The organism is Paenarthrobacter sp. YIM B13468, assembly GCF_042788025.1.
Taxonomy (GTDB): domain Bacteria; phylum Actinomycetota; class Actinomycetes; order Actinomycetales; family Micrococcaceae; genus Arthrobacter; species Arthrobacter aromaticivorans.
Genome location: NZ_JBHZPI010000001.1, coordinates 228826 through 343705, shown reverse-complemented (window position 1 = coordinate 343705; position 114880 = coordinate 228826). Strand labels below are relative to the sequence as shown.

Genomic DNA, 114880 nt, shown 5'->3' with positions numbered 1-114880 from the left:
CGTCCTCGCACGTTCGGGTGCGCCCGCTACCGGCAAGGAAGTCCGGTTGAGTTCGGGCCTGGTGTCCTGCCTACCCAGGTTCAGCCTCCGCAGGGGATCAGGCCGGAATCGCAGCAACCAGCGCGTCACGGGCCATCCCGTCCGCCGCGCCGATTCCCTCTTGAAGGATCGCGCTACCGCGTCAACCACCACAGGTACGTTGGCCGCCGTCGACAATTCAGTGGCGAGTCTAGCCTTGGTGTTTGCTTTGATGCCGCGAGCCTCGCCTGCACCTGAAACCTGGAACAGTTCGGCAGCAGCCTTGGAGACATCGGCAGCCAAGCGTTTTGTGGCGGCCTCCCGTTGGATCACGACGTCCCGGATGGCACCACGGACGGCATCGATGCCTTCGCCAGTCAGTGCCGAGGCGCCCAGGATGCGAACGTCATCCAGGCCGTCGCGCTCAAGGATGCCTTTCAGGGAATGAAGCACATCAGCGGTGTCGGCGTCGTTGAGCTTGTCTATTTGGTTCAGGACAACAAGTGTGACGGCTCCATGGGAGGCCATCGGACGCAGGAAGTCGTTGTGCACGGCAGCATCTGCATACTTCTGCGGGTCCAGCACCCAGACCAGGACGTCCACCATCCCGACCATGCGCTGGACTACCTCCCGGTTCTCCACTTTCGTTGAATCAAAGTCGGGAAGGTCCAGCAGGATCAGGCCGCTCTCCGCAGAGGCCAGGCCTGGGAGCCCGGGCAGGCTGTGCCGCTCCTGCACTCCGAGCCAGTCCAGCAGCGGTCCACTTCCGTCCTCGCCCCAAATTCCTGCCAAAGGCGCGGATGTGGTGGGCCGACGGGCCGCCGCGGTTGCCAGATTGCTGCTGGAAACGGCATTGAACAAGGATGACTTGCCACTTCCTGTGGCCCCGAAAAAGCCCACCACCGTGTGTCCTGCCGACAACGAGCGTCTGGACGTGGCCCGTTCAAGTACCTCATAGACGGATTGCAGTTCCTCCTCGGGCAGCACTCCCTCGGCCAGCTCCCGTGCTGTGTTCAGCGCTTCGAGCCGCCGCTGGAGTTGGGACGATTCCCGGACTTGACTGTGCCGGCTCATGCCGCCCCTGCCAAGCGACGGAGTGCCTTGGCATGGCGGTCGAGGTGCATATCGCTATGGACGGTGCCACCGTCCAAGCCAGTGGCCTCCAGCCGACCGAGGAACCTGTCCCGTTCTTCCTCGAGAAGGCGCTGGCAGGACGTGTGAAGATCGGCCCTGGCCTGCTGGGCAAGCCGACGGACGGCATCCTCACCGAAGACAGCTTCAAGCAGCTTCTGCCCCACCACAGCCGTTCCACCCGCAATGCCTATCTCCAATCCGGTCAAACCGGCAGTCATGGAGAAAACCACCACCATCAGCGCTGCGCCCAGCCCGTTCACGCCGAAGGAGAGCCACCGGGCCTGCGTGCGCTTTTCCTGACCTTGGGTGCGGATCAGTTCCATGAGTCCTTCCTGCCAGGAGCGGATGGCGGCCGCGGCTTTCGCGTCAAAGCCAGGACTGGTCCCCGAAAGATCTGCGGCGCCCAACAGCTGGCGGCCTGCCGCATCCGAGCGCCAGCGCCTGTCAACGTTTTCTGCGGCATTGGCGGCCTCGTCAAGAATCACTGCTTGCAAACCCGTCTCGATCGCGGTCTCGACTTTCACAGCCGGGGCGGGTTCACCTCTGAAGAATGCCCCCATCCGGTCCCGCATACGCCCTATGTTCTGCTCAAGTGCACGGAAGAATTCACCCGTGCCCACAAAATCCTGCCATCGTGCCAGCACTTCCCCGCGCAGCAGCGCACCATCCTTGGTTGCTTCCAGAATGCGTAGCAGGGCGTCGTCGTATTCGTGAATGCAGACGGAGCGGAGCTCATGCGCCGCAGCATCCTGGGCTGCAGCCGCAGCTGCAATGGCTTCAAACCGGGCGCTCACTGCTTTGATGGCACCATTGAGCGTACGCCGCGCGACGTCCGCTCGTCCGGCAGCATCAGCGGCAAGACCGGCGAGCCAATGACGCAATCCGTCGACCGCTTCGGCAGGTAGCATGCCCAAATCGTCCAATGCACTTTCCTGAACCACGAAGAGTTCTGCAGCAGCCAGGCCCTGACGATCCAACATCGCCTTGAGGTCCGTCCTGACTTCTTCGTCCGCTGCCGGTGGCACGCGGTCCAGCACCACGGCCACCGTGATGTCCCGCGAAGCCGCATCCAGGAGCAGGCGCCACGGGACGGCGTCGGCGTATCTGTTTGCCGTGGTGACGAACACCCAAAGATCCGCTGCGGCGAGCAACTGACCCGCCAGCTTCCGATTGTTATCGGAAATAGAGTCGACGTCCGGCGCATCCAGAATCGCCACGCCCTGGGGCACATGGTCGTGACCCACGAGCACCAGGGACGTGATTGCCTGGGCATCCGGCGCCATCCCGGCTTGATTTGCAGGCAACGGTTCCGCAGAGACGCTGCCCCTGATCCGCTCCAGGTTGGGAAGAATGCGCTGGCCCTCAAACCATTCCCCATCCTGCGGATGGTGGAGGAGGATCGGCTGACGCGTTGTCGGTCTAATAGCTCCGGCACGTGTCACCGGGTAGCCTACCAACGCATTAACCAGCGTCGATTTACCGGCACCAGTGGAACCTCCGACGACGGCCAGCAGCGGCGCGTCCAGGCTGCGGTACCTGGGGATCACATAGTCGTCGAGCTGTGCGAGGGTCTCCCTGATCAAGCGGCGCCCGGCTTCGGCATCGGGCAAGGCGAGTGGCAAGGCTGCGCCCGCTAGTTCGCTCCGGGCCGCTTCAAGGGTGTTGACGGCATCAGCCTGGGCTTTATTCGTGACAGGACTGGTCCCTGCTCTTGGCGGCTCTTCATGTGCGGTCACAGCATCATCATGCCAGCCTAAGGACTGTCAGCGGGTCATCAGGAGCCCGGCTGGAGGGAATGTCGGGGGGAGGCTAACCCGGAATGTCGGCTCGCTAACGAAAATGCGCTTAAACCAAGAATTCCCCCGGAACCAAAGTTCCGGGGGAATTGTTTGTGACCCCAGCGGGATTCGAACCCGCGTTACCGCCGTGAGAGGGCGGCGTACTAGGCCGCTATACGATGGGGCCTTGCACTTTTTCTTCGCCGTTTCCGGCGAACAAGCTGAATGAGTATTTCACACTTTCAGCTCTCTTCCAAATCGGCTAAGCGATGTGGAATTCTGATTTTCCGCGGCAATAGAGCGGAATTTCAGAGCTGGGATACCAGGACTCGAACCTAGAATGACGGTACCAGAAACCGTAGTGTTGCCAATTACACCATATCCCAAAGTGACTTTTGGACCGGAGTTCTTCGCCGTGGTTTCCCTTGGCTTTTCCCTCCGTGCCCCTCAGCACGAGTAATGACTCTACCGGAGTCTTGCCACCTGCACAAATCGCGAGGCCGTTACCTGCATCACATGGATGTCAGGCTGAGGAAGGTGCCTTAATCAGCAGTCTCGACAACGAATCCACCTGACGCCCGACGAACTCTTCAACCTCTTCCCCGGTCCTGTTGAGCCACACGCCAATAAGGCCGGCGGCCGTTGCGCCGTCCGCGTCAAGAAGCCGGTTGTCCCCAACGTAGAGAGTCTCACCGGGTTCTGTCCCCAGCAGCCGCACGCCCTCAAGGTAGATTGCCGGATGCGGCTTCGCCACGCCGACCGTATCCGTTCCTACGAGGATCTTGATCCTGGACAGGCCCGCCCCATCCAACTTGGCCCGTTGGTAGTCATGAACGTTGTTGCTGACAGCACCGTAGGGAATGTCTGCAGCGTCGAGCGCATCCAGCACTCCTGCTACGTCGTCGAAAGCGCGCACGTAGGCCGTTTGCCGCTGATGGTACTCAGCAACCCACGACTGCGATTCCTCACCGTCTCCGAGCTCAACGCCAAAGTGGCCCAAGGCTGCCCGGCCCCTCAAAAGGCGCTGCTCATTGAAGGTCAATTCGCCAGCAAGGTAGCGGTCATAGAAATGCGTTGTCTCGTGGGTGAAGATACGGCCGAACTTCACCCACCCGGCCTGGTCAAGGCCGGGCAGGAGATGTTCGCTAACATCACGCAGCGCCGTTGTCATGGCGTACTCAAGGTCCACCAAGGTGTCGTCGATGTCGAACAGAACACCGCGGATAGTCCCGAAGGAGCTTGCAATAGCCATGACCGTTGCCGCCTAGCCCCGGAACGCGCGAACGCGGGCCAATGAGGAGTCCTTACCCAGGATCACCATTGACTCGAACAGCGGCGGAGAAATACGTCGGCCTGAAACAGCGGTGCGCACCGGCCCAAAGGCGGCACGGGGCTTGATGCCAAGGTCCTCGACCAATGCCTGCTTGAGTGCCGTCTGAATGTTCTCAGCGGTCCAATCCTCTATGGGCTCCAACGCAGCAAGTGCCGCGTCAAGCACTTCCTGCAGGTTCTCCGGGAGCCCCTTACGGGCGTCGTCAGCAACATCGATCGCGTCGTCGGCCTTGAAGAGGAAGGCCAACATCTCAGGAGCTTCGCCGAGAAGTGTGATGCGCTCTTGGACCAGAGGAGCCGCCTCCCTGAGGATCTCCTCCTGCCGGGCGGTAAGGATCTCCCCCACGAAACCTGCGGCCCGGAGGTACGGGACGAGCCGCTGCTTGAAATCCTCCGGCTCGAGCATACGTACGTGGGTCCCGTTGATGGCCTCCGCTTTCTTGAGGTCGAAGCGCGCAGGGTTACCCAGGACATCATGGATGTCGAAGTTGGCCACGAGCTGCTCCACGGTGAAAATGTCCTCGTCCGCGCTCAGTGACCAGCCCAGCAGGGACAGGTAGTTGAGCAGGCCTTCAGGGATGAAGCCACGCTCGCGGTGCAGGAACAGGCTGGATTCCGGATCGCGCTTGGAAAGCTTCTTGTTACCCTGGCCCATGACGTAGGGCAGGTGACCGAACTCCGGCATGTACTCCGCCACGCCGATCGCGTAGAGCGCCCGGTACAGCGCGATCTGCCGGGGCGTGGAACTCAGGAGGTCCTCCCCGCGAAGCACGTGCGTGATGCCCATGAGGGCATCGTCCACCGGGTTCACCAGCGTGTACAGCGGAGCACCATTGGCACGCACAACCGCGAAGTCGGGCACCGAACCGGCCTTGAACGTGATCTCGCCGCGGACGAGGTCCTTGAAGGTCAGGTCCTCATCCGGCATGCGGAGACGCAGCACGGCTTCCCGGCCTTCGGCCTTGAACTGGGCAAGCTGTTCCTCGGTCAGGTGGCGGTCGAAGCCGTCATACCCAAGTTTGGGATCGCGGCCAGCTGCCCGGTGGCGGGCTTCGATCTCGTCCGGCGTGGAGTAGGACTCGTAGACATGTCCCCCAGCCTTGAGCTTGGCGATGACGTCCTGGTAGATATCTCCACGTTGCGACTGGCGGTATGGCTCATGCGGTCCGCCTACTTCGACGCCCTCATCCCAGTCGATGCCCAGCCACTTAAGGGCATCCAGCAGCTGGTGGTAGCTCTCCTCGCTGTCGCGGGCAGAGTCAGTGTCCTCAATGCGGAATATCAGCTTGCCACCGGTATGGCGCGCATAGGCCCAGTTGAACAGGGCAGTGCGGATCAAGCCAACGTGCGGCGTTCCCGTAGGCGACGGGCAGAAGCGGACGCGGACTGGAGTCTCGGCGTTGACGGCAGGGATGGCGCTGGAGGCAGCGCTGGACGCAGAAGCAGTAGTCATAGTGCTTCAACTTTACCGCTTGATATCGGCCCGGTTCCCCGCAGGAATGGCCCGACGACGGCCCGCGCCTTTCGTACGAAAGTCGCGTGCCGTCGTCGGGCGCCAAGGTCTGGTCCGGCCGTTAGCGGCGAACCACCGGGTTGGACAAGCGGCCGATGCCTTCGATCTCCACTTCGAAGCGGTCGCCCTCGCTGACCAGACCGACGCCCGCCGGGGTTCCCGTCATGATGACGTCGCCCGGCAGCAGGGTGAACGCGTGTGAAACGATCGAGACGAGCTCGCGAACGCCGCGGATCATCTGGCTGGTGCTGCCGTCCTGACGGAGTTCGCCATTGAGCCGTCCCTGGATGGACAGGTCCTCGTGGTCCAGATCGGTTTCAATCCACGGGCCCAGCGGAGCGGAGGTGTCAAAGCCCTTGGCGCGGGCCCACTGAAGATCGGTTTTCTGGACGTCCCGGGCAGTGAGGTCGTTTCCACAGGTGTAACCAAAAATGACGTCGTCGGCACGTTCCTCGGGGACGTCTTTGCAGATGCGGCCGATGATGACGCACAGCTCCGCTTCGAAGGAGACTTCATCGGAGAACTCCGGGAGGACTATCGGATCGTTTGGACCGATGACGGAGGTGTTCGGCTTAAGGAAGAGCAATGGATGCTGCGGAACCTCGTTACCCAGCTCAGCTGCATGCTCGGCAAAGTTACGCCCAACGCCGATCACCTTACTGCGCGGAATGATCGGGGCAAGGAGCCGCACATCCTCAAGCCTGTGCTTCACGTGGGTACGTTCGACGCCATTGAAGAAGGGGTCGCCGTTGATGACAGTGATTTCCTCACTACCGGGCTCGCCTTCAACAACGCCATAAAGGGGATCAGAATCAACTACAAACCGGGCGATACGCATGGGCTCAAGCCTACCTTCCAGTGCTTGGGCGTTTGCGCGCTAGCTGCGAAGGTAATCCAACTGCGCGGCAACCGACGTCTCAGCTGCCCACCTGACCGAAGGATCGACGTCGGGATACACCGCATCAGTAACTGCGGCAATCGGCGCATCCTGGCCGAGCTGTGCCAACGCAGCCCTGATCTGGTCTAGCCGCTGCTGGCGGTGTTCGCGGTACTCACGGCATTTCCCGTCCAGGGCAGGAAGCACCGGGCCATGAGCGGGAAGGAGCGTAGCTGGGCCCAGGGATTCGAGTTTGTCCAGACTGGCGAGGTAATCGCCCAGGCGGCCATCGGGGTAGTCCAGCACCGTGGTGCCGCGTCCCAGGATGGTGTCACCCGTAAGAACGGAGCCTGTGGGTCCGTCTGCGGGGAGATGGAAGCACAAGGAATCCGACGTGTGGCCAGGAGTTGCCAGGACATGGATCTCCACGCCGCCAGCATGCAGGACTTCGCCGTCCACCAGAGACTCTCCGCCGTGGCAATACTCCGCGGCAGCAGCCCTGACGGGAGCGCCCGTCAGTTCATGGAACCTGGCGGACGCTGCCGTGTGATCAGCGTGCCGGTGCGTAATGAGCACGACGTCCACCACGCCTGCCGCCGCAAGCGCTGCCAGGTGCCCTTCGTCTTCCGGGCCAGGATCCACGATGGCGACGTGACCGGAATCCGGGGCGCTGATGACGTAGGAGTTGGTGCCATCCAGGCTCATCGGGCCCGGGTTGGGTGCCAGCCGGAAGCGGGTGAGGCTGCTGCTTCTCTGCAGTCCAGAGGTGTCGTCGCCGACGGGGTGGTTACCGGAAGTCGCCATTGATTCTGAAGTCACTGTCCCATCTTGGCACCACTTCGGATCCTCTCTCACATCCGGACCACTTTCCACCGATGCTCGCTCACCTCCGGGTCACTTTTCACCGATGCTCGCTCATTTTGAACGTCGACGGCGGACCGCACCGTTGACCTCAACCGACCACTCCGTATGTGAGAGAACATTCCCGCCAAACGGTCAGGATGTGATAAAGGAATCCAGAAAACCCGTTGGGAAGTGAGAGAAGGACCCTGAAAAACCGTTGGGATGTGAGAGAGGACCGGGGATGGCAACGGCGGCCCTGCCGCTTGGTAACCAAGGGCAGGACCGCCGTCGTGCGTTTCAGTTGTGTCAGGAAACCCGGGTACTAAACCAGGCGGGTCAGCCAGCCGTGGGTGTCTTCGACGGTACCGGTCTGGATTCCCAGGAGCTGCTGGCGGATGGCCATGGTGGTTTCGCCTGCCTTGGCGTCCTCGGATCCGATGAATTCCGTCGCGTCCTTGAGCACACCGATCGGGGTGATCACGGCCGCCGTACCGCAAGCGAAGACTTCAGCGATCTCGCCTGAAGCAACGCCGTCGCGCCATTCGTCCAGTGTGATCTTGCGCTCGGAAACTTCCCGGCCCATGTCCTTTGCCACCTGGATGACGGACATGCGGGTGACGCCCTCGAGGATGGTGCCACTGAGCGCGGGAGTAACCAGCGAGCCGTCCTTCATGACGAAGAAGACGTTCATGCCGCCGAGTTCTTCCACGGCGTCGTCGTTGAAGTGGTCCAGGAAGAGGACCTGCTTGCAACCGTTCGCTTCGGCTTCCTGCTGAGCGATCAATGAAGCTGCGTAGTTGCCACCGCACTTGGCCGCTCCGGTTCCGCCGCGGCCGGCGCGGGCGTACTCCCGGGAGATCCAGATGGAGACCGGCTTGAGCTCGCCACCGAAGTAGTTACCGGCCGGGGAAGCAATAACGCGGAAGGACACCTCGCGGGCAGCACGAACGCCAAGGAAAGCCTCGGTGGCGATCATGAACGGACGGAGGTAAAGGGCTTCGCCGTCGCCCGACGGAACCCATTCCTGGTCGGCCTGCACGAGTTCACGGATGGCACCGAGGAAGTATTCCTCCGGCAATTCCGGAAGGGCGAGCCGGCGGGCCGATTTGTTCAAGCGCGCGGCGTTCGCTTCGGGGCGGAAGGTCCACACCGAACCGTCAGCGTGGCGATACGCCTTAAGGCCCTCGAAGATCTCCTGGCCATAGTGCAGGACTGCGGCCGAGGGATCCAAGGAGATAGGTCCGTAGGGTTCGATCCGGGCGTTCTGCCAACCGCCATTGCCATCGGCGTCAACTTTGTAGTCGACGACGGCGGTGTGGTCGGTGAAGTAATCGCCAAAGCCTGGGTTCGCCAGGATGGCTGCACGCTCCTCAGCAGACTTCGGGGTTTCCGAAAGCTGCTGGCTGAATTCGACGCCATGGGCAGTCTGAGTCATGTTTCCTCCACAGTCAGCTACCTGGTAGCGCGAAACGGGTCCCGGAGGAAGCGGTTCAGCGGTGGACCAGGGAAGCAGGTAAATAATTCAAGACAAGCTTACGCCTGAGAAATGAGCCTAAAGTGCCGCCGCAATGGCATCGCCGATCGCCGCAGTAGTGCGCGGCTCGCCGGTGCGGCTTTCGACGTCGGCGACCACTGCCGCCTCGATCTTGCGGGCCGCCGTGGTGTAGCCAAGGTGGTCCAGGAGGAGCACTGCGGAGAGGATGGCCGCGGTGGGATCGGCTTTCTGCTGTCCGGCGATATCCGGTGCTGAGCCATGGACGGGTTCGAACATGGATGGTGCTGTGCGGTCCATGTTGATGTTGCCCGATGCCGCCAAGCCAATGCCACCCGTAACGGCAGCGGCGAGGTCGGTCAGGATGTCCCCGAAAAGGTTGTCGGTGACGATCACATCGAAGCGGGAGGGATCGGTAACCATGAAGATGGTTGCAGCATCGATGTGCAGGTAATCGTGGGTGACCTCGGGGAATTCGCTGGCCACTGCTTCAACGGTGCGCTTCCACAAGTGTCCGGCGAAGACCAGGACATTGTGCTTGTGGACGAGGGTGACGTGCTTGCGCGGACGTTCACTGGCGCGGCGGAATGCATCCCGCACCACGCGCTCCACGCCATGCGCAGTATTAAGGGAGACCTCGGTGGCAACCTCGTGCGGGGTTCCGCCGCGCAGGGTGCCGCCGTTGCCTACGTAGGGACCTTCGGTGCCTTCCCGGACAACGATGAAATCGATGACCCCGGGGTTTGCCAAGGGGCTCCCGACGGTTCCATACAACCGGGACGGCCGCAGGTTCACGTAGTGGTCCAGGCTGAAGCGAAGCTTGAGCAGCATCTCGCGTTCGATGATGCCGGAAGGAATCCTGGTATCGCCCGGGGCTGCTCCCACTGCACCAAAGAGAATGGCGTCACGCGTCCGGAGGTCTTCCAAAACCTCGTCCGGCAGGGTCTCGCCCGTTTCAAGCCAGTGCTGCGCACCGAGCTTGTAGTGGGTCTGCTCAAGGGCCACGCCTTCGGCGGCGACAGCCTTTTCGAGGACCTTGACAGCTTCGGCGATGACCTCGGGGCCAATGCCGTCGCCGGGGATGACAGCGAGGTTGATGGACGATGCACTCATACGTCTATCTAGCCAAGCAATCCACATGTTGGTCAAAATCGTCTCACTCTTCGAACAGGCGACAAGCGCGAAATCAGACCAGGGCATGATGCCTGCGACCAAACCGAACACATAGAGTCGTACCGTGGACAGAAGGCACGCTTTATACGAATGGTTCCGGATCAACCGCTTAAAGGTAGATCTGGCGGCAACGTGCCTGCTGGTCCTCTTGTTTGGACCTGTCTATCTCGTGGCCGACCGCCCTTTGCTCTTCCTCATCTCCTGCGGCCTCCTGTTGCCGCTGGCTTGGCGACGCACGCGCCCTGTGGTCGCGGCCGCCGTCGTGGTTTTGGTGTGCCTGATCCAGTGGGCGATCGGCGCCGAACCGGTGGCCGGCCAAATAGCCGTGCCCCTGGTCATCTATGCAACGGCCGCTTATGGACCGGCCTGGGCGAGCCGGACGGTCCTGCTCCTTGGTTTGCTGGGCGGTGTCATGCTCACCACGCGTGAATACTCAAGCTCCGCCGAGTCAGGCATCATGGGCCTCACCATCGGGGCCCTGTACACGGTCCTTATCTGGATGCTGGTGCTGGTCAGTTGGACACTCGGCGATCTCACCCGCGTGCGGCGGCTCCAGCTCCAGGCCCTTGAGGATCGGACCCGCCGCCTTGAAATCGAACAACTGCAGGAGCGCCAACTGGCCGCCGCTGATGAGCGCTCCCATATCGCGAGGGAAATGCACGACATCGTGGCGCACTCGCTCTCCGTGATCATTACCCAGGCCGACGGCGCCCGTTACGCCGCCACCGCTAAGCCGGAACTGGCCACCGAAGCGTTGGCCACCATCGCAGCCACAGGCCGGGATTCCCTCGGCGAAATGCGCAGGCTGCTAGGGGTCCTGCGTTCGGACGAGGACGCGCCGACAAGGCCGCAACCGAGGCTCTCCGATCTCGATGAGCTGCTGCTGGGATTCCGTGCTGCCAGGCTGAATGTCTCCTTCGAACAGCTTGGCATGCCTCGGCGGGCCCTTCCGACCGGGGCCGAACTCACTGCCTACCGGATCATCCAGGAAGCGCTCACCAACGTCATGAAGCACGCGGGACCCCACGCCCGAGCGAGTGTGACGCTCACTTGGCAGGGTCGCGGTTTAGAGCTGAACGTCGTCGACGACGGTCGGGGCGCCGCGGCTGATCCGCCCACAGGAGGAGGGGGAAACGGCCTCCGCGGCATGGCGGAGCGCATCTCGCTCTACGATGGTTCCCTGACCGCAGGCCCCTTACAGGGCGGCGGTTTCCGTGTGTCCGCTTTCATCCCTTATTCGGAGGCCTAAACCATGCCTGAACTCCCCTCACCCATCCGGGTGGCGCTCGTCGATGACCAGCAATTGGTTCGCTCGGGGTTCGGCATGCTGATCAATTCCCAACCTGATCTCCAGGTGGTGGCAGAGGCAGGCAACGGCATCGAGGCAGTGCAGGCACTTAGTGCCACCACGGCGGATGTGGTCCTGATGGATGTACGCATGCCGGGTATGGACGGCATCGAAGCCACGAGACGCATTTTGGAACAGGCAGCCACCCAGCCCTCGGGCTCCCAGCGGGCAGAGGTCAAAATCGTAGTCCTGACCACCTTCGACCTCGACGAATACGCTTTGGCTGCGATACAGGCCGGGGCCAGTGGGTTTCTCCTCAAGGACGCCCCGCCGGAGGAGCTGTTGGAGGCTGTCCGCACCGTCTACCGCGGTGACGCCGTCATCGCACCATCCACTACACGCAGGCTCCTGGATCACGTTGCTCCCCTGCTCAGGACACAAACGCCCGAGCAGAGCCGGCACGCTGCCGCCGTCGAACGCCTGACCGCCCGTGAACGCGAGGTTTTCCAGCTGATCGCCCAGGGCCAGTCGAACCCGGAAATAGCCGCCGGGCTGTTTCTGTCGGAGGCCACGGTGAAGACCCACGTGGGCCACATTCTGGCCAAGCTAGGAGCCCGGGACCGCGTGCAGGTGGTGGTCATCGCCTATGAGACCGGCGTGGTCGCGCCAGGAAGCTAGCTCCGCCCATCACGTGATCTCAGACCACGGTATGAGCTGGCCTTGCCAGGAATGGGTCCCTGGCCGGATCCAGCGGCGCATCCCCGGCACATAGCGTGAAACCATGACAACTTTCACGCCTCTCCCCCACCCAACAGGCAACGGCCTCCCCGCTAAAGCCGATGCATCCGGCCCACGCACAGCAGTTGAAGCTTTCGCGCTGACAAAGGGCTATGGACGCGGCGATACACGAGTCATGGCCCTGAACGAGGTATCGGTGGGCTTCGAGGCAGGCAAATTCACCGCAATCATGGGACCTTCCGGATCGGGCAAATCCACGCTCATGCACTGCCTCGCCGGTCTTGATACGGCGGACTCCGGACGGATCGTCCTGGGCGGCACAGAGCTCACCCGACTCAACGACCGCCAACTCACCGCCCTTCGACGCGAGCGCATTGGCTTCGTGTTCCAGGCCTTCAATCTTGTGCCCACCCTGACAGCGGAACAGAACATCACGCTGCCGCTCGCTTTGGCGGGAACAACCGCCGACGCCGGGTGGCTGGATACCGTAGTCAGCACCCTGGGGTTGAAAGACCGGTTGAAGCACCGACCACACGAGTTGTCCGGCGGACAGCAGCAGCGTGTCGCCGTAGCCCGGGCGCTACTGACGCGTCCCGACGTCGTGTTTGGCGACGAGCCGACCGGCAACCTGGACTCCAAAGCCGGCGGCGAAGTGCTTGCCCTCCTGCGTCGCAGCAGCCAGGAGATGGGCCAGACCATCATCATGGTGACCCATGACCCCGTCGCCGCAAGCTATGCCGACCGCGTGGTGCTGATGAGCGACGGCGGTCTGGTGGGCGAGATCCAGAAGCCCACAGCGGAATCTGTTTTGACGGCGCTCGGCAAGCTGGGGGCTTAAGGCATGCTGCGTGTAGCTCTCTCCCAATTGACGACTCACTTCCGACGATTCGTCGCAATCGGGCTCGCCGTGATGCTGTCCGTTATGTTCCTCTCAGCCACGCTTATGGTGGGCGCGAGCACCAATGCTTCACTTGGCGCCAGTATCGGCGAGGCCTACCGCAACGCGGACCTTATTGCTACATCCAAAAACGGTGAGGCCTTCAGCCAGGCAGCAGTGGATGCCGCGACGTCCGCGCCCGCCGTCAAGGACCATTACGCCGAACGCTCCACGTATGTGACGTTCGTGGCCGGTGGCGGTGAGCAGCAGGGCCGGCTGCGAAATACGGCACCATCACCCTTGGAGGGTGCGGTCTTGTCCTCCGGTTCCATGCCGTCGCAGCCCTTCGAAGCCGTGATCGACGTCAAGACAGCAGAGCATCTGGGACTCACCGTTGGAAGTACGCTCGAGCTGCACGGTGCCGGACCCGTCAAGAACGCCAAGGTAAAAGTTGCCGGCCTGATTCAGGCAACGAATGATCCTTTCTCATCCTCTGCGGCCCAGCTTGTCGCATCAGAGTCTGTCCTGAACGCGGTGCAGGACGCCGGAGCAGGATATTCGGGCCTGCAATTCATTCTCCAACCCGGCGAAGACGTCTCCGCAGCGAAGGAGTACATCGCGCACCGCATGGAAGCGGCAGGCGCCGAAGCTCCCACCCTGGAAACCGCGCAGGAGAAGGTCACATCTACGGTCGCCATGCTGAGCGCCGGTCAGGACCAACTCACAGTGGTACTGCTCGCCTTTGCCGGCGTCGCTATCCTCGTCTCCATTCTGGTGGTGGCCAATACGTTCTCCGTGCTGGTGGCCCAGCGAACAAGGGAACTGGCGCTTCTTCGGTGCCTCGGCGCAGGACGGTCCCAAATCCGCGGATCCGTCATGCTGGAGGCCCTGGTGGTCGGATTCATTTCCGCCGTGCTGGGCGTGATTGCCGCAACCGCCCTCATGTACGTACTCATCGCCTGGGCGAAGACACAGCCTGAGCAGGCTTTTGCCACCCTGGCCGTACCGCCGTCGGCAATCATCGCCGGCCTTGTGGCCGGAACGCTGCTGACAGTCATTGCAGCCCTCGTACCCGCCAAAGCCGCTACGGCGGTCGCTCCCCTGGCTGCCCTAAGGCCTGCCGATGACGCTGCCGTTGGCAACCGGCGCGGCAAGGTCCGCCTGGCTCTGGGCCTGGTGGCGCTCCTCGGAGGGGCATCATTGCTGATTTTCGGAAGCACTACCGTCTCGCTGCTGATTGCGTTGTTCGGCGGAGCCCTCTCCTTTGTGGGGATCCTGTTGTGCTCAACCCTGTTCATTCCGACGGTAGTGGCCCTGGCTGGACGCGTGGCTGCACCTGTGGGTGTTCCCGGAAAGCTGGCTGCGGTTAACGCCACGCGCAATCCTGCCCGTACGTCGGCTACTGCCGCTGCCTTGTTGATCGGCGTCACTCTGGTGTCGCTGATGATGACCGGCGCAGCCACGTCCCGGCAGGCCTTCAACGACACCCTTGCTGAGAATTATCCCGTGGACCTGGCAGCAATGACCGCGACTGGTGCCATCGGCTCCGGCGACGCCGCTGTTTCCCGTATCAAGGCAATCGACGGCGTCAGCACCGCAGTCCTGCTCCCGGCTGTCGGTACCCTTGCCGAGGCCACGCCTGATGGCGGGAATACCATCTATGGAATCTCCGCGGCCGATGCCTCGTCCGTGCTGAGGGATAGTGCTTTGCGGCCGAACCCCGGTACCGTCTACCTGCCCGAGGACTCCAAAGGCGGAGCCGCAACGATCTCGACGGCGGCCGGTCCCGTGTCGCTGGATGCCAAGGTCCTCCGCACCCGTCACATCCCACCTTTCGTTGAGATCTCCAGCCTCCCGTCCAGTGCGTTGCCGGAAACGCCCTCTATGGCGTGGGTGAAACTGGACGACTCCGTATCTGCTGACCGTGTCCAGGCCATTCAAAAGGAAGTGGCCGCGGCCTTGGGCGTGCAGGAACGCACTGTTAGCGGCGCTGCAATCGAGCGCGTGAACTTTAACAGCATCATTGACGTCCTATTGCTGGTGGTCACAGGATTGCTGGGGGTGGCAGTGGTGATTGCCCTGATCGGTGTGGCGAACACGTTGTCCCTCTCCGTCCTTGAACGAACCCGGGAGAACTCCTTGCTGAGGGCACTGGGCCTGACGAAGGGCCAACTCCGGGGAATGCTCGCGATCGAGGCCGTGCTCATAGCTGGTGTGGCCGCAGTCCTCGGTGCGGGCATGGGCATCGTCTACGGCTGGCTGGGCGCCCAGGCCGCTCTTGGCGGTGTGGCTGATGTTGTTCCGGCGGTTCCGTGGCTTCAGCTCGCAACGGTGTTCGGCGTCGCTGTGGTGGCCGGTTTGCTGGCCTCCGTGATACCTGCCCATCGTGCAGCGCGGCTGTCCCCTGTTGAGGGTCTGGCTACGGCCTAATCCTCTCCCACATCAAACGGGCCATATGAGAAATGCTCTCTCACTTCCTTCCCTTGAACGGGAGGATGTGAGAGAGCATTTCAGCTTTACGGCTGTTATGTGCGAGAGCGAGTACTTACGCTTCCACGGGTTCCTCGTAGCGCGGGAAGATCGGCGTCGGGGTCGGAAGTTCAATGCCCGGAACGATCGGCGTGGCGATGGCGGCGAACTGCCGGGCCTCTCCTTCGGGCTGTCCGAGCACTTCAAGGAGCTTGGCAGACGAGGAAGGCATGACCGGCTGGGCAAGGATCGCCACAATGCGGACAACTTCCAAGGTGACGTACAGCACCGTATTCATCCGCTCGACGTCGGTCTTCCGCAGCACCCACGGGGCCTGCTCGGCGAAGTAGGCGTTGGTGTCGCCCAGCACTGTCCAGATAGCCTCCAGGGCGCGGCTGAACTCCTGCTTGTCAAAGGCGCCTCGGGCGGTAGCCAGCAATTCTCCGGCCTTCGCGAGCAAAGCGTTGTCCTCAGCCGTGAACTCGCCGGGGACAGGAACCTTGCCTTCACAGTTCTTAGCGACCATGGACAACGAACGCTGGGCAAGGTTGCCGAAGTTGTTGGCCAGGTCCGAATTCATGCGGCCCACGATTGCCTCATGGTTGTAACTGCCATCGGCGCCAAACGGGACTTCCCGGAGGAAGAAGAAGCGGCACTGGTCCAGCCCGTACTGCGCCACGAAGTCCTGCGGGGCGACAACATTGCCCAGGGATTTGGACATCTTCACGCCGTTGTTGGTCAGGAACCCGTGGATCATGACGCGCTTGGGCAATTCCAGGCCTGCGCTCATGAGGAAGGCCGGCCAATAGATTGCGTGGAAGCGGGAAATGTCCTTGCCGATGACATGGACATCGGCCGGCCAGAACTTCTTGAAGGACTCGGACTCGACATCCGGGTACCCGGCACCGGTGAGGTAATTCGTCAAGGCATCCACCCACACGTACATGACGTGCTTCTCATCGCCCGGAACAGGGACACCCCAGTCAAAGGTGGTGCGGCTGATGGAGAGATCCTCAAGCCCACGCTTCACAAAGCTGATGACCTCGTTGAACCGGGACTGCGGCGCACCAAACTCAGGCTGGGCCTCGTAAAGGGCCTGGAGCTTCTCCTGGTAGGCGGACAAGCGGAAGAAGTAGCTTTCCTCGGCAGTCCATGTGACGAGCGTGTCCGTCTCCTTGGAATAACGGAGACCATCTTCCTTGACGATGGTGTCGTCTTCGACGTAATACGCTTCGTCGCGGACCGAGTACCAGCCCTCGTACTTTGACAAGTAGATGTCGCCGTTCGCTTCCATCTTCTTCCAGATAGCTTGCGACGCCGTGTAGTGGTCCGGGTCCGTGGTGCGGATGAAACGGTCATGGGAGATTCCCAGGTCCTGGCTCATCTGCTTGAACGCCGCAGAGTTGCGATCCGCGAGCTGCTTGGCCGTTATGCCTTCCTTCTCGGCCGACTGCTGCATCTTGAGCCCGTGCTCGTCCGTGCCGGTCATGAAGAACACTTCATGACCGTCCAAGCGCTTGAACCGCGCCATGGCATCAGTCGCGATGACCTCGTAGGCGTGTCCGATGTGCGGCACGCCGTTGGGGTAGCTGATAGCGGTGGTGATGTAGAACGGGGATTTCTCTGCAGACGTCACTCTAAGAAGTTACCTTTTTTTTCGAATGGAATGACTGGACCGGCCGCAAATGACGGCCGGTCCGGTCTGTGCCGGACATCCCGGCGAAGGAGCAGTCTTGCGGACTAGTTCAGTTCGGTCAGCGTATCGCTGAGGCGCACCAGTTCGTGGTCGTGCGAAGCGACGAGTACAGCAATGCCATCGCTGGTTGTGTCCTTCAAAATGCCGATGATGCGGTTGGCTGCAGCACGGTCCAGGCTGGCAGTGGGCTCATCCACCACCAGAACGCGGGTGCCCAGGATCAGGGCCCTGGCGATAGCCACACGCTGGCGCTCACCGCCGGAAAGCTGTGCGGGACGGTGCCGCATGCGGCGCCCGAGGCCCACCAGGTCCAGGAGGTCCTTGGCCATCTCCGTGCGCTGTTCCACTTCTCCATCCGGCACGGCGGGCAGCAGCACGTTCTCGAGGGCGCTCATGCCGTCGATCAAGGCGCCGCCCTGATCGACGTAGCCGATCAAGGCACGACGCCGGTCAGCGATCTCGTCGTCGCCCATAGAGGCCAGGGAGTGTCCCTCCCAGAACACAGTGCCCGACGTCGGCAGGGTCAGCCCGGCGCTGACAGTCAGGATACTGGTCTTGCCCGAGCCGCTTCGGCCGGCGATGCAGTGCATCTCGCCGGCGTGCAGGGTGAGGTTGAAGTCATCCACGACGTCGACTTCCTCGGCGCCGCCCTTGTCTCCGCCGTAGTGGATGGTGACGCGGCTGAGCTCCAAGGGTGTCGCGTGGTCCGAGGCCCGGACGATGGTGTTGGCACGTGTCTGCAGCGACTCGTCCGTGGATTCCGGGGTCGCCGCCAGCTCGGGGTTGAGGTTGTCAGTCATTTGACTACTTTCGTTGCAATCGGAATCCAGCAAATTACGGCCAGCAGCCCGGCCAGTCCGGCCCAGAGTGCTGCGTACGGAGCAAGGAGCAGCCCCAGTCCAAGGGCACCAAGGACGCCCAAGGGAAGCGCCACAGTGCCGACAAGTGCATTTTCAAAGAAGCGGACCTGGCCCAGCATGTCCGGGTTCCAGCCCATGGCACGCAAAGTGCCCAGATACTCGCGCTTGGCGTGGAGCTCGAACCGTCCGGTCACGAGTGTGAGCAGCAGACCCACAACCACGCCAAACACAGCGAGGATCACGCTTGGCAAAGCAATGCTCGCGGCGGCCAGCCCACTCAAGGCACTTGCTCCTGCTGCCCGGGGGATGTCGATCAACAATGCGATCAAGGCCCCCACTGCGGCACCGAAGACGCCTACGGCCACGGCCAGCGAGACAGAGTTGAACCGGTTGGTAGTGAGCTGCCTGTTGGCGAACGTCAAGGGCGAATCAACAGTGACGAGGCGCTCATCATGCTGGGGTTCCTGGTCTACGACCACGCGATGACGCAGCTGCTGGGCAGCCAGCAAGGCAGCGCCACTGTAGATGATGAGCATGGTCACAGAGACGATCACAGTGGCAAGGTTCCAACTGAGCAGGCTCAAAATGATCCCTGCAGCGGCCAAGGCAGCCGCGCCCACGGCGAACTCTTCGAGCACCCAGGATCTGACGCGCTTCTGAGTCCAACCCATTGCCCTCAGGATGCCTGCTTCGCTCCGGCGCTGCCGGATGTAACTGACGGTTGAGGCACCAGTCAGGAGCGTGGCGCCAAGGAGCGTCAGGAAGAGGAGGGTGATGTTTGTGCCTGTCAGCGAACCCGAAACGGCGTCAGCCGCGTCCTGCCGAACCCACGACTGCTGGACCGTGCCCAGCGGAGATTCCTTGCCGGCGTCGTCCTTGCTGTACCCGGGAACGAAGATATTGGCGTCTTCGCGGGCGGAACCGGCCACGACGGTCGCTTCCAGGCCCAGTTCACGGATCTGGGCGGCAAGCTTTTCGACGTCCGGTTGGGCCTGCTTCCACGTTCCAGTGGCGTTGGCGCGGACGCGGATGGCGTCGATGACGTTGGCGTTGGTGTCATAGCCACGGGCTGCGGCCAGGCCGTAATAGTCAGTGATGGCGCCGGCCGACTGGCTGACCAGACCTGTTGCGCTCAGTGATGGCTTCAGGACAGTACCATTGGCGTCCTTGCCCTCGGCATCCTTGCTCAGTGTCAAGGGAGCCGGGTCATAGCCGCCCAAGGGGAGCTTGTTGACGTCACCGGCTGCAGCCTGAACGTCTGCCGGGTTAAAGGTGCCGTACACCATCGGCATGGGAGTCGCGGGCTTTTTTCCGGTTTCAAGATCTTCCCGGTAGGAGCGCTCATCCACAGGCTTGCGCTGGGTCTGGTCCACGGCTGCGCCGAAGGACGACTTTTCCGGAAGGCGGTTGACTGTGACCCAGTCCCCCGGCGTCGCTGTCTTGTCCGAAGCACCGTTGGCGGCTTCGTCGCCCTCCTTGTACTTCGGGGCTGCAGCAAAAGCAGTACTCCAGGTTGCCGGGTTGTAAAGCCCCTGGCTGAAGGAGGCAGTACTGCCAAGGAGCTGGCTGTGGTCAGTTGAACCCGGCCATTCAAGGGCAAACGGTGCCTTGGAAACGAACGGCAGGTAGTCCTTGTCCAGGGAGCGCGTTACAGTTCCGACATCCTTGACTACTTTGCCGTTGTTGTCGATTTCCTCGATCTTGACCGAGTACTTCAGATCCAGGGACGTTCCCGAGCGAACAATCAGCGGAATCGCCTGGGAATCATCGGTCAGCAAGCCGTCGCGCTTTGCCTGCTGGTACTGCGTCATCAAGGGAGCCCAGTACTTCAGCTTCACACCGAGGAAGTCAGGACCTTCCTCAAGCTGGTCCATGCTGAGGCCGCTGGTGAAGAGACTTTCGAAATGCCGGCCAATGGCGCCTGCATTGCGGGCGTCCGCTGGCGGAGCCTTCTCCAAGGGCGCAAGGAAATCACCTGCGGAGCCCAACAGCGCCCTCTCGGAGGCAGGATCGACGGCGACGACGGACTCAGTCACCTCCGGCGCCAGTGGAAGCGCCACCGAAAGATTGAAGAGGTTGTGTTCGGAGCCGAGTGCTGGAGCGGGGAACTTAATCCCGGTCTCGCCGTCCGGCCCTGCAATCCGGACATTCGAACCACCGGCAGCCTGTTCCTGGATCAGACGGCCCTTGCCCAAGGTCCCTTCGGCGCTCGTCTTGAAAAGGGTTTGCTGGTTGACGCCATCGGAGCTTGTGGCGGAGGCCGTCAGCCGATACTTCTTGGGCGTGTCGGACAAAACGGATTCAGCTGCGGGCCACTTGCTGGCGTCCATGGCTGACGGGTCCCCTGCCGTTATGCCACCGGCAAGGCCTGAGTTGTACCCCAAGTAGTCCATGGCATTCAGGCGCGGAGCCTCGAGGTTCTGCGAAACCCGCGAAACGAGGCTGATGGGAGCAGCGACGGCCGTCTGGCCCATGGTGCGGATTTTATCCAACTGCTCAAAGCTGATGCCGCCCTGCCCATTGGCGATTTCCGGCTGGATCAGCGCACCGCCGTCCCCGTCCTGTGAGGGGTCCGGCTTTGCCTGGACCAGGATGTCGTAGAGTCCCCGCGAGTTCTCATCCACGGTCCTGTTCAGAGCGGCCTGTGACTGGCTCTGGACTAGGACGGACAAGCACATCGCGACGATCAAAATGGCCGCGGTCAGCAGCAGCACACGGCTTCTGATGAACCTTTGGACGGCGTTCATTGGGCTCCCTGAGACCTTGATTGCGGGCGCGCACACATGCTCCGTGAATCCTTGAAAAACACAAAGGAATCCCGGGCTCTATGTGCAAAAAGTAGTGGCCGGCCTGCTGCCGGGTCCGAATCCCGGACCAAGCCATTGTAAGCAGACCGACCACCGTTGCGTGTCAGTGGTGTGTCCCCGGCACGCGAACTTGGCTGATGAGGAGCAAGTCCTAGTCCTCCAGGTCCACCTCGCGGACCATGTCGGCGCCAATGCCCGCCTTGATGGCTTCCAGTACCTGCTGCGGAACAGAACTGTCAATGGTCAAGAGCGCAAGCACTTGACCACCCTCGGTCTGGCGTGCAACCTGCATGCCGCCGATATTGATGTTGTTCATGCCCAGGATGTGGCCGATGGTGCCAATGACACCGGGACGGTCAGCGTAGGCCACAACCACCAAGTGTTCACTGATGGGGATTTCCACGTCATAGCCGTTGACGCCAACGAGCTTCTCCACTTGCTTGGGTCCCGTCAGGGTACCGGCAACGGAGATCTGGGAACCGTCGCTGAGCGCACCACGGATCGTGAGGACGTTGCGGTAATCCTCGGCGTCCGGGGTGGTGATCAGGCGGGTATTAATTCCGCGCTGTTCTGCGATGACAGGCGCGTTGACGTAAGAGACCTGCTCCGTGACGACATCGGCGAAGACGCCCTTCAAGGCAGCGAGCTCGAGCACCTTGACGTCCAGTGCGGCAATTTCGCCGGCAACCTCGACGTCGATCTGGGTCAGCGAGGCGTGGGTCAGCGCCGTGAAGATCCGGCCGAGCTTTTCGATCAGCGGGATGCCGGGACGGATGTCCGGAGCGATTACACCGCCTGCGACGTTCACAGCATCCGGCACGAGCTCTCCGGCGAGGGCAAGGCGTACGGACTTGGCCACCGAGACACCGGCCTTTTCCTGGGCCTCGTCCGTGGATGCGCCGAGGTGCGGGGTGACCACCACGTTGTCCAGTTCGAAGAACGGCAGATCCGTGCTGGGTTCCTTGACGAAGACATCCACGCCTGCTCCGGCGATCTGGCCTTCCTTCAGGGCGATGTAGAGGGCTTCCTCATCTACCAGGCCGCCGCGGGCCACGTTGATGACGTAGGCCGTTTCCTTCATCTTGCGGAAGGCGTCGGCGCCAAGCATGCCCACGGTCTCCGGCGTCTTTGGCATGTGGATGGTGATGAAGTCGGAGTTTTCCAGGAGTTCATCCAGGGTGACCAGCTTGACCCCGAGCTGTGCGGCACGAGCGGCCGTGATGTAGGGGTCGTACGCCAGGATCTCGGTTTCGAACCCCTGAAGGCGGGCTGCGACAAGGGCGCCGATACGGCCCAGGCCGATGATGCCGATCTTCTTCTCGAAGAGTTCAATGCCGGTGTACTTGGAACGCTTCCACTCACCATTCTTCAGCGCGGAGCTCGCCTGGGGAATGTGGCGTGCAAGGCTCAGGATGTGGCCCACCGTCAACTCGGCTGCTGACACGATGTTGGACGTCGGTGCGTTGACGACCATGACACCGGCCTGCGTCGCGGACTTGATGTCCACGTTGTCCAGTCCCACGCCGGCCCGGGCGATGACCTTAAGGTTCTTCGCAGCGGCAATGGCTTCGGCATCAACCTGGGTAGCCGAACGAACCAGGATTGCGTCGACGTCGGCGATGGCGGACAGCAGCTGGGAACGGTCGGCGCCGTCGGTTTGGCGGATTTCAAAGTCCGGACCCAATGCCTCGACGGTGGCGGGTGAAAGTTCCTCAGCGAGGAGGACGACGGGTTTGGTGGCTGACACGGGGTGGCACCTTACTTTGGACAACTTTGGGACAGTACTGGACAAGGAGCGGATGCGGGGGCCCCGGACACGACGCCGGGACCAGCCCAGAATATCGAACCTGGACAAGGATTCCGGTGCCGGTGAACGATGTTACGGCCCGGTTGAGATTGTTGTGAAGAAATTCACAGGCCGCCGTGTTGGGAGGAACGGCTGCGGAACGGCGACGCCCGCCCGGCATTGTTTGCCGGACGGGCGTCGGTTTCAGGCTTTAGGCACTGGGAAAGATCAGCGGGCTGCCGAGCCTTCGACGTAGTCCTCGTCCTGCTGCTGCCAGGAGAACAGGGAGCGCAGCTCGCGGCCAACCTCTTCGATCGGGTGCTGCTCTGCCTTGGCACGCAGTTCCTTGAACTCGACGGCGCCGTTGTCCTGGTCGTCGATGAAGCGCTTGGCGAATGCCCCGCTCTGGATGTCCGCGAGGACAGCCTTCATGTTTTCCTTCACCTCGGGAGTGATGACGCGGGGACCGGAAACGTAGTCACCGTACTCCGCGGTGTCGGAGACGCTCCAGCGCTGCTTGGCGATGCCACCTTCCCACATGAGGTCAACGATGAGCTTGAGCTCGTGAAGGACCTCGAAGTAGGCGATCTGCGGTTGGTAGCCGGCTTCGGTGAGGGTTTCGAAGCCGTACTGGACCAGCTGGGAAACGCCACCGCAGAGGACGGACTGCTCGCCGAAGAGGTCCGTTTCGGTCTCTTCGGTGAAGGTGGTCTTGATGACACCGGCACGCGTGCCACCGATTGCCTTGGCGTAGGACTTGGCAAGGTCCCAAGCGGAACCGGAAGCGTCCTGCTCAACAGCGATGATGTCCGGGATGCCTCGGCCGGCTTCGAACTCGCGGCGCACGGTGTGACCCGGAGCCTTCGGAGCGATCAGGATGACGTCGACGCCGGCAGGGGCCTGGATGTAGCCGAAACGGATGTTGAAGCCGTGGGCGAAGGCCAGGGCCTTGCCTTCGGTCAGCTTGTCCTTGATGGAGTCGTTGAAGATCGCGCGCTGGTGCTGGTCCGGCGCAAGGATCATGATGACGTCAGCCCATTCGGCGGCGTCGGCAACGTTCTTGACCGTGAAGCCGGCGTCCTCGGCCTTGGCGGCGGACTTCGACCCTTCCTTAAGGGCGATGACAACCTCGACGCCGGAATCGCGCAGGTTCAGTGCGTGGGCGTGGCCCTGGGAACCGTAGCCGACAATGGCGACCTTGCGACCCTGGATGATCGACAGGTCTGCGTCGTCGTCGTAGAACATTTCAGTCACTTGCGTAACTCCTCTTGAGTGGTTTCTGGATATTGATGTGGTGCTGCGGTACTGGACGCAACGCTCGGCATGGCATGCTATCGCGGGCCTTTGCCTGTTTCTTACGCGGAGCGTAGCGCCCTGTCACTCATGGAGCGGGATCCCCGTCCAACGGCCAGGGTGCCGGACTGCACGATTTCACGGATGCCGAACGGCTCAAGCACTGAGAGCAGCGCTGCGAGCTTCTCGGGGGTACCGGTTGCCTCGATCACCAACGAGTCTGTAGACACGTCGACGACGGCGGCACGGAACAGGTCTGCAGCTTGGGTTACCTGCAGGCGTGTCGCGGCATCCGCACGTACCTTGACCAGGATGTGGTCTCGCTGTACGGAAGATTCGGAAGTCAGCTCAACGATCTTGATGACATTGATCAGTTTGTTGAGCTGCTTGGTGACCTGCTCGATGAGGTCGCCGTCGGCATCGACGACAACTGTCATGCGGGACATGCCGGGAACCTCGGTGGGTCCCACAGCCAGTGAATTGATGTTGAATGCGCGCCGGGCGAAGAGGCTGGCTACGCGGGTCAGCACGCCGGGCTTGTCTTCGACCAGAACGGACAGTGTGTGGCGGCTCATGCCTAGTCCTCCTCTTCCCATTCCGGGGTCATGTTGCGGGCAACCTGGATCTGGTCATTGCTGACGCCTGCGGGCACCATCGGCCACACCATCGAGTTGGGGCTGACAACGAAGTCGATCACAACAGGGCGATCGTTGATTTCGAGTGCCTTCTGGATGGTGGCATCGATGTCTTCGTCCCGCTCACAACGCAGTGCGGCACAACCGTAGGCATCCGCCAGCTTGACGAAGTCCGGAATGCGGACGGTGTCGTGGCCGGTGTTCAGATCCGTGTTCGAGTAACGGCCTTCGTAGAACAGTGTCTGCCATTGGCGGACCATGCCCAGCGAGGAGTTGTTGATGATGGCGACCTTGATCGGGATGTTGTTGATGGCGCAGGTGGCCAATTCCTGATTGGTCATCTGGAAGCAGCCGTCACCGTCAATGGCCCAGACCACGCGGTCCGGTTCGCCAACCTTGGCACCCATTGCTGCCGGAACCGAGTATCCCATGGTTCCAGCTCCACCGGAGTTCAGCCAGGCGTGGGGGCGCTCGTACTTGATGAACTGTGCAGCCCACATCTGGTGCTGGCCAACGCCGGCCACGTAGATACCTTCCGGACCTGTGAGCTCGCCGATGCGCTGGATCACGCGCTGCGGTGCCGTCAGTCCGTCCTCGGGCTCAGTCCAACCCAAGGGGTAGGTGTCGCGCAGGTTCCCCAGGAACGCCCACCATGCGTCCAGGTCCGGTGCACCGCTCTGCTCGAACTGCGTCTTCACGGCCTCGGTCAGTTCCGGAATGATCTCCTTCACCGAACCGACAATCGGGACATCGGCTGTCCGGTTCTTGGAAATTTCCGCGGGATCAATGTCTGCGTGGATGACCTTGGCGAAAGGAGCGAACGTCTTCAACACACCAGTGACTCGGTCATCGAACCGGGCACCGAGGGTGATGAGGAGGTCAGCCTGCTGGAGGGCCGTAACCGCAGATACGGAACCGTGCATGCCGGGCATTCCAACATGGAGGGGATGCGAGTCCGGGAAGGCGCCGCGGGCCATCAGCGTAGTAACTACCGGCGCTCCTGTTGCCAGTGCCAATTCCATGAGTTCGGCAGAGGCGTGGCCCTTGACCACACCACCGCCCACATAGAGAACTGGCTTGCTGGAAGCGGCGATCAACTTGGCAGCTTCACGCACCTGCTTGCTGTGGCCACGCACCACAGGCCGGTAACCCGGCAGGTCAACCTTCGGAGGCCAGGAGAAAGTCATCTGGCCAACCTGGGCGTCCTTGGCAATGTCCACCAGGACGGGGCCGGGACGGCCGGTGGAAGCAAGATGGAAGGCTTCGGCCATCACATGCGGGATGTCGTTGGGGTCGGTCACCAGGAAGGAATGCTTGGTGATGGGCATCGTGATACCCACGATGTCCGCTTCCTGGAAAGCGTCCGTACCAATGACACCGCTGGCGACCTGGCCGGTAATGGCCACCATCGGCACGGAGTCCATGTGGGCATCCATGATGGCGGTAACGAGGTTGGTGGCACCGGGTCCCGAGGTGGCGATGCAAACGCCAACCCGTCCGGTAACCATGGCGTAGCCTTGCGCGGCGTGGCCGGCTCCCTGTTCGTGACGGACCAGGATGTGATTCATGCTGGAGGCCATCAAGGGGTCGTAGGTGGGCAGGATCGCGCCACCGGGCAAACCGAAAATATCGTCCACGCCGAGTTCTTCGAGCGAACGGACAATTGCTTGCGAGCCGGTCATCACCGTTGGGGGTACAACGTTGTTCGGCCCAAGTAAAGGAGAGAGAGGTGCAGCAGTGTCGACGACGACGGCTTCAGCCGTTCGGTCGACCTTTTCCGGAGCCTTTGGGGCTCCAGCGGACTTTGCAGCCATCAGCGAGGGGCTGATCGGCGATCCTTTGCTCATCGGACTCTTCCTTTGTGGATCTTCAGTTGATGGGTCTTGCTTCGGGGAATAAAAAAACCCCTCAGCCTTTCGGCTTTTCGAGGGGTTGCGCGTGACAGTTCGTTACCAGTCGGGCTAAGCCACGCGCTTGGTAAGTACGACGACGCCGACGGTAACGAATGAGATCATGCGTTCAGTGTTCCCTCTAAGTGAGATACGTGTCAATTGACCACAAGCGTATCTCACCATATGGACAGCCGTGTCCGCCTGCCGGACTCCCCCGGCCCGAGGCAGGCGGAGTCCGGTCGAGGCATCAACCGCAGTAAGCGCCCGTCGAGGCGCTGTGGACCAACTTTGCGTACTTGGCCAGGACACCCTTCGTGAACTTCGCCGGCAGGGGCTCCCAGCCAACCTTGCGGGCTTCAAGCTCAGCTTCGTCCACCAGGAGATCGAATGAACGTGCCGCGATGTCCACACGAATGCGGTCGCCGTCCTGGACGAAGGCGATGGGTCCGCCGTCGACCGCTTCAGGCGCAACGTGGCCGATGCACAGACCGGTGGTACCGCCCGAGAAGCGGCCGTCGGTCAACAGCAGCACGTCCTTGCCCAGGCCAGCTCCCTTGATGGCGCCGGTGATGGCGAGCATTTCGCGCATACCAGGGCCACCCTTAGGTCCTTCATAGCGAATGACTACGACATCGCCCTTGTGGATCTCACCATTGTCCAGTGCGTTCAGGGCCCCTTGCTCGCGCTCGAAGACACGGGCTGTGCCCTCAAAGACGTCGGCGTCGAAGCCTGCGCTCTTTACCACAGCCCCTTCCGGAGCCATCGTGCCGTGGAGGATGGTGATTCCACCGGTCTTGTGGATGGGGTTGTCCAATGCCCGAAGGATCTTGCCGTCAAGGTCCGGCGGGTTGATGGAGGCGAGGTTCTCGGCAAGCGTCTTGCCTGTAACGGTGAGGCAGTCACCGTGCAGCAGCCCGGCGTCGAGAAGCGCTTTCATGATGACCGGCACGCCGCCGATCTTGTCCACATCAGTCATGACGTAGCGACCGAAGGGCTTCAGGTCGCCGAGGTGCGGGATTTTGTCGCCAATGCGGTTGAAGTCATCCAGTGTCAGTTCAACGTCGGCTTCGCGGGCAATGGCGAGCAAGTGCAGAACCGCGTTGGTGGATCCGCCGAACGCCATGGTGACCGCGATGGCATTTTCGAACGCCTTCTTGGTCATGATGTCGCGCGCAGTAATCCCTAGGCGAAGCAGGTTCACCACGGCTTCGCCGGACTTGCGTGCAAAGTCATCGCGACGACGGTCTGCCGAGGGCGGCGCAGCCGAACCCGGGAGTGACATGCCCAGGGCCTCGCCAATGCAGGCCATTGTGTTGGCCGTGTACATACCGCCGCAGGCGCCTTCGCCCGGGCAGATTGCCTTTTCGATACGGTCAAGGTCTTCGCGGCTCATCTTGCCGGCAGCGCAGGCGCCAACGGCCTCGAAGGCATCAATGAGCGTGACTTCCTTCTCCGAGCCGTCCTCGAGCTTGACCCACCCGGGCATGATTGACCCGGCATAGAGGAAGACGGAGGCGAGGTCCAGCCGGGCAGCAGCCATGAGCATGCCGGGAAGGGACTTGTCACAACCAGCCAGGAGAACCGAGCCATCGATGCGCTCGGCTTGCATTACGGTTTCGACGGAATCGGCGATGACCTCACGGGAAACGAGCGAGAAGTGCATGCCCTCGTGGCCCATGGAAATACCGTCCGAGACGGAGATGGTGCCGAACTGCATAGGGAATCCGCCACCGGCGTGGACGCCTTCCTTGGCGCCCTGCGCAAGACGGTTGAGGGAAAGGTTGCAGGGGGTAATTTCATTCCACGAACTGGCCACACCAATTTGCGGTTTGGCGAAGTCGTCATCCCCCATGCCCACTGCACGGAACATGCCACGCGCGGGAGCGGCGTGAATTCCGTCGGTTACGACCCTGCTGCGGGGCTTGATGTCCGGTTTGGTATCTGTCGCAATTTGGGTGGCATCGCTCATGGTCCAAAGTCTATGTGTCCAAGGAAGCGGCCCACGACGTAATCGACCCGGATTAAGCACCAAGAGAAGAATATTTCCTCGGCGCCGGCGGAAAACCCGCCATTTCCACGAAGTCGCCAACTGCATCACAACCAGGCTTGGAAGGCCCCTAAACGCTGGACACCCCATTTGCAGCCACGTAACGTCGGAAATACCACTAACTGCACCCTGTGAGCAGAAGGGCCTCACCATGGACTGGTTGATTTGGGTCATTGTTATTGTGCTGATCGTCGCGATTGTTTGGTGGCTCCTGAGCCGCAACAACGCCAGGAATTCCTCACCTGCATCATCGGGCGCTGCACCTGGCACCGGGGCTCCCGGACGGCCGGGCACTGCCGCGCCAGCTGCCATGGAACCCAGCGACACGATGTCGATGCCCGATACGGCCGCGGCAGTGGCTGGCGTAGCGGGCCTGGCTGGAGTCACGAATATGGGGAAGGCAGCGGCTGAGGGCAGCGGCCCCGTCGAATCAAGTATGGAATCGCGAGTCGAAACCGAAGCTGGACCGCCGGTGGACGAACCTGTCGTGGAAATGCCCGAGGTCGACGAACCAGTGGTCGATGAACCAGTGGTGGACACGGATGCGGTGGACACGGAGGCACAGGTCACTGCCGGGGATGTGGATGACTGGGAGGCTACCGGAACGACGGCATCTCCACCCAGGGCGGCCGAGCCAGCAGTAGCGGCGCCAGTGGTTTCCGAGGCCGCAGTGGCGGAGCCCGTAGTTTCCGAACCAGCGGTTTCCGAACCAGCGGTTTCCGAATCCACTGAGGGAGTGACCGCGGATGATGTAACGCGCGCCGATGACGCGCCCACGGCGGACGAGTCAGCGGCCAACGCCGCAGACGCCAACGCCGCAGATAAGGCTGAGTGGGAATCCTCGTGGACGGATGCAAGCGGCAGTGCGGTCCACCACCACGAATACACCGATCAACACTCGGCCACGCTGGCGGGAGCGGAAACCGCAGCTGCTGAAACGGAGGACGACGATTCAGCTGCACCAACGGGCCATCTCGCCGCCGAGCATCCTTATGGGGTTGGCTCAGCAGGAGCCGCAGCAGACGGCAGCAGCCCCGAGGGCTACCCAGTGAAGGCAGACGCTTCGACCATGACCTATCACGATGAAGATACCGCCGGCTACGCCGAAGCTACGGCGGATGTGTGGTTTGAGTCGGCCGCGCATGCGGAAGCGGCCGGGTTCCGCCCTCCTCCGCGGAACAGGCACTGACCGGCACAGGTAAATTACGGGACAGGTACGGAACCGAAGCCGCATTGACCGGAAGCATCATTGCTCCGCAGAAAAACTGACTCACTTCCGGGAATCGTTCGCAGGAGAGCGATATGGGCAGATATGCAGTAAAAGCTGGCGGCCCACCCGCCACAGGTTTCTGCCGGTTGGTGCCCTCCCAGGCTGCAGTCCTGTTTCTCGCGGCTTTTCTGCTGGCGTCTTGCACGGGTAGTCCGTCGTCGCCAGGTTCCGCGGCCACCCCTGGCGGCTCCATTAGCTCCAGCATCCCCGTGTCGCCAGGGACCGGCACCACCTCCGGGTCGGTACCGCCTGCCGTTCCACAAAAACTGGAGATACAGCAAAAGCTCGACGCCGGCTTGCAGCTTCCGTGGTCCGTCGTCTTCCTGGCGGACGGCACAGCCATCGTGTCAGAACGCGATTCGGCCCAGGTCAAAAGCATCCGTGACGGCCGGACAACCACCATCGGGGAGGTTACCGGCGTCGTGCCTGGTGGTGAAGGTGGGCTTCTGGGCCTTGCCCTGTCTCCTGGCTTCGCCAGTGACCACTGGCTTTACGCCTACTTCACCTCGGCCACCGACAACCGGATCGCCAGAATGCGCTTGTCGGAAGAGCCAAGAGGCACTTTGAGGCTTGGCAGCCCTGAAGTGGTCTTTTCCGGCATATCAAAAGCTTCGACCCATAACGGCGGCCGTATCCGCTTTGGCCCTGACGGATTCCTGTATGTGGGCACCGGCGATTCGCAGCGCCGGGAACAGCCGCAGGATACACACGCCTTGGGCGGAAAGATCCTGCGGCTGACTCCTGAGGGACGCGCCGCTCCGGGCAACCCGTTCGGTGATAACCCTGTCTATAGCTATGGACACCGGAATGTTCAGGGCTTGGCGTGGGACAGCGAAGGAAGGTTGTGGGCCAGCGAGTTTGGTCCGGACGTGGACGACGAACTGAACCTGATTACCCCTGGCGGGAACTATGGTTGGCCCACAGTGACGGGAGCCCCGGGCCGCAGCGGGTTCATTGATGCCAAAGTTGTTTGGCCTTCAACCTCTGACGCGTCGCCCAGCGGATTGGAAATTGTCGACGGCGTGGCCTACACGGGCGCCCTTCGCGGCGAACGGCTTTGGGCCATCCCACTCAACGGCGAGAATGCGGGTTCGCCTGTGGCTTACTTCACAGGTGAGTATGGTCGACTAAGGGACGTCGCCAAGGCTCCCGACGGGACGCTGTGGGTCCTCAGCAACAACAGAAACCCTGATTTTGCGCTGATTTTGAGACCCTCATCGTGAATCAAGATCCCTTGGTACCGCCGATTTCCCTCATCCGCCGAAGTCGTGTAGAGTTACATGTCGTTGCGGAGATCGCCGAGGGAACAAAACCCCCCGGGTTTGGTCGAATTCAACAGCTGCACCTCTAGCTCAACTGGCAGAGCAATTGACTCTTAATCAATGGGTTCCGGGTTCGAGTCCCGGGGGGTGCACCAAAGGAAGGCCTTGGAGTGATATTCACTCCAAGGCCTTTTTTCATTACTTCATTGCGCCCGGACACTACTCATCGTGGAATGCATCACGCCGGGATGATGCTGGTTAGCGGCGGGCAAAATGTGGTGTAGAGTTATCTGTCGTTGCGGACGTCAATGGAGAATATGACTCCTTCGTATTGACCGAAACAATAGCTGCACCTCTAGCTCAACTGGCAGAGCAATTGACTCTTAATCAATGGGTTCCGGGTTCGAGTCCCGGGGGGTGCACAGAATAGTAAAGGCTCCGGATCGTTGCTACGATCCGGAGCCTTTACTGCTTCCTGTGGTCTTTTCTGCTTTCCCATGCCCGGAAATTTCTTTACCGGCGTGGGTCAGCGGATAAGTCACGTTCAATTGGCCTCGTTCGGGCGGGTCGGCCTCAAAGCTGTGGGTTGGCATCCCCCGCCGAGCCGTCAAGCGCGGGTATTCCGGCAAGGCCCCGGACGACGATCTTGAGTTCGTCGCGCAGCCGGGCGGTATCGACCTCAACCAAGGCGAGCACGTCCTGCTCAAGCCGCACCGCTTCGGCCAAAGCTGCAGAGCCGGCGTCGGTGAGCGTCACAACGTGACTGCGGCGATCCGAGTCGCTGCGCTGACGACTGACATGCCCGTGCAGCTCAAGCCTTGCAAGAGTAGTGCCCATGGTCTGCGCTTTGACCCTGGCAACTTCAGCCAAAGCAGCCTGCGTAATGGGCCCTTTCGCAGCAAGGACTTCCATGGCGATCACGCCGGCATGCGTCAGTCCGATGTTCTTCAATTTTTCATTCCATGAGATTTCCACGAGCCGCGCAGCCGTTGAAAGCAATCGCGTGGTGGGCCATCTCTCCATATCTGGCATGCCGACAGTATATGCGCGCGGAAGCTGCTGCCGTTGCTTCTGGCCACTAAGCTGGGGAGTCGCGAACGTTAGCAAGGAGCAAATTATGGCGGAACGTCTTATTCCCGGCGATGTAGCCCCGGACTTCACACTTCAAGACCAAGATGGCAACGACGTCAGTCTTTCCGACTTCCGTGGACGGAAGGTCATTGTCTACTTTTATCCGGCAGCATCTACGCCCGGCTGCACCAAGGAGGCCTGTGATTTCAGGGACAACCTCGCATCCCTCCAGACTTCTGGTTATGAAGTTGTGGGAGTCTCTCCAGATTCCGTGAAAGCACTTGCCAGGTTCGCGGGGGAAGAACAGCTGACGTTCCGCATACTCTCGGACGCAGAGCATTCGGTGGCCGATGCCTATGGCGCCTGGGGCGAGAAAAAGAATTATGGCCGCACCTACATGGGCCTCATCCGTTCCACCATCGTGGTGGATCCGGACGGAAAGGTCGGCTTGGCCCAGTACAACGTCCGAGCCACGGGGCACGTCGCCAAGCTTCGTCGCGACCTCAAACTCGACAAGTAGCGGGTACACTGGAGGCCGGAAGAAGGCTCCGGTCAGCCCATTGGGCAGTCCAGTGGCCGGCCAGCGCGAGTGGTGAAATTGGCAGACACGCAGGATTTAGGTTCCTGTGCCTTCGGGCGTGGGGGTTCAAGTCCCCCCTTGCGCACACAGTTACCCCCGGTTCGATGAGCATTTCATTCGGACCGGGGGTGTTCTTTCCTCAAGCAGACGGGGACCATGCCCGCAACGCGCCTGAACCGGCACCGGGGGCGTTCAACTAGACTGGAATGCGGTCTGGCCGAAGCCGGCCACAGCACTTCCGACCGGCTTGAGGGGACAAGAGTGGCAAGCAGCATGATACGGCGGCTGGGAATACTGTTCACGGCAGTCTTCGTGATTTTGGGACTGGCATCATGTACCGGAACGCCGGGACCCGCGGCCTCATCGTCGGCAAGCAGCACGGCAGTCGCGGAGCCGACGGCTACCTTTAATTTCGGTACAGCATCCATGCCGTTGGGCCTCGACCCTGCAATGACAGCAGACTCGGAGTCATATCGCGTGACCCGCCAGGTCCTTGAGGGACTTGTAGGCGTCGACGGCACCACCGGGCAGACTACCCCCCTGCTCGCCACGGAATGGAAAGACAGCAACAACGGGCTGAGCTACGACTTCAAGCTCCGTGAAAAAGTAACCTTCCATGATGGAACGCCGTTCGATGCCGCTGCCGTTTGCGCCAACTTCAACCGCTGGTTCACGTTCCCCGCCGACCTGAGGAAACAAGCGCCAGGAATCTCGTTCCAAAGCGTCTTCAAGGCATATTCAGACGAGCCAGTGTTTTCGATCTTCAAGGACTGCAAGGTTGTTTCCGCCAGCAACGTACAGATCAACCTCACCCGGCCCTTCACAGGTTTCCTGCAGGCCCTGACGCTGCCGGCCTTTGCGATCTCCTCCCCCACCGCCTTGGAAAGGCAGAAGGCCAACGTCCTGGACAAGGTGCAAAATGGCCAGGCGGTGTCCGCCTACGCCGGCCATCCGGTGGGGACAGGTCCTTACGTATTCACTGCCTGGGACGAACACAAGATCACGCTGACCAGCTACAAGGGCTACTGGGGCAACAGGGGCCAAATCGGCGTTATCAACTTCATCCCTTATGACCACGCCGAAACGCGCCAGCAAGCGCTCCTGGACGGCAAGATCGACGCCTACGATCTAGTGACGTCCGGAACCTTTGATCAACTGGTAAAAAAGGGTGTCCAGATCATCCAGCGTGACCCGTTCTCGGTGATGTACCTCGGCATGAACCAAGCGGTTGCACCTTTGGACAAGCTGGAAGTCCGCCAGGCCATCGAGATGGCTATTGACAAAGAATCGCTTATCCGCAGGTTCTTCATAGACAACACGGCGCAAGCTTCACAATTTGTTCCCCCGAAGCTCAGTGGTTTCAACAACAATGCCCCATCTTTGGGATACAACCCGGAGAAGGCGAAGGAGCTTCTGGAGAAGGCCGGCTACAAAGGCGAGGAACTGAAGTTCTACTATCCGCTGAACGCCACGCGGGCCTACATGCCCACGCCAGAGAAGATCTATGCCGAGATCAGCCGGCAGCTGGTAGCCGTCGGCATCAATATCAAGCCGGTTCCCGTGGACTGGGAGGACGGCTATCTCCAAAAAGTGCAGTCCCCTGGCGATCACGCCCTGCACCTCCTGGGATGGAATGGCTCCTATGCGGATGCTGACAACTTCCTGGGCCCGCTTTTCGGCGAGGCCAGGGGTGAGTTCGGTTATACGGATTCGGAAGTTTTCCACAAGATCGAGCGGGCCCGCGCCCTGCCCGACGGCGATGACCGCAACACCCAGTACCAGGCCATCAATGCCGAGATAGCGGCGTCAGTACCGGCCGTGCCCATAGCCTTCCCTATCTCTGCGCTTGCCCTGTCCGACAAGGTGGAAAGCTATCCCGCTTCACCCGTCCTCAACGAAGTTTTCACAAACGTCCGCTTAAAGCCTTGACGATTCCCTGTAATTTCAGTATTGCGTCTGCCCGGGGATATTCTGTGACAGCCAGTGCCGCCGCTAACGGAGATTGATCGTGACCTTCATTTCCAAGACTCAACATGCCGACGTCGTCCTTATTGGCGGCGGAATCATGAGTGCCACCCTTGGTGCGTTCATCAAGCAACTCGAACCCACCTGGACCATCTCCCTCTTTGAACGACTCGATGAAGCGGGACTCGAAAGCTCCGGACCATGGAACAACGCCGGCACCGGACATGCTGCGCTGTGTGAGCTTAACTACTCCCCCGCGGCCAAGGACGGCTCCGTGGATCCTTCCAAGGCCATCCACATCAATGAGCAGTTCCAACTTTCGCGCCAGTTCTGGTCCCATCTAGTGGACAGCAATGTCATTGGCTCCCCCAAGGGCTTCATCAACACTGTTCCGCACATGAGCTTTGTCATCGGCGAGGACCACGCGAACTTCCTGAAGACCCGGTACGAGGCCCTCAAGCCCAACACGCTGTTCCGCAGCATGGAATACACCGAGGACCAGGACAAGATCGCCAAGTGGGCGCCCCTTATCGTCAAGGGCCGGGACCGCAAGCAGCGCGTTGCCGCTACCCGTGCGGCGGAAGGCACCGACGTCGATTTCGGCGCACTGACCCGTGAACTGACCGGCTACTTGCGGAACACCGGCGCCGAAGTCAACTTTGGTCACGACGTCACCAACATCCATCGTGCATCAGGTGGCGGTTGGGATCTTTCCCTCAAACACCCAAAATCAGGTGAACACGGCCGCATCCACGCCAAGTTCGTCTTCGTGGGCGCCGGTGGTGGCGCGCTCCACCTGCTTCAAGCCTCAGGCATCCCGGAAAGCAAGGGCTATGGCGGATTCCCCGTCTCCGGCCAGTTCTTCCGCTGCACAGACCAGTCCATCACCTCGCAGCACAGCGCCAAGGTCTATGGCCAGGCGTCCGTTGGCGCCCCACCCATGTCCGTCCCCCACTTGGATACCCGGTTCGTTGATGGCAAGCGTTCCCTCCTCTTTGGGCCGTACGCTGGTTTCTCCACGAACTTCCTGAAGACCTCCAGCTACCTGGACCTCCCGCTGTCCATCCGCCCGGGGAATATTATTCCGATGCTGGCAGTGGCCAAGGACAATATGGACCTCACTGCGTACCTCATTAAAGAGGTGGCCAAGCGCCACGAGGCCAAGGTGGAATCCCTGCGTGAGTACTATCCCGAGGCCGTCGGCGGTGATTGGGAGCTGATCACTGCAGGCCAACGCGTCCAGATCATCAAGAAGCACCCACAAAAGGGCGGCGTCCTGCAGTTCGGCACCGAAGTCATTGCCTCCCGCGATGGATCCATCGGTGCGCTGCTGGGCGCATCTCCGGGAGCCTCCACTGCTGTTCCGATCATGATTGAACTGCTGCAGAAGACGTTCCCCAAGAACTTCAAGGGTTGGCAGTCCAAGCTCAAAGACATGATGCCCGGCTACGGCGTGAAGCTTAACGAGAACCCTGAGCTTGCCGCCGAGCTTGAAGCGAGCACTGCACGGTCGCTGCAACTGGAAGTGGCCAACGCCCTCCAAAGCTAGGCCATCCGGAGCTGCGGCCGGTTACCGTCAGCCGAATTATTCCGTAGATCCCAGGAGACTATGCAATGTTCCGCCTGGCCACGCTGTCCCTGGGAAACCGGGCCCTGATCGCGCTGATCACCGTCTTTGCGGCGGTGTTCGGCGTGATCACCATGGGCTCGCTCAAGCAGGAACTCATTCCGTCCATCGAGTTCCCGCAGATCACCGTCATTACCTCGATGCCCGGCGCTTCTCCCGAAGTGGTCGACAAACAACTGAGCAGGCCCCTTGAGACGGCCCTGAACAGCGTCGAGGGACTTGAGTCCACCACCTCCACATCCCGCAATGGTGTTTCGCAGATCACCATGGTGTTCACGTACGGCTCGAACCTTGATCGTGCACGGAATCAGATCGACCGCGCGATTTCCAACGCCAAACGCGTTCTTCCGGCCGACGTCGAACCTCAATCCATTGCCGGCAACATCAGTGACTTCCCCATCGTGTTCCTGGCTGTCTCCTCGGACAAACCGCTCAGCGAACTCAATGCCGACCTCCAGCGCTTGAGCGTTCCCCGACTGCAAAAGATCGACGGCGTGCGTGGCGCCGATCTGACTGGCGGCTCCAAGCAGCACATCCTGATCCAGCCCCGCACTGCCGATCTGGTGGCGAAGGGTGCGTCCATCCAGTCGATCAGCAGCGCACTGAAGAACAACGGCACGCTGGTTCCTGTGGGAACCATAGAGGACCAGGGCAAAACCCTGTCCCTGCAACTCGGCAGCCCGGTTGATTCCCTCGACGTCATTAAGGGCTTGCCGATATCGGGTGCCAAGGATGCCGCCACCATCGGAACTGTGGCTGACGTCAGCATCGAGGACGACCCCGCCACGTCCATCACGCGCACAAATGGCAAGCCAACGCTGGCGCTGTCAGTCACCAAGAAGCCCGAAGGCGACACCGTGGCGATTTCGCACGCGGTGCGGGATGCACTTGCGCCGATGGAAGCAGAGTTGGGGAACAACGCTGCGTTCACGCCCGTCTTCGACCAAGCTCCCTTCATAGAGAAGTCCATCAAGGACCTCACTACCGAAGGGCTCCTTGGCCTGGGCTTTGCTGTCGCTGTCATCCTCGTCTTCCTTATGTCCGTTCGGTCCACGTTGGTTACCGCGGTATCGATCCCGCTTTCCCTCTTGATCACGTTCATTGGCATTTCCGCCACGGGCTACTCGCTGAACATCCTCACTCTCGGTGCGCTCACCATCGCCATCGGCCGCGTCGTTGATGATTCGATCGTGGTGATTGAGAACATCAAGCGGCACTTGAGTTATGGCGAGCACAAGCTGGCTGCCATCCTGACCTCCATCCGGGAAGTTGCCGGCGCTATCACTGCATCCACCCTGACCACAGTGGCTGTCTTCCTGCCCATCGCGTTTGTGGGTGACCTGGCAGGCGAGTTGTTCCGGCCCTTTGCCCTGACGGTAACCATCGCCCTGTTGTCATCGTTGCTGGTTTCCCTCACGATCGTTCCCGTCCTGGCTTACTGGTTCCTTCCCTCGCCGCGCAAAGATGCCGAAGCGTCAATGACGCGCAACGAGGCTGCGGCGAAGGCCCGGGAGGCCGAGCAGCGTAGCCGGCTCCAGCGAGGCTATTTGCCTATCCTCGCGAAGACGCAGAAGCACCCCGTCCTTACCCTGTCTGCGGCGGCCTTGGTGCTGGTGGCGACGGTCGCGGTATCGCCGCTACTTGCCACGGACCTGCTGGGGAGATCCGGCGAGAACAGCATGACAGTGCGCCAGGTTCTTCCGGCCGGAACGAGCCTGGAGGCCACCAGCGATGAAGCCACCAAGGTGGAGGACATGCTTCGTGGCATGGATGGCATCAAAGACGTCCAAGTGACGTCCGGTAACGCCCAGTCCGGTTTCGCCGCGCTAACGTCCACTGGCTCCTCCAACTCGACCTTCACAATCGTTACGGACGAGAAAGCGAACCAGAAGAAGCTTCAGGATGATGTCCGCTCCAAGCTCCAGGGTGCGGCGGGCAAGATCAGTGTGGGTTCCCAGCAGGGCGGATTTGGCACATCATCCACGGTGGACATCACCATCAAAGCCGCCAATGCCGCTGATCTCCAGTCTGCAAGTGACGCCATGGTCAAGGCGATGCAGGACGTACCCGGCAGCACCGAGGTGTCCACCAACCTTTCGGCGAACCAGTCCGTGGTCCAAGTGCGCGTGGATCGCGCGAAGGCAGTGGCCGCCGGACTTACGGAGGAGCAAGTGGGGGCTTTCCTGGCGTCGACCGTCAGCCCGGTCCCCGCAGGTACGGTACGCATCGAGACCAACGACTACCCCGTCCAGATTGGAAAGGGAACACGCTTCACCAGCATCACCGCGGTGCGTGCACTGCCACTCCCGACGGCGCGTGGTCCTGTGACGCTGGAGAGTATCGCCACCGTCGAACAAGTCGACACGCCTGTGTCCATCACGAGCAGCAACGGCCAGCGGACCGCGAAAGTAACAGTGACGCCGTCGGGGTCCAATTTGGGCAGCGTCAGCACCGAAGTGCAGAAGCGGTTGGCGTCCGTTGAGTTGCCTGCTGGCGTAACAGCTGCCATTGGTGGTGCCACGACGCAGCAAGCCGAATCCTTCCGTCAGCTTGGCTTGGCGCTTCTGGCCGCGATCGCGATCGTCTACGTGATTATGGTGGCTGCCTTCAAATCGTTGGTGCAGCCGTTGATCCTCCTGGTTTCTGTTCCCTTCGCCGCGACAGGCGCTGTGGGCTTGCTCTTGGCTACGGGCGTTCCTCTGGGGCTGCCATCGCTCATTGGCATGCTGATGCTGGTTGGCATCGTGGTCACTAACGCAATCGTGCTGATCGACCTCATCAACCAGTACCGCAAACCCCACAACGGCACGCCGGGCATGAGCGTGGCCGATGCCATTACCCACGGCGCCCGTCAGCGCCTGCGGCCCATCCTGATGACGGCATTGGCAACAGTGTTCGCGCTGACTCCCATGGCCCTGGGCCTCACTGGTGGCGGTGGTTTCATTTCGCAACCGCTGGCAATCGTCGTGATCGGCGGCCTGGTGTCCTCGACGGCGCTGACACTCATCCTGGTCCCCGTCCTATACAAGTTGGTAGAGGGACGCCGGGAGAAAAAGCAACTCCTGAAGGAATTGCAACACCGTCCCGAAGTCACACCCGGTATGGGAAATGGCGGGAACAGCAAGGACGACTTCGCCGATTGGACCACCGGCATGGTGCCCCGGATTACGGGACGCCGGGCGGCTAACAACCCCGCGGAGTAGAGCCGCATCAGCAGCCAACGGGGCCGGGAACAATTCGCGGCCCTGCCCTGTTACAGGCAGTGATACATGCAAATGCATCTAGTTTGAGATACACTGCTTACAGAGCCCGGGACCACGGGCAGGGAGAAAGGCACATCATGCAGATCGGCGTATTCAGCGTCAGTGACATCACCACTGACCCCACCACGGGCCGCACGCCCACGGAGAACGAACGCATCAAGGCTTCCGTTGCCATCGCCAAAAAGGTCGAAGAAATCGGCATGGATGTCTACGCCATTGGCGAGCACCACAACCGGCCCTTCTTCTCCTCCTCCCCCACCACTACCCTGGCCTACATCGCAGCCCAGACCGAGCGCATCACGTTGTCCACGGCCACAACCCTGATCACCACCAATGATCCGGTCAAGATCGCCGAGGACTTCGCGATGCTGCAGCATCTCTCCGATGGCAGGGTTGACTTGGTGCTTGGGCGCGGGAACACAGCGCCTGTGTACCCCTGGTTCGGAAAGAACATCCAGGACGGGATCGAGCTCGCGATCGAAAACTACAGCCTGCTCCGCAAGCTGTGGGACGAAGATACGGTCAATTGGTCGGGCAAGTTCCGCACACCCCTGCAGAACTTCACGTCTACACCGCGTCCCTTGGACGGCGTTGCCCCGTTCGTCTGGCACGGGTCCATCCGCACGCCGCAGATCGCCGAGGTAGCCGCCTACTACGGTGACGGTTTCTTCGCCAACAACATCTTCTGGCCCAAGGAGCACTACCAGCAGTTGATCGGCCTTTACCGCGAGCGCTACGAGCACTATGGGCACGGCACGGCCGATCAGGCAATCGTGGGCCTGGGTGGCCAGTTCTTCATGAGGAAGAACTCCCAGGACGCCGTCAAGGAGTTCCGCCCGTACTTCGACAACGCACCGGTGTACGGTCACGGTCCTTCCTTGGAGGACTTCACCTCCCAGACTCCCCTGACCGTGGGCAGTCCGCAGGAAGTCATCGAGAAGACGCTCACCTTCCGTGAGTTCTTTGGCGACTACCAGCGGCAGTTGTTCCTGATCGATCACGCAGGCTTGCCCCTGAAGACCGTACTGGAGCAGCTTGACCTCTTCGGCGAGGAAGTCCTTCCCGTGCTTCGCAAGGAATATGCTGCCTTGAAGCCGGCCAACGTTCCGGACGCGCCTACCCACGCTTCCCGCGTTGCTGCGGCCATGGAGGCAAGCGTCAACGAGTCCGCTCCAGCTGGAGCCCAGGGTCAGGAGGCCTGATGTCCAGCCCTTCGGCGTCCTCCGCCGTTCGCCTCGCCGCCGAGACCTGGGAGTCGCTCTTCCGCTCCCAGGTGGCGGTGATGCGGAAACTTCAATCAGGTCCGGCGTTCAAGTCCCTGCCCGTCAAGGAGTATGACGTCCTGTTCACGCTCTCGCGATGCCCTTCCGGACAGCTGCGGTTGAACGAGATCAATGACAAAGTGCTGTTGAGCCAGTCCAGCCTGAGCCGTTTGGTGGACCGTCTGGAGAAGCGCGGTTTGGTGGAACGGACAACAGCGCCCGACGACGGCCGTGGAGTGCTGCTGTCCCTGACCGAATCAGGCAGCGAGTTGCAGAAAACGATTGGTCGGGAACACGTGCGTGACATTGCCCAACTCGTCGGGCCTGCGCTTACTGTGGAGGAGCAGCGCGAGCTGTTGCGGCTTACGGAAAAGCTGCGGGCCTCGGTGGCAGGACACCAGTCAACGCACGGTTAGGCCTGCCGCTCTCCGCGATCTCAGCGCAGGCGTACGAGCTGCCGTGGATCCTCCATTGGGAGCTCACCGTTGACTGATGCGCTGACTTTGAGGGTCTTCAGCGACAGGCTGCCACCCACCGTGGACAAGAAGGCTGTATCTGAAGAATCCCTTCCTGCCGTGATGCGAAGCATGGACTCGCGGGGCGCCAGCCCAGTGGGATCGATGATGTGCCATTCACCTTCGATGTACGCCTCCGCCACAGCGTGGAAGTCCATGGGGCTCAGACCTGGTGCGTACACGGCCGCGAGGCGGGCGGGGACATCCTTGGACCTGAGCAGGGCAATGGCCAAATGGGCGAAGTCACGGCATACACCGCGGCGGTGGAGAAGCGTCTCCACCGCCCCGTCGGTTCCCCGCGAGGATCCACTGACGTAGCGCAGCTCTCCATTGACCCAATCGCGGACAGCGTGGAGCAGTTCGGCCCCGCCAAGGCTGCCGAACTCGGCGTAAGAGGTGGGCAGCAACCGATCAGATTCGGCGTAGCGGCTAGGCCGGACGTACCGGATGAGTTCCATTGGAGAGGGTGTGTCCCGGTCTGCGAAGCCATGGACACTTGCTTGGTAGTCAACCGTCACTTCGCTGGGCTCCGCGAATTCCATGTATTGGAAGCGGCCCCCGTGATTGTCGCTGAGTTCAGCAAAGGGAATCTCGTTCCCATCCACAGTGATGGAAAGTGTTTCCGTCACTGACTCGTACCCCGGATTGTTGGCCACGGCGATGGCCATGGCCACTTTCGTGTTGGCTACAGTCTTGAAAACGAGCTTGGCAGCAACGTTGCGTTCCATTGATCTCCGGGGTGGGTTGCGGCGGGACAGCCCCCGATGCCGCCGTTGTATGGATCAGCCAACCGCAGGACTACAGATTGACCTTCAGAGACAGTAGCATCCGTTGGACGTTGGCGAATTCAGAATCATGGGCGACGTACTTCGCGGCCAGGTCCAACGTGTCAAAAGTCTTTGCCGGGGCTACTTTTTCATCGGCGGCGAAGGCATGGACCGCTGCGACATCCCCGAAAGAGTAGTCGCCCTTGCCGGAAGGTCCCTGAACACGGTTCCTCAGTTCGCAGGCCTGGCCGTCGGCGCCAGCCACCATGTTGGTTATGCCATAGGATCCGAAGAATTTGTAGCCTTGGATCACGCGGAAAACGACGCGGGGATCGATGGTGTCCGGACCATCGGAGTGTGGAACATCCAGTGGCACGCTGCTGATAACAATGTACGGATGGCTTTGGCCAGTGGGGCAAGCGATTGGCCCTGCAGGTGGCAGGCCTGTCTGCAGGGTAGCGATGTATCGGCCCCCGCCATCTTTCACTTCGACCTTCAGGGCACCTGGCAGTGAACCAGCTTCAGCCGTGACCGACTGGGCAATCCAATCGCCAGGGAGTTCGAAACTGACCTTTTTGGCGGGGTCCGTGTAGGTCTTCCAGGTCAAGGCCGTGGCTGCCGGGCTCGGGTCAGAGCTGGATGCAGCACCTGAGCCGGGCGTCGAAGACGGCGAACTGGAGACGGCGTCTCCTGACGGCGTCGTACTCTTCGACCCGGCGTCCGGGGACGGGAGGCCCGACTCTGAACTGTTGGGATGGGAGTCGGAAGTCTGGGAAACCTGTGGCCCCTTGTTTTCAGTGGAACAGGCCGCGGTAGTCGCAAGCAGGACCGCACCCAGTACCAATGCGCCTAGCCGAAGCTTCGCCGTCATGCTGTTCGGGTGGACAGTGCCGTTCGGGTGGACAGTGCCGTTCATGCGCACAGCTTATCGGCGGGTAAGGTCCGACACGGGATTTGACGGCGTACTAGGCTGAAGACATGGCTCCCGATCAGCATGACGCATTCGAGGACAACATGCCCAACATGTCCGCCGTTGACGTTGCGGATTGGCGGCTTCGGACCTTCGCCCTCTATGACCAAGTACGGCAGCTGGCGGCCACGGATCCGTTCGATGCACACAACTATTGGCGCCAGGAGCGCGACCGGATGTTTGCTACCCATCCCGCGTCCGCCCTGACAGCAGAGATGAAAGCATCCTTCTCCGGGTTGCGCACGGCCGACTACGATCCCGCCTTCCGGATGTACGTTCCCTTGTCACCGGAGGGCACTGGACAGGAAATGAACGTTGAAACAGGGACCGACGGCGTAGTTCCGTTCGTGAGGATTGGAACCTTTGAGTTGCCGGGACTCGGATCCCTGGCCGTTTGGCGGCTGCGAAGCTACGGCGGCGGCATCTTTGTGCCTTTGCGCGACGCTACCGCCGGCAAAGAGGGCGGAAGCTACGGCGCCGGAAGATACCTTTTGGACACAGTGAAGGGCGCGTACCACGGTGTTCGCCGCATCGATGAACAGGAGGAGTTCATCGTGGACTTAAACTTCGCCTACAACCCCTCCTGCGCGTACAACGAAGCCTGGGCGTGCCCCCTTGCCGGACCGGCCAACCGGCTCGCAGCCGAGGTACCAGTGGGTGAGCTGTATTTGGGAGAAGGCTAACGCCACCTGAAGCCAGGCGCCCTGCCGTGTCCAACGGCGGCACAGCGTCACGGAACCGTAAGTTCCGGAACCCCCGCGACAGACCGTAAAAGCCTAGCCTTGGAGCATGAACAGAATCGGGCGGATGATCCGTGCCCACAAGATCCTTGCCACCACAGTGGGCGTGGCGGTCGTGGTCCTGGTCATCGCAGGGGCCGCGCTGTTCCAGCCCTGGCGGCTGTTCACGAGCAGTAGCGTGAACGAGGCCCTGCCGTTCGCTCCTCCCGCCTCAACATCGGCGTTCCCTTCCACTGCACCGACTTCCGATGCACAGACTTCTGATGCGCCAACTTCTGATGCACAGGCCAGCGGCTCGCCAGCCCCCACCACGTCTGCCTCAACCCCGGCAGCCAAAACCGATCCTGTGGTGCTGGGCTTCGGCAATTTCCAATCCCAGGAGCATCAGACTTCTGGTACTGCACAGCTCTTGAAACTGCCCGATGGCTCCCGTGTGCTGAGGTTGGAAAACCTGGCCAGCAGCGATGGCCCTGACGTCAAGGTCTGGCTCAGCAGCCTTGAAGCAGGTGGCGATTGGTACAAGTACCGCTCGGGTCGGTATGTGGACCTCGGCCCGATCAAGGCCACGCACGGCAACCAGAACTATGTCATCCCCTCTGGAGTGGACCTCTCCGGCCTGTCATCGGTAGTGCTCTGGTGTGACCGTTTCAGCGTCGCTTTCGGATCGGCGCAGCTTGCCTGACGCCATGCGGGGCCGCGTCTGCGCACTTACGTGGGGTCTTAGGGCGTAAAGCGAGCCCCACAACATGTTGCAGGACGTAGGATGTCATCATGACTTTTCCCCTTCCCCGTCGTATCGCCCGCGTCCGGCCCTTGGATACACAGGATCCCAACGAGCAATTCTTCGTTGCCAACGACGCCCTGGACTTCGACTCCGCGGCCGGGCAGCAGTGGATTGTTATCGATTCGCCCTTCGGGGCATCAAGGGCAAACGCGAGTAGCCCCTCGCGGCACGGCTGGGAAAAAGGGGCTGGGGTGAGCGAGGGTTCTTTCACTTTCCTCGCACCTTCAGTGCCGGCCAACGTCCTTGGTATGGCCCACAACACCGGGCAAGCTGGCAGGGACCTTCCACCACAGGCATTTCACAAGGCCGCATCCAGCGTGATCGGCTCCGGCGAAGCGATCCAGCTGAGTTCGAACGTTGGTCATGTTGACCCGGAAGCCGAACTGACGGTCGTCGTCGGAAGTACAGCGAGGGGCCTGACGCTGGAAACGGCGGGTTCGGCAATCCTCGGCTACACCATCGGGAACGATGTCTCTGCACGCGACCTCCAAAAGACCGATGAACTCTGGATCAGCGCGAAGAGCCAGGACACTTTCACACCTGCAGGTCCGTGGATCGTCACCGACCTGGACGCCGCAGATCTTTCCATCCGGATCGTCCACAACGGCACTGGCCTCACACCCGCCAGCACGGCGGACCTCGGCTGGAAAGTGGACGAGATCATGGTCTACCTGACCTCGTTCATGACCCTCCACCCCGGCGACCTGGTCCTGACTGGCTTCCCCGCCGAATGCGCGCGCATTCAGCCAGGTGACACCGTTGTGTGCCGCGTGGAAGGAATCGGGGAGCTCTCCAACCCCGTCACTACGGCTTCCTGGGAGGACGTGCCCGCATAGTGTGTCAGGCTTAACCTCATGGAGACAGCCGCAGACGCCGCCGAACTGCGGCCGCCTCCCTTACAGAAGCCTGCCAGGAAGAGGCATCGCGGCCTTCTCAAGTACCCTGTGGTGCGGCAACTGCTTCGCTTCACCGGCGTCGGAATTCTCTGCACAGCGAGTTCGCTTGCCCTCTATGCGCTGCTGCGTCCCTGGATTGACCCGCAGCCTGCCAATGCCGTGGCGTTGATCGTCACGTCCTTCATGAATACAGCGCTGAACCGCAGGTTGACCTTCAAGATCAGAGGTAGCAGGAAACGCGGCCAGGACCACATGCATGGGCTGATCGTCATAGGCATTGCCTTGGTCATCACTGGCGGGAGCCTGGGCATCCTGCATCTCATCCACCCCGAGGCTACTGTCAGTGAAGAACTCTGGACCACGACGCTCTCCGGCTTCGTCGCCACGGGCGTCCGGTTCACCCTCTTGAGGCACTGGATTTTCCGCCGCGCCCGCCACGTGTGACTAGTTGTGCTGGGGAGACGCCAGGTTCCGGACACGCCCGACGGCGGCTTCCACGGCTCCGGCAGCTTGCTCGAGTTCGGCTTCGGTAACAGTTGAGGCGAAGCTGAACCGCACGGCTGTTTGCGCTATCTCCGGGACAATGCCCAAAGCCAGCAGCACCGGTGACGGCGCGTCAGATCCGGCAGCACATGCCGAGCCGCTGGAGCAGACCACGCCCAGGCGTTCCAGCTCAAGCAGGACTGATTCGCCGCTGGTTCCAGGGAAGCAGAACGATGCGATCGATGGCAGCCTCTGGCTTCGATGCCCTGTCAGTATGGCACCGGGGACGGTTTGGAGGATGTGCGAGACGAACCGCTCCCGCAGGCCAGAAACCCGCGAGGCCAGCTCCGGCTGCTCGCCAAGGCTCAAAGTCAGGGCGGTGGACAACGCCACGGCCCCGGCCACGTTCTCTGTTCCGGACCTCTTTCCCCGTTCCTGGCCTCCACCATGAACCAACGGCTCCACGCGCGTCCGGCCCTTTGTGAACAGGACACCGGACCCCTTGGGCGCGCCCAGCTTGTGGCCGGAAATGCTCAGGGCATCTACGCCCAGGGCCTTGACGTCCAAGCTCAGCCAGCCAGCCGCCTGGACGGCGTCAGTGTGGAAGGGGATGCCAAACCCGTGGGCTACGGCAGCAAGGTCCGCGACGGGCTGGACCGTACCAATCTCGTTGTTTGCATACATGATGCTCACCATGGCCGTGTCCGGCCGAAGGACGGCGCGTAGCGCGTCCACCGTGACCAGCCCGTCGCGGTCCACCGGCACCACGTCCACCATGAAGCCATGCATGCGTTCGAGGTAGCGGGCGGATTCCTCCACCGCAGGATGCTCGATTGCGCTTATCACTACCCGATTCAGCGAGGGATCAGCCGCATGCCGGGCCAGTGCGATTCCCTTGACGGCCAGGTTGTCAGCCTCCGTGCCGCCCGAGGTAAAGGTCACCTCGCCAGCGCGGCAATTGAGCACATTCGCGACGGCGGATCTCGCCTCTGCGAGCGCCGTGGCCGCCGCTTCACCCAGGCTGTGGTGGCTGGACGGGTTGCCAAACTCGCCGCTGAGGTACGGCCACATGGCTTCGAGCACCTCGCGCCGGACAGGTGTGGTGGCTGCAGCGTCCAGGAAGATCATGGAAGTCAGACTGCTTCCAGCTCTGCTTCAGCTCGCAGTTCGATATCCAGCCCGAGGTCCAGTGCCGAGACGCTGTGCGTCAGCCCGCCGATGGAGATGACGTCTACGCCCGTTGCCGCGATCTCTGCCACTGTGTTGAGGTTGACGTTTCCGCTGGCCTCCACATTTGCCCGTCCATCTACCTGCTTGACGCCTGCCCTGAGTTCATCGATGGAAAAGTTGTCCAGCATGATGGTGTCCACTCCCGCGGCCAGAACGGGTTCAATCTGATCTGCCCGGTCAACCTCAACTTCAAAGTGGGTGGTGTGTCCCAGCTGGGCTTTGGCGGCCACGAGCAGTTCAGTCAATTTTGCGGGGTCGCCGCCGGTCATGACAGCCAAGTGGTTGTCCTTTGCCAGGACGGCATCCGAGAGGCTGTAGCGGTGGTTCGCTCCCCCACCGCAGCGCACGGCATAGCGTTCCAGAACACGCAAGCCAGGTGTCGTTTTGCGGGTGTCCGTGATCCGGGCACGCGTTCCTTCAACCAGCCTGACGAATTCTGCGGTCTTGGTGGCGATAGCGCTCATCCGCTGCACCAGGTTGAGTCCGACCCGTTCCGCCAACAGTACCGAGCGTGCACTGCCGGTGACGCGGGCGAGGTGTGTACCGGCGTCGAACGCTTCACCGTCGGCCAGCAGCAACTGGACGTCCGTATCCGGGTCGACGAGCTTCATGGCGTCGCGGAACACCGTTCCACCGCTGAACACGCCCGGGACTCGGGCGTTCAGTACCGCAGTGGCACGTGCCCCGGCGGGGATGAGCAGCTGTGAGGTGATGTCACCGCTGGGCGCGTCCTCCGCGAAGGCCCTTTCCAGGATGTCCCGGACGGGTGCCGTGGGAAGGGTCAGGTTGGTGGTGGAGGTCAGGTCAGTCATTGATGAGGCTCGCTTTCCGGCTCATGGTGTAACGCTTGTCAAAATCGTCGACGGCGGCTGGTTCCGCCACGCCATCGCTGCGGTAGTGGGCCCCAAGCGACTCCCGCCGCTCCCGCGCAGCGCGCACCAGCAACTGCGCCGCGAGCAACAAATTAGCGTCCTCATGCACCCTGGGGTCCAAGGAGACCGGCGCGCTCAGGGGCAGAACGGCCTCGGCCCAGGAATCCAGCCCGGCTTCGGCCTCCGCCAGCAGGACCCCGTTGCGGAGCACACCTGCCTTGGCAGTCATCAACCGGCGCAGCGCGTTCCGGGAGAACCCCGCCGACGGCACGAAATCGAAACCGGCGGAGGCGCCTTCCATTCTGAGCGGCGCCGGAGACCCCGACAGCGCCGTTGTCGCCTCAGCGGCTGGCGGGGTCCCGGCAGCGTGCGTAAAAGCGAGGCCGCCCGCGGCCGAGTTAGCACGCAGAGGGAGCGCGTCCGCCGACCCCAGGAACCCCTCCACAGCCCGCCGCCCGAACACGAGCCCTTCAAGCAGGGAATTGCTGGCCAGCCGATTGGCGCCTTGGACTCCGGTGCAGGCAACCTCACCAGCGGCCAACAGCCCAGGAACAGATGTGCGGCCGTAAAGGTCCGTCACCACCCCACCCATCCAGTAATGCGCCGCTGGAGCGACGGGGACGGGCTCACGGCTCCAGTCAAAGCCGGCTTGGCGTGTGCGTTCGCTGATGGTGGGGAAGCGCTTCTCGAGGAAGCCTTTCCCCCGCCGTTCCTCGATCACGGTTGCATCGAGGAACACGTGACCGTTGGGGTCACCGAGCGCCGCAAGGTGCAGGGCTATGCTCCGGGAGACGACGTCCCTTGGGGCAAGCTCGCCGTCCGCGTGGTAATCGGCCATGAACCGGCGTCCGGTGGCGTCCACGAGGATGGCACCCTCGCCGCGGACAGCTTCGGAGATGAGCAGAGGGTCAGTATTGCCCTCTGCCTCAAGGGCATCCCCAGCACGGACCATGCACGTGGGATGGAACTGGAAGAATTCGAGATCGGATACCTCGGCTCCGACCCTCCAGGCCAGGGCGAGCCCGTCTGCTGTGGCGACGGATGGGTTGGTTGTTTGTGCGAACAATTGACCGGCGCCCCCGGTGGCCAAAAGCACGGCATCGGAGTAGCGGGCCATTTCCCTGCCTTCATGGAGGAAGTTCACCCCCATCACGCGACCGCGTCCCGGCACGTTCTGGTACAGCTCGCCATCCTGGATCAGTGAGGTTACCTGCGCGTGCCCGATCACCTGGATTCTTCCAGCCGCCTGGAAGTCCAACACCGTCTTGATCAGGGCAGCTGCAACGCGGGCACCTGTGGCGTCACCCCCGGCGTGGAGGATACGCGGGGCAGAGTGGGCGGCTTCGAGTCCCAGGGAGGGATCGCCGTCGTCGTCGAGGTCGAAACGGACGCCGAAGCGTCCAAGCCCGGCAATGTCCATCCGGGCCTCGGTGCACAGCACCCGCACGGCTTCCTCGTCGCAGTGGCCCGCACCGGCATTGAGGGTATCGGCGATGTGGGCAGCAACGGTATCACCCGGAGCCGGCTCATCCAGGACAGCCGAGATGCCACCCTGGGCCAAGTACGTATTGCTGTCCGCGAGCGCGCCTTTAGTAAGCAGCACCACTTCGGCTCCGGCTTCGGCGGCAAGCAGGGCTGAGTAGAGCCCCGCAATGCCGCTTCCGACGACGATCAGCCGCTTGGGCTGGTGCCCTCCAGCGAGGCTTCCTGAGGTCATGTGAGGCTCGATTCGGATCGTCCGGAAGACCGGTGTTGGTAGCGGTTAGGCAGGCTTGGCCGCCAGCATGCGCTCCAGCGCAATTTTGGCGTTGTCCTGCACGGTGTCATCCACGGTGATGCGGTTGACGATGCGTCCTTCGACGAGTTCCTCAAGCACCCAGGCGAGGTAACCAGGGTGGATGCGGTACATGGTGGAGCAGGGGCAGATAACGGGATCCAGGCAGAAGATCGTGTGCTGTGGGTTTTCCGCGGCGAGCCGGTTCACCATGTTGATCTCTGTACCGATGGCGAAGGTGGTGGGCTCGGTAGCTGCAGCGATCGCCTTCTTGATGAAGTCGGTGGACCCTGCGGAATCGGCAGCATCCACAACTTCCATGGGGCATTCGGGGTGCACGATCACGTTGACGCCGGGGAAGTCGAGGCGGGCTTTTTCGATCTGGCCCACGTTGAAGCGCTTGTGCACCGAGCAGAAGCCGTGCCAGAGGATGACGCGGGAGTCCAACAATGTTTGTTCGTCATTGCCGCCCAGTTCCTTGCGGGGGTTCCACATCGGCATCTGCTCCAAGGGGACGCCCAGGGCCTTTGCGGTGTTGCGGCCCAGGTGCTGGTCGGGGAAGAACAGGACGCGCTGCCCACGCTCGAAGGCCCATTCCAGGACCACCTTCGCGTTGGAGGAAGTGCAAACAATTCCGCCGTTGCGGCCACAGAAGGCCTTCAGTGCAGCAGAGGAGTTCATGTAGGTGACGGGGATGACCGGAACGCGGCCCTGGGCGTCGGTGTCCGTGCCGAAGATTTCTTCGAGCTGTTCCCAGCATTCCTCTACGGAGTCCTCATCAGCCATGTCCGCCATGGAGCAGCCGGCCGCCAGGTTGGGCAGGATGACTGCCTGTTCGGGCGTGGAAAGGATATCCGCAGTCTCTGCCATGAAGTGGACGCCGCAGAAGATGATGGCTTCGGCGTCGGGCTTGGTCAGCGCAGCATTGGCGAGCTGGAAAGAGTCACCCACGAAGTCGGCATACTGGATGACTTCGTCACGCTGGTAGAAGTGGCCCAGGATCACGGCACGGTCCCCGAGCGTCTTTTTGGCAGCCCGGATACGGGCATCAAGTTCAGCGTCCGTCGCCCGCTTGTACTCCTCCGGGAGCTGTCCCTGCCGCGGCGTCTCCTTGGGAGCGACGTCGCTGCTGGAGGCTCCCGGTCCGTAAGCGGGGGCACCGGCAATTGCCTCGGCAAGGTCATACTCCCAGGGCCCTTTGGCCAGGGCCGGGCTGCAGGTGGATCCTGCGCGGGAAAGGCCCTTCTCGGCTTCCTCGCGCGTGATCAGCTGGACGGCAGTATTGACGCTGCTCATGGTGTACTCCTGTTATCTGGCCCGAGACCGGGCGTGCCGGTGAAGCGGTAGAGGCGTGGCGGACGGTGTTTTCCGCCCTGCAGGTATTCACCGGTCTCTTCAATGTCCGGTGTGGCTTTGATATGACGGCGGAAGTTTGCCGGATCCAGCTGGCGGTCCAGCACGGCTTCGTAGACTTCACGGACCTGCGCGAGAGTGAAGAACTCTCCCAGCAGGTGGTAGGCGATGGACCCGTAGGCCATCTTGTTGCGGAGGCGCCAGAGCGCGTAATCCACAATCGCGTTGTGGTCGAAGGCGAGTTCGCCGAGCCTGTCAGCCCGGAACCACCGCACATTTTCCGATTCGTCTGCGAGGGCCGCTTCGGTTGGCTGGACGAGTGCCCAGTAAACGATGGATACCACTCGCTGGCTGGGCGAGCGATGCAGGCCGCCGAAGGCGTAGAGCTGTTCAAGGTATTGCGGCACCAGGCCCGTGGTGTCGCGAAGGTTGCGCGATGCTGCATCCTGGAGAGATTCATCGTGCGCCAAGGGTCCGCCTGGCAGCGCCCACATGTCTTTATATGGTTCACGGATTCTGCGGACCAGTGGCAGCCATAGGGTGGGACGGCCGGATGTTTCGCTGGGGCGGAGGGCGAAAATCACCGTTGAGATTGCCAACGACGGCGGCGCCAGGCGGCGTTCAGCAACGTTCGCCGATATCGGATTCACGGCGTTCACCTCGCTTCATCGCCGTCTGGAGATCTTCTCTCCACCCTGGAATCTTAGTTAAAGTCATCTTGACTAGAACTAATGGTACGACTCTGCAGCCCCTTGGCAAAATGCCCTGCGTCACACTGACTTGGCGGCGGCTTCCATCAGTGGCAGGGTCCGGCCCTGGATGTGGCTGTTGAGCACTATGACGGACGAACAACGGACCACGGATTTGGTGGCGATCATCGCGTCCAGCACCCGCTGCATATCAGGATTTGAGCGTGCTGCAATGCGAACCATCAAATCGGAATTTCCCGTCACGGTGTGCACTTCAATGATCTCCGGGATGGCGCTAAGGCTCTGGATAATGGCGTCGTGACCGATCTCCTGGGTAATGGTGACCGAACAGAACGCCACCACGGGGAAGCCGAAGTTGGCCGGATCAGGCTGGGGAACCCAGGACCCGATCACTCCGTTCTCGATCATTCGGTCAATCCGGGACTGCACCGTAGCCCTGGCAACCCTCAGCACGCGGGATGCTTCCAACACAGAGGACCTCGGCGAATCCGTGAAGAAACGTACAATTTTTGCATCAAGTGCATCAACCAGCATCAAAGTTCCTGTCCCCGGGGATTCTTACCCATCACATCGCCACAGCAAAAAGTGATGTATCTTACAAACTGCGAGAATTATTCCACGGCTCTTGCTGCGTCGTCGACGCCCAGCTTGCTCAGCCCAAGAGGCCGGCTCGCTACACCGAGTATGAAATCCATAGAAGGTAGACACGTATGACAACGAAGTCCATCGCGGCTCCTGCGCCAACTTCCGGCCTTGGCCATTCACTTAAGCCACGCCAACTCACCATGATGGGGCTCGGAAGCGCCATCGGAGCAGGCCTCTTCCTCGGCTCCGGCGCAGGCATCCAGGCTGCCGGCCCGGCGGTCCTGATCTCCTACCTCGTGGCGGGAACCCTGATCATCCTGGTCATGTGGGCCCTCGGCGAAATGGCGGCCGCAAACCCCAACAGCGGAGCATTCTCCGTCTACGCCGAAAAAGCCATGGGCAAGACCGCTGGCGGCACCATTGGCTGGCTCTGGTGGCTGCAGCTGGTGGTGGTCATCGCGGCCGAAGCCCTTGGCGCGGCAGGCCTGCTCTTCACCGTGTGGCCGGTGGTTCCAGTGTGGGTGCTCGCCCTGGTGTTCATGGTGGCGTTCACCGGCATCAACCTCGTGGGCGTCCGGAATTTTGGCGAGTTCGAATTCTGGTTCGCCATCCTTAAGGTTGCGGCAATCGTCATCTTCCTCCTCATCGGCGCCGCTCTACTGTTCGGCTGGCTGCCCAACGTTGCCTCACCCGGCCTGTCCACCTTCGGGGACTTCGCCCCCAACGGAATCGGCGGCATCGCAGCTGCTCTGTTCGTGGTGATCTTCGCCTTCGGTGGAACGGAAATCGTCAGCGTCGCCGCCGCTGAAACCGAGAACCCCGCGCACAGCGTCGGCAAGGCCATCCGCACTGTTGTCTGGCGAATCCTGGTCTTCTACATCGGCTCGGTATTCGTCATTGCGGCGGCTCTTCCCGTTGGCTCCGAAGGACTGAAGTCCCCGTTCGCGGGCGTACTGGACCTCGCAGGAATTCCTGGGGCCGGTGCCGCCATTACGCTGGTGGCCGTCGTTGCCCTGCTTTCGGCCTTGAACGCCAACCTGTACGGCGCCTCAAGAATGATCTTCTCCCTGTCGGAGCGCGGCGAGGCCCCGGGCTTCCTGTCCAAGCTGAACGGCTCCAAGGTGCCTGTGGCCGCCGTCGGAATTTCGGTTGCGTTCGGCTTCATCGCAACCGTCCTGGAACTGCTCTTCCCCGAGCACGTACTGCCGGCGCTCCTGAACCTTGTGGGGTCCACCTGCCTGGTGGTGTGGGGCACTGCTTTGGTCTCGCAGTTCATCCTGCGCCGCAGGGCCGACCGCGAAGGCACCGAGCTGCCGCTGCGGATGAAGGGTTTCCCGGTCCTTACGGTCGTCGGGATCGTCCTGTTGGCCATCATCCTCTTGGTGGGCTTTGCCAACCCTGAGAGCGCCGGCCAGCTGATCGGTACGTTCATCCTGATCCTGGTTATCGCCGCTGGATGCTTCCTCAACGCCAAGGCGAAGGCCGGCAAGCAGCCACTGCGGAGCAAGTAGCCGCCTGCTCATTGAAATCAAGAGGTCCTGTGCATTTTGTTTTGCACAGGACCTCTTTGCGTATCCAAATTGTACAAAGTGTTTCGTTGAAGCTGAGCTGATTGCGCACCCCTATTGTTGGTGACTAGTGTCACAGCCATGACAACGAAACCCGTGCTCGCCGCCGTCGATGAGGATGCGGCGCCGCTTACGCACGAACAGCTGCGTGAGCTCTATTCCCTGATGGCTTCCGTCCGCCACCTGGACACCGCAGCCGTCGCCTGGCAACGCCAGGGCATCATTCCCGGCTACGCGCCCCAGCTGGGCCAGGAAGCCGCGCAGGTAGGCAGCGGATATGCCGTTGACCGGACCCGCGACTTCGTGTTCCCCACCTATCGCGAGATGGGCGTAGCCCGGGCAATGGGCCTGGACATGGTGGGCTACATGTCCACACACAAAGCCACGTGGCACGGCGGAATGTACAACCCGCTGGAATCCCGCTTCGCTCCTATCCAGGCCGTAGTGGCGGGATCGGTATTGCATGCTGTTGGCTGGGCCCACGGCCAGACCGTCTCCGGAAAGCCCGACGGCGAACGCGGCGTTGCCATGACGTACTTCGGTGACGGAGCATCCTCCCAGGGCGATGTCCACGAGGCCATGAACTTTGCTGCTGTGATGAAGGCGCCAGTGGTCTTCTTCATCCAGAACAACGGCTGGGCAATCTCCGTCCCTACGGAGCGCCAGGTTGCCGGCGGCTCAGTCGCTGCACGCGCCGCCGGATACGGAATTCCTTCCCTGCAGGTGGACGGGAACGACGTCGTCGCTGTCCATGAGGCAACGCGCTCGGCTTTCGCGCATTGCCGTGCCGGTAACGGGCCTGTGGTGATCGAAGCCATGACCTACCGCCGCGGACCCCACTCCACGGCGGACGACCCCGGACGATACCGCACCCTGGAAGAGGAACGCCTGAGCGCGGGTGAGGATCCCCTTGAACGATTCAAGCAGCGCCTGCTCTCCGAGGGCGTTGCGGATACCGCATTCTTCGCCCGCGCACAGCAGCAGGCCCAGGACGAAGAGGAAGCCGTTCGCACGGGTATCGAAGCACTTGGGCCCCGTCCCGGTGCCGAGATGTTCAGCCTCGTTTTCCAGGAACCAACGCCCACCCTTCAATCCCAGGCCACTGCGTGGCGCAAGGAGTCCGAACATGTCTGAGGCAGCCACAGCACTATCGTTCGCTCCCGGGCCGGTCACGATGGAGACTGAACCCGTCCTGCACCTTTCCATGCAGCAGGCACTGAACCGCGCGCTTGACGAGATCCTGGCCGACCATCCCAAAACGGTCATCTTTGGCGAGGACTGCGGCCGCTTGGGCGGCGTTTTCCGTATTACCGACGGCCTTCAGGCCAAGCATGGCGAAGAACGGGTCTTCGACACCCCACTAGCTGAGTCCGCCATCCTTGGCATGTCGGTAGGACTGGCAATGGCGGGCTTCCACCCCATTCCCGAAGTACAGTTCGACGGCTTCGCTTACCCGGCCATCAACCAGATCGTGTGCCAAATCGCCCGGATGAACTACCGCAGCCGCGGCACGCTCCCGATGCCCATCACACTCAGGGTTCCCAGCTTCGGAGGAATCCGCGCTCCGGAACACCACGGTGAAAGCCTTGAAGCTCTGTTTGCGCACGTTCCCGGCCTCAAAGTGGTTTCGCCCTCCACCCCACACGACGCATATCACCTCCTCAAGTACGCAGCCACGCGGCCGGATCCCGTCATCTTCATGGAGCCAAAGTCCCGCTACTGGCAGAAAGGTCCGGTGGACGTCAGCACTGCGACTCCCCACGGGGAAACGCGCGACGGCGGCATGGACGACGGCGGTAGCCTCACCGGCGCACGCGTTGCGCGGGAAGGCCGTCACCTGACACTCGTCGCTTGGGGCGCCATGGTGGCACGGTGCCTCCAGGTTGCCGAACTGGCAGCAGAAGACGGCATCGACGTCGAAGTCCTGGACCTGCGCTGGCTGAAACCAATCGACGCCGAAGCCCTGGCGAGGTCCGTCGGGAAGACGCGGCGCGCCGTCGTCGTCCACGAAGCCCCCTTGACCTCAGGCCTTGGCGCCGAAGTCGCCCAACTCATCACGCAGAGCTGTTTCTCAACGCTCAAGGCGCCGGTGGAACGGGTTACCGGATTCGACGTGCCTTATCCCTCCGGTGACCTGGAGGACGAATACATTCCCAACATCGACCGCATCCTCTTTGGGATCCAACGCGTACTGGAGTACCGCCGTGGCTGAACTTTCCTTCCCGCTCCCCGATCTGGGCGAAGGCCTCATCGAAGCGACCGTCCTGGATTGGCTCGTGTCCCCGGGCCAGCAGGTGGAACGCAACCAGCCCATTGTGGAGCTGGAAACCAGCAAGTCAGCGCTCGAATTGCCCAGCCCCCAGGCGGGTAAAGTGGTGCGTATTCACGGGGCGCCGGGCCAGACCATCAACGTCGGCGAACCGTTGATCGTGTTCGAGGTACCGGACGACACCGCCGGAATCGTGGGCACTGTTCCGAAAGACGAAGCACCCAAGCGCCGGGTCCGCCTGAGCGCCGTACTCGATGAGGACTGACATGATGACCGGCAGGCACACCGTGGAACAGCAAAGGCACACCGTGGAGGGAACAGACCCTGGTTTGTTCGTGGAAGTCCATGAGCCAGCCACCGACGCCGGCCTCCGCCCGGTCCTGCTGATCCACGGTTTTTCCTCATCCAGCAAACTAAATTGGGCGGACAGCGGCTGGATCACGGCCCTCCAGGACGCCGGACGCCGGGTCATTACCGTGGACCTGCCAGGCCACGGCAGGAGCCACTCCCCCGAGGACCTGGACTCGTACACGCCCAGCCGGATCCGTGCGGACCTCCTCCAGATCGCCACCGACGCCGGCGCGCGGCCATTGCGCGACGGCGATCCTTCCACGGGGCTGGACATCGTGGGCTACTCCTTGGGATCCCGACTGGCTTGGGAGTTCGCCGCAACCCAGCCGGACCTGGTTCACCGGATAGTCCTGGGCGGACCCAGCTCGGCAGATCCGTTGGCCGCTTTCGACCTCGTTGCCGCACAGCGGTACTTGGCTGATGGCACACCCATTGGGGACGAGTCCACCGCCGGGCTGCTGAAGATGGCACAACTATTGCCCAGCAATGACCTGTTCGCGTTGCTTTCGCTCATCGAGGCAATCAAGGGTGAGCCGTTCGACCCCGATGAAGCTGCACCGCACGTGCCCATCCTTTTGGTTGCCGGCGAAAAGGACGATCGGGCGGCCACCATGCCCGAACTCGCGCACCTCGCCGGCAAGCGGGGGGCCTTGGTGGAGACTCTTGTAGTCCCGGGACGCACCCACACGAACGTGATCACTAGCAGGGCTTTTAAGGAGGCTGCCATCGAATTCCTTGGCGTGTAGCGATGGCTCCGGCTGGCGCTAGCGGATCAACCGTTCCGCGTTAAGGCTCATTCGTTCCAGGACGCTCAACGCCATGGCATATTCATCGATCCCTATGCCCATGGATAGGTCCTGGCGGGCGGCTTCCACATAGCGGAGGGCCTCGTGGTATTTTTCCCGGCCGAGTTCGCTGAGTGCCAGGCGGTCATCAATCATGGTGATCATGCCCCTGCCCACCAACGAGGCAAGCTCCCGCTCCCGCAGACGCGTGTCATTGCCCCAGAATGGGCGCAGGATCTCATCCAGCTCATCCGGACGGACCGTTCCCTCTGCCAAAGTGGCCAGGGTCTGCCACTGCCGCCGGCTCAGCTTGACCCGGGCCAGGGTGGCATCGAGTTGGAGTTCCAGCGCGGCGTCGAGCCTCTTGATCCAATATCCAATGGGCTTGTTCACAAGCCCATGCTTCCAGCGGATGCCTCACCCGGCAAGCATTGAACGGTAGGCTGGAAGCAGCCAAATTACGTGGAAGTGGGGCAAATGGGCATACGTTTCAAGGACCGGGCGGAAGCCGGCCGGCGCCTGGCCGAAGGACTCCCCCAGTTCAGGGAACGGCCAGACACGATCGTCCTTGGCCTGGCCCGCGGAGGTGTCCCCCTGGCTGTTGCGGCCGCCTCCGCGTTGTACCTGCCCTTCGGTACCATTTTGGTCCGCAAACTGGGGATACCTGGCCGCGAGGAGACTGCCTACGGCGCACTTGCGTGGTGCCAGGGCGACGTCGTCCGCATCGTCAACAAGCCGCTCAAGGAACACGTCCTGGCCCATGGCATCAGCCAAGCTGCTTTGGATGCAGTAGAGGCACATGAACGCGCCGAACTACTTAGGCGCGCCAGGCAATACCCGGGAATCGAGAACGACCTTCGAGGTAGGACCGTCATTCTGGTGGACGATGGCCTGGCCACGGGCGCCACGATGCGTGCTGCCGTGGAGGCCGTGCGGGCATCAGGTGCTCGCACGGTGATCGCCGCCGTTCCCGTGGCTTCGCTGGAAGCTGCAACATCCTTGGCACGGGTCTGCGACTTCATGATGGCACTGCACACGCCAGGCAAATTCCATGCTGTTGGCGCGTTTTATGACCGTTTTGAACAGTTGACGGACGACGACGTCGTGGAGCAACTGGAAGGCGCAGGCGCCCCGAGGGCGAAATAGTTGCTTACGCTCCAGGTGGGCCCGGTTTCACAACCGCGCCCACCTGGAGACCTAATTCGTTGCTGACTGGATCTGTTGTTGGCCTAGTGATGAACGCTGAAGCCGAGGGGACGGCCCTTGGTTTCCTTTGCAAGAATCACGCCCACCGCTGAGATGATGCACAGGCCCATGATGTACAGGCCCACTGATCCGGACCACTTGGTGGCATCCAACAAAGCCTGGGCGATCAAAGGAGCGAAGGCACCGCCGAGAATGGCGCCCAGGGCGTAGCCGATGGAGATTCCCGAGTAGCGGACGTGTGCAGGGAACATCTCGGCATACATGGCTGACATGGGCCCATAGGACAAGCCAAGCCCAATGGTGAGGACGAACAAAGCTGTTCCGTACAGCAGGATGTCCTTGGAATCGATTAAGGCAAACATGGGGATCATCCACGCGAACACCAGCCCGTAACCGAGCAGGAACGTCTTTACGCGGCCAATCTTGTCCGAAAGCCAGCCTCCCACCATGGTGAAGATGAGCCACCCAAAGGAGGCAACCGTGGTGGCGAGAAGGACCTGCGGCGCTGGCATCTTAAGTGCCTTGGTGGCGTAGGAGATAAAGAAGGCGATCAACAGGTAGCCTGCGGCGTTGTTGGCGATGAAGATCAGTGCCGCGAGGATGACCTCCTTCTTGTTATTCCGGAACAGCTCGCTCAGAGGCGCCTTGCTTTCCGCCTTGCGCTGCGCGATTTCCTTAAAGACGGGGCTTTCCCCGACTGCGCGGCGAATGAGGTAGCCCACCACGATCAGAACCACGGAGAGCAGGAACGGTACGCGCCAACCCCAGGCGGCAAAGTCTTCCTTTGACATGCCCGACTGCAGGAAGAACAGGAGGCCGGTTGCCAGGATCATGCCAATGGGCACACCGATCTGCGGGTAAGCACCGAAGAGTCCGCGCTTGGTGATCGGAGCGTGCTCCACAGCCATCAGGGCGGCGCCGCCCCACTCGCCACCGGCAGAGAAGCCCTGGACCACCCGCAGGGTGATCAGCAGAATCGGGGCCCAAAGGCCGATTGTCCCGTAGGTAGGCAGCACGCCGATCAGGGCCGTCGCCGCCCCCATCATGACAAGCGTCATGACCAGGACTGCCTTGCGTCCCAGCCTGTCGCCGAGGTGTCCGGCAACGAAGGCCCCCAATGGCCGGAAGAGAAAGCTGATGCCGATGGTGGCGAAGGACAGAATTTGCGCCACGCCAGGGTTCGATTTTTCCAGCGGAGTCAGGAACAGCGGCGACAACAGCGTCGCCGTGAGCTGGGCAAAGATAAAGAAGTCGTACCACTCGATGGTGGTGCCGACCAAAGTCCCGGCCAGGACCCGGCGCTCTTCGCGCTTACTGCTTGGGCCCGACGCGGAGTCGACAGTGGAAGGTGCGGTCATTGGAACTCCAGGGGTGAGTGACTGGTCGGCGCGTGACTTGCATTAACCGACAGAACGGTCAGTTAGGAAAGACTACTACATACCGTGACCCAGCGCACAGCATTTATCTCGGCATGACGAGAAATGTGGGGCTCATGAGCAGCATTGTTCTATAGTTGAATAGTCTATTCGTATATGGAACGATGGCCTGATGTGGCGTGCAACACAAGAGTTGACCGCCGCATGCCGACACCCGCCAACATAGGATGGTTCGCATGAGTCCCCGCAGCGACGTCAAAAGTCCGCAGGAAGCAGCAACCCAAGCCCCGCCGTCGCAAACCCTCTCGCGGGGAATCCGCGCACTGGAAATCCTTGCCGAAGCCGAACGCCCGCTCAGCATCGCCGAACTCGCAGAAGCCCTCGGGGTGCACCGCTCTGTTGCCTACCGCATCCTCCGAACGTTGGAGGACCATTCGCTGTTGATCAGGGACGATTCAGGCCGCGTCCAGCCGGGCCCCGGACTGGCCGTGCTGGCACGTGGCGTCTCGCGCAACCTGCAAACAGCTGCCCTGCCAGAGCTCACCCAGCTGGCGAATACCCTGCACATGACCGCCTTCCTGACTGTTTGGGACCACCAGGAATGCGTCACCCTGGTCACCGTGGAACCCCGGCATTCAGGCGCCGCACTCGCCCAACATCCGGGAAGCCGCCACCCCATCGGTATTGGCGCACCCGGTATCGCCATCCAGTCGACCATGACCGAGGACCGTTGGCGCCAAGTAGGAGCAGGTATCCCCTACCGCCCCGAAGCGCACGAAGCCCGACGGATCGGCTACGCCACCAGCCACGACGAAGTGATCGCTGGGTTGTCATCAATCGCCGCTCCCATCCACGTCCCCGGCGGACGGCCGGCCGCAATCGCCGTCGTCTATATCCGCCTGGACCAGGACGCCGACGCCGTGGGTAAGGAGTTGGCTGCCAGCGCCATACGGATCGAGGGCCAGCTGGCCTGAACCCCTCCTCCACAGGGCAAGCATTCTTTCTGGGTCAATTGCCCTGCCTCACGGCACAAGACGCGCAGCCAAGGGAAGCCAATACTCGAAGAAGGACAGGAATCTCCTGTCCTTCTTGTTCTCGAGCACTGAGAAGGAACCCATGAGCCTGAATCTTCTTGATACCTCCAACTGGCTGCCCCTGGACGGTTTGGCGCCCGGCTTCGATGCCAACAAAGCCCCCACCGTCCAGGACCTTGCGGGACGGGAATTTACTGTCCGCAGCGATGGCGTGCCCATGAATTTCAGCTTCGATGACGAAGAAGTGCAGTGGGCTGCGGCGGGACGCAACGGGACGGCACCCTATGAGGCTTTCCTCGTAGCCGAGGAACTCTACTACGCCCAATGGCAGAGTCCGGTGGAGCAGGGCTTCGCCGTATCCCTGATCCTCGATCTCTCCAACGGCCGTGCACTCTACATCGGCGCTTTGCTGGGCGGCGGCTCCCAAGGATCAACCGCAGTCCACCACGATTTCCGCGCAGGGACCCTGGATGGCTTCACCGTCAAAGGAGCACCAATCGCCGAAAGCACGGCCCTGATCGGCCGGCGCGTCGAATGGGTGTACAGCGATGCCCACGCCTACGAACACATCTATCTCAGCCCTACCTGGTACACCTGGCAGTGCCTCGCCGGACCGGAGCGCGGCCTCGCAGACACCGATTCCAATACCGTCTTCGAAATCCGGCCCGGTATTTTCGTCTTTACCTGGCGCGAAAAGGTCATCCCGTGCGGCTCTGTGACCATAGCCGATCATCGGAGCCCCAAAGCAATCCGCTCACATGGCAGCCTTTTCGGTTGGGATGAGGCTGGCACCAAGCCCGTGCATTTCACGTTCGGCGCCCACGGCCGGTTGATCAGCATCACCCACCACACTCCGGAACTCGACCCCTCGCTCTAACTGGTCGGCTGGATATACAGCCGCAGCGGAAAGGAGAGGAAGCCCCCGGCAGTTGCCGGGGGCTTCCTCTCCTTTCCTGCGGTTTCGGTGTTCGAAGCAGTTTCAGTCTTCCGAGCCGTGGCCGATCCGGGCATAAAGCCCAGGCTGCGAGCGCCGCAGGCGCAGCCCCCACACGATCCCCAGCAGACCCGGCAGCAGCACCACCAGCGGTAGGACAAATGTTGCCGCCGTCGATTCCTTCTGACCGAGCAGGACGTTGAAGTTGGCAAGGATGAGGACAAACACTATCGCCAGGAGTACAAAGCCAAGGCCAGGCGCAACAACCCGTACCCACAGGCTGGCCCCGTGCGGCTTCCGGTGGAAGAAGCCGATCACGGCAACGGACACTACGGTCATGAGCAGGACCAGCCCCATGGCGCCGCTGTTGGTCAGCCAGGTAAACATGGTCAGTACTGGGTACAGTTCACCAAGTTCCGAACCCGATCCCGCGATTGCGAAGGCAACGGTCACGACGACGGCAATCGCCGATTGCGCCAGCGACCCCGCGAAAGGTGCTCCGCTCCCTGTGCGGACAGCTGCGAAGAACGGCGGGATGACGCGCTCCCGGCCGAGCGAAAAGAAGTATCGGGCCACAGCGTTGTGGAAGCTGACCAGTGCTGCGAAAAGGCTGGTCACGAAAAGGATCTGCGCTATATCGCTCAAGAGCACGCCCCCGTTGGTACCCAGGAAAGCGAAGATCATGTCCGGGCCACTGCTAGTGGCTGTTTCAATGACTGCGGATGGGCCCGCGCCCACGGTCATTGCCCAAGCCGAGGCAGCATAGAACAAGGCGATGATTGCGACAGCCGCGAAGGTGGCCCTGGCAACGGTCCGCTTGGGATCCTTGGACTCCTCGCCATAGATGGCGGCCGATTCGAAGCCCATGAAGGCAGCGATTCCAAAGGAAAGGACTGCGCCAATGCCGGGCACGAAGAGGCTCTCCGGGCTGAACGATGCTGCAGTGACTCCTTCAGGTGCCACGGCCAGGCTGATGACGTCGTAAACGATGACCACCAGGAACTCCAGAGCCACCAGGACGCCCAGCACCTTTGCCGAGAGGTCAACCCGGTTGACGCCCAACCAACCAACAATTGCGATGCACACCAGCACTGGGATCCACCACGGAACGCTGATGCCCAGCCTTGCCGAGAGCAGTGAGGAAACGGTGAAGCCGAAGAGCCCATAAATGCCCACCTGCATCAGGTTGTAGGCCATCAACGCGACCAGCGATGCTCCCACACCGGCCGGCCTGGAAATGCCTTGGGCAATGTAGGCGTAGAAGGCGCCCGCGTTGGTGACGTAACGGCTCATGGCCGCATAGCCGACCGCGAAGAGACCCAGGATGCCGCCGAGAATCAAGAACGAAAGCGGAACGCCTGTTACCCCGGTTACGGCGAAAGTGGTGGTTACTCCACCTGCAAGGACTGTCAGCGGCGCCGAGGCCGCAATAATCATGAAGGTCACGGCTGGTACCCCAAGACGCCTCTTGGTATCTGCGGCTCCAGCGATCATGCCCTTGACGGGGTTATCCACGCTCATAGTGTGCTCCTGCCTCGGTGCCGACGGAGATTTGCGCGGCACGGTGTCGGTCATTCCGCAATCTTCCTCCGCCAAGGCATTGCGTGACTTGTCTCACACGGCAAGGTGTTTGTCGGTGCACGCAAGCACAGCCCCGCAAAGTCCCCCGGTGTAGAATCGTGGGCAAGCTCACGTCCGCGCCGGTGGCATTCTGTACCGGCGCCATCAGGTACGGCGGGCATTGAAAGGGACCTTGATGACCGTCGCGGCTGATACCGGCCCCGCAACCGTGCACACAGTTGTGGCGGATTCGTTCCAGGAATGGAGCCGGGCCATCTCAGCATCCTTCGTGCCGTTGCTGGCCAAGGGCCCTAAAGAGCTCGCCTTCCACGGGACAATGCGAGCCCGTGTCCTGGGTCAAATTTCCGTGGTCGAAGTAACAGCTGGTCCCCATACGGTCCTGCGAACGCCTGAGTTGATCGCCAAGTCCACTGGACGCTTCTTCAAGCTCAGCATCCAGCTCTCCGGGACTGGCCGACTGGTTCAGGACGAACGCGAAGCGGTGCTCGGTCCCGGGGACCTCTCCATCTACGACACTTCCCGCCCTTACCAACTAACGTTCGACGACGACTTCCGCACTTTGGTGCTGATGTTCCCGCACGTCCTGCTCGACTTGCCGGCCGAAGCCATGGGCCACGTAACGGCCCTGCGGATTCCCGGGGACGAGGGCCTCGGCGAACTCATCAGCCCCTTCCTGGTAAGGCTGGCCGATAACCTCGAAGCCCTTTCAGGGGCAAATGGCCTGCGTCTGGTCCATAACGCACTGGACCTGGTCACTACCCTGTTCAACGGTGAACTCGACCAACTCATCGAGACAGGCCGCGACCCCCACCTTCTCTTGCTGGGCCGTATCCACGACTACATCGAGGCCAATCTGGGCGACCCCGAACTTTCCCCGGGAACCATAGCCGCCGCCCACTACATCTCCACCCGGCACTTGCACGATCTTTTCCAGGAGATCGGGACCACCGTGGCCGCATCCATCCGGCAGCGCAGGCTCGAACGCTGCAGGCGCGACCTCCTGGACCCGGTCCTGGCAGACCGGCCCGTCACGGCCATTGCGGCGCGGTGGGGATTCACTGACGCAGCCCACTTCAGCCGGATCTTCAGGGCCGCCTTCGGGAACTCCCCCACCGGCTATCGCAACAGCCACTGACCGTGGAATGCCGGGCAAATGACTAGGCTGCCGCCGTCGGAGCTGTGCCTTCATCTGCCACAGCAGCCATCTCGTTCAGCATTGCCCACAGCAGGCGCCCCTCCAACCCGGCGAAGGCAGGATCACCTGCCCGGTTGAGCAGTTCGCCGGGGTCTGTGCGGTGATCGTACAGTTCGGCGACGTCGGTACCGAAGTAAAGCGTCAGCCTGCCCTCTGCTGTAATGACGGTCCGCATCCTCACCGGCCCGGGGAGACCATCGAGTCCGAATGGCTGCTCTTCCTCCACCAGCAAAGCGTCCCGGTGCCTCTGCGCAGATCCTTGCAGCAGAGGAACCAGGGAGCGGCCCTGGATGCCCCGGTAGGACGTCGAACCAGTGAGCTCGAGCAAGGTTGGTGCCAGATCGGCACTGGAAACGAGGGCCTGGGTGCGGGCCGCCGGGGTGCCCGGAACGTGCACGATCAAGGGAACATTCGTCACCGCACGGTAGTGGACAAAGTGTTTGAGCATGAGGCCGTGGTCGCCAAACAAGTCTCCGTGGTCACTGGTGAAAACGATGATGGTGTCCTCGGCGAGGCCTTGGCGATCAAGCTCGTCCAGGATTCGGCCGATGTGCTCGTCCATCATAGTGATCAGGCCGTATTGTGCCGCCGCCGCGTGCCTGTATTGTTCCTCTGTTGCTGCCCAGGTCATGGTGGGGTCCGGGTTCGGATGGCCCCGGTGTTCCATCATTGCCTGGATATGCGCCGGAGACGCCGAGTGATCCTGGTCGAAACCCAGCGGCAGGGGCAACGCACCAGGATCGTAGAGGTCCGCGTAGCCTGCCGGGGGTGAAAAGGGGTGGTGGGGATCAGGGAATGAGACAAACATGAAGAAGGGCTGGTCCTGGCCCGCCGCGTCCTTCAGATGCTCAATTGCCTTCTCGCCCACATAGCTGGTGGGATGCATTTCAGGGGGAATGGCTGTCTGGTACACCTGGTCCCATCCGCCATACCGGCTGGCGGAGTTGCCTGCACCTCCCAGCGTTTCGGGGTCGACGCCACGTTCCCTGGCCCAATGCACATAGTGGCCTCCGGGCCGGTCCCCATGACCAATGACGAGGTCCACGTGTTGGTAGCCGTAATAGTCGGCAGGGAGCCCGATGAAGCGTTTATCGTGCGCCTCGCGGTTCTCCCACTGATCCCAACCGGGAGCGTAGCCTTGCCGGCGGGCGTCACCAACTGTTGGATCCAGGAGCATCGGATCGGTGCTCCGGATCTCCTTGGCCTGGTGCGGCTCAAACTCCCACCCCATGTTTTGGTGGTGCAGTTTTCCTACTCCCACAGTGCGGTAACCGCCCGCTGCCAAGGATCCGGGAACAGTCTGCGTCAACGGATCCAACGTAATTCCGTTGCAGCGCGTCCCGTGCGCCGAGGGCCACCGGCCAGTCATCAAGCTGGCCCTGTTGGGCATGCAGGTAGGGTTCGCCACCGTCGCATTCTCGAATACCACGCTTCGGGCTGCGAGCGCATCAAGGTTGGGCGTCCGGACGACCTGATTGCCACCGAAGCCCAAGTGGTCGGCCCGCAACTGGTCCGCGATGAAGAACAGGACGTTGGGCCTGCCCTTGGCGGCACTGCCGCGCTCCCGCGTCATACCGGCCTCTTGATGAGGGACAGCACTTCCGTGCGCTGGCGTGCGAACTCCGGAAGCGAGCGCGTGGTGATCTGGTCGCGCGGAGCCGGTAGGTCGACGCCGACGATATTCAGGACGCGGGCCGGCTTGGAGCCCAGGACCACAACGCGGTCTGCCAGATAGACGGCTTCGTCGATGTCATGAGTCACCACCAGAATGGTCATGTTGAAGTCCTTCCTGATCTTCAGGCACAGGTCTTCGAGGTCGAAGCGTGTCTGTGCGTCCACAGAAGCGAAGGGCTCGTCCATGATAAGGATCTCCGGCCGGTATGCGAGGGCACGGGCAATCGCCACACGCTGCTGCATGCCGCCGGACAACTGCCACGGGTATTGGTTGTCGGCGTGGGAAAGCCCGACGGCGGCCAGTGCGCTGTCGCAGCGTTCTTTCAGTTCCGCTGCGGGCAACTTGAGGTGCCGCAAAGGAAGAACGAGGTTCTTCCTGACCGTCAGCCACGGCATGAGCGAACGGTTGTAGTCCTGGAAAACCAGCGCCATTTCCGGCGGTGGGCCACTGATGGGGCGGCCATCGATGGCCGCCCGTCCGCTGCTGGCCGGATGAAGCCCGGCCAGGCATTTCAGGAGGGTCGTCTTTCCGACGCCGGAGGGACCGACGATGCAGACAACCTCGCCGGCATCCACGGTGAAAGTGAGGTCTTCGATGACTGCATGGGATTTTTCCCCACTCCCGTAGCTCTTGGCCAGGTGAGCCACGTCCAACCGTGGGGTGGTCGCGTTAATGCGGGTTTCTGGTTGCTGTGCCATGGCGGACTTTCTGTTTCGGGTGGAAAGGCTCGGGGCCTGTCGGATGCTCATGCTGCACGCGCCATGCGCCGGGAGCCGATGTACCAGGACAGGACCTTGCGTCTGAGCAGGCTGAAGAGGACATTGACAAGGAATCCGATGACGCCCAGGAGCAGGATCCCGGCCCACATGTCCGCTGTCATGAAGCTCTGCTGCGCGAGCAGCGTCATGGCTCCAATGCCTTGGGAACTGCCCAGCATCTCGCTGGCGATCATCACGATGAAGGCAACCTGCAGGCTGACCTGCAAGCCGGAGAAGATTTGCGGCGCGGCCGCGGGAAGCAGGATGTTCAGGACGCGCTCCCTCCGGGTCAGCCTATAGACCCTCGCCACGTCCATGAGGTCGTTGCCCACCCCACGGATACCGTCCACGGTGGCGATCATCGTTGGGAACAGCGCTGCCAGCGCTATGCTGGTCACGCGCATCTGGGTGCCGAATCCAATGAGGGAGATGAAGATCGGCACCAGGGCAACCGGAGGTATTCCCCGAAGGAAGTGGATCAACGGATCCACCATCCAGCGAACCGGGGGAACAAGAGCCGTCACGAACCCGATGGCAATCCCCGCAAAGGCTGCGATGGCAAATCCCAGGAACAGGTTTCCCAGGCTCAGCAGCACATCTGACTGGAAGTGCTCAAAGAGCCAGAGCTCCTGGAACCGGCCAACGATGGTGCGCAACGGCGGGAAGAAGGGGTCGAGTGAGCTCTCGGACAGGAACCACCAAGCCACCAACAACAGCACGGGCGCTCCGGCGCCGATCAACCAATTTCTCATTGTGGGGTTTCTCATCACGGCATCACTTCACGGTAGGACTCATGCCAGTGCAGGACACGGCGCTCGGCCAGCCGCGTGGCACCTTGGAACAGGAGGCCCAGAACGCCCAGGACGATCACCATGCCGTAGAGGCTGGCGTAATCACCGGCCGCCTGGGCTTGGTAAATGCTTTGGCCCAGGCCCGGGCCACCGCCGAGCAGACCCGCTACCACTGTGACCACCAAGGCGGCCGGGGCAGCAACCCGCATGGCGGTTCCGATGTAAGGCATGGCGCTGGGCAGGACCACGCGGGCCAGGATTTCGGGCTCGCGCATGCCGTAGGACCGGGCAGTGTCCCTGGCTACGGGATCAGTGCTCTGGACTCCGTCGACAGTCTGCATGACGATCGGGAGGAGGCAGCCGAACACCACCAGGAACAAGGACATCTCCCCGGTTGGGCCCAGTACCAGCACCGCCAAGGGAAGAATGACGATGGGCGGAACGGGCTTCAGGAATTCCAGCATCGCCAACGTAGCGAACCTGACGGTCTCAAAAGTCCCGACAAGCAGGCCCAGGATGACGCCTGCCACCGCAGACAAAGCCAGCGCCAGCAGGGCGATCCCGATCGTGGCTCCCAACGAGGACCAGAACGTAGCCGTCCCCAGGATGGTTGCCAGTGTGCTGAAAACAGTGGTGGCTGGCGGCAGGGCATTTCCTGCCACCTTTGCCTCGGCAAGGACCTGCCAGATGACCAGCACTGCCGCAATGCCCAGCGCACTGAAGGTCAATGGGCGGATGGACCCTTTCATGATGAGCCTCCCATGTTCGGTTCGCGCCTACTTTCCGAAGACAAGATCGCCCGGCAGCTTCACGGGTGCACTCAGGAAACCGAGGTCCGCAAGGTTCTCGTTGGCCCTTTCAATGTCCTCCGTGCGGACGTCCTCAGGCCAGTAGTTCACTGCTCCTGATTTGACGACGTCCAGCGGGGTCTTGGTGATCTCGGCGCTGAGTTGCTGTGCCTCTTCGATGTGGGCGTTGGCGTAGGCATTGGCCTTTTGGATGGCTGCCTTGAAACCCTGCAAGGCCTTCTCCTTGGATTTCACGGTGTTGGCACCCGAAACCCAGAGGCCGATTGCGCCCTGTTCAAAGAATTCGACGCCCGGCGATGCCAGCAGCCTGTTGCCCTCGGACATCGCCTTCGACGTGAAAGGTGCAACGAGCGACGCTGCATCGACGCGTCCCGAGTTCAGGGATTGAAGGGCCGATGAAGGATCCAGGACCATCCAGTTCACCTTCGCGGGATCGCCGCCGTCGTCCTTGACGAGCTTGCTGACGGTGACTTCCAGTTGTGCCTTGCGGGCAGGGACGCTGACGCTCTTGCCTTCAAGGTCTTTTGGCCGGGAGATCGACGATGCCTTCTGGACCAGGAGCCCCGTGTCATCGACCCTGTTGAGGTCGGTGGATTTCCCTGCGCCGTCTTTATAGCCATCAGCAGCAGCGATGATCTTCAGTGGCACGTTCTGGCTCAGCGCATTCAGCAGCGGGATGGAGGGTGTATAGGTGAGATCGATCTGGCCGCTTTGGGCAGCCGCAATGCCGGCGGGCGGGTTGGCAATAACGGAAGTCTCGACGTTGATGCCCTGTTCCTTGAAGTAGCCCTTGTTGATGGCGAGCTGGATCGCGGCATCGGAGCCGATACCGATGGTACCCACCTTCAGTGTGGTGGTGCCGTCAGCGGCCGGGGTGGAAGCCGGGCCTGACCCGCCGCCGCAGGCGGCAAGTGCCATGGACAGGACTGCGGCCAGTGCCAAAGGAAAACTGCGTCGCATGTGGTGCTCCTTGAATCGCGAAATGGTTGGAACGGAGGGGATTGTTCTAGCTGTTGGATTGGTGGACTATGCGGCCACCGCTCAGGGTGAGCCTGACCTCGGCGTCGAGGAGCTTCTCGATCTCCTCGTCATCCGGCCAGGGGTTTGACAGCAGGCAAAGATCTGCGGCCATTCCAGGTGACAGTGCTCCCTTGAAATGTTCTGCGTGGTCTTGCCAAGCTGCGCCTATGGTCATAGCGGCGAGCGCTTGGAGTCCGGTGATCCGTTCAGGATCGCCGGGGTTGCCTGGCGTGGAGCGGGTGGCACGACGAACAGCAGCCGCCACAGTCCGGCGCCAGTCGGGACTGGTCACGGGAGCGTCGGAGGCCAGGTTGAAGTGCACGCCGGCCTCCAGCGCAGAATTCAGTGGCTGGTGGCGGGAGAACCGTTCCTCGCCCAATACCTGGCGCATCATGTCCCCCGCCTCCTCGCGGATCAGCGGGTTGGTGCTGTAGCCGATGTGGTGGGAAGCCATGGTGGCCAGGGTTTCGATGTCAGTGAAGGCGCCATGGATGATGTAGTGGCGATTTCCGGCCACTTTGGAGCCAGCTTCAGCGGATCCATCGGCCGCCGCCACAATTGCTTCCACGGCCGCGGATGTGGCGGCGTCGCCCGTTGCATGGACTCCTGCCTGCAGTCCCGCGTCGTTGATAAGCCGAAGTATCCGGTGGAGTTCGGCGACCCTTTGGCCGTCATTGGCACCTTGGATCACCAGGTGGCCATGCGTGCAGGCGTTTCCATATGGTTCGCTCATCCACGCGGTACCGCTGCGCGGAATGCCGTCGGCGAATATCTTGACGCCGGCAATCCGCAGCTGCTCCGGATCGATGCCCCTGTTCACGTAGGTGTTGGCCAGTCCGCTTCGCAGGCCCTCGTCGATGGCCTTCGCATCGGCTCCCCCGGTCCCCGCGAACAGCATCAGGACATTGATCCTTAGTGTCAGTTCACCAGCTGCGGCGAGGTCGCCGAGCAACTCAACTGCCGCCGTCGAGCCCGCACCGTCCATCAGTCCGGCACTGGCAGGGCCCAGGCCCGGATCTGTCAGCGACGCGATGCCCAGCGAGTGCAGCTGTTCCTGCAATTGCAGCAGCGCAGGGCGAAGCGTCGCGTTCGGTACCGGTGGCATCATCTTTGAGACCAGTTGTATGGCGCCGTCCTGAAGAAGGCCTGTTGGGCTGCCATCGCCGGTCCGCATCACTGTGCCACCGTCGATGTCTGCCGTAGTAGCAGTGATGCCGGCCCGACGCAGCGCTTCACTATTGGCGAGAAGTTGATGGCCTGTACTGTCGAACGCAACCACCGGGGTACCGGGGCGGCAATCCAGCAAATATCCGCTCGCTGGCCCGAGCAGCGCCTCGTCCCAACCATGGGCACGAACCCAGCCGTCCTCCCCTGCTGGCGCACTGTTAATGATGTCCACCACGGCCGCCCAATCCGGTGCGATTGATGGATCCAGCCGCACATAACCAAATGCCGCCATTGCCGCCGAAACGAAATGCAGGTGGGCGTCATTGATTGCGGGAATGAGAGCACCTCCGGCGGCATCCACAACCACGGTGTTGGGCCCAATCGCCCTCGCAGTGTCTGTGCTTCCGAGTGCCAGAATGCGTCCATCCCTGATGGCCAAGGCGTCTGACATCCGGTCCGGTTTTGCCGGGTCCATCGTATGGACCGAGGCATTGACGATCACCAGATCGGCAAGTTCTTGCATCGGTTCTCCTCAGGTCACTGCATCCCATGTGATGCAGGCAACAACGTTCTAAAAAGAAGTATGTCGCCTGACTGGGTCACTTGACTAGGTTTTCCGGTAAAATTCTTTTCAAGGGTCTTTCCAAAGGCTCCACGGCATTGTCAGGAGCCAGCCCGGGCGCACAGCGCCTAGGATCGATGAGACCGATGATCGGCGTGCCTGATCACGGATATGACTGAGGACAGGAAGGGGCGCGGATGGCCAGGGTTCCCGCCGAAGCAAGGCGGCTGCAGTTTGTTGAGGCTGCGGCACGGGTCATTGCCCAGGATGGGCTCGCCTCGGCTACAACGCGCCGGATCGCCAGTGAAGCCGACGCGCCGCTTGCGGCACTCCACTACTGTTTCCGTAGCAAGGACGAGCTTCTGGAAGAGGTCTACAACTTCCTCAGCCGCGATTATGCGAAGGCATTGGAACCAGTCGCTGATCCCGGATTGGGCCTGCGCCATATGATCGGAGCCCACGCCCGGCGAATCTGGACGCGCATGCTGGAGAATCCGCATGAGCAGGTGACCACCTTCGAGCTTTTGCTCCGGCGATTCCGCGTCGAGGCCGATGACCAGCCCCAGGCCCTGCTGATGAACCGCTCCATGTACGACGGCTGGGTCAGTTCAACCCTGGAGCTGTTCCGTGGCGCGGCAGATGCCGCCAGCGAGACAGTCCCGCACAATCTTGAGGACGTCACCCGCCTCTTCATCTCCGGTATAGACGGCATCAGCATGCAGCATCTGGCCGACCCCGACGAAGAACGGTCAATGCGCCTGGTGGAGTTAATGGCCCGCTCCCTCGCCGGAGCACTGGACTACGACTGAGGCCGACGCTTCATGACCAGATAAGTCAGAACTCCCAGTACCAACAAGCCTGCTGCCGCAGCCATGGATACAACGAAGGCTGCACCGGGACCCTGGGTCTGCGCCAACTGCCCGGCAAGGTAGGAACCAAGCGCAGTACCGGCCACGATCCCGCTGGCCAGGGCCGTCATCACCGTAGCAATACGGCCGGTAGGGGCAACCACGCCACCGATGCTGAACACCGTGACCATGACTGGTCCCACGGGGATTCCCAGCAGCAGCAGAACCAACACCATGGGCCAGATTCCGGCGGGAACCAGTAACAGGAGCGCGAACAACGACATCGCCAGGGCAGCGGCAACCCACCTGGCCGCGAGGCTGAAGCGCTGCGGCCAGAAAGCAACGGACAACGCCGCCACGGCAGAGCTCAAACCCATCACGGAGTAAAGGAGCCCGGCGATTTCCGCGGTTGCGTACTGGGCAGAAAAGGCGCTCAGGGCATTCTGCGTCGCACCAAAAAAGGTGCCCATGCACACCATGGCCACCACCGGAACGGCCACTACGGCGCCCGCCCAGCGGTTCCGTCGTCGGGCTGTGTGTTCACCCGCGCTTCCCACGACGACGGCCGTGGCCTTCCGCAGTGCCGGCACCACGGATTGCTGGCTGGGGTGCACTGCGAAGGCCGGTACAAGCGTAATGGTCATGACCGCCGCCATGGCCAGAGGCAGCCACGGAGCAACCAGGCTGGCAAGAATACCCACAAGGGCCGGTCCTAACACGAAAGTGATCTCGTCAGCGGTGCTTTCATAGGACAGCGCGGTGTCCAGATCCGCGCGACTGGCAGCGACGCTCCGGCTACCGCTCGCGGGCGCACTGGCTGCGGCAGCGTCTCCGGCGGAACCACTGGCCTTGCGTGCTGTCGACAAATTCCGGGTGGTCAGCGCCATCCAGCGAACACGGGCCATTGGGCCAACCTGCGGGCAGCTCGCACCAGCCAGGAAACCTGCAACGAGCACCCCTGTCGCGTCCAGCGCAGAGGCATAGCTTGGGCTCAGGTAGGCGGTGGCAAGGAGGCCGGCAACGGCCAGGGTATTGACCACTGCCGCTACGAGCAACACGACACGTTGGCCGGCGCGATCGGCCAACGAGCCGAGGACAGGGGCTCCAGCGGCTGAACCGATACCTACTGCCCCGGCAGCCATGCCACCGATTGCGTAAGAATGACTCACTGCTGTAACCAAGGTCAGTGTTCCCACGGTGAGCATTGCCAAAGGGAGTCTTGCGAAGAGGCCGAGGGGCAGGAACCCCGCCCCGGCGAGCTCAGGCAGCCGTGCGAACCTCCCGGGCAGGCGGGATCGATGCGAGGACGAGGTTGTGGTCAGTTGCGAAGGCAGTGACCTTGAGGCCAGTGAAGATTTTTCCATGATTCCGGGTTCGCTAAAGTCTGCGCATCGTCCCTCCTCCCGATGCGCGCGACCCGGTGTAACGGATCAAGTCTATCGGATGCGGCTCAGGCAGGCATTGCTTCGGCAACAACCACTGTGGAACCATGGCGGCCCTTGACCACGTGCAACTGGCTGCTGATGCGTTGCTTCATTTCTGCCACGTGGCTCACCAGCCCCACGACCCGGCCGCCGTCGCGCAAACCCTCCAAGGCGTCCATAACCTGTTCCAAGGCTTGCTCGTCCAGGCTTCCGAAGCCTTCATCGACAAACAGCGTTTCAATGTCCACTACGCCGGCCTCCTGCTGTACAACATCCGCAAGGCCAAGGGCCAGCGACAAGGACGCCATGAAGGATTCTCCGCCGGAGAGCGTGGATGTGTCACGTCGCTGGCCCGTCCATTCATCCACCACTTCCAGTCCGAGACCGGATTTCTGGTTCCGTGCAGCCCGGGCGTCAGAGTGTTGCAAGGTGTAGCGTCCGTCGCTCATGGCAACGAGTCTCTCTGAGGCCGCGATCGCCACTTGCTCCAGCCTTGCAGCCAACACGTAGCTGTTAAGGCTCATTCGGTAGCTGTTGTCTCCTGCGCCGCGAAGGGTGTCCGCCAGACCACCCAACAGGTTGGCATGCTCGCGCGGTTCCCTTCCTGCCGCGGCAAGGTTTTGATACTCCGCGCGGATCCTCTGCACAGACCGCACAGCTTTGCTTGCGAGCCCCGCCGAAAGCGCCAGTGCCTTTGCAGCTTCCATGGCGTGGGCAGCCTCAGTCTTGGCGACCCTGAGTTCGTCCTCCGACAGAGGCAGTTCGCCTATGCTGACTTCCTTCGCTGCCATGACCAGTTCCTCGCCGGCAAACAGTTCATCCAGGCGGGCAGCTTCGGCCTCGAAATCTGCGAGTGCATTCTCCAATGCCACAACATCCGAGGGTGACATGAGCTCGCGACGCACATCCTCGACCGATGAAAATCCGGACCCGGGCAGTGCCCTTTCCAGGGCCGCGAGCGCCTCCAGGCGCGCAGCCCCGGCACGTTCGAGTTCGTTCGCGGCATCCACGGCAGCCTGAAGCAGCAAACGCTGGGAGGTGAGGTCTTCTGCCCGCGCATGAAGGCTGGCGAAGCCCTGCCTCAGGCCGGCTAGCTCCTGTTCAATCACAAGGTACTGTTCCTGAAGCAACTCGACAGCAGAGCTTGCTTGCGAGGCGGCATTCGTTGACCCGGCATGCTCCTCCTGCACGAGGGCAATGCGTTTAATGAGATCCTCATGCTTTTTGCGGAGCTTCTCCAACGCACCAGAAGCCTTTCGGGCTTCGATCGCCGCAGCTTCGGATGCGGCCAAACGGGCGGCCGATTCCTCTGCATCTGCGGAGCCGCCCTGGGCAGCAAGGCCCGCCAGCAACTGTGCGGCTGCTGATACCTCTTCCGCGCTGCGTCCCAGAGCCTTCTCGCTGGCTTCAAATAGTTTGCTGGCCTCTTCCTCTTCCTGGGCGATGGAAAGAGCAGAGCGGGCTGCGGCGGCGGGGTTCGGGTGCTCGTTGCTGCCACAAACGGCGCAAGGCTGCCCAGGCGCTAGGGCTGCCGCGAGCTCACCGGCGGCATTGGCCAAGCGTGCCTCCCTCACGTCAAGCCATGCTTGCCTGAGGTCCTGCGTTTTGTTGCGGGCGCGGGCGTGGCGCTCAGTGACGTCCTTCAACTTGGCGGCTGCAGCTTTATGACGGGACACAATCGACACTAGTTCGGCGGCGGCGGCTGCCTCGCGCTCCAGGTGTTCGACGCGGGCAGCCGAGGGTTCCAGTGCTTCCATCCCGGCCTCTACCGCTGATTCCTCGGCTCGAAGGTGGTGCAGGGACTCTTCTGCTGCTTGGGCGGCCGTCAGGTGGCTGGAGTGTTCTGTTCGTTTGGTTGAGAGTCGTGTGGCAACGTCCTCCATGCGCCGCTCATCTGGAAGCCGGGCTTCGAGGACGGCAAGGGTGGTCTTTACTGTCTCAAGCGCAACCACAGGATGTGCCGCATCCATGCCCTTGGATTCAAGCTGCTCCCGGGATCTGTCCCTCTCCACCAAGGCAGACCGGAACTTACGGTCCGCAGCGTCCAAGGCGTCCAGTTGTCCCCCAAGGACGGCGGCACGGCGATGTCCTCCCAGCTTTTCCTTATTTTCCAGTGCCCGCGCAGCAGCCAGTTCATGCAGAACCCGCCGCTGCATCCCCGCAGCGAGCCTGGCATGCCGCTGCGCCTTCTCCTGGTCCTCCTGAAGTTGTTCGGCAAGCCTTGTGGCCTGGGCATCAGCTGCGGTGGCCTCGTCTTTACGTCGCCCACCTTCTTCCAGCAGCTCCATCTCCAGGGCCGCGAGCCATGCCTCTGGCCCCTCGGCAGCTGTCTCTACATTTGCCAGCGCATCGGAAAGGCCAAGCTGCTCCCGTTCTGCGGCCGCCCTGCCAAGCAACATCTTCAGTTCAGCCGCATTGTCCTGGACGGCGCGCGCAGCTTCGGCTGCCTGCCGCGCAATTTGCTTCTCCACAGACTCGAATCGCTGCGTCCCAAAGAGTTTTTGGAGGAGCTCGAGCCGATCATTGGCTTTGGAGCGCAGGAACGCCGCAAAGTCACCTTGGGGAAGCATCACAACGCGCGTGAACTGGTCCCGGTCCATGCCCAAAAGCTCGGAGAGCTCGGCGCCGACTTCGTCATTCCGCGAAGATTTTTCCTCCCAGACTCCGGAAACCCACTCGCGGAGCAGCGTCTTGGCTTGTTGGGTGGTGAAACCGTTCCGGCCACGCGCGCTGGGGCGTTCCCAAGCCGGGGAACGCCTGACTTCGAAACGCCTGCCACGGGCCGAGAATTCACACACCACACGTGGTTCGGCACCCGGCGCTGCATGATCGCTGCGAAGGCGCTTACCTTCCTGGCGCGCACCCGGAACGGAGCCATAGAGGGCGAAACAGATGGCATCGAGGATGCTGGTCTTACCTGCCCCGGTGGCGCCATTAAGCAAAAACAAACCCTGCGCACTGAGTTGATCAAAATCAATGTGCTGCGCAGTGGCAAAAGGCCCGAAAGCCTCAATTTCCAGTCGATGAATTCTCATAGCTCAGCCTCCTCCAGGCGCACGGCCTCGAGGGCAGCACGAAGGGCAGCTTCTTCCGCAGACCCGGGACTGCGCTCACGAACGTGTTCCAGGAATCCACAGCAGACTTCGAGGTCGTCCTGGGCGGCTGCAAGCCTGCTGCTGTAACTGACCTTGTCTTTGGGCCCAGCACCCTCGGGGTCGAAGGACAGGACCAAGGTGTCAGGAAAGCGGGTTCGGAGGTGCTCCATAGCCTGGGCGGGCCGTTCGGCATCCGTGAGGGTGATTTGGCAATAGGCAGCTTCAGCCCAGGAGTGCTCGCCTGATTCAAGGAGATCGTTCAGCTTGCCTCGCAACACGGCCAGGCTCTTGGCAGCTTCCCAAAGAACTTCCTGGACACCTGCGCTTCCATCGGCATCGATGTCAATCAACCACGCGCCCTTGCAATGTTTGGCTTCGGAGAACGAATAAGCCAGCGGGGAGCCGGAGTAGCGGACATTCGGGGCCAGTTCCTGCCGGCCGTGCAAGTGACCGAGTGCCGTGTACGCAAAATCCTCGAAGAGATCCAAGGGCACCGCACCCAACCCTCCGATGCTCAAGTCCCGTTCACTGTCAGAAGTGATACCCCCACTGGCAAAAGTGTGTGCAAGGACCACTGGATGCACTGCGCCTGATTTGCGGCGGTCCTGGAGGTCGCGCCGAATCCGCTCGATTGCTTCACGGGTGACCTCGAAATGACTCGCGGTCTCCACTTCCAGCCGGTCCGCGACAAGCCGCGGTTCCAAATAGGGAATCCCATAGATCGCAAGTGTGGCGCTGCTCTCCCCATCTTTTCCGAAGGGAACAAGCACGGGAACGTCCAGGTCCTCCACCCTTGTCCTGAGGTGAACACCGCCGCGTTCGAGCAAGCGGGACGCGAATCCGAGCCGAATGGCCGAATCGTGGTTGCCGCTGGTGAGCACTACGGTGGCCCCGGCTTGGGTAATACGCACCAAGGCGTCGTCGAGAAGTTTGACGACGTCGAGTCCAGGCAGGGCGCGATCATAGACGTCACCCGCAATGAGGACGACGTCTACAGACTTCGCTTCCACGAAGGACACGAGCTGGTCCACGAAACCGCGCTGGGCTTCAAGCATGCCAACGCCGTGGAATGACCGGCCGAGATGCCAATCGGAGGTATGGAGTAACCGCATATTTTCAAGCTAACTGTGGGCACCGACAAAAAAGCGCAGACAGGCCGTCCGGCGTCGATCCTGTCCTGCTGCTAGCCCTTCTTTCCGTCAAAGAAGTTGCGCGCGTCATCTGCGGCAGCTTCTTTCCGAACAGTCCCGGTCTCCACAGCCACTGCCTCTGCCTCTGCCTCTGCCTGTGCCTGTGCCTGTGCCTGTGCCTGGAAATCGTCAGTGTCATCGGCATCCAGGTGCTCGCCTTCAATGGTTCCGGCCGTCGCTGACGCCGAGTCATCTCCAAGGCTGGTGGCCGCGGAGGCGTAGGCAAAGCCGCGGAAAGCCAGTCCGGCCAGTGCAGCCCCCATCAGCGGCGCCACCCAGAAGAGCCACAGTCCTTCCACCGCCCACGAGGGGCTGAAGAAAGCCAGGGCAGTTGCGCGTGCCGGATTGAAGGGAAGGTTGCCCAAAACCTGGCCAAACTGCAGCAACACGGCGACGCAAAGGCCTACAGCAAAGGGAGCCACGGCAGGAAAGGCGCGGCGTCCGGCAGTCGCTCCAAGGAACACTGCAACCAGCAAAGCGGAGCCAACAACTTCAACGATCAAGACCCCTGCCATCTGGGTTTGGGCTGCAGCATGCTCTCCATAACCGGCCGCCACAGAGCCAAAGGCCGCCCGCGCATCCGTCAGGACCGGAACTGTCAGAACCACAACGAAGGCGAGAGCTGCGCCGATGACGCTACCGATGATTTGGGCCGCAAGGTACGCCACGGCTGCCAGCGCACGGATACGGCCGGCAATCAGGTTGCCCAGAGTGATTATCGGGTTGAAGTGACCGCCGGAAACATGGCCGAAGGCCAGCATGGCCACTGTCACCGTCAGGCCGGTCGCAAGGGCGGCGGGTAGGGGCGCTGATGAAGGGTTCGAGAAGATCGACACACCCACGGCCACGAGGACAACAAACATCGAACCGACGGCTTCAGCTGACAGCCGCGCGAACAGCACCGGTTCGTGGTCGGTCGTGGCTTGCACAGGAGAGGTCATGTCGAATGATTCCTTACGATTGGTGGTGTTGGACCAGCTGACAGGCTTCGTTGCGCGCTGGGCGAGCGAAAGCCCTTGAGCATCCTGCCAGTTGAGTCTGAACAGTTGCTGAGTCCCTGCTGACTCCCGATCCGAGCTTAGCCGCCCAAGGCGATGGCCGCGATCGCGGTTCCGCCCAGCCCTATCACGGCAAGGGTGCTGACAAAGATGAGTCGTGCCGAAGCTGCTTCGTTTCCAGCATGAAGCTGCCGTGAGCGGACCCACACCACACAAGCCAGGACAATGGTGGCGGCAGCAGCCATGAGAGCGCAGATACCTTGGTAATCCAGCCCGGGAAGGCCCGGAATGAGACGGCCCGTCGAGGGCTCTGAGGTAAGCCAACTGCGCCAGATGAACAGATCCACCACCACAAGCGAAATGAGGGTGCGGCGCCAGGCCAGTGTGGTTCGTTCCGGCTGCAGACCGGGATCACGGAGGTCCATGCTCAACTCGCAAGCCTCGTCATCACGCAAACCGGGTCATCGCGCCACCAAAATCAGTACGGCGAAAGCGAATGCTGCCACTGCCACCACGATCGTCATGAGCAGCATGACCCAGGAGAACGGCAAGGCTTCATCGTTGCGCATGGCAGCTTCCATTTGCCCCCACCTGCGATATGACAGTGCGGCCAGGCCGGCGCCGATGAGGGACAGAAGCACACAGAGGACGATCCTGACTGGCTGGGGGGCAATGTTCGGAGCCAGCTGATCAATGGCAATCGACCCAGCCAGCAATGCCAGCGAGGTACGGATCCAGGCAAGGAAGGTGCGTTCGTTCGCCAGGGAGAACCTGTAGTCAGGTGTCTTGCCTGTACGTCGCCAAGCCGGTTCACGCACGTCGTCTCTCCAAATTTTCCTAGTGCTGGGCAGCCTCCCAACCATATCAGCGGTGTTCCGCGGCACGGTAAGTTGATGGCATGAGTCTTGAAGCGTCCTCCCTCGCCGTCCCGTCGTTTGAATCCCGCGTCCACGGGACACTCCTGGGAGGGGCATTGGGTGATGCCCTTGGCTACGCAGTGGAATTCGACCGCCTTGATGCCATTCGTGCCCGTTACGGTTCCGCCGGGCTCGCCTCCTTTGACCAGCTCGACGATGTCGGCCAGTTTTCGGACGACACGCAAATGACGCTGTACACAGTGGATGGCCTGGTGGACGCCCTCGAATGGGCCAATGATGGGGTGGCAGCAGATGAGATCGCCTGCCTTTGGCTGGCCTACCTTCGCTGGCTGGCAACCCAAGATGTTGCGGTTTCCCCTTCTGCCCCGGTTCCGCAACCGCGGTGGATAGACGGCCAGGAAGTACTCCGGCGTCGTCGGGCCCCGGGGAACACATGCCTCAGCGGATTGGCTTCAGGAGACATGGGCACTGTGGCCAGGCCAGTCAATCCAGATTCCAAGGGTTGCGGCACGGTCATGCGTTCAGCACCCTTTGGACTCGTGCCCCATATCTCGCGTGAAGCCGTGTACAAACTCAGTTCGGATGCCGCGTCCTTGACTCACGGACACCCGTCAGCGCGGCTGAGCGCTGCTGCCTTCAGCTTGATGATCCAGAATATTGTGGCCGGCAGTGACGTCCGCACCGCAGCTATTGATGCCCTGGATTACGTTAACGGCCTCCCGACCAAGGCTCCCGAATTAGGTGACCGTTTGGAAGCAGCGTTGAGGTTGTCGTCGGAGCCCGCTCCCCTCAGTCCTGAAACGCTGGTAACCGCACTGGGTGAGGGCTGGGTCGCTGAGGAAGCACTCGCCGTCGGGCTCTATGCCGTCCTGGCCACGCAATGCAGTGAGCCGACGGAACACTTCCGCAAAGCTATCGCGGTTGCCATCAACCACAGCGGCGACAGCGATTCCACCGGTTCCATCGCGGGAAACATCCTGGGCGCCTACTATGGCGAACCAGCACTTCCTGCCGAGTGGCTCGGGGCACTGGAAGGCACGGAGGTCATTCGTGGCATGGCGGACCGGTTGCTCGCTGTCACTACAGGGTGATCAGCTGCCCTCCGGACGCGCGTGTTAGTTTCCGCCCACCATTTGCAGGAATTCCCCTTCCGAGACAACCTCGATCTGCTGTCCTTTCGCATGGAGTTCCAAAACCCGCTTCGCCTTTCCTGTAAGCCGTCCAGCGCGCAGGTCTCCGGCCACGAACCCGTCGCCCACCACAAGGACGGTGGTGCGTGCGGTCACCCTGCTTTCTGGTCGTGCACCCATCTCTGCAGCACGGGACTTTGCCTCCGGACGCGTCATGATGAGATCGCCCGTGAAGACCACCGTCTGGCCGAACAGTGGGTGCCCCGGTTCGGCTGTGGGATTCGGCAACGGATTGGGGCCTTCCTCGGGCCACGCCGAGAATGGACGACCCGTACCGTTCAGGGCGCCTTCCAGGGTTTGCTCCGCAAGGCTTCCTGCCTTCTTACCTCTGGACCCCGCCCCTGCGAGAGCGGCAAGGGTGGGCTTGGAGAGGCCATTCATGGGATCGAAGGCAGGTTGCCTGGGCAAGGTGAGGCCCAGCGAAAGATAGAGTTCCGCGATGCTGTTGGCGTTGTTCCGACGGGCGATGTCCACCAGGATTCCTGCACAGGCGCGTGCGTCCTCGGCGGCATCGTGGTGGTTGACCAGGGGTACTCCCGCTTCCTCCGCTGCATACGGCAGGGAGTTGGACACCAATGAGTAGCAGCGGCGGGACAGCATCACCGTGCAAACGTACTCGTAGGCTGGGCCTGCAAGCCCGGAGACTTCCAAACCGGATCGGATAACGCCCAGATCAAAGGCTGCGTTGTGTGCTGCAAGTACGTCGTTGCCGATGAAGGCGCCAATTTCAGGGAAGAGGTCTCCGAATCTGGGACGGCCGGCAACGTCTTCGGCACGGATGCCGTGGATGCGGGTGTTGTGAAACTCGAAGTGGTCATGGTTCTCCGGCGGGCGCATGAGCCAGGAGGCTTCTTCCACCACCACACCGCCGCGGACTTTGCTAAGGCCGACCGAACACGGCGACCCCCTGAAGCCGTTGGCTGTTTCAAAGTCGATCGCCGTAAAGTCCAATGCCACTGGACAAGGTTACAGGCGGAAAGGGTGGGCTCTTGCCGATTTCCGCGGCGGGGCGGCGTTTCCGGGCAGCTTTGTGGCGAGGGTTGCGTCACCGCCCGACGACGGCGGTCCAGTAGGCTTGATAGGTGATCTTTACTGCGATGAGCGACTTAGCCGTATCCACTTTCGGGGGCGCGGGACCGGCGCGTCCACCCATGGCCTCGTTCCTGCCGGACTGGCTGAACCCCCAGGTCTTCCTGGCTGATCCAGCCTTGGCGCCGTGGGTCGTGCTGCTGGTTTGCGGCATTGTCTTTGCCGAAACCGGCCTGCTGGTGGGCTTCTTCCTGCCCGGTGATTCCATGCTGTTCACCGCTGGCCTTCTTGTGGCCACAGACACCATCAAGTTCAATGTCTGGGGCTTGGCCGCCCTCATCATCGTTTCTGCGATCATTGGCAACCAGACCGGCTACCTCATTGGTTCAAAGGCCGGTCCCGCAATCTTCAACCGCCCCGACTCCAGGCTGTTCAAGAAAGAAAACGTCGAAAGCGCCCACGCTTTCTTTGAGAAGCATGGTGGCAAGGCCCTGATTTTGGCCCGGTTTGTCCCCATTATCCGTACGTTCGTTCCGGTGATCGTCGGCGTGGCGCAGATGGACAAACGCAAGTTCTTCCTCTTCAACGTCATCGGCGCCACACTCTGGGGCGGCGGCGTCACCTTGCTGGGATACCTCTTGGGTGACCGCATTCCGTGGGTCAGCAGCAACCTGGACATCATCTTCATCGTCATTGTCCTGATCTCGGTCATCCCCATCATCATCGAGGTAACCCGCGGCGTCGTGGCCAAGCGTAAGGCTGCCGCGGAAGGCAGCAATCCCGTGGAGGAATTCATCGAGGAGCACGAAAGCGGAAAGCACCGCGAGAAGTAGGCCTCACCGCACTCAAATGCCATACAGGAGAAGGCACCCCGCAAAGGCGGGGTGCCTTCTCCTGTATGTCTCAAGCCGGGCTTCCAAAAGCCGGTTTCCAGTGTTGGTTGGAATTGTTAGCTGGAATGAACACCCGAGAGTGCAGCAACGATCGCCGGGAGCAAAGCCCGGAACGCCTGGCCGCGATGGCTGATGGCGTTCTTTTCCTCGGATGTCAGCTCCGCGCAACTCCGGTCCATACCCACGGGCTGGAGCACAGGGTCATACCCGAATCCACCCTCACCCCGCGGCTCGCGCAGCAGCGTACCTTCAAGCTGCCCGTACTCAACCGTTTCGTGCGTAATTCCATCTGCTCCGGGCACTGCCAAGGCGGCCGCGCAGACAAAAGCTGCCCCGCGGAAGGCGTCCGGCACATCGGAGAGTTGAGCGAGCAGCAACCGCAGGTTCGCTGCGTCGTCCCCGTGCTTTCCCGACCACCGGGCTGAGAAGATGCCCGGCGCACCGCCCAGGACATCAACGGAAAGTCCTGAGTCGTCGGCGATGGCCACCAAACCCGTTGCCTCAGCCACGGCACGCGCTTTCAGGAGTGAGTTCTCAGCAAAAGTGACCCCGGTTTCCGCAACGTCCGGTGCACCAACGGCAGCTGCATCCACCACTTGGGTATCGACGTCGAGCCCTGGAACCTGCCCACGAAGCAGCTCACGGAGTTCCTTCAACTTTCCCTGGTTGTGCGTTGCCAGGACGAGCCGCGGAGCACCGGAGGAACCGTCACCGCTCACGGAGCTTCCGCCAGCGTCTCGCGCTGGATAGCCGCAAGCTGGCCCGTGCCGATCAGGGCGAGGTCCAACAGGGCGTTGAGTTCATCGCGGTCGAACGGAGCGCCCTCAGCGGTGCCCTGGACCTCTACGAACTTGCCGGATCCAGTGACCACCACGTTCATGTCTGTTTCGGCCCGGACATCTTCGACGTACGGCAGGTCCAGCATCGGCACGCCATCGATGATGCCCACCGAAACGGCAGCAATCGTGTCCACCAGCGGCTCAGCATTACGGGCGATGAGCTTGTTTTCACGGGCAAACCGAATCGCTTCGGCAAGCGCCACATAGGCGCCGGTGATGGCCGCGGTGCGGGTACCGCCGTCGGCCTGCAGGACATCGCAGTCAAGGACGATCGTGTTCTCGCCCAGCGCTTTGGTATCGATGATGGAGCGCAGCGAACGGCCAATGAGTCGGGAGATCTCGTGCGTGCGTCCGCCGATCTTGCCCTTCACTGACTCACGATCGGATCGGGTGTTCGTTGCCCGGGGCAGCATGGCGTATTCGGCGGTAACCCAGCCACGGCCCTCGCCCTTGAGCCAGCGTGGAACGCCTTCGGTCAGGGAAGCCGTGCACAGTACCCGGGTGTTTCCGAACTCGATGAGCGCCGAGCCCTCGGCCTGCTTGGACCAGCCGCGGGTAATGCTGATGGGACGCAGTTGATCGGGGGTCCGGCCGTCGGCGCGGATAACGGGTGTGGCTGTAGCTTCAGAAGTCATGGTTCAAGCTTAGCGACGATGGGACAACGCCCGACGCCGTCCATTGGGTGAGGCGTACATGCCACCTCTGGAGGGGGCTAGATCGTGTAATGGACCCCGGCAACGGCAACAGCGACGTCCCCGGGAAACACCGGCTTGGCCTCGGACATGACCTTGGTCTGCGAAGTCCACACCGGAATGTGGGTCAGAAGCAGGCGCTTGGCTCCGGCGTTCATGGCGGCTTCCCCAGCGCGCTTACCCGTCAGGTGCACGTCCTTGATGCCGTCATCGCGGCCTTCCTCGAATGCAGCCTCGCAAAGGAACAAGTCAGCGCCACTGGCTGCATCCTCCAGCCCCTGGCACGAATCGGTGTCCCCCGAATACGTCAGTACCCGGGTTACGGTGGTTCCGTCTTTGCCTGGTTCCGTTGCGGTCACACGCAATGCATATGCCTCTTCCACGGGATGGTTGACGCCGTAGGGCGTCACCGTGAAGGGGCCGACTGTAACGGGCTTCTGTTCGGCCCAATGAGTGAAGTCGAACTCCTCATGCATGCCTGGATCCAGGTCCAGCCCGTAGGCTGTTGCCATCCTGTCCGCAGTTGCTGCCGGCCCCCACACGGGAATCCGGTCCCGCCCCCAACCGCCGGGCTTCCAGCGGACCGCTACGTGGAGGCCACACAAGTCCATGCAATGGTCCGGGTGCAGGTGCGTGAGAAATATGGCGTCGATGTCCTCAAGATCCGTGTAACGCTGGATGGCACCCAACGCTCCGCTCCCAAGGTCCATCACGATCTTCCATTCCCGCTCACCGTCATGCGCAGTCACCAGATAGCACGACGCCGGCGAGCCGGGACCCGGAAACGAACCAGTACAGCCCACGATGGTCAGTTTCACAGGCCACGTCCTGGGATCGCACTGGAATCAGGGGTGACTCCGTTGTCCGGCTGCACGAAGTAGGAGCGGCGCGACAGTCCGCCGCCGCTCCTGGCTGCTTCCAGCATTTCCGGGGTGATGCGCGCCAGGCTTCCGGTGGGGTATTGCGCAGCCACGTGATCAACGTGTTTGACGGACAAGACCTCGGGGCCCAGGAAACGGCGGGCCAACGCTTCAAATTGGACGGCATCGCCCGTCGCGATGAACTCATGGTTGGGGGCACTTGAATCGGTTCGCTGGATACCGTGGGTGGCCAAGGCACGGTAGACGTCCTTGGCAGTTTCCTCCGCACTGGACACCAGGGTCACGTCCTCGCCCATGACAAAAGAGATCACCCCCGTCAAGAGCGGGTAGTGCGTGCATCCGAGCACCACGGTGTCCACACCAGCGTGTCTCAGCGGCTCCAGATACTCATTCGCCGCTGCCAGGAGGTCCGGTCCGGTCGTGATGCCCGCTTCGACGAAGCTCACGAAGGCCGGACAAGCCACAGAGGTAATGGCAAGATCAGGGGCTGCCGCGAACGTGTCCTCATAGGCGCGCGAGCCAACCGTGGCGGAGGTCCCTATAACGCCGATCCTGCCGGAACGGGTGGCCGCCACCGCTCTACGCACAGCGGGTTGGATGACCTCAATAACGGGGATCCCATACCGCGCTGTATAGCGTTCACGCGCATCCCGGAGAACTGCAGCCGAAGCAGAGTTGCAGGCAATGGTCAGCAGCTTCACACCCGAATCCACGAGCTCGTCCATCACACCCAGGGCGTTGGCCCGGACTTCGGCGATGGGCAGCGGCCCATAGGGCCCATTGGCGGTATCCCCCACGTACAGGATGGATTCGTTGGGGAGCTGATCGATGATGGAGCGGGCTACCGTCAATCCACCCACGCCGGAATCAAAGACACCAATCGGGCGGGATCCCATGAGCTCATTGGGGACCCCCAGGTCACCGGGCGAGGCAACAACCGGGACCCCTGCGGCGCTTGGTGATCCGGCGCCTGTTGAACTGTCGCCCCTTGAACTGCCGCCCGTTGAACTGCCAGATGCTGAAGTCATGATTATTCGAGAATAAGGCTTCCCCTGTGTTGCGGCCATTACCTGTGGCCTCCGCCTCGTGTCTGATGTGTCACATAGGCGTGCCCGGCGGTGGCCCTCCTGATCAGGATTTTGCCTGCCTGGCCGCCATCATCGATTGCACCAGCGACTCCTGGAGCCAGGTGGTGAAGTTGTAGACCAATGCCAGGTAACTCTCCACGTCCTCCGCCTGGCTCCAGTCCTGCATGCTGTGGATGTGCTCGGCGTCCGCCTCGTCACGGATGTCCAGGCGTTCCGCCAAAACCAGGCGAACATCGTTCAAGGCCATGGACCAGCGGATTGCGTCCTCCGGGGTCAGTACAAGATCGTCCTTGTCCAGGCCCATCGCTGTGGCCTTCAACGCGCCAATCTTGTTTTCCCGCACCGAGCGTTCGGTCAATTGCCGGAACTCAAGTGAGCCGCCGTCGTCGTCCTTCATGACGTTGGGCAAGAGCCGCAGCAAGGCGCGATCGCTCGGTTGCTTCACGTCCATGTCCAAGCCGATCAAGGCGGCCAGCGGGTCCTCGTTCTCCCTGGCGTCGGACTCCAACATCGAGATGACGTCGTCCAGCAGCCCCCGTAAAAGATCCCGTTCGGCAGGCTCGAGGTAGCCGGTGATTCCCTTGAGTCCGTACTTGAATGCCTTAGCCACGCTGGCGGCCGCCCTTCCCGGGTGCTTCGTTTCCGCTTGCAGCTTTTTCGACGGTGGCCCATAGACCGAAGCCGTGCATGGCTACCGCGTGCTGCTCAACCTGCTCCTTGCTGCCGTGCGCAACGATGGAGCGGCCCTTCCTGTGGACCTCCATCATGAGCTTGTGCGCTTTGGACTCGGAGTAGCCGAAGTAACTCTGGAACACATAGCTGACGTAACTCATGAGGTTGACGGGATCATTCCAGATCACCAGGTTCCAGGGGATGTCCGGGGCTGTCAGGACATCGGTGGACGTCTGCTCTACAGCTTCCGTCCGCTCATCAATGTCCGTGCCAAATGCAACGCTAGGGGTCATCTGTCCATTCTATGGCGGCTCGCACTAGAGTGAATTCGTGAGTAGAGCCACGTCTTGGGACCATCCCGCCACTTCCTTGTACACCGACCACTACGAGTTGACGATGCTTCAGGCCGCCCTGCACTCCGGGGCTGCCCATCGCCGTTCAGTGTTTGAAGCGTTCGCCCGGCGCCTGCCTGATGGCCGCCGTTACGGCGTGGTAGGCGGAACCGGACGCCTCCTGGAAGGGATCGCAGACTTCAGCTTCGGCGAAGCCGAACTCGCATTCCTTGAGCAGAACAAGGTGGTCAACCAGGAGACCCTGGACTACCTCGCGAACTACAAATTCAACGGAGACATCTGGGGCTACGCGGAAGGCGATGCGTACTTCCCCAACTCCCCCATCCTCATCGTTGAATCCACTTTTGCCGAAGCCTGCATCCTGGAGACCTACATCCTCTCCGTCCTGAACCACGACAGCGCTATCGCCTCCGCTGCATCAAGGATGACGTCGGCGGCCGGTAGCCGGCCATGCATCGAAATGGGTTCCCGGCGCACCCAGGAAGAATCCGCGACGGCGGCTGCCCGCGCCGCAGTGATCGCCGGCTTCGCCAGCACCTCCAACCTTGAGGCCGGACGACGCTACGGCATCAAAACCGTTGGCACTGCGGCCCACTCCTTCACGCTCCTCCACGACACCGAACGCGAGGCCTTCGAAGCGCAAATCGCCGCATTCGGCCCGGGAACCTCCCTGCTCGTGGACACGTACGACGTCGAGACGGCCGTGCGCACCGCCGTCGAACTCGCAGGGGACAAACTGGGCGCCGTCCGCTTGGACTCGGGCGACCTGATTGCCCAGGCGCAGTGGGTCCGGCAACTCTTGGATGACCTTGGAAACGTGAACACCCGGATAGTAGTTACCTCGGACCTCGACGAATACGCCATAGCCGCCCTCCAGTCCGCCCCGGTGGACTCCTACGGGGTTGGTACGTCCTTGGTGACGGGCTCCGGCGCTCCCACCGCCAGCATGGTGTACAAGCTGGTGAGCAGGACAAACGACGCCGGCGAGTTCATCTCCGTTGCGAAAGCGGCAAAGAACAAGGCCAGCGTGGGTGGACGCAAGTACGCCCTGCGCAAGCTCAACGAACACGGAAGGGCCACCCAGGAGATCGTTGGAATAGGCCGCCGGCCGGAGGACGACGGAAACGACCGTTCGTTGTTGCACCAGTTCATCAAGAATGGTGAACTCCTGCCCGGCTGGACGGGCCCCGAAGGCGTGATCCGCGCCAAAGAACGGCACGCCGCCAGCATGGCCGAATTGCCTGCCGTAGTGAACCGCCTGCAGCGCGGCGAGGCCGCCATCCCCACCATCTACGAGGAGAACTGATGTCCAGGGCCCTGATCATCGTCGATGTCCAGAATGACTTCTGCGAAGGCGGTAGCCTCGCCGTCGAAGGAGGCGCTGCAGTTGCCGGCGCCATCACCGAGTACGTGGATGCAAACCAACAGCATTTCGACCACATCGTGGCCACCCAGGATTGGCACATCGAACCGGGAAGCCATTTCTCCGATGATCCGGACATGGTGGATTCCTGGCCGCCGCACTGCCGGGCCCGGACCAAAGGAGCTGAACTCCACGAAGACCTGGACCCGGAATACATCCAGGCCTACTTCCGTAAAGGACAGTACACGGCGGCCTACTCCGGCTTTGAGGGCGTCCTTGCCCCGGAAGACGACGTCCCTTCCGGGGATCTCAAGGCCGGTGCGGCCGTGTCCGAGGCCGTGGAAGAAGATGCCATCGGGCTCGATGACTGGCTGCAAAGCCACGACGTCGAAGAGGTTGTGGTCGTAGGCATCGCCACGGACTTCTGCGTCAAGGCAACGGCCCTTGACGCAGTGCAGGCCGGATACGCCACTACGGTCATCGCGGAACTCACGGCGGGAATCGCCGAGGACCTCACCGAAACCTTCGCCGAAATGGAAGACGCCGGCGTCGAGGTGGAACGCGCCTGACGCTGGCTACTTTCGGCCGATGAACCAATCCTGCAACTTACGCAACCGCGCCTGAAGTTGTTCCTCGTTCGCCTGGGCTACGGCAGGTCCACCGCATAGTTCACGCAGTTTGGTGTGGATCACTCCGTGCGGTGTACCTGTCCGGGCGGACCAGGCGGCTACGTTCTTGGCCAGTTCGTTGCGCAAGTCCATGAGCATGCGGTGATCGGGTACAGCCGGAGAAGCTGCGGCAGCCAAAGGCGACTGGCGCTTTTTGCGGGATTGCTGTTCGTGCTGCCGCTGACGCAGCAACGTCCCTACCTGCTCGGCGTCGAGAAGCCCGGGAATGCCGAGGAAGTCCAACTCCTCATCAGAGCCGATGTCCGCCCCTGTACCGAATTCACCGCCGTCGAAAAGGACGCGGTCAAAAGAAGCCTGCGAATCGAGAGCTTCGAACTTGCCCTTGGTGAGCTCGTCCGAAGCCTTGTCCTCGCGGTTGGCCTCGGCCATGAGGTTCTCTTCAGGGCTGAAAAGTCCGTCCTCATCCTTTTCCGGGCGGTCAAGGGCGTGGTCGCGTTCGGCTTCCATGGTGTTGGCCAGAACCATCAGGGGTGGCACTGACGGCAGGAAGACCGACGCCGTCTCGCCCCTTTTGCGGGCACGCACAAAACGTCCAACGGCCTGGGCAAAGAACAGCGGCGTAGAGGTGGACGTAGCGTAGACGCCCACCGAGAGGCGAGGAACGTCCACGCCTTCGGACACCATTCGGACGGCGACCATCCACCGCTTATCTCCCGCGGAGAATTCCTCGATCTTGCTGGAAGCCTTCGAGTCGTCAGAAAGAATTACCGTGGGCGATTGCCCGGTGATCTTCTTAAGCTGCCCTGCGTAGGCGCGGGCGTCGTCGTGGTCCGTGGCGATAACCAGTCCACCGGCGTCCGGGACCGTCCGGCGAACTTCGCTAAGGCGTTTATCCGCGGCGGCAAGGACAGCCGGGATCCATTCGCCGGTCGGGTTCAACGCCGTACGCCACGCCTGTGACGTGATGTCCTTGGTGACAGCCGCTTCCCCGAGGGAGGCCGCCATTTCGTCACCTGCACTGGTCCTCCAGCGCATCTGGCCCGAGTAGGCCATGAAAAGCACGGGACGCACCACGTGGTCCCGGAGGGCATTGCCGTAGCCATATGTGTAATCCGCCTTGGAGCGTCGGATACCGTCGCGGTCCTCGGCGTACTCCACGAACGGGATGGGGGAAGTATCGGAACGGAACGGCGTACCGGTGAGGGAAAGGCGCCTTGCCGCTGGATCAAAGGCCTCGCGCAAGCCATCTCCCCAAGACAGGGCCTCTCCACCGTGGTGGATTTCGTCCAGGATGACCAGCGTCCGGGCGGCTTCTGTTTTGGCTCGGTGCAGCATCGGCTTGCTCGCCACCTGGGCATATGTCACAGCGACACCAACGAATCCACGGCCATGCTGGCCATCGGAATTCTTGAAGTTGGGGTCAATGGCAACGCCCACCCGGGCAGCGGCGTCGGCCCACTGCCGCTTCAGGTGATCCGTGGGCGCCACGATAGTAATCCTGTTAACAACGCCGCTGTCCAGCAGCGTGGTGGCAATCCGCAAGGCAAAGGTAGTTTTACCGGCGCCAGGCGTAGCCACGGCCAGGAAATCCTTTGGATGCCTGGCCATGTAGAGATCCAGGGCTTCCTGCTGCCAGGCGCGCAGCTTCGGGGCTGTGCCCCATGCGGCGCGTTCAGGGTACGCGGGAGGCAGGGATGGACCACCAAATAGTGTTTCTGTCATGCGGACTCCCCCGGCCTGATGGCAGCGAAAATTAGCCCCGGTTCTCCGGGCACGCGGCAACGGACCGCATTGCGGTCACTACGGGAAGGGGCCTGTGTTCTTTCCCTACCCACTACTTGGAGTTGCCCGGGCCGCTGTCTCCACCGTCATTGCCGGGACGGAGGCCCTCATAGATCTCCTTGCACTCCGGGCAGACCGGGAACTTCTGGGGATCGCGCCCCGGCGTCCAGACTTTTCCGCAGAGGGCAATGACGGGCTCGCCGGTCATGGCCGACTCCATGATCTTTTCCTTGCGGACATAGTGGGCGAACCGCTCGCGGTCGCCGGGCTCCACTTCCTGGCGCGTTTCCTCGCGCTCAATGGTGGATGTGGACGTTCCGGCTCCGGAAAGCTCGCGCATGGGGTCGTTTTCGAATGGATCCGGAGGAAGCGTAGTCATGGCATCCATCCTACCGTCTACAGACCCTGCCACTCCGGCTTGTTGTCATAGGTGTGGCGATAGTAATCGGCCAATTTCAGCGACGACGCTGCGGCTTCGTCCACCAATATTGTGGCGTGAGGATGCATCTGGAGGACGGATGCAGCGCAAATCGCGGCTACCGGGCCCTCGACGAAATCACGCACTGCCTGGGCTTTTTGTGCACCTGTAGCCACCAGGATGACGTGGCGGGCATCCATGATGGTGCCCAACCCCTGGGTGACTACATGGTGCGGGACGTCGTCGATGCTGTTGAAAAAGCGGGCGTTGTCCTTGCGTGTCTGCTCGATCAGGGTTTTGATCCGGGTGCGGGACGCCAGCGATGAGCCGGGTTCATTGAATCCAATGTGGCCGTCCGTGCCCACGCCCAGAATCTGGAGGTCCACGCCGCCGGCATCCTTAATTGCATCCTCGTAGGCCTGGCAGGCTGCTTCCAGATCCTCGGCGGCACCGTCCGGGCCGTGCACGTTCTCAGGCTTGATATTCACCCGGTTGGTAAACTCGCGCCGGATCACCTCGCGGTAGGACTCCGGATGACCGGCCTCAAGACCGACATATTCATCCAAGGCAAATCCATGTGCCTCGCTGAAGTCCACGCTCCCGGCTTCGTAGCGCCGGGCCAATTCGTCGTAGATCGGCAGCGGAGACGAGCCCGTGGCCAAGCCCAGGACCGCGTTCGGCTTGCGGCGCACAAGGGCTTCGATGGCATCTGCCGCCAGTGCGCCAATCTGTTTGGTGCCAGGGAGAATGACAACTTCCATCGTCACTGCCTTTCTTGTGTAAAAACGCGCGGTATTGAGACGAGGTTATCCCATGTCCCATGAGCTTGCCATGGTTGTTACGGGGTTAGCGGTTCACACTGAGCTGGGCGAACATCTCCGGGCCCCGTGCATCCAGCCACTTACCGCCCAGGCGCACTCCGCCAATGAACAGAGCCAGGCCCACAAGTGGGCCCACCCCAAGGTTAATCCAGCCGGGCACGATGCTGCCGGTAAACAGCTGGGCTCCCATCAACGCAAGCTGCGGGAGGAGCAAAAGAACCAGGGCCCCCAGGCCTATCATCTGCACGGCCAGTGTCTGGGCAACATTCCCCGGCGGTTTCTTGAACGGGCTGTCACCGGGCAAAGGCACGGCGATGTTATACCGTGCGGAGATCACCGAGGACAACCCCAAGCCAGTGAACAACGTACCCAGCGACAGGCCGATCAGGTTCGGAGCCCACACCCAGGAACCAGTAAAGAAGAACGGACCTATGGAAAAGAGAAGCACAAGAGGCAGGGAAATGGTCAGGCAGGCGATGGCACGCCCCAAGCGGTCATCCACACCCCTGACACCAGATGCCAGGTGGAGGGCAAAAGCAGTGTTGTCATAGGAAACATCAGCGCAGATGGACCACGCCATGACAAACGCCGTCAGCGGTCCAAGAAGCATAAGCATGCCGTAATCGCCGCTCTGGCTCCCGCTGAAGAAGAAGATCACAGGGAACAGTGGAACCACCACCAACGAGCCCGCGTAACGAGGATCTTTCATCCAATAGATCAAGGCGCGGGCAGCAACCGCGCCAGCCGGGGTTCCGGGCAAGACATCGAACAGACCACGCTTACCGCCCTTCTTGGCCGAACCTCCGGCGTACGGCGGCGTCACCAAAGCATGTTGCAGCAATACGTGCCAGCAAAGCAGCAACCCGGAAACAGTTGCCACAGCAATGAGGAGTTTCAGTCCGGCAGAAACAACGTCTCCAGCCTCAAGGTCACCACCCAGGGACCAGGCCGCGCCAAGAGGGGTCCAAGAGACTGTACGCGCAAGCGCAGGGAGATAATCCGCCGTGCCTCGAACGCCGTCGACGATACCCACGACGATGGGACCCATCAGCATGAGCGGGATGAAAAAGACGAGACTGCTGACGTCCTTGAAACGGCGGGACGACGCCAGGCCGGCAGTCGCCGTCGTCACTACTTTGGACAACACGATGCAGGTCAGGGCCCCCAAAATCGCGCCCAGCAACGCACCCGCCACCGCTGGAAAACTGCGCCACCAGGTGCCCACTGTGGCAAGCGCGGTAAGTCCTGTGGCGAGGCCCGGGATCCCGATGAAACCCGCCAAGGCAAGGCCGGTGAGAAGCTGGCCGGGTGGGATCGCAGACGTGGTGAACCGGGAGGGATCCAGCGTCATGTCTGCTGCGGATGCAAGAAGGGGAACCACTGCCCAGCCAAGCAGGGCCGCGGCACCACCCAACACCACCACGGTATGGGCGATTTCAGCGTCCGCCCAACGCAGGGCAATCAAGGCTCCAATCAACAGGACCAGGATTCCCAGCGCGTACAACAACCCGATGCCCATGCCAATGAGCTGCGCAGGGCTGCGCTTGAAGCCATTGAGGAGCAACCGCCATTTAAGGCTCAGAAGGTGCGCAACCACTCCAGCCCCTCCGTCCGGTGCCCGCCGCCTACCAATTGCACAAAACGTTCCTCCAGCGTGGAACCGTTCCGGACTTCATCCACGGACCCCGCTGCGAGGACGCGTCCTGCTGCCACAACTGCCACATGGCTGCACATGCGCTGCACGAGGTCCATGACGTGGCTGGAGACGATGACCGTACCTCCGGAAGATACATAGCTCTCAAGGATGCCCCTGATATTGGCCGCCGATACAGGGTCCACCGATTCAAAGGGCTCATCCAATACCAGGAGCCGGGGAGCATGGATCAACGCCGAAGCCAGCGCAATCTTCTTGGTCATACCTGCCGAATAGTCAACCACCAAGGATCCGGCATCGACTTCAAGGTCCAAGGCGGCCAATAGTTCGGTTACCCGGGGGCGGACCACGTCCCGGTCCATGCCACGGAGCAGGCCCGCGTAGGTGACCAGCTGTTCCCCTGTCAGCCGGTCAAACAACCGGACACCATCCGGCAAGACGCCCATAAGCTTCTTGGCTTCCAGCGGCCGGGCCCAAACATCCACCCCGTGGACCAACGCCGTGCCAAAGTCCGGCCGCAGCAGCCCAGTGGCCATCGACAACGTGGTGGTCTTGCCCGCACCGTTCGGGCCCACCATTCCATAGAAAGAACCCACCGGAACCTCCAGGCTCACGCCATCGACGGCGATCTTTCCACCGAACCGCTTGGCCAGGCCGCGGATGGAGAGAGCCGATACCGGCAGGTCCGTGTGCGGCTCTGCCGACAGCCCGGGTTCAACCGCAGATTCTAGCGGTGCCGACTGGCCTATGTGGGATGGCTGGGAGAATGGTTCATGGCGCGGTTCCGTCATGGCTCCAGCCTAGCCCCGGCTTCCAGTGGTGCAGGGACGTGCTAGAAGCCGTGGCGGGGTATGGCTCTCTGGTACTGCGGAACCCAGGAAATTTCGTGGCCGAGCTCATAAGCAGCCCTGAGCCACCAGTGCGGATCGCGTAGCGCTGCCCGGGCCATGAAGACCGCATCCGCACGTCCATTCGCCACGATATCTTCGGCCTGGGTGGCACTTGTGAGCAGGCCCACCGCACCGGTGAGTACACCGGCGTCGCGTTTTACCTGCTCGGCGAACCCTGCTTGGTAACCGGGAGCCGGCTTGATTTGTTGATGGGCGACCGCCCCGCCGCTGGAGACGTCCACGAGGTCGACACCGCGTTCGGACGCGGCCTTGGCCAGGCGGACAGAGGCATCAACATCCACTCCCCCTTCAGCCCAATCAGTTGCGGAAATCCGCAACAACAGTGGCATGGAATCCGGAATGCCCCCCCTCACGGCGTCCACGACCGCGAGCATCAACCGGTTCCGCCCATTCTCCGTGCCACCCCACTTGTCTGTACGCGTGTTGATAAGGGGGCTTTGGAACTGGTGAAGCAGATACCCATGTGCGCCGTGGATTTCCACAGTGTCAAAACCTACGGCCACAGCCCGGGCGGCCGCAGCCGCAAAGTCGGCAATGACTCCATGGATGTCTTCTTCGCTCATGGCTTCCGGCGCTGCATAACCGTCGTAGGGCTGTTGGGCAGGACCAAAGGTGACCCAGCCGCCGTCGGATGCTGGAACGGAACCGGTCCGGTCCGAAAACGGCCAGTAAGTCGACGCCTTTCGCCCGGCGTGTGCGAGCTGGGCACCGATTTTGCAGTCGACGGCGCCGTGCTGGTGAACGAAGTGGACAATCCGCTCCCAGCCAGCTGCCTGCTCATCGGAGTACAGTCCAGCGTCCCTGGGGCTGATCCGCCCGGAGGCATTCACGGCAGCAGCTTCACTCAGGATCAATGCAGCACCACCGGCGGCAAAGGATCCGAGGTGCATCAAGTGCCAGTCGTTGGGTACGCCTTCACCCGTTTCCGGGGTGCAACTGTACTGGCACATGGGTGAAACCCACCCACGATGCGCAATGCGGAGCGAACGGAGCTGCAGGGGCGTAAACAGTGCCGAGGGCACTAGAACAGAACCCTCGCAAGTCCTTGACGGGCTTTGGCCACCCGCTCATCCGATGTGCCCACTACCTCGAAAAGTTCAAGCAGGCGTAGACGTGCGGTCTCGCGCTCCGGACCGAAGTTCCGACCGATGAATGCAATGATGCGGTTGAATCCATCCTCGATGTGCCCACCGGAGATGTCGAGGTCGGCTACGCCCAACTGGGCCTGCACATTATCGGGCTCCTGTGCGGCCAATTGGCGGAGGTTTTCAGCTTCGGCAGCTGAGATCGTCTCAAGCCGGGCCATCAGCTCCACCTGCGCCAAGCCTGCCTTGGCGTCGGCGTCGGCGGGCATTTCCAACAGTGCTTGCTTATAGGCCGCCGCCGCTCCGGCGTAGTCTCCAGCCTCGATGGCATCAATCGCGGCCTGGTGGAGCGGAGGCAGCGGTGCTGGTTCGGCCTCGCCCTCCTGCGCAGCGTCACCGATGCTGCCCGTAACGCCATTGGCAGCCGCTACCTTGAGTAGTTCATCAACAAGGCTGCGGATCTGCTCGTCATCGGCAGGACCCTGGAAAAGCGGAACCGGCTGGCCTTTGACGACGGCAACAGCCGTGGGTACTGCCTGGACCTGGAAAGCCTGTGCGAGTTGAGGGAACGCATCAACGTCAGCAGCAGCAAGGACCAAGCGTCCGCCGTAGCTTTCAACGACGCGCTGCACGGCGTCCAGAACAGCGGGAGATTCGGCTGCGTAGCGTGACCAGAGAAGGAAGAGGACAGGAATCTGGGCGGATAGCTGTACCAGATCCTGGAAATTGGTTTCGGTTGCGTCTACACGAAGGGACACACGTCCCGATTCAGCTCCGCCTGGTCCACCGGAGTCCGGCGTACCGGAATCGGCAGCTCCGCTTGCGGGCGGTGCTTGGGGTGGGGCGGGCGGCCGGCGCAACGACGAGAGGTCGACGGCGCCGCGCAGGTTGAGCTGGCTGGCAGCGGCTGGAGTGGGTCGGTATCCGGGCGAACTCATACCGTCCACTCTAGCCGCTGCCAAGGCATGCCCTACTTGAAGCTGGCGCCCACGAGTCCGCGGGTAGCAGCTACGAGCTTCATGGGATCGGCAGAACCTGCCGGCGGAATGTACACCGCCACCGATTCGGCGAAGTTCAGGACCATACCGGTGGTTGTCTCCTTGCCGCCGGCGAAAACAGCGGAGTCGTCCTCAAGAATGAGTTTGTCCCCTGCCGCTTTCGGCGTTCCTTCAAAAGCGAAGTCCAAGCGACCCACTACAAGGGCGCCTCCATCTGCCGTGCGCAGAACAACAGTCTGGTTGTTCACCGGTGTATGGGAGAACTTGAAGTTGGCACTGGTTCCGTTCTTCACGGTGTCCGCCTGGTAAGCAAGGGCACCGGCGATGTAGGGCGAGGACTGACCGTCAGCCAACTTGCTCCTGTTGGGCGAATCGGGGGTAGTCAGCATCTCCCCGAGGATTCCGAGGGCTTCGTTACCGCTGTATGCCAGGCCGGTCTTGTCATCGGCGGCGGCGGGGGCGGTTCCATCGCGGGGAACGGGGAACGACGGGAAGTTGGTGCCCGGTTGCAGCGGAGCGCTGCCCCAGAGCTTGTAGTTTTCCCGCGGTGAGAGCTGCACCAGTGTCAGGACCTGGGGCACGACGTTGCCATCGCCCTGGGTCAGGGCAAAGACCGTACGCGGCCAGTCGCGCTTGGTACTGATCACGCTGCTCTGGAGCTTGGTGGCACGAACCGGCATGCGGGGCTCGTAGGCGGAAACCGTCGAACGGATCTTGTAGTTCTGGGTGCGGACCTGAAGTTCCATTTTGTCCACGCGCGGTGCAAGCTTGGCAGCGTCCTTGGCGGCGTCGGCTGCGTCAACAGTGCTGGCAACCTGCTCAAGGATTCGCTGCAGCTGCGATTCGAGCATCACAGGTGCTGCCTTGCCTTCCGCGGAGGCGGAAGAAGAAGAGCTGGAAGTGTCCGTCGCTCCGGGTGTGGACGTGGCCTGGGCTGCTACCGCCGTACCACCCACGAGGGCGGCAGCGAGCGCTGCAGCCACAGCACTAATGCGCAGGCTCGGACCTTCTGCACCGGCACCCCGGCGGCCCTCGGTCTTACCTGGCGGCGTCTGGACCGGAAGCGTGGTGGTTTCCCCACCACCATGCGGTCCGCCGAAGCCGTCTCCGTTGCGGTGCCCGTCGCCCTTGCGGCGGTTGTTGATGGCCTTGGTTATGAACGGCAGGGCCGCTCCGGCAAGAATGATGATGATGCCGAGCACGATGAGCGGAACGGCCCACGGCGTGGTTGCGTTGTTAGGGAAGGTCATGGAGATCGACGACGGCGCAGGCTTGGTTCCGTCGCTGGCGACCAGGAGTGACCACTCGCCTCCTGCAGGCGGGTTCCAGGTGTAGTCCAGGTCTCCGCTGGCGTCTTCCGTGTTAACCCAGAGGTCCGAGCCAACGGGAGAAGGGGCTGTTGCCTCGCCATCCGTGGAGGCTACTTCCAAGGACTTCTGGTCCTGGGAGACACCAGTCAGGGTGTTGTGGGCCGTTTTGCCCACCCAGGCGTCGACGTCGTCCGGGCGGCCCGTAGCGACGATGAAGTTGCCTTCACCCTGGATCTTGATCTTCACCGGCCCGTCATGGAGGGCGATCAACTTTTGGTCGATCACGGTCAGCGGGGCAGCTTTTGTGTCACTGGGAACCGAGGCCGTCACGGTCTCGGCGGGGGCCCAGAAGGTTAGCTGGCCAATGCCGGCCAGCATCGTCAGCAGGCCCAGCAGCACCAGCAAGGCTGCAGTCTTCAAACGCACAGGATCACCTATCATCAGCGGTCGTTGAACTTCAAGGGTAACCGTTTTGTTATCAAAGAGTCAGATCGGCCCATCCCGCCAAGGACGCCTGGTTCCCTGCAATGGCGCCGCTAAGGCCGGATTCCGGGCTCCTGATAGTGTGGCGATGATCATGATATCCGGGCGACCAACGCCTGTAATCGCAGCGTCACCACCGCATTTAGCTAATAACGTAGACAATAAGTACAAACAACGTAGAAAAGGCAGCAGAACCGCGTGAAAGACCACTTGGAGCCCCGTCCCATCGATGAGTCAGGGTCAACTGTGGTGGACGCCCCTGCGGATGGGACCTCCGCTACTGTTCCGGTCCGCACCGGACGCCTGGCCGCAATAGCCCGCAAGCTGAGGCAACCCATCCCGGGTGCCCGCACCCGGGTCCGGTTCGAGATGCCTCCCGAAGACGAGGCCGTTGCCGTTGCGGAAGGCATCAAGGCCGACGAGGACAACGATTTCGGTGCCCCTGGTCCCCGCATGTCATCCCAGCACCCGTTGTATGTGGGCTTCATGGGCACTGCCGGGGTCGGCGTGGCCCTGCTGGTCTTTTATATCGCAAGCAATACCACCCAGCTGATCCTTTGGATCGTTGCCGCGCTCTTCATCGCCCTCGGGCTGGATCCGGTAGTCCGATGGCTTGAGACCCGAAAGGTCCCGCGCCCTGGCGGCATCCTGATATCTGTCTCTGTCCTGGTCCTTGCGGTTGCCGGGTTCTTTGCAACGTTGATTCCCACCATCGTGGAACAGGTTTCCGAGATCGTCCGGCAGGCGCCGGATTGGATACGGGGCTTCCTCGACTCGGATTTCTTCCGCACCGTGGACAGCCAGTTCGGCATTCGCGACCGCATTACTACCGAACTGGATAAGTTCGTCAAGGATCCCGAAGCCATGGGTGGCATCTTCGGCGGCGTGGTGGGCTTCGGTTCCACTGTGGCCAACGGATTGTTCGGCACGCTGATTGTCCTGGTGCTTAGCCTGTACTTCCTGGCCGCCCTGCCGTCCATGAAGAAATGGGCCTACCGCCTGGCGCCGAGGTCGCGCCGCCCCCGCGTCGAGGCACTTTCGGAAGCGATTACCGACTCAGTAGGCAACTACGTGATCGGCCAGGCCTGCGTCGCCCTGTTGAACGCATTCTTTGCCTTCATCGTCATGAGCATCCTGGGCATTCCCTTCAGCGTCCTGCTTGCCTTCGTCGTGGCGCTCTTGGCCTTCATCCCGCTGGTGGGCGGCCTGATCGCCGCAGTCGTCGTTATCCTCGTGGCCCTCACAGCCGGCTGGCAAACGGCCGTTATCTATGCGATCGCCTACTTTGCCTACCTGCAGTTCGAGGCCTATTTCATCTCTCCGCGCATCATGCAGCGGGCAGTGGCCGTTCCGGGCGCAGTGGCCGTGATCTCAGTGATCGCCGGGGGAAGCCTGCTGGGTGTCCTGGGTGCATTGATTGCCATTCCGACAGCGGCGGCCATCATGCTGCTGATCAAGGAAGTCTTCATCATGCGCCAAGACAGGCACTGACTTTCCCTGTCTACTCATGACGCGTTGGCGACCGGGCCCGCCCACTCACGTGGCAGACCGTCCACGCCGGCACCTGCCGGAGTGACGTCGTCGACGATTTCGTCCAGGACACGCGCTGCGTACTTCTCCCCCACCCACAGGTGCTTGGCACCGTCGACGCCCACCAGCCGGGCCTGCGGTATCAGGCTGAAGCGTTGGGCTGCCTCCGCGGGCCGAAGGTAATCGTCGTGTTCCGGAACCAACACGGTCAGCGGCTTGCCGGAGGCTGCCCACTCCTTGAGGTGCACGTCCGTTGCCCGGTGGAGTGGAGGAGACAGGAGGACCGCGCCCTCGATCTGCGAGGCCACAGGTTCAACTGCGCCGTACATCAGTGCCAGTTCCGTCCCGAACGACCAACCCACCAACCACCGGTTCGGCAGGCCGCGCTCAACGGCGAAACGGACAGCTGCTTCGACGTCGTAGCGTTCACCGATGCCCTCTTCAAACTGGCCCTGGCTGGTGCCGCGCGGCGAGTGTGTACCGCGGGTATTGAACCTCAGGACCGCCACACCTGCCAACGCCGGCAGCCTATAGGAAGCCTTGCGGTAGACATGGGAGTCCATGAAGCCGCCATGGGTCGGCAGCGGATGGAGGGTGATCAACGTTGCGGTGATCACCCCGGACTCCGGCACTGCGAGCTCGCCCAGCAGGAGTTTTCCGTCGTCGGTGGTGAATTCCACATTCTCCCGACGCGCGGGAAGGACGGTGGAGGCCCTGATCGCGGAGGGAGCATCCTGCGCAGTGAAAACGAACGAGGCGGGGTCGAAAGTCATGCCTCCAAGCCTAAGGGAACCAGCGGGACCTGGTCAGCGATACCTGTAGGTTCGAGTCGTCCAGCAGTTGGTGTGCCAGTGCCTGCGCTCAGCCAGTCCGGCGGCTTCGCCAAAAAGGTGATTGTCCGACCACACCACCAGATGTGCGATACCAGGGAGGATAGCAGTCGAGCAGCCCGGGCAGATGTACTGCTTCTCCGCCTTCCGCGCCGTCATGGTACGGACCATCCAGTCGCCATCAGGGGCGCTTTCCCTGCGCGCAATCCCCGCCCTTGCCCGTTCCAGATCCAGTTCCGGGGCCTCGTCCGCCCACTTGCCGGCAGCTTTGTTCGAACGTGTGCTGGCGGCGTTGCGACGAGGGCGGTTGGAACGGGGCATGATTCCATTCTGCCCCAGCGACCGGCCGCCACCGGGTAAGGTAAGGCGGGTGCGACTCGTCATAGCCCGTTGTTCTGTTGATTATGTTGGCCGCCTCAAGGCCCACCTCCCACTCGCCACCAGGCTCCTGTTGGTCAAGGCCGACGGCTCGGTGCTGGTGCACTCCGACGGCGGCTCTTACAAGCCGCTGAACTGGATGAGCCCACCGGCCACGCTGCGCGTAACTTCCCCCGAGGAAACCGAAGTGGAAGAGGGCGTGGTTGAGCAGTGGACCGTGCAGTCGGCCAAGACCGATGACCGGCTCATCATCAACATCTACGAGCAATTGCATGACACTTCACATGACCTGGGTGTTGATCCTGGACTGATCAAGGACGGCGTGGAAGCTGACTTGCAACGCCTCCTGGCAGAACAGATCGAGACGCTCGGAACCGGATACTCACTCATCCGGCGGGAATACTTCACCGCCATCGGCCCCGTAGACATCCTTGCCCGGGACGCAACCGGCGCCACGGTGGCGATTGAGCTGAAGCGGCGCGGCGACATCGACGGCGTCGAGCAGCTGACCCGGTATCTGGAGCTGCTGAACCGGGATCCCCTACTGGCGCCGGTCCGTGGGATTTTTGCAGCCCAGCAGATCAAGCCTCAAGCCAAAGTCCTGGCCAACGACCGCGGAATCGACTGCATAACGCTGGACTATGACGCCATGCGCGGTGTGGACGACAGCGAATCCCGACTCTTCTGATTCTTCCCTACAGGGCGTGTGCGGCAGGCCACTAGAATCAGAGTCATGACTGCCGCAGACCAATTCGTCCATTCCTCCGCGCCCAGCCACCAAATTCTCACGGGAACGCTCGTAAGTGACGGCGTGGTGGTGGAAGACGGCCTCGTGGCCATCGACGGCGACCGCATCGCCTATGCAGGCCCGGCGGATGGCTTTGACGCGGACGAGTTTGAAGGCTTCGGGCACGCTATACGCATCGGTGCACCCAGCGGCCACTTCATCTTCCCTGGCTTGGTAGACGTCCACTGCCACGGCGGGAATGGTGGTGACTTTCCAGGCGGGGAGGAGGCCTCGGCCCGTAAGGCAGTGGATTTCCTGCACCGCTCCGGCACCACAACTTTCCTCGCAAGCATGGTTACGGCGCCGCGGGAGGACCTCCTTCGCGGGATTGAACTCTATGTGAAGCTCGTCGACGAAGGTCTTGTGGCCGGCATCCATTTGGAGGGACCTTTCCTCTCCCATGCACGATGCGGCGCCCAGAACCCGGACTACCTGCTGGAGCCGGACCTGGACCTCATGAACGAACTCGTGGGCGCTGCCGCCGGCAAACTTGCCACTATGACGTATGCCCCGGAATTGCCAGGGGCCGCTGCACTGGTGGACTTAATGACCTTCCACGGCGTGACGCCGTCTCTGGGTCACACCGATTGCGACGACGCCACCGCCGCAGCGTCGTTGGCTGCGGCCCGCGAGGGACTGGAATCGGCAGGGTTCGACGGCGTCAGCTCGCTACCGACAGTGACGCACCTTTTCAACGGGATGCCACCAATGCACCACCGCGCGCCAGGCCCCGTTGCCGCCTGCTTGCGGGCCGCCCAGGCGGGAAAAGCCGTGGTGGAACTCATCGCCGACGACACCCACCTAGACCCCAGTATCGTCGCTACCGTATTTCAGTTGGTGGGCGCCGGCAACATTCTCCTGGTGACTGATTCAATGGCCGCTGCGGGGCTTTCGGACGGAAACTACATGCTCGGACCGTCACCGGTGACCGTCAGCAATGGCGTGGCAACCCTGGATGCCACTGGCTCCATCGCAGGGGGCACCGCCACGCTCCTGGAAGTGGTCCGCAAGACCGTGGACGCTGGCGTCGCCCTTCCGGACGCCATCTGCTCAGCGACTGCAGTACCTGCTGCCATTCTTGGGCTCTCTGACGAGGTGGGTGGATTGCGTCGCGGCCTTCGCGCTGACGTTGTTACTACCGATCAGGAACTCGGCCTTACTGCCGTCATGCGCAACGGACAGTGGCTGGCTTAGGACAATCAGACCACGGTGAATTGGGGTTGTCCGCGTTACCTTCTTTTTACCGAAAATTTTCCCGAATTGCCTTAAAGACCGTTGACCTCCGGCACGGCACATGAAAGTGTTGTAGCAGTCTTTGTGTAGGTGGTTTTCATGCTCGCAAGACGAGTTGCGAGCGTGAAGCTCCTGCGAAACCGGACAGGCCAAGCCTGGACGGAATCCGGATCTTCTCGCGGAGTAACAAGGGCCGGTACGAGGTGTATCGGACTGCTGTTCCATAATGAGGAGAAATACATGGCACTGGGAACCGTCAAGTGGTTCAACGCTGAAAAGGGCTTCGGCTTCATCACCCCGGATGACTCGGATGGGGATGTTTTCGTTCACTACTCTGAGATCCAGACCGGTGGTTTCAAGACCCTCGATGAGAACCAGCGCGTTCAGTTCGAGATCGGTCAGGGCGCCAAGGGCCCGCAGGCAACCGGCGTTACGGTCGTCTAGTCTTACTTGTTGATTTTGTTTGTTGCAGTTTCAACAAACGCGTTGGTCCCGGCTTTCCAGTCGGGACCAACGTGTTTAACAGTCAGAATGTCCGGTGAAATGTCTGATATTTCGACAACTCTTGTTACAAACCACGAAGAAATGCTAAACGGCTTCGAAGAATAGGCGTCGTCAATTCAAGCAACCAGCGTTCGCAGTAGTCTGGCGGATTGTCGCACAGACAATCCCGGAAGGTATGCGCGGCTCAGCGCCCGGCCTATTGCGGGCAGGTGCAACGGCTCTTGGTAATACATGTACAAAGTTCGGTAGTCGGGTTGGAAACGTGACTTAAAGGAAGCCAGGGATCGGAAACCGTAGACAGGTTCCAGGGCCTGGCCAACCAGGTCCAACATGCCTGCAAGTCCCTCGGCCCGCTGATCAATCTCGTCCTTCTCCCGTGCCAAGGGCGAACCGGAGAGCGAGATAACCTCCACCGATTCCCTGAGATGGAGGATGGCGGCGGCAATCAGGAATTCCATCACTCCCGGGAAGGCATCGCCGCGGCGACGCATAAAGTCCAAGGTCCAGCTGACAACAGTGCCGTTCCGGTAGACAGGAAGCCAGCTGGTGACTCCATAAACGAACCCGTCTGTATCAGTGGCCACGCAGCACAACACATCAGGGTCCTCAAGCTCATCCAGGCCGCCCAACGTGAATCCCATTTCAGGTACGCGTTTTTGTGCAGCCCACTCTTCGGACACCTCGCCCACTTGTGCGCGCAGAGCATGGGGCAGTGCGTCATACCGGCCCCATGTGGCCGTGATCCCCATCTTTGCCGCCCGGTTGAGGGATGTCCTGACGTTCTGCCACTCCTTGCCGCGGAACTCCAAACCCCTGATCCTCAGCCGGGTTTCCTGCGCGACTGCAACCCTTCGAAAACCGCGGGCCTGAAGCATGGGCCACAACTCATCTGTACACGAGTAGAGGCAAGGTATCAGGGCATGCTGGGAGCAGAAATCAAGGAATCCTGCAGCAGTCTCTACATGGTGCTCCCCGGCTCCTAGAGGACCGGCCAGTGTCAGGGCCACATGTCCATGCTGCTGGTACGCCACTCCTCCCGTACCGTCAGGATTGAACCAATATTTGTTCGGCTCCCAGAGCGCCATCCACGACAACGAATCGCCACCGGCTTTCGCCAGATCGCGTGCGCGGTCCCGCCCTTGATGGTCCAGGCCAGCGGCATGATGGCCCCGGATGAGGAGTATCCAGACTCCAATCAACGCCACAAGCCAGAAGACCGTCCCGGAGTAGGAGAACAGGAAGACTTCCAAAGCGTCACGCTCGGCAAAGACCTTGCGGTACACGCTGGGCAACGGAACCGGCAGGTACTGCCGGGCGAGCTCTGCACCCAAACCCAGCAGGCCGCCGTCGCGCGTCATGCCGCCCGAAGCCAGCCACACGGCAGTGTATGCAAGCGCAAGGGTCGCGCCCGTGAGGCCAACCAGCCAAAAGACACGCCGCCGCAACCGGGCAGAGGATTCCACCCGGAAGTGCCCACGATAGGCGAACAAGAGGACCGCCAGGGTCAGTGGAACCAGGACCAAGGGGATCAGATGCACAACTGCAGGGTTCAGCATCGCGGCTTGACGTCCCGGGGGCATAGGAATACCCGCGAAAAGGCTCAAGTAGACAGTCGAAAGGGCTACGACAACCAACTGGACACCGATCGCTATCCCCAGTGCCAGGCGCCGCCCACGTCGCATGCCGTCAGCACAAATCAGCAACAACACGACGGGCACAACAGCAAGTGCCAGGCCAAAGGGGCCCGTGTAGCCCTGACGGCTAAGCTCGAGGCAAGCCACGTCAATGGTCCCGCCGCAATTACTTTCCAGTTGACTCAGAGTGGGAAGCGGGTTCAGGATGACATCCCGCAGCAGGGCGAGAGGTCCCGAAGGGCTCTTGGCTGCAGCGGTCAGTATGGGGCCGGCAGCGAAAATGGCCATGGTGAGGGCCAGCAGGTTCCGGACTTCACGGCCCGTGGAGCGGTGCAGGTGAAGGTGTCCTTGGCTGCTCTGGGTCCACCACGCAGCCCCCAGGCCCAACAAAGCTCCCACAAGCCCCATGACGGTCTCGGCGTGTCCGATGTACAACACCAGCAGCAGGGAAAGGGAAAGGACCACGGTCCTCAATCGTCGTTGCCAAAGCGTTGGCAGCATTGCACTGGCTGCAAGGGCTGTGGCAACCAAAGCACCGTACGGCCCTATCAGCCGGGTATCCACCATCCTGGAGATCCAACCATCATCCATGTACCGCGCCACCTGGGTGACCAGCAGGAATGCCGCAACGCATGCAAACTGGCTGCCGAGGAAGACTCCGGCCGTCCGGAAGAAGCCGAATCGCCGCTCTGCAAGCCCCAGCAGGAACAGGATCATGAGCGCTGCGGTGACAAACGCCAGCAGGTTGGTAGTGAAGAACAATGACGTCCAGATAGACCACCACTCCCCCGACCGCAGCCCCGCCAAGGTCACGCCCGCCACAGGCAGCAATGATTCTGCCGGACCGCCAACGATGCTTCCAGACACGACGGACACCGCCACGAACAACGCAAGCACGAGCGTGGTGAAGGGAGTAGCACGGAGATGTTTGGCCGTTTGCCTCAAGACGGGCTGCACGACGCCTTTCAGGGCGAGGCTCACTGGACTATTCCCCATCGGGCAGACAAGAAATCCAGAGCATCAGGCATACCCCGGACCACAGCATCCCACGAGTGGCCAGCGTGCTGGATGGAGTGTGCTTGGATGGTGAAACCCGCCGCTTTTCCAGCGTCAGCAAGAACGTGCATGTAGTCCGTAAACTCTGTGTCCGTGGCGCCTGCCGCCAAGTACAGGCCGCTGCCTGCGTAATCCCGTTGTTGCATCAAAAACAAGGGGGTCCTTGACTCGAAAGCGGCCACGTCGCCGTCGAACGAGTCTGCGATGGTCTTATTCCGGTCCTTCGCAAGCGATGGCTCCCGCTCAGCGGAAAAGCCCACTATCGAAGTGAACAATTCGGGATGCATTGTCCCCATCTGAACCGCACACGTGCCGCCGAACGAGAAGCCACCCACTGCCCACAGCCGGTGATCATTCGATACTTCCAAGGTGGAGCTGATCCAAGCAGGTACGTCCTGGGAGAGGTAGGTGTCAGCATGCGCGATGCGGCTGTCCATGCATAGGGTGTTGGCGCTTCCCGAACCATTTGGGTCCACCACGACCGCTACGGGGGCGATGCCACCGTGTGCTTCAGCAAATCTGTCCAGTTGCGCACGGAGCTGCCCCCCGGTTAGCCAATCGGCCGGACCACCGGGTTGGCCTGAAAAGAGCACCAGCACCGGCAAGCTTGGCCGTGCTGCGGTTTGATAGGCCGGAGGCAGGTAGATGTAGGCTTCCCGTGCTGTGAAGCCCGATGCGTTTCCCGGGATTTGAGCCTTCCGAAGGATACCGCCCCGCGGCATTGACCCGGGAGCTTTCCAATCCGACAGCGCAGGTCCCGGTTTACTGCCCGGAGCGCGTTGAAGGCTGCCCTCCAAGGGCTGGATACGGGCGACGGCCGTACCAAGAAGGTCCGCCACCGTGTTGTTCAGTCCGAAGTACACATTGACTTGGACGACGCTCATGAGAACTACGCCCAGCATCGCTGCCAGGCCGCCGGCACGACTTTTCCAGGTAGAGCGGGGAAAACGCGTGGCAAACAGCAGAGCGGCCGCGACAGCCGGGACCGACCACGCCAGGGTCTCAAAGGGAAGATTTTCCGAGAAGACGGCCATCAGATCAACCAGGACCCAGTGGGCCAACGCCACAACGGCAACACCACCCGCCACGCAGGCTGCGACGGTCAGTGGCCAGGAACGCTGACGTCTCCACAGGAGGTACGCGGCTCCCGCCACACCGCCGATAATGCTCAACCACAGGAATGGTCCATCAACAAGGCTGATGTCCAGAAGAAAATCCATGGGGCCTAACGCCAGGTTCCGACGCCGATAACAGGTCCGGCCTCGAGCCAGGAGGAAAGACCGGCGTAGGCATCAAAGTTCATGGCAAGCATGAACTTCTTACCTTCATATTGGAGTTCAACCACGACGACGCCAGGCTGCACCTTGACGAGCTCATCCTCAGTAGGTTGACGCCGGCCAAGCAGTTCCAACGAACTGCGTTTGTATCTATGTTTTGGGATCACGCTCAGGGACATCAAGCGGAACCACTCAAGTTCATTGTCCTGATAACGACAAACCCCCATCTGCCAGCTGTTTCCAGCCGTACAAATGGAGGCGTCAACCGTGCCCAGGGCGCGCCGCAGATTGAAGCGGCGCACCCCAAGAAGGCACAGTGAAAAAATCAGCAACGCAAACGCCGTTGCCAGGGCGATGAACGGAATAAGGGAATCGTCCATCAAGGTCGTGCTATCGGATCCCCGCTGTAGCCGCTTCGCCCAGTTGGGCGTTGTCAGCAACAATGACCACACGATCGTTGTCGACGGAGAAGAATCCGCCGTCAACTACTACCGCAATACGGTCACCGGAAACCGGCTGGATTGCCAGCTCACCCTCAGCCAGGATGGCCAGGAGGGGCGAGTGGCCCGGCAGGATTCCGATTTCACCATCGCTGGTGCGGGCCTTCACCATCTTGGCCGCGCCGGACCACACAAAGTGGTCCGCTGCGACAATCTCAACCTCGAGCTCAGCCATACTACTTGGTCTGTTCCTGGATCTTGGCCCAGTTACGCTCGACGTCATCCAGGCCACCGACGTTGAAGAACGCCTGCTCTGCGATGTGGTCCAGCTCGCCGTCGCAGATAGCGGTGAAGCCTTCCACGGTGTCCTTGATGGACACGGTGGAGCCTTCAACGCCGGTGAACTGCTTGGCGGTGTAGGTGTTCTGGGACAGGAACTGCTGGATACGGCGTGCACGCGACACGACGATCTTGTCTTCTTCAGACAGTTCGTCAACGCCGAGGATGGCGATGATGTCCTGGAGTTCCTTGTTCTTCTGCAGGATCTGCTTCACACGGACAGCCGTGTTGTAGTGGTCCTTGCCGATGTACTGGGGGTCCAGGATGCGGGAGGTCGAGGTCAGCGGGTCAACGGCCGGGTACAGACCACGGGAGGCGATTTCACGGGAAAGTTCCGTGGTCGCGTCGAGGTGTGCGAAGGTCGTTGCCGGAGCCGGGTCGGTGTAGTCGTCAGCAGGCACGTAAATGGCCTGCATCGACGTGATGGAGTGGCCCTTGGTCGAGGTGATGCGCTCCTGGAGGAGACCCATCTCGTCAGCAAGGTTCGGCTGGTAACCCACTGCGGACGGCATACGGCCGAGCAGCGTGGAAACTTCCGAACCTGCCTGCGTGAAGCGGAAGATGTTGTCAATGAAGAGCAACACGTCCTGGTTCTGAACATCGCGGAAGTACTCCGCCATGGTCAGCGCAGACAGGGCAACACGCAGACGCGTTCCCGGCGGCTCATCCATCTGGCCGAAGACAAGGGCGGTGTCCTTGAGAACTCCGGCCTCTTCCATTTCAACCCAGAGGTCGTTACCTTCACGGGTACGCTCGCCAACACCGGCGAATACGGAGGTACCACCGAAGTTGCGGGCAACACGGGTGATCATTTCCTGGATCAGAACGGTCTTGCCAACGCCGGCGCCGCCGAACAGGCCGATCTTTCCACCCTTGATGTACGGGGTGAGGAGGTCGATGACCTTGATGCCGGTCTCGAGCATCTCCGTGGAGCCCTCGAGGGAAGCGAAGGCCGGAGCCTTGCGGTGGATCGGCCAGTAGGCGTCAGCCTTGATCTCAGACTCTTCGACGTCCAGCGGCTTGCCGAGGACGTTGAAGATGTGGCCCTTCACGCCGTCGCCGACGGGCACGGAGATCGGAGCGCCGGAATCCTGCACGGTGGTACCGCGGACCAGGCCGTCGGTAGCCTGCAGGGAGATGGCGCGAACGAGGTTGTCGCCCAGGTGCTGGGAGGTCTCGAACGTGATGGTCTTGGTCTGGCCATTGAGAGTGATCTCAGTGGTCAGAGCGTTGTAAATCGAGGGGATTGCGTCAGCCGGGAATTCGACGTCGACAACCGGACCAATAACACGGGCAATGCGGCCGGTGGCACCGGCCGTTGCTACGTGTTCGGTAGCAGTGGCAGTCATCTCTCTCACTTCACTCAGTAGATGGCGTGGGGTTAAGTTTATCTATTTGGTGCAGGTGCGGCTTCGAGCCGAATCCGTACCGGCTAGGACGCGAGGGCGTCGGCGCCGGCCACGATCTCGGAAAGCTCCTGCGTAATCTCGGCCTGACGGGCCGTGTTGCGAAGGCGCGTGTACTTCTTGATCAGTTCCGTAGCGTTGTCACCGGCCGACTTCATGGCACGCTGGCGGGCTGCGAGCTCGGAAGCTGCGGCCTGCAGCATGGCTGCAAAGATGCGGGATTCGATGTAACGCGGAAGCAGGGCATCAAGGACCTGCTCCGTTTCCGGTTCGAACTCGTACAACGGCAGCAGATCGGACTCCGAGGCGGCTTCTTCTTCGACGACTTCCAGAGGAAGCAATCGGATAACCGTCGGCTCCTGCGTCACCATGGACTTGAAGCGGGTGTAGACGACGTGGATTTCGTCCACGCCACCTTCTTCAAAATCAGTGGCGAAGTCTTCGAGGAGTGCAGCTCCGACTTCCTGTGCGGTTTCGAATTCCGGTGCATCCGTGCCGCCAGTCCAATTGCGGGCGTACTCACGGTTGCGGAAATCGAAGTACGCCTGCGCCTTGCGGCCCACCAGGTACGCCTTGACTTCCTTGCCTTCTGCGTGAAGAAGCTCGGTGAGACCTTCAGCCTGCTTCAGCACACTCGCGGAGTAGGATCCTGCAAGGCCACGGTCTGAAGTGATAATCAGGACTGCGGCACGGCGGATCTGCTCCGGCTCAGTGGTCAGCGGGTGGTCGATTTCGCTCTGACTTGCGACAGCAGAAACGGCACGGGTAATCGCGTTCGCGTAAGGCAGTGAAGCTGCTACGCGGGCGCGGGCCTTACCGATGCGCGAGGTAGCGATCAGTTCCATCGCCTTGAAGATCTTGCGCATCGACGTCGTCGAGCTGATCTTCTGACGGTAGACCCGAATCTGGGCTCCCATACTTATCCTTTCCTAAGTTCCCGACGTACTGCCCTGCCGGGGCCCTTGAGGACCCCGGCAGAACAGGTCATCGAAACTAGCGCTTCTGCTTGACGATCTTTTCCTGGTCGACGTCGCCGCCGGAAATCGCTTCGTGCTCTTCGTGGCCGGCGCCAACCAGACGGTCGTCGCCTTCACCGAAGAAGCCCTTCTTGAAGGACACGATTGCTTCCTTCAATGCTGCGGCGGTGTCGTCATCCAGGACGTTGGTCTGAGCCAGCGTGGTCAGGATGGAGGACTTGTGCTTCAGGTGCTCCAGGAACTCGGACTCGAAGCGGCTGATGTCTTCAACCGGGACGTCGTCCAGGTAGCCGTTGGTGCCGGCCCAGATGGAAACAACCTGGTCCTCAACCGGGAACGGTGAGTACTGGCCCTGCTTGAGCAGTTCCATCAGGCGTGCGCCACGGGTCAGCTGCTGGCGGGAAGCCGCATCCAGGTCAGAGGCGAACATGGCGAATGCCTGCATGTCGCGGTACTGCGCCAGGTCCAGCTTCAAGGTACCGGAGACCTTCTTCATGGACTTGACCTGGGCAGCGCCACCAACGCGGGAGACGGACACACCAACGTCAACAGCAGGGCGCTGGTTGGCGTTGAAGAGGTCCGACTGGAGGAAGATCTGACCATCCGTGATGGAGATCACGTTGGTTGGGATGTAGGCGGAAACGTCGTTTGCCTTGGTTTCGACGATCGGAAGACCGGTCATCGAGCCTGCGCCGAGCTCGTCGGAGAGCTTTGCGCAACGCTCCAGCAAGCGGGAGTGCAAGTAGAAGACGTCACCGGGGTAAGCTTCGCGTCCCGGCGGACGACGCAGCAGCAGCGACACGGCGCGGTAGGCTTCAGCCTGCTTGGACAGGTCATCGAAGATCACCAGAACGTGCTTGCCACCGTACATCCAGTGCTGGCCGATGGCCGAGCCTGCGTACGGTGCCAGGTACTTGAAGCCGGCGGGGTCCGAGGCCGGGGAGGCCACGATGGTGGTGTACTCCAGCGCGCCGTGGTCCTCAAGGGTCTGGCGTACTGCGGCAATGGTGGAAGCCTTCTGGCCAACACCAACGTAGACGCAACGAACCTGCTTGGTGACATCGCCCGAAGCCCAGTTGGCCTTCTGGTTGATGATGGTGTCCACAGCGATTGCGGTCTTGCCGGTCTGGCGGTCACCAATGATCAGCTGACGCTGGCCGCGGCCGATCGGAATCATGGCGTCAATAGCCTTGAGGCCGGTCTGCATCGGCTCGTGAACCGACTTGCGCTCGGTGACGCCCGGAGCCTGGAGTTCCAGTGCACGGGTGGTCTCGGCCTTGATCTCGCCGAGGTCGTCGATCGGCTGGCCCAGCGGGTCGACAACGCGACCGAGGAAGGCATCGCCAACCGGAACGGACAGGATTTCACCGGTGCGGTGAACTTCCTGGCCTTCTTCGATACCGGTGAAGTCACCGAGGATAATGACACCGATCTCGCGGACGTCAAGGTTCTGGGCGAGGCCCAGCGTGCCATCTTCGAAGCGAAGCAGCTCGTTCGCCATGACCGAGGGAAGACCCTCAACACGGGCGATGCCGTCACTTGCGGTGGTCACACGACCAACCTCTACGCGCTCTGCGTTTCCGGGTTCGTAGGACGCCGCGAACTCGTTCAACGCATTACGGACGTCGTCGGCGTTGATGGTCAATTCGGCCATCTGCAGTCCCTGCTCTCCTGTTTTCGTGATCATCGTTGCTCACGATGACCGGGTTTTATATCAGTTAAGTTGTGCTTTGTCTTCGCTAGACAGCGAGCTGACGGCGGAGGTCGGTCAGGCGGCCGATAACAGAAGCGTCAAGCACTTCATCACCCACCTGAACCCGGATTCCACCAATCAGGCGGGGGTCAACATTGACGTTGACCTTCAGCTCGCGGCCGTACAGGGCATTCAGCCCGGCCTGCAGACGGCTGGCCTGCGTTTCCGTCAACGGACGGGTAACGCTGACAGTTGCAATCCAGCGCTGCTGACGCTTGGCTGCAAGCTTGGCGAAGGACTCGACGAGCTTGCTCGGCTTGACACCGCGCGGCTGAGTTACGGCCTGGCCAATGAGAACCTTTGCTTCCTCGCTGACGCCAGGAACAAGTTTCTCGGCCAGGACCACCTTGGCCGCGGCGGATGCCTGCGGCTCAGACAGAGCACGTTGTACTTCGTGGCTGGAAGCGACGGCCTGGTTGAAAGCAAACAGATCGTTTTCCAGCTCTTCCAGCCCCGTGATACCAGAGGCAGAAACGGCCGACTTGTTTTCAGCTACGGCAATGACAACCGTGGCGGCAAGAGTCTCGAGTGCATCGCCGATATCGCGTGCAGATGCCCAGCGCAAGCCAGCCAGTCCGCCTGCGATTTCAGCAGCATCAGCGGAGACTTTTCCGCTAACCAGCTGCTTGACCAGCGCCGACTTCTCGTCTCCACTACGGGACGGGTCAGTCAGGGCGCGGCGCAAGCCAGCCGAGCTGTCCACCGTTCCCAGGATTCCGAAGAGGTCCTTTGCCAACTGCAGCGAGGCAAAAGGAAGCTTGGCTTCCAACTGCGCCAGCGCCGTGGTCAGCGATTCGCTCGATATACCTGCCATTACTTAGCTGCACCTGCGTTCTGGGTCTCCAGATCTGCCAGGAAGCGGTCCACAACGCGTGCGGCCCGCTCATCATCAGTGAGTGCTTCACCAACGATGCGGCCAGCCAACGTGGTAGCCAAAGTGCCAACCTCTGAGCGAAGCGAGACAACAGCTGCCTGGCGCTCGGACTCGATGGCAGCGTGTGCCTGCTCGGTGATGCGGGCAGACTCGGCAGCGGCCTTGGCCTTGAGGTCCGCGAGGATCTGGGCGCCTTCAGCGCGTGCTTCTTCACGGATCCGGTTGGCTTCGGCGCGGGCATCGGTGAGCTGCTGCTTGTACTCTTCAAGAGCTGCAGAAGCTTCGGCCTGTGCCTTTTCAGCCTTTGCGATGCCACCTTCAATCGCTTCGGCGCGCTCTGCGAAGGTCTTCTCGAACATCGGGACAATGAACTTGACCACGATGTACAGGAGGACAGCAAAGCCGACGAGGACGACGCCCATTTCCCAAACATTGGGAACGAGAGGGTTAGTGGCCTCTTCGCCTTCAGTGGCGGCTGAGATGATCAGCTGATTCATATTTCACCCGTCCTATCTACTCGGTTGCGGAATTCGCTTTGTTCGAAAGTCGAAGACTAGAGAACGAAAGCGAAGACGAGGCCGAGGATGGCAAGAGCTTCGGTCAGTGCCAGACCAAGGAATGCGATCGGCTGCAGCACGCGCTGAGCTTCCGGCTGACGAGCAACACCGTTGATGTAAGCCGCGAATACGAGACCCACACCGATACCACCGCCGATTGCGGACAGACCGTA

Annotated in this window: 101 protein-coding genes and 5 tRNA genes (2 of these 106 running past the window's edge); 37 read left to right on the top strand and 69 right to left on the bottom strand. The window is 61.7% G+C overall.

The window, feature by feature from the left end:
* The 10 genes from ACFX4T_RS01560 to ACFX4T_RS01515 form a co-directional block, all read right to left on the bottom strand.
* On the bottom strand, positions 1 to 1092 hold the 5' portion of the coding sequence (locus ACFX4T_RS01560) for a GTPase (RefSeq protein ID WP_377650563.1). The gene continues 528 nt to the left of window position 1, outside the view; 1092 of the gene's 1620 nt are visible here — the first part of the coding sequence; its start codon is at positions 1090 to 1092; the stop codon falls past the left edge of the window.
* Positions 1089 to 2888 carry a dynamin family protein gene (locus ACFX4T_RS01555; RefSeq protein ID WP_377650562.1) on the bottom strand — a complete coding sequence of 600 codons (1800 nt, stop codon included), beginning with the start codon at positions 2886 to 2888 and terminating at the stop codon, positions 1089 to 1091. The genes ACFX4T_RS01560 and ACFX4T_RS01555 overlap by 4 nt, the downstream gene beginning before the upstream one ends.
* Positions 2889 to 3044: 156 nt before the next feature.
* Positions 3045 to 3117, bottom strand: a tRNA-Glu gene (locus tag ACFX4T_RS01550).
* A 127-nt stretch (positions 3118 to 3244) separates the two neighbouring features.
* Positions 3245 to 3316, bottom strand: a tRNA-Gln gene (locus ACFX4T_RS01545).
* Positions 3317 to 3453: 137 nt separating this feature from the next.
* A complete protein-coding gene (locus tag ACFX4T_RS01540; protein ID WP_377650561.1) occupies positions 3454 to 4182 on the bottom strand; it encodes an HAD family hydrolase in 729 nt (242 codons plus the stop codon).
* Positions 4183 to 4194: 12 nt separating this feature from the next.
* Positions 4195 to 5715, bottom strand: coding sequence for a glutamate--tRNA ligase (gene gltX / locus ACFX4T_RS01535; RefSeq protein WP_377650560.1), 1521 nt, complete (start codon positions 5713 to 5715; stop codon positions 4195 to 4197).
* A gap of 121 nt (positions 5716 to 5836) precedes the next feature.
* Positions 5837 to 6613: a fumarylacetoacetate hydrolase family protein gene (locus tag ACFX4T_RS01530; RefSeq protein ID WP_377650559.1), complete on the bottom strand. Its 777-nt coding sequence runs from the start codon at positions 6611 to 6613 to the stop codon at positions 5837 to 5839.
* Between the two features lie 39 nt (positions 6614 to 6652).
* Entirely contained in the window at positions 6653 to 7456 is an 804-nt protein-coding gene (locus tag ACFX4T_RS01525; protein ID WP_377650625.1) for an MBL fold metallo-hydrolase, read from the bottom strand.
* Positions 7457 to 7817: 361 nt separating this feature from the next.
* Positions 7818 to 8930 carry a branched-chain amino acid aminotransferase gene (locus ACFX4T_RS01520; protein ID WP_216923882.1) on the bottom strand — a complete coding sequence of 371 codons (1113 nt, stop codon included), beginning with the start codon at positions 8928 to 8930 and terminating at the stop codon, positions 7818 to 7820.
* A gap of 117 nt (positions 8931 to 9047) precedes the next feature.
* A complete protein-coding gene (locus ACFX4T_RS01515) occupies positions 9048 to 10100 on the bottom strand; it encodes a 3-isopropylmalate dehydrogenase (RefSeq protein ID WP_216923883.1) in 1053 nt (350 codons plus the stop codon).
* A gap of 124 nt (positions 10101 to 10224) precedes the next feature.
* Between ACFX4T_RS01515 and ACFX4T_RS01510 the strand changes: the two genes are divergently transcribed.
* From ACFX4T_RS01510 to ACFX4T_RS01495, 4 genes are all read left to right on the top strand, one after another.
* Positions 10225 to 11409, top strand: a complete 1185-nt coding sequence (locus ACFX4T_RS01510; RefSeq protein ID WP_377650558.1) for a sensor histidine kinase — start codon at positions 10225 to 10227, stop codon at positions 11407 to 11409.
* Positions 11410 to 11412: 3 nt separating this feature from the next.
* Complete coding sequence (locus tag ACFX4T_RS01505; protein WP_216923885.1) at positions 11413 to 12126, top strand: response regulator transcription factor; 714 nt, start codon at positions 11413 to 11415, stop codon at positions 12124 to 12126.
* Between the two features lie 103 nt (positions 12127 to 12229).
* Positions 12230 to 13024, top strand: coding sequence for an ABC transporter ATP-binding protein (locus ACFX4T_RS01500; RefSeq protein ID WP_377650557.1), 795 nt, complete (start codon positions 12230 to 12232; stop codon positions 13022 to 13024).
* 3 nt (positions 13025 to 13027) lie between these two features.
* Positions 13028 to 15493, top strand: coding sequence for an ABC transporter permease (locus ACFX4T_RS01495; RefSeq protein WP_377650556.1), 2466 nt, complete (start codon positions 13028 to 13030; stop codon positions 15491 to 15493).
* A 115-nt stretch (positions 15494 to 15608) separates the two neighbouring features.
* On the opposite strand, the gene metG is transcribed toward ACFX4T_RS01495, so the two are convergent.
* The 8 genes from metG to ilvD form a co-directional block, all read right to left on the bottom strand.
* A complete protein-coding gene (gene metG, locus ACFX4T_RS01490; RefSeq protein WP_377650555.1) occupies positions 15609 to 17168 on the bottom strand; it encodes a methionine--tRNA ligase in 1560 nt (519 codons plus the stop codon).
* A gap of 104 nt (positions 17169 to 17272) precedes the next feature.
* A complete protein-coding gene (locus ACFX4T_RS01485; RefSeq protein WP_377650554.1) occupies positions 17273 to 18028 on the bottom strand; it encodes an ABC transporter ATP-binding protein in 756 nt (251 codons plus the stop codon).
* A complete protein-coding gene (locus ACFX4T_RS01480) occupies positions 18025 to 20835 on the bottom strand; it encodes an FtsX-like permease family protein (protein WP_216923890.1) in 2811 nt (936 codons plus the stop codon). The genes ACFX4T_RS01485 and ACFX4T_RS01480 overlap by 4 nt, the downstream gene beginning before the upstream one ends.
* Positions 20836 to 21046: 211 nt before the next feature.
* Entirely contained in the window at positions 21047 to 22642 is a 1596-nt protein-coding gene (gene serA, locus ACFX4T_RS01475; protein WP_216923891.1) for a phosphoglycerate dehydrogenase, read from the bottom strand.
* Positions 22643 to 22909: 267 nt separating this feature from the next.
* Positions 22910 to 23935: a ketol-acid reductoisomerase gene (gene ilvC / locus ACFX4T_RS01470; RefSeq protein ID WP_216923892.1), complete on the bottom strand. Its 1026-nt coding sequence runs from the start codon at positions 23933 to 23935 to the stop codon at positions 22910 to 22912.
* A gap of 101 nt (positions 23936 to 24036) precedes the next feature.
* Positions 24037 to 24549 (bottom strand): acetolactate synthase small subunit, encoded by a 513-nt coding sequence (gene ilvN / locus ACFX4T_RS01465; protein ID WP_216923893.1) that lies wholly within the window; start codon positions 24547 to 24549, stop codon positions 24037 to 24039.
* A gap of 2 nt (positions 24550 to 24551) precedes the next feature.
* Positions 24552 to 26456, bottom strand: a complete 1905-nt coding sequence (locus ACFX4T_RS01460) for an acetolactate synthase large subunit (RefSeq protein WP_377650553.1) — start codon at positions 26454 to 26456, stop codon at positions 24552 to 24554.
* Between the two features lie 292 nt (positions 26457 to 26748).
* On the bottom strand, positions 26749 to 28470 hold the full coding sequence (ilvD, locus tag ACFX4T_RS01455) for a dihydroxy-acid dehydratase (RefSeq protein WP_216923895.1): 1722 nt from the start codon (positions 28468 to 28470) through the stop codon (positions 26749 to 26751).
* A 229-nt stretch (positions 28471 to 28699) separates the two neighbouring features.
* Here ilvD and ACFX4T_RS01450 point away from each other — a divergent pair, with 229 nt between their 5' ends.
* From ACFX4T_RS01450 to ACFX4T_RS01435, 4 genes are all read left to right on the top strand, one after another.
* Positions 28700 to 29737, top strand: a complete 1038-nt coding sequence (locus ACFX4T_RS01450) for a hypothetical protein (protein WP_377650552.1) — start codon at positions 28700 to 28702, stop codon at positions 29735 to 29737.
* A gap of 113 nt (positions 29738 to 29850) precedes the next feature.
* A complete protein-coding gene (locus ACFX4T_RS01445) occupies positions 29851 to 31041 on the top strand; it encodes a PQQ-dependent sugar dehydrogenase (RefSeq protein WP_377650551.1) in 1191 nt (396 codons plus the stop codon).
* Positions 31042 to 31159: 118 nt separating this feature from the next.
* Positions 31160 to 31235, top strand: a tRNA-Lys gene (locus tag ACFX4T_RS01440).
* Between the two features lie 194 nt (positions 31236 to 31429).
* Positions 31430 to 31502, top strand: a tRNA-Lys gene (locus ACFX4T_RS01435).
* A 151-nt stretch (positions 31503 to 31653) separates the two neighbouring features.
* Here the strand turns inward: ACFX4T_RS01435 and ACFX4T_RS01430 are convergent.
* Complete coding sequence (locus ACFX4T_RS01430) at positions 31654 to 32112, bottom strand: MarR family winged helix-turn-helix transcriptional regulator (RefSeq protein WP_254186192.1); 459 nt, start codon at positions 32110 to 32112, stop codon at positions 31654 to 31656.
* Between the two features lie 85 nt (positions 32113 to 32197).
* Here ACFX4T_RS01430 and bcp point away from each other — a divergent pair, with 85 nt between their 5' ends.
* The 7 genes from bcp to ACFX4T_RS01395 all read left to right on the top strand — a co-directional run bounded on the left by bcp (position 32198) and on the right by ACFX4T_RS01395 (position 41264).
* Positions 32198 to 32671, top strand: coding sequence for a thioredoxin-dependent thiol peroxidase (bcp, locus tag ACFX4T_RS01425; protein WP_216923897.1), 474 nt, complete (start codon positions 32198 to 32200; stop codon positions 32669 to 32671).
* 63 nt (positions 32672 to 32734) lie between these two features.
* Positions 32735 to 32816 (top strand) — tRNA-Leu (locus ACFX4T_RS01420).
* Positions 32817 to 32992: 176 nt separating this feature from the next.
* Complete coding sequence (locus tag ACFX4T_RS01415) at positions 32993 to 34660, top strand: ABC transporter substrate-binding protein (protein WP_377650550.1); 1668 nt, start codon at positions 32993 to 32995, stop codon at positions 34658 to 34660.
* 79 nt (positions 34661 to 34739) lie between these two features.
* Positions 34740 to 36245, top strand: a complete 1506-nt coding sequence (locus ACFX4T_RS01410; RefSeq protein ID WP_216923898.1) for a malate:quinone oxidoreductase — start codon at positions 34740 to 34742, stop codon at positions 36243 to 36245.
* A 65-nt stretch (positions 36246 to 36310) separates the two neighbouring features.
* Complete coding sequence (locus tag ACFX4T_RS01405) at positions 36311 to 39526, top strand: efflux RND transporter permease subunit (RefSeq protein WP_377650549.1); 3216 nt, start codon at positions 36311 to 36313, stop codon at positions 39524 to 39526.
* Positions 39527 to 39663: 137 nt separating this feature from the next.
* Positions 39664 to 40788, top strand: a complete 1125-nt coding sequence (locus tag ACFX4T_RS01400) for an LLM class flavin-dependent oxidoreductase (RefSeq protein WP_216923900.1) — start codon at positions 39664 to 39666, stop codon at positions 40786 to 40788.
* Positions 40788 to 41264: a MarR family winged helix-turn-helix transcriptional regulator gene (locus tag ACFX4T_RS01395; RefSeq protein WP_377650548.1), complete on the top strand. Its 477-nt coding sequence runs from the start codon at positions 40788 to 40790 to the stop codon at positions 41262 to 41264. Before ACFX4T_RS01400 ends, ACFX4T_RS01395 begins: the two co-directional genes overlap by 1 nt.
* A gap of 20 nt (positions 41265 to 41284) precedes the next feature.
* Here ACFX4T_RS01395 and ACFX4T_RS01390 read toward each other — a convergent pair whose 3' ends face one another.
* Positions 41285 to 42091, bottom strand: a complete 807-nt coding sequence (locus ACFX4T_RS01390) for a transglutaminase family protein (RefSeq protein ID WP_216923902.1) — start codon at positions 42089 to 42091, stop codon at positions 41285 to 41287.
* 70 nt (positions 42092 to 42161) lie between these two features.
* Positions 42162 to 43046, bottom strand: a complete 885-nt coding sequence (locus ACFX4T_RS01385) for a hypothetical protein (RefSeq protein ID WP_377650547.1) — start codon at positions 43044 to 43046, stop codon at positions 42162 to 42164.
* Positions 43047 to 43108: 62 nt separating this feature from the next.
* On the opposite strand from ACFX4T_RS01385, the gene ACFX4T_RS01380 reads away from it, so the two are divergent.
* The 4 genes from ACFX4T_RS01380 to ACFX4T_RS01365 all read left to right on the top strand — a co-directional run bounded on the left by ACFX4T_RS01380 (position 43109) and on the right by ACFX4T_RS01365 (position 45964).
* Entirely contained in the window at positions 43109 to 43783 is a 675-nt protein-coding gene (locus tag ACFX4T_RS01380) for a DUF1684 domain-containing protein (RefSeq protein WP_377650546.1), read from the top strand.
* A 106-nt stretch (positions 43784 to 43889) separates the two neighbouring features.
* The gene (locus ACFX4T_RS01375) at positions 43890 to 44522 is read left to right on the top strand and encodes a DM13 domain-containing protein (RefSeq protein WP_377650545.1); all 633 of its coding nucleotides are present in this window, start codon (positions 43890 to 43892) and stop codon (positions 44520 to 44522) included.
* Between the two features lie 89 nt (positions 44523 to 44611).
* On the top strand, positions 44612 to 45460 hold the full coding sequence (locus tag ACFX4T_RS01370; protein ID WP_377650544.1) for a fumarylacetoacetate hydrolase family protein: 849 nt from the start codon (positions 44612 to 44614) through the stop codon (positions 45458 to 45460).
* Positions 45461 to 45478: 18 nt separating this feature from the next.
* Entirely contained in the window at positions 45479 to 45964 is a 486-nt protein-coding gene (locus ACFX4T_RS01365) for a GtrA family protein (RefSeq protein WP_377650543.1), read from the top strand.
* Here the strand turns inward: ACFX4T_RS01365 and ACFX4T_RS01360 are convergent, their stop codons facing one another.
* The 6 genes from ACFX4T_RS01360 to ACFX4T_RS01335 form a co-directional block, all read right to left on the bottom strand.
* Positions 45965 to 47131 carry a cysteine desulfurase family protein gene (locus tag ACFX4T_RS01360; protein WP_377650542.1) on the bottom strand — a complete coding sequence of 389 codons (1167 nt, stop codon included), beginning with the start codon at positions 47129 to 47131 and terminating at the stop codon, positions 45965 to 45967.
* A gap of 5 nt (positions 47132 to 47136) precedes the next feature.
* Positions 47137 to 48045, bottom strand: a complete 909-nt coding sequence (gene nadC / locus ACFX4T_RS01355) for a carboxylating nicotinate-nucleotide diphosphorylase (RefSeq protein ID WP_377650541.1) — start codon at positions 48043 to 48045, stop codon at positions 47137 to 47139.
* A complete protein-coding gene (locus ACFX4T_RS01350; protein ID WP_377650540.1) occupies positions 48038 to 49822 on the bottom strand; it encodes an L-aspartate oxidase in 1785 nt (594 codons plus the stop codon). The genes nadC and ACFX4T_RS01350 overlap by 8 nt, the downstream gene beginning before the upstream one ends.
* Before the next feature lie 45 nt (positions 49823 to 49867).
* Complete coding sequence (nadA, locus tag ACFX4T_RS01345) at positions 49868 to 51175, bottom strand: quinolinate synthase NadA (protein ID WP_377650539.1); 1308 nt, start codon at positions 51173 to 51175, stop codon at positions 49868 to 49870.
* Positions 51172 to 51891 (bottom strand): NUDIX domain-containing protein, encoded by a 720-nt coding sequence (locus tag ACFX4T_RS01340; RefSeq protein WP_216923912.1) that lies wholly within the window; start codon positions 51889 to 51891, stop codon positions 51172 to 51174. Before ACFX4T_RS01340 ends, nadA begins: the two co-directional genes overlap by 4 nt.
* Before the next feature lie 111 nt (positions 51892 to 52002).
* Entirely contained in the window at positions 52003 to 52476 is a 474-nt protein-coding gene (locus ACFX4T_RS01335; protein WP_216923913.1) for an Lrp/AsnC family transcriptional regulator, read from the bottom strand.
* Between the two features lie 176 nt (positions 52477 to 52652).
* On the opposite strand from ACFX4T_RS01335, the gene ACFX4T_RS01330 reads away from it, so the two are divergent.
* From ACFX4T_RS01330 to ACFX4T_RS01310, 5 genes are all read left to right on the top strand, one after another.
* On the top strand, positions 52653 to 54038 hold the full coding sequence (locus ACFX4T_RS01330) for an amino acid permease (RefSeq protein WP_377650538.1): 1386 nt from the start codon (positions 52653 to 52655) through the stop codon (positions 54036 to 54038).
* Between the two features lie 138 nt (positions 54039 to 54176).
* Positions 54177 to 55229: a thiamine pyrophosphate-dependent enzyme gene (locus ACFX4T_RS01325; RefSeq protein WP_377650537.1), complete on the top strand. Its 1053-nt coding sequence runs from the start codon at positions 54177 to 54179 to the stop codon at positions 55227 to 55229.
* Positions 55230 to 55269: 40 nt separating this feature from the next.
* A complete protein-coding gene (locus ACFX4T_RS01320; RefSeq protein ID WP_377650624.1) occupies positions 55270 to 56307 on the top strand; it encodes an alpha-ketoacid dehydrogenase subunit beta in 1038 nt (345 codons plus the stop codon).
* Complete coding sequence (locus tag ACFX4T_RS01315; RefSeq protein WP_216923916.1) at positions 56300 to 56629, top strand: biotin/lipoyl-containing protein; 330 nt, start codon at positions 56300 to 56302, stop codon at positions 56627 to 56629. Before ACFX4T_RS01320 ends, ACFX4T_RS01315 begins: the two co-directional genes overlap by 8 nt.
* A gap of 1 nt (position 56630) precedes the next feature.
* Positions 56631 to 57461 (top strand): alpha/beta fold hydrolase, encoded by an 831-nt coding sequence (locus ACFX4T_RS01310; RefSeq protein ID WP_377650536.1) that lies wholly within the window; start codon positions 56631 to 56633, stop codon positions 57459 to 57461.
* Between the two features lie 18 nt (positions 57462 to 57479).
* Here ACFX4T_RS01310 and ACFX4T_RS01305 read toward each other — a convergent pair whose 3' ends face one another.
* Positions 57480 to 57893 carry a MarR family transcriptional regulator gene (locus ACFX4T_RS01305; protein WP_216923918.1) on the bottom strand — a complete coding sequence of 138 codons (414 nt, stop codon included), beginning with the start codon at positions 57891 to 57893 and terminating at the stop codon, positions 57480 to 57482.
* 84 nt (positions 57894 to 57977) lie between these two features.
* Here ACFX4T_RS01305 and ACFX4T_RS01300 point away from each other — a divergent pair, with 84 nt between their 5' ends.
* The gene (locus tag ACFX4T_RS01300; RefSeq protein WP_377650535.1) at positions 57978 to 58646 is read left to right on the top strand and encodes a phosphoribosyltransferase; all 669 of its coding nucleotides are present in this window, start codon (positions 57978 to 57980) and stop codon (positions 58644 to 58646) included.
* 83 nt (positions 58647 to 58729) lie between these two features.
* Here ACFX4T_RS01300 and ACFX4T_RS01295 read toward each other — a convergent pair whose 3' ends face one another.
* The gene (locus ACFX4T_RS01295; protein WP_377650534.1) at positions 58730 to 60064 is read right to left on the bottom strand and encodes an MFS transporter; all 1335 of its coding nucleotides are present in this window, start codon (positions 60062 to 60064) and stop codon (positions 58730 to 58732) included.
* 245 nt (positions 60065 to 60309) lie between these two features.
* Between ACFX4T_RS01295 and ACFX4T_RS01290 the strand changes: the two genes are divergently transcribed.
* Both ACFX4T_RS01290 and ACFX4T_RS01285 read left to right on the top strand, forming a co-directional pair.
* Positions 60310 to 61056: an IclR family transcriptional regulator gene (locus tag ACFX4T_RS01290; protein ID WP_377650533.1), complete on the top strand. Its 747-nt coding sequence runs from the start codon at positions 60310 to 60312 to the stop codon at positions 61054 to 61056.
* A 142-nt stretch (positions 61057 to 61198) separates the two neighbouring features.
* The gene (locus ACFX4T_RS01285; protein ID WP_377650532.1) at positions 61199 to 61993 is read left to right on the top strand and encodes a MoaF C-terminal domain-containing protein; all 795 of its coding nucleotides are present in this window, start codon (positions 61199 to 61201) and stop codon (positions 61991 to 61993) included.
* A gap of 102 nt (positions 61994 to 62095) precedes the next feature.
* Here the strand turns inward: ACFX4T_RS01285 and ACFX4T_RS01280 are convergent, their stop codons facing one another.
* A complete protein-coding gene (locus tag ACFX4T_RS01280) occupies positions 62096 to 63571 on the bottom strand; it encodes an APC family permease (protein ID WP_377650531.1) in 1476 nt (491 codons plus the stop codon).
* Positions 63572 to 63806: 235 nt separating this feature from the next.
* On the opposite strand from ACFX4T_RS01280, the gene ACFX4T_RS01275 reads away from it, so the two are divergent.
* Entirely contained in the window at positions 63807 to 64766 is a 960-nt protein-coding gene (locus ACFX4T_RS01275; RefSeq protein ID WP_216923922.1) for a helix-turn-helix domain-containing protein, read from the top strand.
* A 22-nt stretch (positions 64767 to 64788) separates the two neighbouring features.
* Here ACFX4T_RS01275 and ACFX4T_RS01270 read toward each other — a convergent pair whose 3' ends face one another.
* The 6 genes from ACFX4T_RS01270 to ACFX4T_RS01245 are packed head-to-tail and all read right to left on the bottom strand — an operon-like array spanning position 64789 to position 71569.
* A complete protein-coding gene (locus ACFX4T_RS01270; RefSeq protein ID WP_377650530.1) occupies positions 64789 to 66399 on the bottom strand; it encodes a sulfatase-like hydrolase/transferase in 1611 nt (536 codons plus the stop codon).
* A complete protein-coding gene (locus tag ACFX4T_RS01265; protein ID WP_377650529.1) occupies positions 66396 to 67250 on the bottom strand; it encodes an ABC transporter ATP-binding protein in 855 nt (284 codons plus the stop codon). The genes ACFX4T_RS01270 and ACFX4T_RS01265 overlap by 4 nt, the downstream gene beginning before the upstream one ends.
* Positions 67247 to 68026 carry an ABC transporter permease gene (locus ACFX4T_RS01260; RefSeq protein ID WP_377650528.1) on the bottom strand — a complete coding sequence of 260 codons (780 nt, stop codon included), beginning with the start codon at positions 68024 to 68026 and terminating at the stop codon, positions 67247 to 67249. Before ACFX4T_RS01260 ends, ACFX4T_RS01265 begins: the two co-directional genes overlap by 4 nt.
* A complete protein-coding gene (locus ACFX4T_RS01255; protein ID WP_377650527.1) occupies positions 68026 to 68799 on the bottom strand; it encodes an ABC transporter permease in 774 nt (257 codons plus the stop codon). The genes ACFX4T_RS01260 and ACFX4T_RS01255 overlap by 1 nt, the downstream gene beginning before the upstream one ends.
* Positions 68800 to 68826: 27 nt before the next feature.
* Positions 68827 to 69819: an ABC transporter substrate-binding protein gene (locus tag ACFX4T_RS01250; RefSeq protein ID WP_223946354.1), complete on the bottom strand. Its 993-nt coding sequence runs from the start codon at positions 69817 to 69819 to the stop codon at positions 68827 to 68829.
* Between the two features lie 46 nt (positions 69820 to 69865).
* Entirely contained in the window at positions 69866 to 71569 is a 1704-nt protein-coding gene (locus ACFX4T_RS01245; RefSeq protein ID WP_377650526.1) for an amidohydrolase, read from the bottom strand.
* Positions 71570 to 71805: 236 nt separating this feature from the next.
* Here ACFX4T_RS01245 and ACFX4T_RS01240 point away from each other — a divergent pair, with 236 nt between their 5' ends.
* A complete protein-coding gene (locus ACFX4T_RS01240) occupies positions 71806 to 72417 on the top strand; it encodes a TetR/AcrR family transcriptional regulator (protein WP_377650525.1) in 612 nt (203 codons plus the stop codon).
* Here ACFX4T_RS01240 and ACFX4T_RS01235 read toward each other — a convergent pair.
* The 6 genes from ACFX4T_RS01235 to ACFX4T_RS01210 all read right to left on the bottom strand — a co-directional run bounded on the left by ACFX4T_RS01235 (position 72408) and on the right by ACFX4T_RS01210 (position 79981).
* Entirely contained in the window at positions 72408 to 73820 is a 1413-nt protein-coding gene (locus ACFX4T_RS01235; protein WP_377650524.1) for an MFS transporter, read from the bottom strand. The genes ACFX4T_RS01240 and ACFX4T_RS01235 overlap by 10 nt on opposite strands.
* Before the next feature lie 86 nt (positions 73821 to 73906).
* Positions 73907 to 76915 carry an AAA family ATPase gene (locus ACFX4T_RS01230; protein ID WP_377650523.1) on the bottom strand — a complete coding sequence of 1003 codons (3009 nt, stop codon included), beginning with the start codon at positions 76913 to 76915 and terminating at the stop codon, positions 73907 to 73909.
* Positions 76912 to 78087 carry an exonuclease SbcCD subunit D gene (locus ACFX4T_RS01225; protein WP_377650522.1) on the bottom strand — a complete coding sequence of 392 codons (1176 nt, stop codon included), beginning with the start codon at positions 78085 to 78087 and terminating at the stop codon, positions 76912 to 76914. The genes ACFX4T_RS01230 and ACFX4T_RS01225 overlap by 4 nt, the downstream gene beginning before the upstream one ends.
* A gap of 71 nt (positions 78088 to 78158) precedes the next feature.
* On the bottom strand, positions 78159 to 79106 hold the full coding sequence (locus ACFX4T_RS01220; protein ID WP_377650521.1) for an MIP/aquaporin family protein: 948 nt from the start codon (positions 79104 to 79106) through the stop codon (positions 78159 to 78161).
* 137 nt (positions 79107 to 79243) lie between these two features.
* Complete coding sequence (locus ACFX4T_RS01215; protein WP_216924157.1) at positions 79244 to 79588, bottom strand: DUF202 domain-containing protein; 345 nt, start codon at positions 79586 to 79588, stop codon at positions 79244 to 79246.
* Between the two features lie 36 nt (positions 79589 to 79624).
* On the bottom strand, positions 79625 to 79981 hold the full coding sequence (locus ACFX4T_RS01210; protein WP_308169301.1) for a YidH family protein: 357 nt from the start codon (positions 79979 to 79981) through the stop codon (positions 79625 to 79627).
* An 80-nt stretch (positions 79982 to 80061) separates the two neighbouring features.
* On the opposite strand from ACFX4T_RS01210, the gene ACFX4T_RS01205 reads away from it, so the two are divergent.
* A complete protein-coding gene (locus tag ACFX4T_RS01205) occupies positions 80062 to 81132 on the top strand; it encodes an ADP-ribosylglycohydrolase family protein (protein WP_216923927.1) in 1071 nt (356 codons plus the stop codon).
* A 24-nt stretch (positions 81133 to 81156) separates the two neighbouring features.
* On the opposite strand, the gene ACFX4T_RS01200 is transcribed toward ACFX4T_RS01205, so the two are convergent.
* Positions 81157 to 82188, bottom strand: coding sequence for an exonuclease domain-containing protein (locus ACFX4T_RS01200; RefSeq protein ID WP_377650520.1), 1032 nt, complete (start codon positions 82186 to 82188; stop codon positions 81157 to 81159).
* 140 nt (positions 82189 to 82328) lie between these two features.
* Between ACFX4T_RS01200 and ACFX4T_RS01195 the strand changes: the two genes are divergently transcribed.
* The gene (locus ACFX4T_RS01195; protein WP_377650519.1) at positions 82329 to 83093 is read left to right on the top strand and encodes a DedA family protein; all 765 of its coding nucleotides are present in this window, start codon (positions 82329 to 82331) and stop codon (positions 83091 to 83093) included.
* 116 nt (positions 83094 to 83209) lie between these two features.
* Here ACFX4T_RS01195 and rdgB read toward each other — a convergent pair whose 3' ends face one another.
* The 6 genes from rdgB to clpS all read right to left on the bottom strand — a co-directional run bounded on the left by rdgB (position 83210) and on the right by clpS (position 87618).
* A complete protein-coding gene (gene rdgB, locus ACFX4T_RS01190) occupies positions 83210 to 83872 on the bottom strand; it encodes an RdgB/HAM1 family non-canonical purine NTP pyrophosphatase (protein WP_216923930.1) in 663 nt (220 codons plus the stop codon).
* Positions 83869 to 84627, bottom strand: a complete 759-nt coding sequence (gene rph / locus ACFX4T_RS01185) for a ribonuclease PH (protein WP_254186194.1) — start codon at positions 84625 to 84627, stop codon at positions 83869 to 83871. The genes rdgB and rph overlap by 4 nt, the downstream gene beginning before the upstream one ends.
* A 77-nt stretch (positions 84628 to 84704) precedes the next feature.
* Positions 84705 to 85502: an MBL fold metallo-hydrolase gene (locus ACFX4T_RS01180; protein ID WP_377650518.1), complete on the bottom strand. Its 798-nt coding sequence runs from the start codon at positions 85500 to 85502 to the stop codon at positions 84705 to 84707.
* Complete coding sequence (gene murI, locus ACFX4T_RS01175; RefSeq protein ID WP_377650623.1) at positions 85499 to 86461, bottom strand: glutamate racemase; 963 nt, start codon at positions 86459 to 86461, stop codon at positions 85499 to 85501. The genes ACFX4T_RS01180 and murI overlap by 4 nt, the downstream gene beginning before the upstream one ends.
* Positions 86462 to 86696: 235 nt before the next feature.
* Positions 86697 to 87263 carry a DUF2017 domain-containing protein gene (locus tag ACFX4T_RS01170; RefSeq protein WP_377650517.1) on the bottom strand — a complete coding sequence of 189 codons (567 nt, stop codon included), beginning with the start codon at positions 87261 to 87263 and terminating at the stop codon, positions 86697 to 86699.
* Positions 87256 to 87618: an ATP-dependent Clp protease adapter ClpS gene (clpS, locus tag ACFX4T_RS01165; protein WP_216923934.1), complete on the bottom strand. Its 363-nt coding sequence runs from the start codon at positions 87616 to 87618 to the stop codon at positions 87256 to 87258. The genes ACFX4T_RS01170 and clpS overlap by 8 nt, the downstream gene beginning before the upstream one ends.
* Positions 87619 to 87655: 37 nt before the next feature.
* Here clpS and ACFX4T_RS01160 point away from each other — a divergent pair, with 37 nt between their 5' ends.
* Together ACFX4T_RS01160 and ACFX4T_RS01155 are read left to right on the top strand one after the other, a co-directional pair.
* Positions 87656 to 88984, top strand: coding sequence for a nicotinate phosphoribosyltransferase (locus ACFX4T_RS01160; protein ID WP_216923935.1), 1329 nt, complete (start codon positions 87656 to 87658; stop codon positions 88982 to 88984).
* On the top strand, positions 88984 to 89610 hold the full coding sequence (locus ACFX4T_RS01155) for an isochorismatase family protein (protein WP_223946365.1): 627 nt from the start codon (positions 88984 to 88986) through the stop codon (positions 89608 to 89610). Before ACFX4T_RS01160 ends, ACFX4T_RS01155 begins: the two co-directional genes overlap by 1 nt.
* A 6-nt stretch (positions 89611 to 89616) precedes the next feature.
* On the opposite strand, the gene ACFX4T_RS01150 is transcribed toward ACFX4T_RS01155, so the two are convergent.
* From ACFX4T_RS01150 to ACFX4T_RS01115, 8 genes are all read right to left on the bottom strand, one after another.
* On the bottom strand, positions 89617 to 91392 hold the full coding sequence (locus ACFX4T_RS01150) for a DEAD/DEAH box helicase (protein WP_223946366.1): 1776 nt from the start codon (positions 91390 to 91392) through the stop codon (positions 89617 to 89619).
* Between the two features lie 112 nt (positions 91393 to 91504).
* Complete coding sequence (locus ACFX4T_RS01145; protein ID WP_216923938.1) at positions 91505 to 91840, bottom strand: DUF3039 domain-containing protein; 336 nt, start codon at positions 91838 to 91840, stop codon at positions 91505 to 91507.
* A gap of 8 nt (positions 91841 to 91848) precedes the next feature.
* Positions 91849 to 92631, bottom strand: a complete 783-nt coding sequence (gene nagB / locus ACFX4T_RS01140) for a glucosamine-6-phosphate deaminase (protein WP_216923939.1) — start codon at positions 92629 to 92631, stop codon at positions 91849 to 91851.
* 85 nt (positions 92632 to 92716) lie between these two features.
* The gene (locus ACFX4T_RS01135; RefSeq protein ID WP_377650516.1) at positions 92717 to 94288 is read right to left on the bottom strand and encodes a transporter; all 1572 of its coding nucleotides are present in this window, start codon (positions 94286 to 94288) and stop codon (positions 92717 to 92719) included.
* Positions 94270 to 95136, bottom strand: coding sequence for an ABC transporter ATP-binding protein (locus ACFX4T_RS01130; RefSeq protein WP_377650515.1), 867 nt, complete (start codon positions 95134 to 95136; stop codon positions 94270 to 94272). The genes ACFX4T_RS01135 and ACFX4T_RS01130 overlap by 19 nt, the downstream gene beginning before the upstream one ends.
* Positions 95137 to 95177: 41 nt before the next feature.
* Positions 95178 to 96278 carry an NADH:flavin oxidoreductase/NADH oxidase gene (locus ACFX4T_RS01125; RefSeq protein WP_377650514.1) on the bottom strand — a complete coding sequence of 367 codons (1101 nt, stop codon included), beginning with the start codon at positions 96276 to 96278 and terminating at the stop codon, positions 95178 to 95180.
* Positions 96278 to 97279, bottom strand: a complete 1002-nt coding sequence (locus ACFX4T_RS01120; protein ID WP_377650513.1) for a co-chaperone YbbN — start codon at positions 97277 to 97279, stop codon at positions 96278 to 96280. The genes ACFX4T_RS01125 and ACFX4T_RS01120 overlap by 1 nt, the downstream gene beginning before the upstream one ends.
* A 32-nt stretch (positions 97280 to 97311) precedes the next feature.
* Entirely contained in the window at positions 97312 to 99090 is a 1779-nt protein-coding gene (locus tag ACFX4T_RS01115; protein WP_216923943.1) for a hypothetical protein, read from the bottom strand.
* A gap of 240 nt (positions 99091 to 99330) precedes the next feature.
* On the opposite strand from ACFX4T_RS01115, the gene ACFX4T_RS01110 reads away from it, so the two are divergent.
* Complete coding sequence (locus ACFX4T_RS01110; protein ID WP_216923944.1) at positions 99331 to 100623, top strand: AI-2E family transporter; 1293 nt, start codon at positions 99331 to 99333, stop codon at positions 100621 to 100623.
* 14 nt (positions 100624 to 100637) lie between these two features.
* On the opposite strand, the gene ACFX4T_RS01105 is transcribed toward ACFX4T_RS01110, so the two are convergent.
* Together ACFX4T_RS01105 and ACFX4T_RS01100 are read right to left on the bottom strand one after the other, a co-directional pair.
* Positions 100638 to 101435, bottom strand: a complete 798-nt coding sequence (locus ACFX4T_RS01105) for an alpha/beta hydrolase (RefSeq protein ID WP_377650512.1) — start codon at positions 101433 to 101435, stop codon at positions 100638 to 100640.
* 33 nt (positions 101436 to 101468) lie between these two features.
* The gene (locus ACFX4T_RS01100; protein WP_216923946.1) at positions 101469 to 101813 is read right to left on the bottom strand and encodes an ATP/GTP-binding protein; all 345 of its coding nucleotides are present in this window, start codon (positions 101811 to 101813) and stop codon (positions 101469 to 101471) included.
* A 49-nt stretch (positions 101814 to 101862) separates the two neighbouring features.
* On the opposite strand from ACFX4T_RS01100, the gene nucS reads away from it, so the two are divergent.
* From nucS to ACFX4T_RS01085, 3 genes are all read left to right on the top strand, one after another.
* A complete protein-coding gene (nucS, locus tag ACFX4T_RS01095) occupies positions 101863 to 102558 on the top strand; it encodes an endonuclease NucS (protein WP_216923947.1) in 696 nt (231 codons plus the stop codon).
* A gap of 45 nt (positions 102559 to 102603) precedes the next feature.
* On the top strand, positions 102604 to 103851 hold the full coding sequence (locus ACFX4T_RS01090; protein WP_216923948.1) for an N-acetylglucosamine-6-phosphate deacetylase: 1248 nt from the start codon (positions 102604 to 102606) through the stop codon (positions 103849 to 103851).
* Between the two features lie 279 nt (positions 103852 to 104130).
* Entirely contained in the window at positions 104131 to 104334 is a 204-nt protein-coding gene (locus tag ACFX4T_RS01085; protein WP_018776337.1) for a cold-shock protein, read from the top strand.
* Between the two features lie 176 nt (positions 104335 to 104510).
* Here ACFX4T_RS01085 and ACFX4T_RS01080 read toward each other — a convergent pair whose 3' ends face one another.
* From ACFX4T_RS01080 to atpE, 10 genes are all read right to left on the bottom strand, one after another.
* Entirely contained in the window at positions 104511 to 107024 is a 2514-nt protein-coding gene (locus ACFX4T_RS01080) for a phosphatidylglycerol lysyltransferase domain-containing protein (RefSeq protein WP_377650511.1), read from the bottom strand.
* Positions 107006 to 108304 (bottom strand): alpha/beta hydrolase family protein, encoded by a 1299-nt coding sequence (locus tag ACFX4T_RS01075; RefSeq protein WP_223946373.1) that lies wholly within the window; start codon positions 108302 to 108304, stop codon positions 107006 to 107008. The genes ACFX4T_RS01080 and ACFX4T_RS01075 overlap by 19 nt, the downstream gene beginning before the upstream one ends.
* Before the next feature lie 5 nt (positions 108305 to 108309).
* Positions 108310 to 108741, bottom strand: a complete 432-nt coding sequence (locus ACFX4T_RS01070) for a DUF2550 domain-containing protein (RefSeq protein WP_216923951.1) — start codon at positions 108739 to 108741, stop codon at positions 108310 to 108312.
* Positions 108742 to 108751: 10 nt separating this feature from the next.
* Entirely contained in the window at positions 108752 to 109036 is a 285-nt protein-coding gene (locus tag ACFX4T_RS01065; RefSeq protein WP_216923952.1) for a F0F1 ATP synthase subunit epsilon, read from the bottom strand.
* 1 nt (position 109037) lies between these two features.
* Positions 109038 to 110489 carry a F0F1 ATP synthase subunit beta gene (gene atpD / locus ACFX4T_RS01060; RefSeq protein ID WP_144649785.1) on the bottom strand — a complete coding sequence of 484 codons (1452 nt, stop codon included), beginning with the start codon at positions 110487 to 110489 and terminating at the stop codon, positions 109038 to 109040.
* A gap of 83 nt (positions 110490 to 110572) precedes the next feature.
* Positions 110573 to 111463, bottom strand: coding sequence for a F0F1 ATP synthase subunit gamma (locus tag ACFX4T_RS01055; RefSeq protein ID WP_216923953.1), 891 nt, complete (start codon positions 111461 to 111463; stop codon positions 110573 to 110575).
* Between the two features lie 76 nt (positions 111464 to 111539).
* Positions 111540 to 113177 (bottom strand): F0F1 ATP synthase subunit alpha, encoded by a 1638-nt coding sequence (atpA, locus tag ACFX4T_RS01050; RefSeq protein ID WP_216924164.1) that lies wholly within the window; start codon positions 113175 to 113177, stop codon positions 111540 to 111542.
* A gap of 85 nt (positions 113178 to 113262) precedes the next feature.
* Positions 113263 to 114090 (bottom strand): F0F1 ATP synthase subunit delta, encoded by an 828-nt coding sequence (locus ACFX4T_RS01045; protein WP_216923954.1) that lies wholly within the window; start codon positions 114088 to 114090, stop codon positions 113263 to 113265.
* Positions 114090 to 114647: a F0F1 ATP synthase subunit B gene (locus ACFX4T_RS01040; protein WP_216923955.1), complete on the bottom strand. Its 558-nt coding sequence runs from the start codon at positions 114645 to 114647 to the stop codon at positions 114090 to 114092. Before ACFX4T_RS01040 ends, ACFX4T_RS01045 begins: the two co-directional genes overlap by 1 nt.
* Positions 114648 to 114703: 56 nt before the next feature.
* On the bottom strand, positions 114704 to 114880 hold the 3' portion of the coding sequence (gene atpE, locus ACFX4T_RS01035; RefSeq protein WP_009356484.1) for an ATP synthase F0 subunit C. Its footprint extends 27 nt past the window's final position; the window shows 177 of its 204 coding nt (coding positions 28–204); the start codon falls outside the window, past its right edge — the gene reads right to left on this strand; its stop codon occupies positions 114704 to 114706.

What these genes read in the sequence shown, in the direction of transcription:
- ACFX4T_RS01540 (WP_377650561.1), bottom strand. Translation starts at nt 4,182, where the DNA reads ATGGCTATTGCAAGCTCCTTCGGGACTATCCGCGGTGTTCTGTTCGAC.
- gltX (WP_377650560.1), bottom strand. Translation starts at nt 5,715, where the DNA reads ATGACTACTGCTTCTGCGTCCAGCGCTGCCTCCAGCGCCATCCCTGCC.
- ACFX4T_RS01530 (WP_377650559.1), bottom strand. Translation starts at nt 6,613, where the DNA reads ATGCGTATCGCCCGGTTTGTAGTTGATTCTGATCCCCTTTATGGCGTT.
- ACFX4T_RS01525 (WP_377650625.1), bottom strand. Translation starts at nt 7,456, where the DNA reads ATGGCGACTTCCGGTAACCACCCCGTCGGCGACGACACCTCTGGACTG.
- ACFX4T_RS01520 (WP_216923882.1), bottom strand. Translation starts at nt 8,930, where the DNA reads ATGACTCAGACTGCCCATGGCGTCGAATTCAGCCAGCAGCTTTCGGAA.
- ACFX4T_RS01515 (WP_216923883.1), bottom strand. Translation starts at nt 10,100, where the DNA reads ATGAGTGCATCGTCCATCAACCTCGCTGTCATCCCCGGCGACGGCATT.
- ACFX4T_RS01505 (WP_216923885.1), top strand. Translation starts at nt 11,413, where the DNA reads ATGCCTGAACTCCCCTCACCCATCCGGGTGGCGCTCGTCGATGACCAG.
- ACFX4T_RS01500 (WP_377650557.1), top strand. Translation starts at nt 12,230, where the DNA reads ATGACAACTTTCACGCCTCTCCCCCACCCAACAGGCAACGGCCTCCCC.
- ACFX4T_RS01495 (WP_377650556.1), top strand. Translation starts at nt 13,028, where the DNA reads ATGCTGCGTGTAGCTCTCTCCCAATTGACGACTCACTTCCGACGATTC.
- ACFX4T_RS01485 (WP_377650554.1), bottom strand. Translation starts at nt 18,028, where the DNA reads ATGACTGACAACCTCAACCCCGAGCTGGCGGCGACCCCGGAATCCACG.
- ACFX4T_RS01480 (WP_216923890.1), bottom strand. Translation starts at nt 20,835, where the DNA reads ATGAACGCCGTCCAAAGGTTCATCAGAAGCCGTGTGCTGCTGCTGACC.
- ilvN (WP_216923893.1), bottom strand. Translation starts at nt 24,549, where the DNA reads ATGAGCCGCCACACACTGTCCGTTCTGGTCGAAGACAAGCCCGGCGTG.
- ACFX4T_RS01460 (WP_377650553.1), bottom strand. Translation starts at nt 26,456, where the DNA reads ATGAGCAAAGGATCGCCGATCAGCCCCTCGCTGATGGCTGCAAAGTCC.
- ilvD (WP_216923895.1), bottom strand. Translation starts at nt 28,470, where the DNA reads ATGAGCGATGCCACCCAAATTGCGACAGATACCAAACCGGACATCAAG.
- ACFX4T_RS01450 (WP_377650552.1), top strand. Translation starts at nt 28,700, where the DNA reads ATGGACTGGTTGATTTGGGTCATTGTTATTGTGCTGATCGTCGCGATT.
- ACFX4T_RS01445 (WP_377650551.1), top strand. Translation starts at nt 29,851, where the DNA reads ATGGGCAGATATGCAGTAAAAGCTGGCGGCCCACCCGCCACAGGTTTC.
- ACFX4T_RS01430 (WP_254186192.1), bottom strand. Translation starts at nt 32,112, where the DNA reads ATGCCAGATATGGAGAGATGGCCCACCACGCGATTGCTTTCAACGGCT.
- bcp (WP_216923897.1), top strand. Translation starts at nt 32,198, where the DNA reads ATGGCGGAACGTCTTATTCCCGGCGATGTAGCCCCGGACTTCACACTT.
- ACFX4T_RS01405 (WP_377650549.1), top strand. Translation starts at nt 36,311, where the DNA reads ATGTTCCGCCTGGCCACGCTGTCCCTGGGAAACCGGGCCCTGATCGCG.
- ACFX4T_RS01400 (WP_216923900.1), top strand. Translation starts at nt 39,664, where the DNA reads ATGCAGATCGGCGTATTCAGCGTCAGTGACATCACCACTGACCCCACC.
- ACFX4T_RS01395 (WP_377650548.1), top strand. Translation starts at nt 40,788, where the DNA reads ATGTCCAGCCCTTCGGCGTCCTCCGCCGTTCGCCTCGCCGCCGAGACC.
- ACFX4T_RS01390 (WP_216923902.1), bottom strand. Translation starts at nt 42,091, where the DNA reads ATGGAACGCAACGTTGCTGCCAAGCTCGTTTTCAAGACTGTAGCCAAC.
- ACFX4T_RS01385 (WP_377650547.1), bottom strand. Translation starts at nt 43,046, where the DNA reads ATGAACGGCACTGTCCACCCGAACGGCACTGTCCACCCGAACAGCATG.
- ACFX4T_RS01380 (WP_377650546.1), top strand. Translation starts at nt 43,109, where the DNA reads ATGGCTCCCGATCAGCATGACGCATTCGAGGACAACATGCCCAACATG.
- ACFX4T_RS01375 (WP_377650545.1), top strand. Translation starts at nt 43,890, where the DNA reads ATGAACAGAATCGGGCGGATGATCCGTGCCCACAAGATCCTTGCCACC.
- ACFX4T_RS01370 (WP_377650544.1), top strand. Translation starts at nt 44,612, where the DNA reads ATGACTTTTCCCCTTCCCCGTCGTATCGCCCGCGTCCGGCCCTTGGAT.
- ACFX4T_RS01365 (WP_377650543.1), top strand. Translation starts at nt 45,479, where the DNA reads ATGGAGACAGCCGCAGACGCCGCCGAACTGCGGCCGCCTCCCTTACAG.
- ACFX4T_RS01360 (WP_377650542.1), bottom strand. Translation starts at nt 47,131, where the DNA reads ATGATCTTCCTGGACGCTGCAGCCACCACACCTGTCCGGCGCGAGGTG.
- nadC (WP_377650541.1), bottom strand. Translation starts at nt 48,045, where the DNA reads ATGACTGACCTGACCTCCACCACCAACCTGACCCTTCCCACGGCACCC.
- ACFX4T_RS01350 (WP_377650540.1), bottom strand. Translation starts at nt 49,822, where the DNA reads ATGACCTCAGGAAGCCTCGCTGGAGGGCACCAGCCCAAGCGGCTGATC.
- nadA (WP_377650539.1), bottom strand. Translation starts at nt 51,175, where the DNA reads ATGAGCAGCGTCAATACTGCCGTCCAGCTGATCACGCGCGAGGAAGCC.
- ACFX4T_RS01335 (WP_216923913.1), bottom strand. Translation starts at nt 52,476, where the DNA reads ATGCTGGTTGATGCACTTGATGCAAAAATTGTACGTTTCTTCACGGAT.
- ACFX4T_RS01330 (WP_377650538.1), top strand. Translation starts at nt 52,653, where the DNA reads ATGACAACGAAGTCCATCGCGGCTCCTGCGCCAACTTCCGGCCTTGGC.
- ACFX4T_RS01325 (WP_377650537.1), top strand. Translation starts at nt 54,177, where the DNA reads ATGACAACGAAACCCGTGCTCGCCGCCGTCGATGAGGATGCGGCGCCG.
- ACFX4T_RS01320 (WP_377650624.1), top strand. Translation starts at nt 55,270, where the DNA reads ATGGAGACTGAACCCGTCCTGCACCTTTCCATGCAGCAGGCACTGAAC.
- ACFX4T_RS01310 (WP_377650536.1), top strand. Translation starts at nt 56,631, where the DNA reads ATGATGACCGGCAGGCACACCGTGGAACAGCAAAGGCACACCGTGGAG.
- ACFX4T_RS01300 (WP_377650535.1), top strand. Translation starts at nt 57,978, where the DNA reads ATGGGCATACGTTTCAAGGACCGGGCGGAAGCCGGCCGGCGCCTGGCC.
- ACFX4T_RS01295 (WP_377650534.1), bottom strand. Translation starts at nt 60,064, where the DNA reads ATGACCGCACCTTCCACTGTCGACTCCGCGTCGGGCCCAAGCAGTAAG.
- ACFX4T_RS01290 (WP_377650533.1), top strand. Translation starts at nt 60,310, where the DNA reads ATGGTTCGCATGAGTCCCCGCAGCGACGTCAAAAGTCCGCAGGAAGCA.
- ACFX4T_RS01285 (WP_377650532.1), top strand. Translation starts at nt 61,199, where the DNA reads ATGAGCCTGAATCTTCTTGATACCTCCAACTGGCTGCCCCTGGACGGT.
- ACFX4T_RS01280 (WP_377650531.1), bottom strand. Translation starts at nt 63,571, where the DNA reads ATGAGCGTGGATAACCCCGTCAAGGGCATGATCGCTGGAGCCGCAGAT.
- ACFX4T_RS01275 (WP_216923922.1), top strand. Translation starts at nt 63,807, where the DNA reads ATGACCGTCGCGGCTGATACCGGCCCCGCAACCGTGCACACAGTTGTG.
- ACFX4T_RS01270 (WP_377650530.1), bottom strand. Translation starts at nt 66,399, where the DNA reads ATGACGCGGGAGCGCGGCAGTGCCGCCAAGGGCAGGCCCAACGTCCTG.
- ACFX4T_RS01265 (WP_377650529.1), bottom strand. Translation starts at nt 67,250, where the DNA reads ATGAGCATCCGACAGGCCCCGAGCCTTTCCACCCGAAACAGAAAGTCC.
- ACFX4T_RS01260 (WP_377650528.1), bottom strand. Translation starts at nt 68,026, where the DNA reads ATGAGAAACCCCACAATGAGAAATTGGTTGATCGGCGCCGGAGCGCCC.
- ACFX4T_RS01255 (WP_377650527.1), bottom strand. Translation starts at nt 68,799, where the DNA reads ATGAAAGGGTCCATCCGCCCATTGACCTTCAGTGCGCTGGGCATTGCG.
- ACFX4T_RS01250 (WP_223946354.1), bottom strand. Translation starts at nt 69,819, where the DNA reads ATGCGACGCAGTTTTCCTTTGGCACTGGCCGCAGTCCTGTCCATGGCA.
- ACFX4T_RS01245 (WP_377650526.1), bottom strand. Translation starts at nt 71,569, where the DNA reads ATGCAAGAACTTGCCGATCTGGTGATCGTCAATGCCTCGGTCCATACG.
- ACFX4T_RS01240 (WP_377650525.1), top strand. Translation starts at nt 71,806, where the DNA reads ATGGCCAGGGTTCCCGCCGAAGCAAGGCGGCTGCAGTTTGTTGAGGCT.
- ACFX4T_RS01235 (WP_377650524.1), bottom strand. Translation starts at nt 73,820, where the DNA reads ATGGAAAAATCTTCACTGGCCTCAAGGTCACTGCCTTCGCAACTGACC.
- ACFX4T_RS01230 (WP_377650523.1), bottom strand. Translation starts at nt 76,915, where the DNA reads ATGAGAATTCATCGACTGGAAATTGAGGCTTTCGGGCCTTTTGCCACT.
- ACFX4T_RS01225 (WP_377650522.1), bottom strand. Translation starts at nt 78,087, where the DNA reads ATGCGGTTACTCCATACCTCCGATTGGCATCTCGGCCGGTCATTCCAC.
- ACFX4T_RS01220 (WP_377650521.1), bottom strand. Translation starts at nt 79,106, where the DNA reads ATGACCTCTCCTGTGCAAGCCACGACCGACCACGAACCGGTGCTGTTC.
- ACFX4T_RS01215 (WP_216924157.1), bottom strand. Translation starts at nt 79,588, where the DNA reads ATGGACCTCCGTGATCCCGGTCTGCAGCCGGAACGAACCACACTGGCC.
- ACFX4T_RS01205 (WP_216923927.1), top strand. Translation starts at nt 80,062, where the DNA reads ATGAGTCTTGAAGCGTCCTCCCTCGCCGTCCCGTCGTTTGAATCCCGC.
- ACFX4T_RS01195 (WP_377650519.1), top strand. Translation starts at nt 82,329, where the DNA reads ATGAGCGACTTAGCCGTATCCACTTTCGGGGGCGCGGGACCGGCGCGT.
- rph (WP_254186194.1), bottom strand. Translation starts at nt 84,627, where the DNA reads ATGACTTCTGAAGCTACAGCCACACCCGTTATCCGCGCCGACGGCCGG.
- murI (WP_377650623.1), bottom strand. Translation starts at nt 86,461, where the DNA reads ATGGGATCCCGCCCGATTGGTGTCTTTGATTCCGGCGTGGGTGGATTG.
- clpS (WP_216923934.1), bottom strand. Translation starts at nt 87,618, where the DNA reads ATGACCCCTAGCGTTGCATTTGGCACGGACATTGATGAGCGGACGGAA.
- ACFX4T_RS01155 (WP_223946365.1), top strand. Translation starts at nt 88,984, where the DNA reads ATGTCCAGGGCCCTGATCATCGTCGATGTCCAGAATGACTTCTGCGAA.
- ACFX4T_RS01150 (WP_223946366.1), bottom strand. Translation starts at nt 91,392, where the DNA reads ATGACAGAAACACTATTTGGTGGTCCATCCCTGCCTCCCGCGTACCCT.
- ACFX4T_RS01145 (WP_216923938.1), bottom strand. Translation starts at nt 91,840, where the DNA reads ATGGATGCCATGACTACGCTTCCTCCGGATCCATTCGAAAACGACCCC.
- nagB (WP_216923939.1), bottom strand. Translation starts at nt 92,631, where the DNA reads ATGGAAGTTGTCATTCTCCCTGGCACCAAACAGATTGGCGCACTGGCG.
- ACFX4T_RS01130 (WP_377650515.1), bottom strand. Translation starts at nt 95,136, where the DNA reads ATGACGGAACCGCGCCATGAACCATTCTCCCAGCCATCCCACATAGGC.
- ACFX4T_RS01120 (WP_377650513.1), bottom strand. Translation starts at nt 97,279, where the DNA reads ATGAGTTCGCCCGGATACCGACCCACTCCAGCCGCTGCCAGCCAGCTC.
- ACFX4T_RS01115 (WP_216923943.1), bottom strand. Translation starts at nt 99,090, where the DNA reads ATGATAGGTGATCCTGTGCGTTTGAAGACTGCAGCCTTGCTGGTGCTG.
- ACFX4T_RS01105 (WP_377650512.1), bottom strand. Translation starts at nt 101,435, where the DNA reads ATGACTTTCGACCCCGCCTCGTTCGTTTTCACTGCGCAGGATGCTCCC.
- ACFX4T_RS01100 (WP_216923946.1), bottom strand. Translation starts at nt 101,813, where the DNA reads ATGCCCCGTTCCAACCGCCCTCGTCGCAACGCCGCCAGCACACGTTCG.
- ACFX4T_RS01090 (WP_216923948.1), top strand. Translation starts at nt 102,604, where the DNA reads ATGACTGCCGCAGACCAATTCGTCCATTCCTCCGCGCCCAGCCACCAA.
- ACFX4T_RS01085 (WP_018776337.1), top strand. Translation starts at nt 104,131, where the DNA reads ATGGCACTGGGAACCGTCAAGTGGTTCAACGCTGAAAAGGGCTTCGGC.
- ACFX4T_RS01080 (WP_377650511.1), bottom strand. Translation starts at nt 107,024, where the DNA reads ATGGGGAATAGTCCAGTGAGCCTCGCCCTGAAAGGCGTCGTGCAGCCC.
- ACFX4T_RS01075 (WP_223946373.1), bottom strand. Translation starts at nt 108,304, where the DNA reads ATGGATTTTCTTCTGGACATCAGCCTTGTTGATGGACCATTCCTGTGG.
- ACFX4T_RS01070 (WP_216923951.1), bottom strand. Translation starts at nt 108,741, where the DNA reads ATGGACGATTCCCTTATTCCGTTCATCGCCCTGGCAACGGCGTTTGCG.
- ACFX4T_RS01065 (WP_216923952.1), bottom strand. Translation starts at nt 109,036, where the DNA reads ATGGCTGAGCTCGAGGTTGAGATTGTCGCAGCGGACCACTTTGTGTGG.
- atpD (WP_144649785.1), bottom strand. Translation starts at nt 110,489, where the DNA reads ATGACTGCCACTGCTACCGAACACGTAGCAACGGCCGGTGCCACCGGC.
- ACFX4T_RS01055 (WP_216923953.1), bottom strand. Translation starts at nt 111,463, where the DNA reads ATGGGAGCCCAGATTCGGGTCTACCGTCAGAAGATCAGCTCGACGACG.
- atpA (WP_216924164.1), bottom strand. Translation starts at nt 113,177, where the DNA reads ATGGCCGAATTGACCATCAACGCCGACGACGTCCGTAATGCGTTGAAC.
- ACFX4T_RS01045 (WP_216923954.1), bottom strand. Translation starts at nt 114,090, where the DNA reads ATGGCAGGTATATCGAGCGAATCGCTGACCACGGCGCTGGCGCAGTTG.
- ACFX4T_RS01040 (WP_216923955.1), bottom strand. Translation starts at nt 114,647, where the DNA reads ATGAATCAGCTGATCATCTCAGCCGCCACTGAAGGCGAAGAGGCCACT.